The 112,681-nt window shown below is 63.7% G+C and carries 110 protein-coding genes (1 of these 110 cut by a window edge); 33 read left to right on the top strand and 77 right to left on the bottom strand.

The genetic code is table 11. The features are described 5' to 3' along the window. From NOV72_RS01300 to NOV72_RS01290, 3 genes are all read right to left on the bottom strand, one after another. Positions 1-480, bottom strand: the 5' portion of a protein-coding gene (locus NOV72_RS01300) for a DHA2 family efflux MFS transporter permease subunit (protein ID WP_106852769.1). 1,095 nt of this gene lie to the left of the window's left edge; only the first 480 of its 1,575 coding nucleotides appear in the window; its start codon is at positions 478-480; its stop codon lies off the left edge, out of view. 11 nt (positions 481-491) lie between these two features. Beyond that, the gene (locus tag NOV72_RS01295) at positions 492-1,583 is read right to left on the bottom strand and encodes an HlyD family secretion protein (RefSeq protein ID WP_106852768.1); all 1,092 of its coding nucleotides are present in this window, start codon (positions 1,581-1,583) and stop codon (positions 492-494) included. A 158-nt stretch (positions 1,584-1,741) separates the two neighbouring features. Next, the gene (locus NOV72_RS01290) at positions 1,742-2,680 is read right to left on the bottom strand and encodes a LysR family transcriptional regulator (RefSeq protein WP_106852767.1); all 939 of its coding nucleotides are present in this window, start codon (positions 2,678-2,680) and stop codon (positions 1,742-1,744) included. Between the two features lie 176 nt (positions 2,681-2,856). Here NOV72_RS01290 and NOV72_RS01285 point away from each other — a divergent pair, with 176 nt between their 5' ends. Beyond that, positions 2,857-3,393, top strand: a complete 537-nt coding sequence (locus NOV72_RS01285; RefSeq protein ID WP_106852766.1) for a carboxymuconolactone decarboxylase family protein — start codon at positions 2,857-2,859, stop codon at positions 3,391-3,393. Between the two features lie 2 nt (positions 3,394-3,395). Here the strand turns inward: NOV72_RS01285 and NOV72_RS01280 are convergent, their stop codons facing one another. The 3 genes from NOV72_RS01280 to NOV72_RS01270 form a co-directional block, all read right to left on the bottom strand. Continuing rightward, positions 3,396-4,163, bottom strand: coding sequence for a slipin family protein (locus tag NOV72_RS01280; RefSeq protein WP_106852765.1), 768 nt, complete (start codon positions 4,161-4,163; stop codon positions 3,396-3,398). Between the two features lie 25 nt (positions 4,164-4,188). After that, positions 4,189-5,583: an NfeD family protein gene (locus NOV72_RS01275; protein ID WP_106852764.1), complete on the bottom strand. Its 1,395-nt coding sequence runs from the start codon at positions 5,581-5,583 to the stop codon at positions 4,189-4,191. A 74-nt stretch (positions 5,584-5,657) separates the two neighbouring features. After that, on the bottom strand, positions 5,658-6,137 hold the full coding sequence (locus NOV72_RS01270; RefSeq protein WP_106852763.1) for a hypothetical protein: 480 nt from the start codon (positions 6,135-6,137) through the stop codon (positions 5,658-5,660). 125 nt (positions 6,138-6,262) lie between these two features. On the opposite strand from NOV72_RS01270, the gene NOV72_RS01265 reads away from it, so the two are divergent. The 3 genes from NOV72_RS01265 to NOV72_RS01255 all read left to right on the top strand — a co-directional run bounded on the left by NOV72_RS01265 (position 6,263) and on the right by NOV72_RS01255 (position 8,433). Then, the gene (locus NOV72_RS01265) at positions 6,263-6,682 is read left to right on the top strand and encodes a secondary thiamine-phosphate synthase enzyme YjbQ (protein WP_106852762.1); all 420 of its coding nucleotides are present in this window, start codon (positions 6,263-6,265) and stop codon (positions 6,680-6,682) included. An 82-nt stretch (positions 6,683-6,764) separates the two neighbouring features. Continuing rightward, entirely contained in the window at positions 6,765-8,006 is a 1,242-nt protein-coding gene (locus tag NOV72_RS01260; RefSeq protein WP_245932876.1) for an aspartate carbamoyltransferase, read from the top strand. Between the two features lie 94 nt (positions 8,007-8,100). Continuing rightward, complete coding sequence (locus tag NOV72_RS01255) at positions 8,101-8,433, top strand: hypothetical protein (protein WP_106852760.1); 333 nt, start codon at positions 8,101-8,103, stop codon at positions 8,431-8,433. A 170-nt stretch (positions 8,434-8,603) separates the two neighbouring features. On the opposite strand, the gene NOV72_RS01245 is transcribed toward NOV72_RS01255, so the two are convergent. The 7 genes from NOV72_RS01245 to NOV72_RS01210 form a co-directional block, all read right to left on the bottom strand. Beyond that, on the bottom strand, positions 8,604-8,879 hold the full coding sequence (locus NOV72_RS01245) for a BrnT family toxin (protein WP_106852758.1): 276 nt from the start codon (positions 8,877-8,879) through the stop codon (positions 8,604-8,606). A gap of 110 nt (positions 8,880-8,989) precedes the next feature. After that, positions 8,990-9,754 (bottom strand): CDP-diacylglycerol diphosphatase, encoded by a 765-nt coding sequence (locus NOV72_RS01240; RefSeq protein WP_245932847.1) that lies wholly within the window; start codon positions 9,752-9,754, stop codon positions 8,990-8,992. 126 nt (positions 9,755-9,880) lie between these two features. Then, positions 9,881-11,344, bottom strand: coding sequence for a dihydropyrimidinase (gene hydA / locus NOV72_RS01235; RefSeq protein WP_106852756.1), 1,464 nt, complete (start codon positions 11,342-11,344; stop codon positions 9,881-9,883). 674 nt (positions 11,345-12,018) lie between these two features. Further along, positions 12,019-13,506: an NCS1 family nucleobase:cation symporter-1 gene (locus NOV72_RS01225; protein ID WP_106852754.1), complete on the bottom strand. Its 1,488-nt coding sequence runs from the start codon at positions 13,504-13,506 to the stop codon at positions 12,019-12,021. A gap of 67 nt (positions 13,507-13,573) precedes the next feature. After that, complete coding sequence (gene preA / locus NOV72_RS01220) at positions 13,574-14,860, bottom strand: NAD-dependent dihydropyrimidine dehydrogenase subunit PreA (protein ID WP_106852753.1); 1,287 nt, start codon at positions 14,858-14,860, stop codon at positions 13,574-13,576. 23 nt (positions 14,861-14,883) lie between these two features. Further along, positions 14,884-16,218, bottom strand: a complete 1,335-nt coding sequence (locus NOV72_RS01215) for an NAD(P)-dependent oxidoreductase (protein ID WP_106852752.1) — start codon at positions 16,216-16,218, stop codon at positions 14,884-14,886. A 91-nt stretch (positions 16,219-16,309) separates the two neighbouring features. Then, positions 16,310-17,596, bottom strand: a complete 1,287-nt coding sequence (locus tag NOV72_RS01210) for a Zn-dependent hydrolase (protein WP_106852751.1) — start codon at positions 17,594-17,596, stop codon at positions 16,310-16,312. Positions 17,597-17,972: 376 nt separating this feature from the next. Between NOV72_RS01210 and NOV72_RS01205 the strand changes: the two genes are divergently transcribed. After that, positions 17,973-18,668, top strand: a complete 696-nt coding sequence (locus NOV72_RS01205; RefSeq protein ID WP_106852750.1) for a TetR/AcrR family transcriptional regulator — start codon at positions 17,973-17,975, stop codon at positions 18,666-18,668. Between the two features lie 153 nt (positions 18,669-18,821). Here the strand turns inward: NOV72_RS01205 and NOV72_RS01200 are convergent, their stop codons facing one another. The 17 genes from NOV72_RS01200 to NOV72_RS01120 form a co-directional block, all read right to left on the bottom strand. Then, entirely contained in the window at positions 18,822-19,130 is a 309-nt protein-coding gene (locus NOV72_RS01200; RefSeq protein WP_106853217.1) for a DUF4148 domain-containing protein, read from the bottom strand. 314 nt (positions 19,131-19,444) lie between these two features. Then, positions 19,445-20,248 carry an N-formylglutamate deformylase gene (hutG, locus tag NOV72_RS01195; RefSeq protein WP_106852749.1) on the bottom strand — a complete coding sequence of 268 codons (804 nt, stop codon included), beginning with the start codon at positions 20,246-20,248 and terminating at the stop codon, positions 19,445-19,447. An 8-nt stretch (positions 20,249-20,256) separates the two neighbouring features. Continuing rightward, positions 20,257-21,636, bottom strand: coding sequence for a formimidoylglutamate deiminase (locus tag NOV72_RS01190; RefSeq protein WP_106852748.1), 1,380 nt, complete (start codon positions 21,634-21,636; stop codon positions 20,257-20,259). After that, positions 21,633-22,211, bottom strand: a complete 579-nt coding sequence (locus tag NOV72_RS01185; protein ID WP_106852747.1) for a HutD/Ves family protein — start codon at positions 22,209-22,211, stop codon at positions 21,633-21,635. Before NOV72_RS01185 ends, NOV72_RS01190 begins: the two co-directional genes overlap by 4 nt. A 5-nt stretch (positions 22,212-22,216) precedes the next feature. Beyond that, a complete protein-coding gene (gene hutC / locus NOV72_RS01180; RefSeq protein WP_106852746.1) occupies positions 22,217-22,912 on the bottom strand; it encodes a histidine utilization transcriptional repressor HutC in 696 nt (231 codons plus the stop codon). Further along, entirely contained in the window at positions 22,909-24,438 is a 1,530-nt protein-coding gene (hutH, locus tag NOV72_RS01175) for a histidine ammonia-lyase (RefSeq protein ID WP_106852745.1), read from the bottom strand. Before hutH ends, hutC begins: the two co-directional genes overlap by 4 nt. A gap of 122 nt (positions 24,439-24,560) precedes the next feature. Beyond that, a complete protein-coding gene (locus NOV72_RS01170; RefSeq protein WP_106852744.1) occupies positions 24,561-25,040 on the bottom strand; it encodes a GNAT family N-acetyltransferase in 480 nt (159 codons plus the stop codon). A 162-nt stretch (positions 25,041-25,202) separates the two neighbouring features. After that, a complete protein-coding gene (gene crcB, locus NOV72_RS01165; RefSeq protein WP_106852743.1) occupies positions 25,203-25,580 on the bottom strand; it encodes a fluoride efflux transporter CrcB in 378 nt (125 codons plus the stop codon). A 33-nt stretch (positions 25,581-25,613) separates the two neighbouring features. After that, positions 25,614-25,832 carry a hypothetical protein gene (locus NOV72_RS01160; RefSeq protein WP_106853216.1) on the bottom strand — a complete coding sequence of 73 codons (219 nt, stop codon included), beginning with the start codon at positions 25,830-25,832 and terminating at the stop codon, positions 25,614-25,616. Positions 25,833-25,920: 88 nt separating this feature from the next. Continuing rightward, complete coding sequence (locus NOV72_RS01155) at positions 25,921-26,745, bottom strand: M55 family metallopeptidase (protein ID WP_106852742.1); 825 nt, start codon at positions 26,743-26,745, stop codon at positions 25,921-25,923. Next, a complete protein-coding gene (locus NOV72_RS01150) occupies positions 26,742-27,752 on the bottom strand; it encodes a DmpA family aminopeptidase (protein WP_106852741.1) in 1,011 nt (336 codons plus the stop codon). The genes NOV72_RS01155 and NOV72_RS01150 overlap by 4 nt, the downstream gene beginning before the upstream one ends. Next, entirely contained in the window at positions 27,749-28,639 is an 891-nt protein-coding gene (gene gsiD, locus NOV72_RS01145) for a glutathione ABC transporter permease GsiD (RefSeq protein ID WP_106852740.1), read from the bottom strand. Before gsiD ends, NOV72_RS01150 begins: the two co-directional genes overlap by 4 nt. Before the next feature lie 7 nt (positions 28,640-28,646). Then, positions 28,647-29,567 (bottom strand): glutathione ABC transporter permease GsiC, encoded by a 921-nt coding sequence (gene gsiC, locus NOV72_RS01140; RefSeq protein WP_106852739.1) that lies wholly within the window; start codon positions 29,565-29,567, stop codon positions 28,647-28,649. Positions 29,568-29,614: 47 nt separating this feature from the next. Continuing rightward, positions 29,615-31,162 carry a glutathione ABC transporter substrate-binding protein GsiB gene (gene gsiB / locus NOV72_RS01135; protein WP_106852738.1) on the bottom strand — a complete coding sequence of 516 codons (1,548 nt, stop codon included), beginning with the start codon at positions 31,160-31,162 and terminating at the stop codon, positions 29,615-29,617. 25 nt (positions 31,163-31,187) lie between these two features. Continuing rightward, positions 31,188-33,080, bottom strand: a complete 1,893-nt coding sequence (locus NOV72_RS01130) for a dipeptide ABC transporter ATP-binding protein (RefSeq protein WP_106852737.1) — start codon at positions 33,078-33,080, stop codon at positions 31,188-31,190. Then, complete coding sequence (locus NOV72_RS01125) at positions 33,077-34,042, bottom strand: isoaspartyl peptidase/L-asparaginase family protein (RefSeq protein ID WP_106852736.1); 966 nt, start codon at positions 34,040-34,042, stop codon at positions 33,077-33,079. Before NOV72_RS01125 ends, NOV72_RS01130 begins: the two co-directional genes overlap by 4 nt. Next, positions 34,039-35,013: a MurR/RpiR family transcriptional regulator gene (locus NOV72_RS01120; protein ID WP_106853215.1), complete on the bottom strand. Its 975-nt coding sequence runs from the start codon at positions 35,011-35,013 to the stop codon at positions 34,039-34,041. The genes NOV72_RS01125 and NOV72_RS01120 overlap by 4 nt, the downstream gene beginning before the upstream one ends. A gap of 219 nt (positions 35,014-35,232) precedes the next feature. Here NOV72_RS01120 and NOV72_RS01115 point away from each other — a divergent pair, with 219 nt between their 5' ends. Then, positions 35,233-36,498 (top strand): mechanosensitive ion channel family protein, encoded by a 1,266-nt coding sequence (locus tag NOV72_RS01115; RefSeq protein WP_106853214.1) that lies wholly within the window; start codon positions 35,233-35,235, stop codon positions 36,496-36,498. Between the two features lie 186 nt (positions 36,499-36,684). Continuing rightward, positions 36,685-37,677 carry a LysR family transcriptional regulator gene (locus NOV72_RS01110; RefSeq protein ID WP_106852735.1) on the top strand — a complete coding sequence of 331 codons (993 nt, stop codon included), beginning with the start codon at positions 36,685-36,687 and terminating at the stop codon, positions 37,675-37,677. 13 nt (positions 37,678-37,690) lie between these two features. On the opposite strand, the gene NOV72_RS01105 is transcribed toward NOV72_RS01110, so the two are convergent. Next, positions 37,691-37,987: a YciI-like protein gene (locus NOV72_RS01105; RefSeq protein ID WP_106852734.1), complete on the bottom strand. Its 297-nt coding sequence runs from the start codon at positions 37,985-37,987 to the stop codon at positions 37,691-37,693. Positions 37,988-38,136: 149 nt separating this feature from the next. Here NOV72_RS01105 and NOV72_RS01100 point away from each other — a divergent pair, with 149 nt between their 5' ends. Together NOV72_RS01100 and NOV72_RS01095 are read left to right on the top strand one after the other, a co-directional pair. Next, entirely contained in the window at positions 38,137-38,373 is a 237-nt protein-coding gene (locus tag NOV72_RS01100; protein WP_146149933.1) for a hypothetical protein, read from the top strand. A gap of 139 nt (positions 38,374-38,512) precedes the next feature. Further along, positions 38,513-40,342 (top strand): OmpA family protein, encoded by a 1,830-nt coding sequence (locus NOV72_RS01095; RefSeq protein WP_106852732.1) that lies wholly within the window; start codon positions 38,513-38,515, stop codon positions 40,340-40,342. 99 nt (positions 40,343-40,441) lie between these two features. On the opposite strand, the gene NOV72_RS01090 is transcribed toward NOV72_RS01095, so the two are convergent. Beyond that, positions 40,442-40,930, bottom strand: coding sequence for a hypothetical protein (locus tag NOV72_RS01090; RefSeq protein WP_106852731.1), 489 nt, complete (start codon positions 40,928-40,930; stop codon positions 40,442-40,444). A gap of 204 nt (positions 40,931-41,134) precedes the next feature. On the opposite strand from NOV72_RS01090, the gene NOV72_RS01085 reads away from it, so the two are divergent. After that, positions 41,135-41,386, top strand: a complete 252-nt coding sequence (locus NOV72_RS01085) for a GlsB/YeaQ/YmgE family stress response membrane protein (protein WP_106852730.1) — start codon at positions 41,135-41,137, stop codon at positions 41,384-41,386. Positions 41,387-41,451: 65 nt separating this feature from the next. On the opposite strand, the gene hutI is transcribed toward NOV72_RS01085, so the two are convergent. From hutI to NOV72_RS01070, 3 genes are all read right to left on the bottom strand, one after another. Further along, entirely contained in the window at positions 41,452-42,672 is a 1,221-nt protein-coding gene (gene hutI, locus NOV72_RS01080; RefSeq protein WP_106852729.1) for an imidazolonepropionase, read from the bottom strand. Continuing rightward, a complete protein-coding gene (gene hutU / locus NOV72_RS01075) occupies positions 42,669-44,342 on the bottom strand; it encodes a urocanate hydratase (RefSeq protein WP_106852728.1) in 1,674 nt (557 codons plus the stop codon). The genes hutI and hutU overlap by 4 nt, the downstream gene beginning before the upstream one ends. 156 nt (positions 44,343-44,498) lie before the next feature. After that, complete coding sequence (locus tag NOV72_RS01070) at positions 44,499-44,963, bottom strand: Lrp/AsnC family transcriptional regulator (RefSeq protein ID WP_106852727.1); 465 nt, start codon at positions 44,961-44,963, stop codon at positions 44,499-44,501. A gap of 129 nt (positions 44,964-45,092) precedes the next feature. Here NOV72_RS01070 and NOV72_RS01065 point away from each other — a divergent pair, with 129 nt between their 5' ends. Next, positions 45,093-45,719 (top strand): LysE family translocator, encoded by a 627-nt coding sequence (locus tag NOV72_RS01065; protein WP_106852726.1) that lies wholly within the window; start codon positions 45,093-45,095, stop codon positions 45,717-45,719. Between the two features lies 1 nt (position 45,720). Here NOV72_RS01065 and NOV72_RS01060 read toward each other — a convergent pair whose 3' ends face one another. Beyond that, positions 45,721-46,944 carry an ROK family transcriptional regulator gene (locus NOV72_RS01060; RefSeq protein ID WP_106853213.1) on the bottom strand — a complete coding sequence of 408 codons (1,224 nt, stop codon included), beginning with the start codon at positions 46,942-46,944 and terminating at the stop codon, positions 45,721-45,723. Positions 46,945-47,154: 210 nt separating this feature from the next. Between NOV72_RS01060 and NOV72_RS01055 the strand changes: the two genes are divergently transcribed. Continuing rightward, on the top strand, positions 47,155-47,364 hold the full coding sequence (locus tag NOV72_RS01055) for a hypothetical protein (RefSeq protein ID WP_106852725.1): 210 nt from the start codon (positions 47,155-47,157) through the stop codon (positions 47,362-47,364). Between the two features lie 12 nt (positions 47,365-47,376). On the opposite strand, the gene NOV72_RS01050 is transcribed toward NOV72_RS01055, so the two are convergent. The 3 genes from NOV72_RS01050 to NOV72_RS01040 all read right to left on the bottom strand — a co-directional run bounded on the left by NOV72_RS01050 (position 47,377) and on the right by NOV72_RS01040 (position 52,250). After that, complete coding sequence (locus NOV72_RS01050) at positions 47,377-50,346, bottom strand: EAL domain-containing protein (RefSeq protein ID WP_106852724.1); 2,970 nt, start codon at positions 50,344-50,346, stop codon at positions 47,377-47,379. Between the two features lie 155 nt (positions 50,347-50,501). Further along, positions 50,502-51,278 (bottom strand): hypothetical protein, encoded by a 777-nt coding sequence (locus tag NOV72_RS01045; protein WP_106852723.1) that lies wholly within the window; start codon positions 51,276-51,278, stop codon positions 50,502-50,504. 549 nt (positions 51,279-51,827) lie between these two features. Continuing rightward, on the bottom strand, positions 51,828-52,250 hold the full coding sequence (locus tag NOV72_RS01040) for a hypothetical protein (RefSeq protein WP_014251177.1): 423 nt from the start codon (positions 52,248-52,250) through the stop codon (positions 51,828-51,830). 243 nt (positions 52,251-52,493) lie between these two features. Here NOV72_RS01040 and NOV72_RS01035 point away from each other — a divergent pair, with 243 nt between their 5' ends. Beyond that, complete coding sequence (locus NOV72_RS01035; RefSeq protein ID WP_245932845.1) at positions 52,494-53,729, top strand: EAL domain-containing protein; 1,236 nt, start codon at positions 52,494-52,496, stop codon at positions 53,727-53,729. A gap of 3 nt (positions 53,730-53,732) precedes the next feature. On the opposite strand, the gene pip is transcribed toward NOV72_RS01035, so the two are convergent. Beyond that, positions 53,733-54,719, bottom strand: coding sequence for a prolyl aminopeptidase (gene pip / locus NOV72_RS01030; protein ID WP_106852722.1), 987 nt, complete (start codon positions 54,717-54,719; stop codon positions 53,733-53,735). A gap of 159 nt (positions 54,720-54,878) precedes the next feature. Between pip and NOV72_RS01025 the strand changes: the two genes are divergently transcribed. Continuing rightward, complete coding sequence (locus tag NOV72_RS01025; protein WP_106852721.1) at positions 54,879-55,592, top strand: lysophospholipid acyltransferase family protein; 714 nt, start codon at positions 54,879-54,881, stop codon at positions 55,590-55,592. Positions 55,593-55,679: 87 nt separating this feature from the next. Continuing rightward, positions 55,680-56,612: a tyrosine-protein phosphatase gene (locus NOV72_RS01020; RefSeq protein WP_106852720.1), complete on the top strand. Its 933-nt coding sequence runs from the start codon at positions 55,680-55,682 to the stop codon at positions 56,610-56,612. 31 nt (positions 56,613-56,643) lie between these two features. Here the strand turns inward: NOV72_RS01020 and NOV72_RS01015 are convergent, their stop codons facing one another. Together NOV72_RS01015 and pcaQ are read right to left on the bottom strand one after the other, a co-directional pair. Next, positions 56,644-57,012 carry a response regulator gene (locus NOV72_RS01015; protein WP_238217385.1) on the bottom strand — a complete coding sequence of 123 codons (369 nt, stop codon included), beginning with the start codon at positions 57,010-57,012 and terminating at the stop codon, positions 56,644-56,646. A 202-nt stretch (positions 57,013-57,214) separates the two neighbouring features. Beyond that, complete coding sequence (gene pcaQ, locus NOV72_RS01010; protein WP_106852718.1) at positions 57,215-58,153, bottom strand: pca operon transcription factor PcaQ; 939 nt, start codon at positions 58,151-58,153, stop codon at positions 57,215-57,217. Positions 58,154-58,268: 115 nt separating this feature from the next. On the opposite strand from pcaQ, the gene pcaH reads away from it, so the two are divergent. The 3 genes from pcaH (at position 58,269) to NOV72_RS00995 (ending at position 59,979) form a co-directional block, all read left to right on the top strand. Beyond that, the gene (pcaH, locus tag NOV72_RS01005) at positions 58,269-58,970 is read left to right on the top strand and encodes a protocatechuate 3,4-dioxygenase subunit beta (protein WP_106852717.1); all 702 of its coding nucleotides are present in this window, start codon (positions 58,269-58,271) and stop codon (positions 58,968-58,970) included. 6 nt (positions 58,971-58,976) lie between these two features. Further along, entirely contained in the window at positions 58,977-59,585 is a 609-nt protein-coding gene (pcaG, locus tag NOV72_RS01000) for a protocatechuate 3,4-dioxygenase subunit alpha (RefSeq protein WP_106852716.1), read from the top strand. An 88-nt stretch (positions 59,586-59,673) separates the two neighbouring features. Next, positions 59,674-59,979 (top strand): DUF2288 domain-containing protein, encoded by a 306-nt coding sequence (locus NOV72_RS00995; RefSeq protein WP_106852715.1) that lies wholly within the window; start codon positions 59,674-59,676, stop codon positions 59,977-59,979. Between the two features lie 15 nt (positions 59,980-59,994). Here the strand turns inward: NOV72_RS00995 and NOV72_RS00990 are convergent, their stop codons facing one another. After that, positions 59,995-61,083, bottom strand: a complete 1,089-nt coding sequence (locus tag NOV72_RS00990; protein WP_106852714.1) for an AI-2E family transporter — start codon at positions 61,081-61,083, stop codon at positions 59,995-59,997. A gap of 178 nt (positions 61,084-61,261) precedes the next feature. On the opposite strand from NOV72_RS00990, the gene NOV72_RS00985 reads away from it, so the two are divergent. Next, positions 61,262-61,789 carry an OmpA family protein gene (locus tag NOV72_RS00985; RefSeq protein ID WP_106852713.1) on the top strand — a complete coding sequence of 176 codons (528 nt, stop codon included), beginning with the start codon at positions 61,262-61,264 and terminating at the stop codon, positions 61,787-61,789. On the opposite strand, the gene NOV72_RS00980 is transcribed toward NOV72_RS00985, so the two are convergent. Genes NOV72_RS00980 through NOV72_RS00970 form a run of 3 tightly spaced genes read right to left on the bottom strand, consistent with a single transcriptional unit; the run spans position 61,779 to position 66,592 of the window. Further along, positions 61,779-63,782 (bottom strand): acetyl/propionyl/methylcrotonyl-CoA carboxylase subunit alpha, encoded by a 2,004-nt coding sequence (locus tag NOV72_RS00980; RefSeq protein WP_106852712.1) that lies wholly within the window; start codon positions 63,780-63,782, stop codon positions 61,779-61,781. The two genes, NOV72_RS00985 and NOV72_RS00980, sit on opposite strands and share 11 nt — an antisense overlap. Positions 63,783-63,792: 10 nt before the next feature. Next, the gene (locus NOV72_RS00975) at positions 63,793-65,400 is read right to left on the bottom strand and encodes a carboxyl transferase domain-containing protein (RefSeq protein ID WP_106852711.1); all 1,608 of its coding nucleotides are present in this window, start codon (positions 65,398-65,400) and stop codon (positions 63,793-63,795) included. A 10-nt stretch (positions 65,401-65,410) separates the two neighbouring features. After that, positions 65,411-66,592 (bottom strand): isovaleryl-CoA dehydrogenase, encoded by a 1,182-nt coding sequence (locus NOV72_RS00970; RefSeq protein WP_106852710.1) that lies wholly within the window; start codon positions 66,590-66,592, stop codon positions 65,411-65,413. Positions 66,593-66,754: 162 nt separating this feature from the next. Between NOV72_RS00970 and NOV72_RS00965 the strand changes: the two genes are divergently transcribed. After that, a complete protein-coding gene (locus NOV72_RS00965; RefSeq protein WP_106852709.1) occupies positions 66,755-67,489 on the top strand; it encodes a TetR/AcrR family transcriptional regulator in 735 nt (244 codons plus the stop codon). Here NOV72_RS00965 and NOV72_RS00960 read toward each other — a convergent pair. After that, complete coding sequence (locus NOV72_RS00960) at positions 67,476-68,372, bottom strand: aminomethyltransferase (protein WP_106852708.1); 897 nt, start codon at positions 68,370-68,372, stop codon at positions 67,476-67,478. The two genes, NOV72_RS00965 and NOV72_RS00960, sit on opposite strands and share 14 nt — an antisense overlap. Positions 68,373-68,458: 86 nt before the next feature. After that, positions 68,459-69,148, bottom strand: coding sequence for a TetR/AcrR family transcriptional regulator (locus tag NOV72_RS00955; protein ID WP_106852707.1), 690 nt, complete (start codon positions 69,146-69,148; stop codon positions 68,459-68,461). A gap of 119 nt (positions 69,149-69,267) precedes the next feature. Between NOV72_RS00955 and NOV72_RS00950 the strand changes: the two genes are divergently transcribed. The 3 genes from NOV72_RS00950 (at position 69,268) to NOV72_RS00940 (ending at position 73,118) form a co-directional block, all read left to right on the top strand. Further along, complete coding sequence (locus NOV72_RS00950; protein ID WP_181290785.1) at positions 69,268-70,794, top strand: MDR family MFS transporter; 1,527 nt, start codon at positions 69,268-69,270, stop codon at positions 70,792-70,794. 193 nt (positions 70,795-70,987) lie between these two features. Continuing rightward, a complete protein-coding gene (locus tag NOV72_RS00945) occupies positions 70,988-71,782 on the top strand; it encodes an ABC transporter substrate-binding protein (protein WP_106852706.1) in 795 nt (264 codons plus the stop codon). Positions 71,783-72,002: 220 nt separating this feature from the next. Then, the gene (locus NOV72_RS00940) at positions 72,003-73,118 is read left to right on the top strand and encodes a succinylglutamate desuccinylase/aspartoacylase family protein (RefSeq protein WP_106853210.1); all 1,116 of its coding nucleotides are present in this window, start codon (positions 72,003-72,005) and stop codon (positions 73,116-73,118) included. Positions 73,119-73,146: 28 nt separating this feature from the next. Here the strand turns inward: NOV72_RS00940 and NOV72_RS00935 are convergent, their stop codons facing one another. Next, complete coding sequence (locus tag NOV72_RS00935; RefSeq protein WP_106852705.1) at positions 73,147-73,515, bottom strand: nuclear transport factor 2 family protein; 369 nt, start codon at positions 73,513-73,515, stop codon at positions 73,147-73,149. A 239-nt stretch (positions 73,516-73,754) separates the two neighbouring features. Between NOV72_RS00935 and NOV72_RS00930 the strand changes: the two genes are divergently transcribed. Beyond that, on the top strand, positions 73,755-74,951 hold the full coding sequence (locus NOV72_RS00930; protein WP_106852704.1) for a porin: 1,197 nt from the start codon (positions 73,755-73,757) through the stop codon (positions 74,949-74,951). Positions 74,952-75,020: 69 nt separating this feature from the next. Here NOV72_RS00930 and NOV72_RS00925 read toward each other — a convergent pair whose 3' ends face one another. The 9 genes from NOV72_RS00925 to NOV72_RS00885 form a co-directional block, all read right to left on the bottom strand. Next, the gene (locus NOV72_RS00925) at positions 75,021-76,670 is read right to left on the bottom strand and encodes a bifunctional aspartate transaminase/aspartate 4-decarboxylase (protein ID WP_106852703.1); all 1,650 of its coding nucleotides are present in this window, start codon (positions 76,668-76,670) and stop codon (positions 75,021-75,023) included. Positions 76,671-76,719: 49 nt separating this feature from the next. Beyond that, a complete protein-coding gene (gene aspT / locus NOV72_RS00920) occupies positions 76,720-78,414 on the bottom strand; it encodes an aspartate-alanine antiporter (protein WP_106852702.1) in 1,695 nt (564 codons plus the stop codon). A gap of 230 nt (positions 78,415-78,644) precedes the next feature. Then, a complete protein-coding gene (locus tag NOV72_RS00915) occupies positions 78,645-79,706 on the bottom strand; it encodes an alkene reductase (protein WP_106852701.1) in 1,062 nt (353 codons plus the stop codon). A gap of 54 nt (positions 79,707-79,760) precedes the next feature. Further along, positions 79,761-80,066, bottom strand: coding sequence for an ArsR/SmtB family transcription factor (locus NOV72_RS00910; RefSeq protein ID WP_181290784.1), 306 nt, complete (start codon positions 80,064-80,066; stop codon positions 79,761-79,763). 156 nt (positions 80,067-80,222) lie between these two features. Continuing rightward, entirely contained in the window at positions 80,223-80,456 is a 234-nt protein-coding gene (locus NOV72_RS00905) for a hypothetical protein (protein ID WP_106852700.1), read from the bottom strand. Positions 80,457-80,469: 13 nt separating this feature from the next. Continuing rightward, complete coding sequence (locus NOV72_RS00900; RefSeq protein ID WP_106852699.1) at positions 80,470-80,835, bottom strand: response regulator; 366 nt, start codon at positions 80,833-80,835, stop codon at positions 80,470-80,472. A 63-nt stretch (positions 80,836-80,898) separates the two neighbouring features. Next, positions 80,899-81,435 carry a hypothetical protein gene (locus NOV72_RS00895; RefSeq protein ID WP_106852698.1) on the bottom strand — a complete coding sequence of 179 codons (537 nt, stop codon included), beginning with the start codon at positions 81,433-81,435 and terminating at the stop codon, positions 80,899-80,901. Next, positions 81,432-82,160, bottom strand: a complete 729-nt coding sequence (locus NOV72_RS00890) for a methyl-accepting chemotaxis protein (protein ID WP_106852697.1) — start codon at positions 82,158-82,160, stop codon at positions 81,432-81,434. Before NOV72_RS00890 ends, NOV72_RS00895 begins: the two co-directional genes overlap by 4 nt. 14 nt (positions 82,161-82,174) lie before the next feature. After that, complete coding sequence (locus NOV72_RS00885; protein WP_106852696.1) at positions 82,175-84,556, bottom strand: ATP-binding protein; 2,382 nt, start codon at positions 84,554-84,556, stop codon at positions 82,175-82,177. A gap of 339 nt (positions 84,557-84,895) precedes the next feature. Between NOV72_RS00885 and NOV72_RS00880 the strand changes: the two genes are divergently transcribed. Continuing rightward, a complete protein-coding gene (locus tag NOV72_RS00880) occupies positions 84,896-85,294 on the top strand; it encodes a hypothetical protein (protein ID WP_146149932.1) in 399 nt (132 codons plus the stop codon). A 62-nt stretch (positions 85,295-85,356) separates the two neighbouring features. Here the strand turns inward: NOV72_RS00880 and NOV72_RS00875 are convergent, their stop codons facing one another. Then, complete coding sequence (locus tag NOV72_RS00875) at positions 85,357-86,052, bottom strand: CBS domain-containing protein (protein ID WP_106852694.1); 696 nt, start codon at positions 86,050-86,052, stop codon at positions 85,357-85,359. 343 nt (positions 86,053-86,395) lie between these two features. Between NOV72_RS00875 and NOV72_RS00870 the strand changes: the two genes are divergently transcribed. Next, a complete protein-coding gene (locus NOV72_RS00870; RefSeq protein WP_106852693.1) occupies positions 86,396-86,800 on the top strand; it encodes a DUF6232 family protein in 405 nt (134 codons plus the stop codon). Between the two features lie 110 nt (positions 86,801-86,910). Further along, positions 86,911-87,228, top strand: a complete 318-nt coding sequence (locus NOV72_RS00865; protein ID WP_106852692.1) for a hypothetical protein — start codon at positions 86,911-86,913, stop codon at positions 87,226-87,228. Between the two features lie 8 nt (positions 87,229-87,236). On the opposite strand, the gene NOV72_RS00860 is transcribed toward NOV72_RS00865, so the two are convergent. The 10 genes from NOV72_RS00860 to NOV72_RS00815 all read right to left on the bottom strand — a co-directional run bounded on the left by NOV72_RS00860 (position 87,237) and on the right by NOV72_RS00815 (position 99,604). Beyond that, positions 87,237-89,690: a glycogen/starch/alpha-glucan phosphorylase gene (locus tag NOV72_RS00860; protein ID WP_106853208.1), complete on the bottom strand. Its 2,454-nt coding sequence runs from the start codon at positions 89,688-89,690 to the stop codon at positions 87,237-87,239. A gap of 225 nt (positions 89,691-89,915) precedes the next feature. Further along, positions 89,916-90,764: a 2-aminoethylphosphonate ABC transport system, membrane component PhnV gene (gene phnV, locus NOV72_RS00855; RefSeq protein ID WP_106852691.1), complete on the bottom strand. Its 849-nt coding sequence runs from the start codon at positions 90,762-90,764 to the stop codon at positions 89,916-89,918. Position 90,765: 1 nt separating this feature from the next. After that, positions 90,766-91,695 carry a 2-aminoethylphosphonate ABC transporter permease subunit gene (gene phnU / locus NOV72_RS00850; protein ID WP_106852690.1) on the bottom strand — a complete coding sequence of 310 codons (930 nt, stop codon included), beginning with the start codon at positions 91,693-91,695 and terminating at the stop codon, positions 90,766-90,768. Further along, positions 91,673-92,713, bottom strand: a complete 1,041-nt coding sequence (phnT, locus tag NOV72_RS00845) for a 2-aminoethylphosphonate ABC transport system ATP-binding subunit PhnT (protein ID WP_106852689.1) — start codon at positions 92,711-92,713, stop codon at positions 91,673-91,675. The genes phnU and phnT overlap by 23 nt, the downstream gene beginning before the upstream one ends. Before the next feature lie 22 nt (positions 92,714-92,735). Then, positions 92,736-93,809 (bottom strand): 2-aminoethylphosphonate ABC transporter substrate-binding protein, encoded by a 1,074-nt coding sequence (gene phnS, locus NOV72_RS00840; RefSeq protein WP_106852688.1) that lies wholly within the window; start codon positions 93,807-93,809, stop codon positions 92,736-92,738. 174 nt (positions 93,810-93,983) lie between these two features. Further along, positions 93,984-95,111 (bottom strand): ABC transporter ATP-binding protein, encoded by a 1,128-nt coding sequence (locus NOV72_RS00835; protein ID WP_106852687.1) that lies wholly within the window; start codon positions 95,109-95,111, stop codon positions 93,984-93,986. Further along, a complete protein-coding gene (locus tag NOV72_RS00830; RefSeq protein ID WP_106852686.1) occupies positions 95,108-96,145 on the bottom strand; it encodes a carbohydrate ABC transporter permease in 1,038 nt (345 codons plus the stop codon). The genes NOV72_RS00835 and NOV72_RS00830 overlap by 4 nt, the downstream gene beginning before the upstream one ends. Continuing rightward, the gene (locus NOV72_RS00825) at positions 96,145-97,293 is read right to left on the bottom strand and encodes a carbohydrate ABC transporter permease (protein ID WP_106852685.1); all 1,149 of its coding nucleotides are present in this window, start codon (positions 97,291-97,293) and stop codon (positions 96,145-96,147) included. Before NOV72_RS00825 ends, NOV72_RS00830 begins: the two co-directional genes overlap by 1 nt. A gap of 49 nt (positions 97,294-97,342) precedes the next feature. Beyond that, a complete protein-coding gene (locus NOV72_RS00820; RefSeq protein WP_106852684.1) occupies positions 97,343-98,821 on the bottom strand; it encodes an extracellular solute-binding protein in 1,479 nt (492 codons plus the stop codon). Positions 98,822-98,875: 54 nt separating this feature from the next. Then, a complete protein-coding gene (locus tag NOV72_RS00815; RefSeq protein WP_245932844.1) occupies positions 98,876-99,604 on the bottom strand; it encodes a GntR family transcriptional regulator in 729 nt (242 codons plus the stop codon). Positions 99,605-99,732: 128 nt separating this feature from the next. On the opposite strand from NOV72_RS00815, the gene NOV72_RS00810 reads away from it, so the two are divergent. From NOV72_RS00810 to NOV72_RS00800, 3 genes are read left to right on the top strand one after another with little or no spacing between them, the layout of a single operon-like run. Further along, positions 99,733-101,031 (top strand): L-fuconate dehydratase, encoded by a 1,299-nt coding sequence (locus NOV72_RS00810; RefSeq protein ID WP_106852682.1) that lies wholly within the window; start codon positions 99,733-99,735, stop codon positions 101,029-101,031. Next, complete coding sequence (locus NOV72_RS00805) at positions 101,019-101,894, top strand: ATP adenylyltransferase family protein (RefSeq protein WP_106852681.1); 876 nt, start codon at positions 101,019-101,021, stop codon at positions 101,892-101,894. Before NOV72_RS00810 ends, NOV72_RS00805 begins: the two co-directional genes overlap by 13 nt. A gap of 54 nt (positions 101,895-101,948) precedes the next feature. Beyond that, on the top strand, positions 101,949-102,986 hold the full coding sequence (locus tag NOV72_RS00800; protein WP_106852680.1) for a S1C family serine protease: 1,038 nt from the start codon (positions 101,949-101,951) through the stop codon (positions 102,984-102,986). Between the two features lie 55 nt (positions 102,987-103,041). On the opposite strand, the gene NOV72_RS00795 is transcribed toward NOV72_RS00800, so the two are convergent. Beyond that, positions 103,042-103,332 (bottom strand): hypothetical protein, encoded by a 291-nt coding sequence (locus NOV72_RS00795; RefSeq protein ID WP_106852679.1) that lies wholly within the window; start codon positions 103,330-103,332, stop codon positions 103,042-103,044. A 286-nt stretch (positions 103,333-103,618) separates the two neighbouring features. Between NOV72_RS00795 and NOV72_RS32130 the strand changes: the two genes are divergently transcribed. Then, positions 103,619-103,792 (top strand): hypothetical protein, encoded by a 174-nt coding sequence (locus tag NOV72_RS32130; protein ID WP_181290783.1) that lies wholly within the window; start codon positions 103,619-103,621, stop codon positions 103,790-103,792. A 50-nt stretch (positions 103,793-103,842) separates the two neighbouring features. Here NOV72_RS32130 and NOV72_RS00790 read toward each other — a convergent pair whose 3' ends face one another. Beyond that, positions 103,843-104,217 (bottom strand): hypothetical protein, encoded by a 375-nt coding sequence (locus NOV72_RS00790; protein WP_106852678.1) that lies wholly within the window; start codon positions 104,215-104,217, stop codon positions 103,843-103,845. 254 nt (positions 104,218-104,471) lie between these two features. Here NOV72_RS00790 and NOV72_RS00785 point away from each other — a divergent pair, with 254 nt between their 5' ends. Beyond that, positions 104,472-104,903, top strand: coding sequence for a hypothetical protein (locus NOV72_RS00785; protein ID WP_106852677.1), 432 nt, complete (start codon positions 104,472-104,474; stop codon positions 104,901-104,903). A gap of 11 nt (positions 104,904-104,914) precedes the next feature. Here the strand turns inward: NOV72_RS00785 and NOV72_RS31800 are convergent, their stop codons facing one another. The 5 genes from NOV72_RS31800 to NOV72_RS00765 all read right to left on the bottom strand — a co-directional run bounded on the left by NOV72_RS31800 (position 104,915) and on the right by NOV72_RS00765 (position 110,515). Continuing rightward, entirely contained in the window at positions 104,915-105,121 is a 207-nt protein-coding gene (locus tag NOV72_RS31800) for a hypothetical protein (RefSeq protein ID WP_146149931.1), read from the bottom strand. Between the two features lie 120 nt (positions 105,122-105,241). Beyond that, positions 105,242-106,306, bottom strand: coding sequence for a fimbrial protein (locus tag NOV72_RS00780; RefSeq protein WP_181290782.1), 1,065 nt, complete (start codon positions 106,304-106,306; stop codon positions 105,242-105,244). Between the two features lie 11 nt (positions 106,307-106,317). Further along, positions 106,318-108,909 carry a fimbria/pilus outer membrane usher protein gene (locus NOV72_RS00775; protein WP_106852676.1) on the bottom strand — a complete coding sequence of 864 codons (2,592 nt, stop codon included), beginning with the start codon at positions 108,907-108,909 and terminating at the stop codon, positions 106,318-106,320. Positions 108,910-109,128: 219 nt separating this feature from the next. Beyond that, the gene (locus NOV72_RS00770; RefSeq protein ID WP_106852675.1) at positions 109,129-109,869 is read right to left on the bottom strand and encodes a fimbria/pilus periplasmic chaperone; all 741 of its coding nucleotides are present in this window, start codon (positions 109,867-109,869) and stop codon (positions 109,129-109,131) included. A 76-nt stretch (positions 109,870-109,945) separates the two neighbouring features. Then, a complete protein-coding gene (locus NOV72_RS00765) occupies positions 109,946-110,515 on the bottom strand; it encodes a fimbrial protein (RefSeq protein ID WP_106852674.1) in 570 nt (189 codons plus the stop codon). A 485-nt stretch (positions 110,516-111,000) separates the two neighbouring features. Between NOV72_RS00765 and NOV72_RS00760 the strand changes: the two genes are divergently transcribed. Next, positions 111,001-111,939: a DMT family transporter gene (locus tag NOV72_RS00760; RefSeq protein ID WP_106853206.1), complete on the top strand. Its 939-nt coding sequence runs from the start codon at positions 111,001-111,003 to the stop codon at positions 111,937-111,939. 54 nt (positions 111,940-111,993) lie between these two features. On the opposite strand, the gene NOV72_RS00755 is transcribed toward NOV72_RS00760, so the two are convergent. Then, positions 111,994-112,200 (bottom strand): helix-turn-helix domain-containing protein, encoded by a 207-nt coding sequence (locus NOV72_RS00755; RefSeq protein WP_106852673.1) that lies wholly within the window; start codon positions 112,198-112,200, stop codon positions 111,994-111,996. Between the last annotated feature and the right edge of the window lie 481 nt (positions 112,201-112,681).

Raw genomic sequence — 112,681 nt, 5'->3', positions numbered from 1 at the left:
GGGACCGACAGCGGGCGCGAGCGACGCCAGCGCGCCGATAGTTGTCGATGCAATCAATCGCTGCTTGCCGGGGAAGATCACGAAGGCGGTCGTGAACACGGTCGGGATCATCGCGGCGCCGAGCGCGCCTTGCAGGCCGCGAAAGAGGATCATCGAGTTGATGTCCCATGCCATGCCGCACAGCATGCTCGTGAGCGTGAAGCCGACCGCCGATGCCGCGAAAAGCCAGCGCGTGGAGAACACTTTCGAAAGCCAGCCGGACATCGGAATGACGAGAATTTCCGCGATCAGATAGGACGTCTGCACCCAGGACAGCTCGTCCTGGCTCGCGGACAATCCGCCGCCGATGTCCTTCAGCGACGACGCCACGATCTGGATATCGAGCGTCGCCATGAAGAAGCCGAGGCACATCAGCGCGAACGCGAACACGCGCTGTTTGAGCGGCTGGCTCGCGGGATCGGAGGGCACGGTGTAGGTCATCGCCGCGCTCCTCAGCCGTTCGACTGCTTGCGCAGATGGACCTTCACCGTCGCCGAAAGGCCCGGACGCAGCACGGATTCCATGCCCTTCGGCACGTCGAGCCGGATACGCACCGGCACGCGCTGCACGATCTTCGTGAAGTTGCCGGTCGCATTCTCGGCCGGCAACACGCTGAAGGTCGCGCCCGTCGCAGGCGCGAGGCTTTCGACGTGGCCGGTGAACGGCACGCTCGATGCGTCGAGATCGACGTCCGCTTCGTCGCCCGCGCGCATCTTCTTCAACTGATCTTCCTTGAAGTTCGCATCGACCCAAAGGCCCGTCGACGGCACGATCGTCAAGAGCGACGTGCCGACGTTCGCGAGCACGCCGACGCGCGCCGTGCGATTGCCGACGTAGCCATCGACGGGCGAGCGGATCGTCGTGTATTCGACGTTCAGCTCCGCGACGCGGCGTGCCGCCTCGGCCGTCGCGACGCGCGCCTGCGCATCCGCGATCTGCGCTTCGATCACGCTCAACTGGCGCTTCGCCGCCACCAGCGACGCGCCGCTGCGGTCCACCGCCGCCTGCGCCTTCGTGTAGTCCGCGTCCGCGCGCTCGACGATCTGGTTCGACACGGCATCGTCCTTCACGAGTTCGCGATAGCGCACCCGATCCTGCCCGCTGCGCGTGAGTTCCGCCGACGAAGCGCGCACTTCCGCCTGCTGCTGATTGATGATGGCCGCCTGCAACGCATCCTTCGCCTGCAACTCGACCACCGCCGCGCGTGCGCCGGACAGTTCGGCGTCGGCTTGCGAAAGACGTGCGTCGTAGTCGCGCGCATCGAGGCGGATCAGCACCTGACCCGCCTTCACGCGCTGGTTGTCCTGCACGAGCACATCGGTGACGAAGCCGTTGACCTTCGGCGCGAGCACCGTGACGTCGCCGCCGACGTAGGCATCGTCGGTCGATTGAACGAAGCGCAGCACGAGCGCCCACCAGGCCGCCGCCGCGATCAGCGCAAGCCCGACCAGCCCGAGCGCAAGCATCATCCAGGGAATCTTGCGCGCCGGCCGCGCGAGAGCCGGCGCCGCAACCGATGGAATGTTCGTCGTAGGTGTCGTCATTTGTGATTATAGTGCATATGCACAGATAGAATTGAAGGAATGGGCGAATGCGCTGCCCGTCATAGCCCCGAAGACTAGATGTGCATATGCACCCAGTCAACCGTCACGGCGCGCACGAATGAATAACGCTGTCGGAAAGAATCGCGCGGAGGCTTGCCCTATAAGGCTCGGAGGCCGATTTTCGGCTCCCCGGAGAGCATGTCCTCGTCGGCGCAGAAGCGCACCGCATGCTCGACGAACGCGCGCACCTTGGCCGGCAAGAGCGCGCGCGTGCTGTAGGCGATCCGGATCTCGATGGCGGAATCGACACGCTCATACGCGTCGAGCAGCGTGACGAGCCGCCCCGCCGCCACTTCCCGCGCGACGAGCGCCGTCGGCAATACGCCGATGCCGAATCCCTGCAGCACCATCTCGCGATTGAACACCGCGCTGTTCGACGTGATGTCGTGATCGAGCGGCACGCGCAATTCCTCGCCGCCGATGCGAAACGTGAGCGCGGGCTTGCGGATCGATGGCGACATCGGCACGAACACATGATCGGCGAGTTCGGACGGATGGCGCGGCGCGGGACGCTGCGCGAGATACGCGGGACTCGCGACGAGCACGAGCGGAATGGTTTCGAGCAGGCGCGTGACGGCGGTATCCGTGGAAAGCATGAAGGGCAGCACGATGGCGAGATCGTAGCCTTCGCCGACGAGATCGATGGGCCGCTCGGTCAGCGTCACGTCGAGGCGCACGTGCGGATGCGCGCGCCGGAACTCCGCGACGAGCGGCGCGTAGCGGCTCATCATCACGGTCGTGTGCGCGACGAGCCGCAGGAGGCCGGTCGCTTCGCTCGCGCGATTCGATGCGCGCTCTTCCATCGCCTGCAATTCGTCGAGCAGGCGCGAGCAGTCGGAGAAGAAGCGTTCGGCGGTCTCGGTCAGCGAAATCTGCCGCGTCGTGCGATTGAAGAGCCGGCTGCCGAGCCGCTCTTCGAGGCCCGCGATCGCGCGCGACACGACGGGCGGCGACAAGCCGAGTATGTCGGCCGCACGCGCGAAGCTCTTCGCTTCGACCACCGTGCAAAACACCTTCAGGCTCGTCAGATAGTCCATGTGCGTGAGCGTGACGCGTGCAAAGAGACTCGATCATGGCATGAAGCCGCCGCATTCGCACGATGAGACGATCGCGCGGTTTTACGAGCCGCGCGAGCATTCACGCGAAAGACGCGTGCGCCTAAAGTTCAACCCATGCCATCGCGATGGCCAACCACTGAACGAAGGAGCACACCATGTCACGTCTTTCCCAGATCAACGTCAACGAAGCAACGGGCGCCGCCGCCGATCTTTTCGCCGCCATCAAGAAGGCCGCCGGCCGCGTGCCGAACGCCTACGCGACCATCGGCACGCACAGCCCCGCCGTGCTCGCCGCCGCGCTCGAAGGCGATGCAATCCTCGCGAAGAGCAGCCTCGACAAGGCCGACGTCGAAGCGATCAAGCTCGCCATCAGCGAACTCGTCGGTTGTGACTACTGTGCCGCGGCGCATACCGTCATCGGCAAGATGGCCGGGCTCTCGAAGCTGGAAACGCAGCAGATCCGCGCGGGCGAAGCGACCGGCAACGCGAAGCGCGACGCGCTCGTGCGCTTCGTGCGGCACGTCGCGAGTTCCACCGGCACGATCGACGCGGCGCGTCTGAACGAAGTGCGCGAGGCGGGCTACTCGGAAGCGCAAGTCATCGACACGCTGTTCGCGATGAGCGTCATCAACTTCACGAACCTCGTGAACCGCGTGAACGACACGACGCTCGACTTCCCGGCGCTCGTCTGAGCTTACGCCGGGCCCTTGGTGAACCGGTCGATCACGGCGCCCACGATATCGACCGGCACCGGAAAGACGATCGTCGAGTTCTTGTCGCCGGCGATCGTCGTCAAGGTTTGCAGGTAGCGCAGTTGCATCGCCTGCGGGGCCTGCGCGAGCATCTGCGCCGCCTGCAAGAGCTTCTCGGACGCCTGCAACTCCCCTTCCGCATGAATGATCTTGGCGCGCCGCTCGCGCTCCGCTTCGGCCTGGCGGGCGATCGCGCGGATCATCGTCTCGTTGATGTCGACGTCCTTGATTTCCACGTTCGATACCTTGATGCCCCACGCGTCCGTCTGCGAATCGAGCACGCGCTGAATGTCGGTATTGAGGCGCTCGCGCTCGGACAGCAGTTCGTCGAGCTCGTGCTTGCCGAGGATCGCGCGCAGCGTGGTCTGCGCGAGCTGGCTCGTCGCGTCGAGAAAGCGCGCGACCTGGATCACCGCCTTCTCCGGATCGACGACGCGAAAGTACACGACCGCGTTCACCTTCACCGACACGTTGTCGCGCGTGATGACGTCCTGCGGCGGCACGTCGAACACGACGGTGCGCAAGTCCATCCGCACGACCTGCTGCACGACCGGAATGATCAGCACGAGCCCCGGACCCTTCACTTTCCAGAAGCGCCCGAGCATGAACACGACGCCGCGCTCGTACTCGCGAAAGATGCGCACCGCCGACGCGACGATGAAGATGACGAACGCAATCAGAATGCCGCTGAAACCGAAAGTAAGCCCCATTTTTCAAGCCTCGTTGTCGATGTGTTCAGGAATGACCGGCCTCGCGTTCGCCTTCGAACGGCTCGACCGTCAGCGTCAGGCCGTGCCGCGAGATCACGCGCACGCGCGCGCCTTCATGCGGCAACGCCTGCGACGCGGCCGGCTGCACGCGCCACCGTTCGCCCTGCACGCGCGCCCAGCCGCTCTCCGATTCGCGCGCCAGCATCACGCCGATGCTGCCGGGCATCGTTTCGCCGCCGCTCACGACGGGCCGTTTGCGCGCCCGCAGCGCAACGCCCGAGACCGTGAAAACGAACAACGCCGTGAAGAGCGCGAGCCCGACGACGAGGCCGGCGGGAATGCCGAAGCCCGGCACGTCGGTATCGATCAGCATGAGCGCGCCGATCGCAAACGCGATGATGCCGCCGATGCCCAGCGAGCCGAACGTCGGCAGAAACATTTCCGCGACCAGAAAGCCCATGCCGAGCACGATCAGTCCCAGTCCGACGAAACTGATGGGCAATAGTTGCAGAGCGAACAATCCGACGAGCAGGCAGATCGCGCCCGCGACACCCGGCAGCACCATGCCGGGATTGGCGAACTCGAAGAAGAGCCCGTACATGCCGATCATCATCAGAATCAGCGCGACGCTCGGGTCCGTGATCGTCGCGAGAAAACGGCTGCGCCAGTCCGGCTGCAATACGACGAGCGGCGCGTGCTTCGTCGCGAGCACGTGATCGCCGCTCGCGGTTTTGACATGACGGCCGTCGAGCTTTGCGAGCAGATCGGGCACGTCGCTGGCGGTCAGGTCGATGACGTTCTGCTCCAGCGCTTCCGTCGCCGACAGCGCCACCGCCTCGCGCACCGCGCGCTCCGCCCATTGCGCGTTGCGTCCGCGCAGTTGCGCGAGGCCGCGAATGTAGGCGGCGGCGTCCTGCATCTGCTTGCGGGTTTCGGTCGATTGTGAATCCGTTCCCGATGCAGCCTTGCCCGCGCTCGACGGCTCGCGCTGCGGTCCGCCCAAGCCGAGCTGCACCGGCGACGCCGCGCCGAGGTTCGTGCCCGGCGCCATCGCGGCGATGTGGCTCGCGTAGGTGATGTAGGTGCCCGCGCTCGCCGCGCGCGCCCCGCTCGGCGCGATGAACGCGGCCACCGGCACCGGCGACGCGAGTATCGCCTGGATGATCGAGCGCATCGAGAGATCGAGTCCGCCCGGCGTATCGAGCTCCAGCACGGCGAGTTGCGCGTGCTCGTCCGCTGCCCGCGCCAGCGAGCGCACGACGAAATCCGCGCTCGCCGGGCCGATCGCGCCTTTGAGCGGAATCACGGCGACGGACGCGGTCGCGGCGGCGGGGGCGTTCATCGGCGTGAGTGCAAACCCGATCAGCAACAGCGTGCAGCGTGCGCAATTCCACAGCCAGTCGGCGAGGTTCGTTCTCATCGGCGAAAACCGGACGCGCGCGGGCGCGACGGTTCCTCGTTTGGTCTCTCTTTTAGCTTAGGTCAATTGCGAAATCACGGCCGCCGCGTCGTGCGGTCGATGACTTTTTCGACATCGGCCGTCTCGCCGAGTGCCGAAACGAAACGCGCCGTGTCGAAATCGCGCGACACGCAGCCGTCGAGATAGATGAAGCGGCGTTGCAGCGTGAGCCACAGGCTCGTCTTCTCGCGCCATTGCAGCGCAGCGTTCAGCGAATTCAGGCGGCGCGTCACGCTTTCGGCGATTTCCTTGTCGTAGAGATAACTGTTCGACAGGCGGCAGCGGCCCGCGATCCAGCAGCTATTGCCGCGTTCGATGCGGTAATGCGCTTCGTCGAGCCATTCCTGCGCGGTTTCGGACGGGCCGCGCGGCGCGGCGCAATCGGCGATGGCGCTCGATACGTGCAGGAACGGGTCGTTGCCGCGATTTTCGCGGTCGTTGTCGGCATGTGCGGCGGCCAGGATCGCGACGAGCACGGCGGGCACCGCCTTCCTGATTGAAAGCCGTCGGGTCATCGTGAGCGCCCTTGCATCGAACCATCGTGCAGACAGCATAGTTCATCGCATCGACACGAACCGGCGCGCGGGAAGCCGGTAAACTCGGGATGTGGCGCACCGCCCATTCTCGCACCGAGACCGACATGAAACAGGCACTCCACCATCTGACGGTCGCGACAGGCTCGCGCGGCCTGCACGAAGTCACCCGCGACATCGATCGCTGGATCGATCTTCAGGACATTCGCACGGGCCTGCTCACGCTGTTTTGCCGGCATACGTCGGCATCGCTGCTGATCCAGGAAAACGCCGATCCCGACGTGCGCGCCGACCTGGAGCGCTATTTCGAAACGGTGGCGCCCGAAGCGCCCGGCCGCTACGTGCACGACACCGAAGGCCCCGACGACATGCCCGCGCACCTGCGCACCGCGCTCACCACCGTGCAGCTTTCGATTCCCGTCGAGGCGGGCCGCATGGTGCTCGGCACGTGGCAAGGAATTTACGTGTTCGAGCACCGGACGGCGCAGGATCAGCGCGAACTCGTCTTGCATCTGATCGGCGAGTGACCTAATATACGCATTGCGTATATTTTAGGGAGCGGTGACGGTGACGCAGGAACTTCAGCAGCAGACCATTCTTCGCGACGCGATGCGGCGTCTGAACATGACCCGCGACGCCTTCGCAGCACGCATCGGCGTGACGCGGCGGGCGCTCGATACCTGGCTGCTGCCGGACGAATCGCCGGAATCGCGCGCGATGCCGGAAATCGCGTCGCGTTATGTCGGCGAGATTCTGGGCGGTCTACCGGAAGCGGGCACATATACGCAAAGCGCATATTCCGCGATCGAATTCGAAGGCCGGCCACAACTGCTCTCGATCGACCAGTTTTCGCGCGAATCCGCCGAGGCGCTGTTTCGCACGGCCGACATGATGCAGCCCATCGCGCGGCGCAAGAAGATCACGCGCGTGCTCGAAGGTGCGGTGCTCGCCAATCTGTTCTTCGAGGCCAGCACGCGCACCCGCGTGAGCTTCGGCGCGGCATTCGCGCGTCTCGGCGGCTCGGTGTGCGACACGACCGGATTCACGTTCTCGTCGATGGCGAAGGGCGAGTCGATCTACGACACGAGCCGCGTCATCAGCGGCTACGCGGATGCGATCGTCGTGCGGCATCCCGAGCAAGGCTCGGTCGCGGAGTTCGCGCGCGCGACGAACATTCCCGTCATCAACGCGGGCGACGGTCCGGGCGAGCATCCGAGCCAGGCGCTGCTCGACCTCTATACGATCCAGCGCGAGTTTTCGCGTCTCGGAAAGATCGTCGATGGCGCGCATATCGCGATGGTCGGCGACCTGAAATACGGCCGCACCGTGCATTCGCTCGCCAAGCTGCTCTCGCTTTACAAGGGCCTCAAGTTCACGCTCGTGTCGCCGCGCTCGCTGGAGATGCCGGCGCATATCGTCGAGCGGATCGCGCGTGGCGACCATGTGATCGAACAAACGAGCGATCTGCGCGCGGGACTCGCGGGCGCGGACGTCGTGTATGCGACGCGCATTCAGAAAGAGCGTTTCGCCGACGAGCCGATCGAAGGCTATACGCCGGATTTCCAGATCAACCAAGCGCTCGTCGACGATGTATGCGGGCGCGATACGCTCATCATGCATCCGCTGCCGCGCGACAGCCGCCCCGGCGCGAACGATCTCGCCACCGATCTCAACCACGACTCGCGCCTCGCGATCTTCCGGCAGACCGACAACGGCATCGCGGTGCGCATGGCGATTTTCGCGGTGCTGCTGGGCGTCGAGCATCAGGTGCGCCATTCGATGCGCGACGCGGCGTGGAAATCGCCTGCTTCCGTCGGCCCGGACGATGCCGTATTCCACGGCTTCGATTGATACGTTTTTTACGCGGTGCGCCTATCTCTTAGCGTGACGTTGACGAAAGCCGGCCTATGCTTCTACACAAGGAAAACGTGATGGAGCAACGGTCATGGATATGTCGCTTGCGTGGGTTGCCAGCCGCAAAACATTACACGATGAAGGATTCGGCGCATGCCAGCGTGTACGCATTCTGGCGCTGGCGCATTTCGCGGACAGCGAGGCGTCGCGAGAGCGCATACGCGCGCTGTTTCATTCGCCGCTCGGAATCTATGTGAGTCAGGCGCAACGCGAAGGCTGCGAGTTGCGGCTCGAATTCGATACGGCCAGCGAGGATCTCGCCTTCACGCTGCGCACGCTGAAACGCGTGCTGCCGGAAGCGCGTGTCGAGGGAATCGCGCCGCGCGTGTTTGCGCATCGCGCATGCGTGCGGGGCGCGAGTTGACACATCATTCTTTCGGCGGCTCGATTAGATGCGGATGATGTTCACGCATAAATACGGCGTAAGGTTTCATCTGCTTGAATTCTTCGTCGGATAGCTCCCATGTATCCGGATCCAATGCTATCCCTCGATTGATCTCCGCCTCCTCTTCGGGCGTGGGAAGAATGAATCCATTAACCGTCCTTTGCATACCGATCTACCTCTCTTTCATTTGCGCGGCGCAGACTGATGATGCGCCGCGTTTCGTCTCTCCACGTGAATACCACGCAAAACGTACGGCCGCGAATGGGCATATAACCCACCTCACGAACCTCTCCATAATCGCGACGATTGTCAACTTTCAACACGACATCATCCCACGCGATCTCCCTCGCAAGACCGAGCGACACGCCATGTTGAATTCGATTGATCGCGTCCTTCAACGGGTCAAACGTAACGTCGAAGAGCATTCATTGTGGTTCCCAAAAGTAGAAGTGACAAGGCGCGAAATTTCTGATTTGCGGACCGTCGTTTAATCCGAACTCCGAAGGATTCGCGTCACTTCATTCTTCCGAAAACCTCAAGGCTTTTCTATAGACCGATTGGCCACCGCGCACGTGTGATCCTGAAGCTCTTCCGACGATGCCCAGTTACCCGGCTGAACGTGATCGTTGAGCAGAAAGAACACGGGCGCTCCATCGCTGGCCACGGCGCCCGCGAGCAGCAGCGTCTGTTCGCCCATCGTCTGGCCGCGACGCGCGGCATAGGGCGCGAGAAGTTCGAAGGGATCGGTATGGGTCAACTCTGCGTCGTCGATGCGCATTGCGCTGTAGGTGTGACCGCGCAGCTTGACGGGGAGCGGCTGCCACTCCGTACCGATGCCCGGTCCCACTTCACGCAGCGTCTGCGCGACATCGGACGCGAGGCAATCGATATGAATGTGCAACTGATTCTGCGTGCGCCCGCTCGCGGAATTGATTGCGAGCGAAACTTCATCGCGCGGCAAGGTCCGGCGCAATGCGCGATCCACATAGCCGCGCGCATTCCACGCGTCGCGGAAATAGTTCGGCGCATCGGGTTCGAGCAGCGCGGGACTTTCGATGCCGCTCACACGCGCGGTCGGAATCAGCAAATACTGCGCGACGCCGACGATATCCTTCAGCACCGCATAGCCGCCCGCAACGTTCACATCCGCGCATTTCTGCTGGACGTGCGCGCCCTCGGCGGCGGGCTCGCAATAATCGTGGACAATCTCCCACAGCGCGTTCGGATTGGCCAAGCACGCAAGCGGCAGACAAAGAAAGCCGAGCGCGGCGAAGCTGTGGAATTTGATCTTGGTTTTCATCGGCATGATCCGGCGGCGCAAAAAATAGCCAGCCTGCCGGATTATGCTTGCACGCGTGTGAAAGCGCCTGAAAATGCGACAAAGCCCCGCGTCGCAGGGGCGCGGGGCTTTGCATTCGAGCTTGCGTCAGGCCGTTTCGGCGCGATTCACCGGATGCGGTTCCTTCAGCTTGTTCGCGACGCGCGCCGCCTCGAAGTACGACGCGTTTGGCGGACGCTTCAGGTACTGCCCCACGCCGCGTTCGGCGCGCAGATCGCCGTTCGCCCAGGCGAGCGCGCCGCGCGTGAGCGTGTGCGTCGCGACGCCTTGCACCGTCATGCCTTCGAACACGTTGAAGTCCACCTTCTGATGATGCGTCTTCACGGAGATCGTTCGCGTCGCTTGCGGATCCCAGACGACGATATCGGCATCCGCGCCCACCTGCACCGCGCCTTTTCGCGGATAGAGGTTGAAGATCTGCGCGGCATTCGTCGAAGTCACGCGCACGAACTCGTTCGGCGTGAGACGTCCCATGTTCACGCCGTGGTGCCACAGCACCGCCATGCGATCCTCCACGCCGCCGCAGCCGTTGGGAATCCGCGTGAAGTCCTCGCGGCCCATCGCCTTCTGCGAGGCGCAGAACACGCAATGATCGGTCGCCGTCGTGTGCAGCTGTCCCGATTGCAGCCCGCGCCACAGCGCCTCGCGATGCTCGATCGTGCGAAACGGCGGGCTCATCACGTGCGCGGCGGCGCGTGTCCAGTCTGGATCGCGATACACCGATTCGTCGATCACGAGATGTCCCGGCAGCACTTCGCCGAACACGCGCAGCCCGTCGTTGCGCGCTTTGGCGATGACATCGACCGCATCTTTCGCGGAAACGTGCACGATATAGAGCGGCACGCCGAGCACCTGCGCGATGCGGATCGCACGATTCGCCGCCTCGCCTTCCACTTCCGGCGGACGCGACAACGGATGCGCCTCCGGTCCCTTGAAGCCCTTCGCCAATAGTTGCTTCTGCAACTGAAAGACGAGCTCGCCGTTTTCCGCGTGGACGGTCGGCAGCGCGCCGAGTTCGAGCGAGCGCGTGAAGCTGTTCACGAGCACTTCGTCGTCGGCCATGATCGCGTTCTTGTACGCCATGAAGTGCTTGAAGCTCGAGACGCCGTGTTCGTGCACGAGCAGCCCCATGTCGCGATGCACGGACTCGTCCCACCACGTCACCGCGACGTGAAAGCCGTAATCCGCCGACGCCTTCTCGGCCCAGCCGCGCCATTCCTTGAACGCGTCCATGAGCGGCTGTTTCGGGCTTGGAATCACGAAATCGATGATGCTCGTCGTGCCGCCCGAGAGTCCTGCGGCGGTGCCGGTGTAGAAGTCGTCGCTCGCGGTCGTGCCCATGAAAGGCAACTCCATGTGCGTGTGCGGATCGATGCCGCCGGGCATGACGTATTGGCCGCCGGCATCGACGATTTCCGTGTTCGCGGGGACGTCGAGGTCCGCGCCGATGGCGAGGATCGTCCCTCCGGCTTGCGGATCTGCGCACAGGACATCCGCGCGATAGGTGCGGTCTGCATCGATGATGGTGCCGCCGCGGATCAAGGTTGGCATTGTGGTGGGCTCCTTTACTGTGTTTCGTTCGCTTACGCTTTCGTGAAATCCTGATTTCGTGTCGGTTTATTTGCGCTGCCCCTGTGCGGGGCGGCAGTTACTTTCTTTGCTGCTGCAAAGAAAGTAACCAAAGAAACAGCTTTCCCCATCCTAAGTACTTCACACCGGCCGCGGCATAGGCGATTGGCTGAATGGAACGGCTATAGCAAGTGCCCTCACAAAACTCACGCGGCTTGGATCGCGCACGATCCGACACATCGCACCACACAACACACTGGCTCAGCATCGAACAGCTCCGGCCCGCTACGCGGCCGATGGGTCAATCGGGTTTGCGTGCGCTTCTTTGCTGATCCTTCCATCTTTTCGCTGGTTTCCCTTGCATACCCGACGGCAGCGCGAAGCGCAGTGCCGAAGCTATTTCGTGCTGAGCCAGTCACCTTTGGCGACTGGCTCGTCAGACCGTGCGCGGTCCAAGCCCTGTTCTGCTTGTGAGGGCACTCGCTACTGCCGTTCCATTCAGCGAATCGCCTGTGCCGCGGCCGGCATGAAGCACTTTGGATGGAAAAGCTGCTTTCTTTGGTTACTTTCTTTGCAGCAGCAAAGAAAGTGACTGCCGCCCCGCACAGGGGCAACGCTAATAAACCGACACGAATACGGGATCCGGCAATAAAAATTCAAGCACTCAAAACCCCAGCCCTCGGGCTACCCCGCAACTTCATCCAGGAGCCATAGACGATTGCCGCAAGCACGAGCCCCACGAACCACGCATACGTATAGATCGTATTGAAGAAACCGGGCACTCCAGGAAACGACGCAGGAAACGCCGTATGCAGAAACCCCGGCAAATTCGGCAACACACCGGCGAGCAACGCAACGACCGCCGCCATATTCCATCCGCCACTGTACGAATACTCGCCGTCCTCATCGAAGAGTTCACGCTGATCGAGCCGCGTACCGCGAATGAAAAAATAGTCCACCATGAGAATGCCCGCAACCGGCCCGAGCAGCGCCGAATAACCGACGAGCCAAGTGAAGATATAACCCTGCGTGGTCGCGAGAATCTTCCACGGCATCATGACGATGGCGATCGTCGCCGTAATCATGCCGCCCGCGCGATACGAAATGCCCTTCGGCCACAGACTCGAAAAATCATACGCAGGTCCGACGAGATTGGCCGCGAGATTGCAGCACATCGTATCGAGCGTGAGGATGACGAGCGCGATACCCACGCCGATGCCCGTCATGCGGCTCGTGAGATCGATCGGGTCCCAGATCGCCTTGCCGTAGATCACGACCGTCGCCGACGTAACCACGACCGAAATCACCGAGAGGAGCGCCATCGGCACCGGCAAGCCGATCGTCTGTCCGATCATCTGATCGCGTTGCGTGCGCGCGAACCGCGTGAAGTCGGGAATGTTGAGCGCGAGCGTCGCCCAGAAGCCGACCATCGCGGTAAGACCCGGCCAGAACGTCGCCCAGAAGAGGCCTTCTTTCTTGCCGCCCGCGACGAACTGCGACGGCGCCGACAACATCGAACCCAGGCCGCCCGCCTTGCTCGTCGCCCACCAGACGAGCGCGATGCACATCACGACCTTGATCGGCGCGGACCAGCTTTCGAGCCAGCGAATCGAATCCGTGCCATGCCAGATGAAGTAGAGCTGCAACGCCCAGAACACCAGAAAACACGCGAGTTGCCCGACCGAGATATCGATAAGCGGTAGCGCCGCGCCGTGCAATGCGTTGCCCGTGAGGATATTCAAAAGCGTATAGATCGCGCTGCCGCCCAGCCACGTTTGAATACCGTACCATCCGCACGCGACGATCGCGCGCAGCAATGCGGGCAGCTTCGCGCCCTGCGTGCCGAACGACGAACGCACGAGCACCGCGTACGGAATGCCGTGCTTCGCGCCCGCATGTCCGATCAGCAACATCGGCACGAGCACGATCAGGTTGCCGAGCAGAACCGTCACCACGGCCTGCCACGGCGACATGCCCTGATCGGTGAGACCCGCGGCCAGCATGTACGAAGCGATATTCATCACCATCCCGACCCATAGCGCCGCGAAGTGATACCACTTCCAGGTACGCTGCGCGGGGCCGGTCGGCGCGAGGTCGTCGTTATACAGGCTGCTCGTCTCGACGTTTTGCGCTGTCTGATTCATCGGATGCACTCCGGTTGAGTGTGCGGTTGATCATGGTGTTTCAACGACGACGAGCGCTACGTCATGTTCATGCCGCTTTCGCGGGTTCTTCCGCATCGACGCGTGCGGGATTGTTCGGATGCGTGGTCCAGTTCGCGTATTCGCCCGCATCGACGCGTTCCATCGTGATGCATTGCTCGACCGGGCACACGTGCATGCACAGATTGCAGCCGACGCATTCCGAATCGACCACTTCGAAATGCCGCTGGCCGTCCTTCTCCTTCAGGATCGCCTGATGCGACGTATCCTCGCACGCGATATGACACAGCCCGCACTGGATGCACTTGTCCTGATCGATGCGTGCCTTGATGTCGTACTTGAGATTGAGATACTTCCAGTCGGTGACATTCGACACGGCGCGGCCGCGAATGTCGTCGAGCGTCGCGTAGCCTTTTTCGTCCATCCAGTTCGAGAGGCCATCGGCGAGATCGGACACGATGCGAAAGCCGTAGTGCATGGCCGCCGTGCACACTTGGACGCTGCCCGCGCCGAGCACCATGAACTCCGCCGCGTCGCGCCATGACGAGATGCCGCCGATGCCCGAGATCGGCAGGTTCGGCGTCTCGGGATCGCGCGCGATTTCCGCGACCATGTTGAGCGCGATCGGCTTCACGGCGGGACCGCAATAGCCGCCGTGCGTGCCTTTGCCATCGACGGTCGGCATCGGCGCCATCTGGTCGAGATCGACGGCGACGATCGAGTTGATCGTGTTGATGAGCGACACGCCGTCCGCACCGCCCTTGAACGCGGCGCGCGAACCCATGCGAATGTCGCTGATGTTCGGCGTGAGCTTCACGAGACACGGCAGCTTCGTGCCTTCCTTCACCCAGCGCGTGACCATCTCGACATACTCGGGCACCTGCCCCACCGCCGCGCCCATGCCGCGCTCGCTCATGCCATGCGGGCAGCCGAAGTTCAGTTCGACCGCATCCGCGCCCGTGTCTTCAACTTGCGTGAGTATCCACTTCCAGTCCTTCTCGTTGCACGGGACCATCAGCGAGACGATCAGCGCGCGGTCCGGCCAGTCGCGCTTCACTTGTTCGATCTCGCGCAGGTTCACGTCGAGCGGTCTGTCCGTGATCAGTTCGATATTGTTTAGTCCTGCGATACGTTGTCCGTTCCATTGCACCGCGCCATAACGCGAGCTCACGTTCACGACGTGCGGATCGAGCCCGAGCGTCTTCCACACGACGCCGCCCCAGCCGGCTTCGAAAGCGCGGTTGACGTTGTAGGCCTTGTCGGTCGGCGGCGCGGACGCGAGCCAGAAAGGATTCGGCGATGTGATGCCGGCGAAATTGCAAGTCAGATCGGCCATGTTTATGCGGCTCCTTATGTGGGTCAGGCGGCTTTGATCGCAGTCAGCTCGAACGACGCGTCGATGGACGCCGCCGCGAGCTTGCCGTCCTGCACGGCCTGCACGGTGAGATCGAGTCCTTCGTGAGTCGCGCAATCGCCGCCGGCCCACACTTTCGAAAGCGTCGTCTGACGGTTCTCGTCGGTGACGATGCGCCCGCCGTCGAGCGTCAGCAACGCGCGGTCGATGCCGATGGGCACGAGCGTCTGGCCGATAGCCTTCAGCACCATGTCCGCCTCGATGACGAACCGCTCCGTATCGCGCTCGAATTCGACGCCGGTCACGTGCCCGTCATCGCCGATCAGACGCACCGGCTTCGCATGCGTGACGATGGTCACGCCGTTGGTCTGCGCGAATTCGCGCTCGGCCCACGTCGCGCTCATGTTCTCGACGCCGCGCCGGTACACCATCGTCACGTTCGCTGCGCCGAGCTTGGCCGCCTGCACGCACGCATCGACGGCCGTGTTGCCGCCGCCGATCACGACGACGCGCCGCCCGACCGGCACGTTCGCGAGGTCGTCGGCCTGGCGCACTTGCTCGATGAAATCGACCGCGTTCATCACGCCATTCAACGCTTCGCCTTCGAGCGCCAGTTCGCGCACGCCCGCCAGGCCGAAGCCGATGAACACCGCGTCGTATTGCTTGCGCAATTCGTCCAGCGTGAAGTCGCGGCCGAGCGACTGACCCGGCTTGATCTCGATGCCGCCGATCGAATACAGCCATTCGATTTCCCGCTGCGCGTAATCTTCGACCGTCTTGTATGCGGCGATGCCGTATTCGTTCAGGCCGCCGGGCTTCTCGCGCGCATCGAAGATCACCGCACGATGTCCCGCGAGCGCGAGCCGATAGGCACACGCAAGTCCCGCCGGTCCCGCGCCGACGATCGCAATACGTCTGCCGGTTTCAGGAGCACGTTTGAAAAGCGGCTCGCCTTTCGCCATCGCCCAATCCGTCGCATGACGCTGCAACGCGCCGATCTTCACCGGCTCGTCGCCGGGATGGTTGCGTACGCAACTACCTTCGCAAAGAATCTCGGTCGGGCATACGCGCGCGCACATGCCGCCGAGCGGATTGGCCGAGAGGATATCGACGGCCGCGCCCTTCAGGTTGCCGTTGCCGATCTTGCGGATGAAGCCTGGAATGTCGATGCTCGTCGGGCAGGCCTGCACGCACGGCGCGTCGTAGCAATAGTGGCAGCGGCTCGCGGCAGCGGCCGCCGCGGTGGCGTCGAGCAATGGCGCGACGTCCGAGAATTCGCATGCGAGCTGTTCCTGCGTGAGGCGATGGCTCGCGATATCGCCGGTCGATTTTATGGTCATGCGCGTTCCTTGTGGGGACGTACGAGTGCCCGTCATCCGCGCGCGATGGCGCGGACGACGCCTAACGTGAGATGAAAGAGCGCTGCCTGCCTTATGAAGCCGAAGCCGGTTCCGACGCGCGTTCGAGCATCGCGTGCAGCAGCACGTTCGCGCCCGCCTCGATCCACTCCAGTGTCGCGTCTTCGATTTCGTTGTGGCTGATGCCGTCGACGCACGGCACGAACACCATCGACGTCGGCGCGACCTGCGAGAGATAGCACGCATCGTGGCCCGCGCCCGACACCATGTCGCGATGCGAATAGCCGAAGCGCTGCGCCGCCGCGCGCACCGATGCGACGCACGCGGCATCGAACTTGACGGGCTCGTAGTAGAAGATCTGTTCGAGCTCGGTCTGCAGTCCGATCTCGCCCGCGATACGCGCGACGCCCTCGCGCAACGCGGCGTCCATGCGCGCGAGCACGGCGTCGTCGGGATGACGGAAATCGACCGTGAAGAACACGCGGCCCGGAATCACGTTGCGCGAGTTCGGATGCACCTGCATCATGCCGACCGTCGCGCAGGCGAGCGGCGCATGGTCGAGGCCGATGCGGTTCACGAGATCCACCACGCGCGATGCGCCGAGCAGCGCGTCCTTGCGGCGCGGCATCGGCGTCGGGCCCGCGTGCGCCTCCTGGCCCGTCAGCGTGATCTCGTACCAGCGCTGGCCTTGCGCATCGGTGACGACGCCGATCGTCTTGTCCTCGGCTTCGAGAATCGGCCCTTGCTCGATGTGCAATTCGAACGCCGCATGTAGCTTGCGGCCGCCGCACGGCAGATCGCCCGCATAGCCGATGCGCTTCAGTTCCTCGCCGATCGTCTTGCCGTCGACGTCCTTGCGCGAAAGACCGTAATCGAGCGGGAACACGCCCGCGAACACGCCCGATGCGACCATCGCGGGCGCGAAGCGCGAACCTTCCTCGTTGGTCCAGATCACGACTTCGATCGGATGCTCGGTCTCGATGCCGCGATCGTTGAGCGAGCGGATCACTTCGAGCCCGCCGAGCACGCCGTAGATGCCGTCGAAGCGTCCGCCCGTGGGCTGCGAATCCGCGTGCGAGCCGGTCATGACGGGCAGCGCGTCGGGGTTGCGCCCGGCGCGGCGCATGAACACGTTGCCCATCTGATCGATGCTCACCGTGCAGCCCGATTCTTTCGCCCAACTAACGATGAGATCACGCCCTTCGCGGTCGAGATCGGTCAGCGCGAGGCGGCACACGCCGCCTTTGGGTGTCGCGCCGATTTTGGCCATCGTCATCAGGCTGTCCCAAAGACGTTGAGCATTCACCTGGATGGACGTATCGAGACCAGCCTCTCTGATTGCATCCGTTACGACGTTCATTCGCCTCGCTCCTTACGATCGACTTCGTATGTGAGTGACTTCGTTTCGTGCATGCCGGGCGCTGGCGGTGCGACGCTGCACGCGCCTGGTGCAAGCTTTCTGTTATGCGATGAATGATGCGAACGACACGCTTCTTCGGTGCTGCGAGCGCTTTTCAAATCCTGTCCAGTTGGACAGGTTGTAGCCGATTAAAATAAGCAAATCAACGTCTTTCGTGTGCGGACAAACACGGAGCGAAACAAAGCGATAAGCGTGCCATTGCAATGCAGCACCCACAAACATTAGGCGCGGCGGCATTTTCGACGCGATGCAGCGCCGCGTGCATGAACGGCGCGAATGAGGCACGATGCGGCACACACGGCAGAAAAATTCGACGATGAGACACGACGACGCGCCTGACGGCATCACCGAACGCGAACATTCCGCGCCACCTTTGCGGCGACGCAAGGCGCAGATTCGCGAGAGCAACGAAGCGCAGCTTCTCGCATGCGCCGAAGCAGTGTTCGCTGAGAAAGGACTGGAAGGCGCAAGCACGGCGATGATCGCCGAACGCGCCGGATTGCCGAAAGCCAACCTGCACTACTACTTCCCGACGAAGCTCGCGCTCTATCGACGCGTGCTGGAAGATCTGTTCGAGGACTGGCATCGCGCGGCGGATACCTTCGAATGCAGCGACGATCCAGTGGAAGCGATCGGCGGCTATGTACGCGCGAAGATGGAATTGTCGAGACGCAGGCCGCTCGGCTCGAAGGTGTGGGCGAGCGAGATCATCCACGGCGCGCATCACATGCAGGACATTCTCAACGAACGCGTGAAGCCGTGGCTCGACACGCGTGTCATCGTTATCGAAAGCTGGATCGCGCGCGGTCTGCTCGCGCCGGTGGAACCGGACACGTTCATGTTCATGATTTGGGCGATCACGCAGCACTACGCCGACTTCGACGCGCAGATCCGCGCGTTGAAAGGCAAGCGCGCGCTCACGCGCAAGGCCTTCGATGAACAGACGGAAGAAGTCGTGCGCCTCGTGATTCGCGCGTGCGGCGCGGTGTCGCCGCGCGTCGAAGCTCAATAAAAAACGCCGGCCGCTCGATAGCGGCCGGCGTTCGACTTGCTGCTTCACTGCTACTGCTTTTCTCGCAAGATATTGCTACTGCCAACGCTTGCTGCACCATCTACCGCTACTGCTCACTGCTACTGCCTGGTCGAGCGTTCGAGCGAACGTCGATTAGTTGCCGAAGTAGACCGAGTTGCGGCCCGACATCGGTGCGCTGACGCGAGCGCCGGAGTCCGACGTGCCGGCGGTCGAAGGACCGTAAGCCGATCCGCCGTTCTCGGCATGCACGCGCGCTTCTGCAGCCTGGATGTTTTGCGGATAGTTCACGCGATCCGTCGACGGGTTGTAGCCGGCCTTTTCCAGTTGAACCAGTTCCGCGCGCACTTGAGCGCGGGTCACCGTGCCGTTGCTTTGCGCGAACGCGAAAGTCGGAGCGGCCAAAGCGGTGGCGATGACGAGTGCGGGAACGAATGCCTTGATCATGATGAACCTCCAGTAGTCTTGTTTTGAAATCGAAACCAAATCGGAAGCTTTTTAAGTGGTTTCTGATTTCGTTTCGCTTGAAGACAAGTGTAGGAGGCAGGCATCCTAGGGGAAACCCCGATTTTCACGAAACATAATTGTCTGGACTGCAATAATGCGTTTCGCAGGATGAAGCGCGCGCGTCCGGTCGCGACACCAACCAAGTCATTGTTTTTGCTGCATTAAACACTCAAGCGCGTCGTGAGTGTAATCGATTGCAGTCTATTCGTTATTACGCCAGCGCCAGCCAATCGCCATGCGGGCGTCAGCTTCTACGCGGTCGTCACGTACTTGAGCGCGCTCGTCAGAAGGTCGCGCAGCAACGGCTGAATCGCATTCGCCTTGGTTTCGTCGTAAGCGAACGGCGAGGATTCTTCCATGTAACTACTCTGCGTCAGCTCCAGTTGAACCGCGTGAACGCCCGTCTCAGGCTGGCCGTAACGCCGCGTGATGTAGCCGCCTTTGAAGCGGCCGTTTGCCACCGTCGAAAAGCGGCCGTCGCGCTCGACGATCTCCGCAAGATGCTCCGCCAGCCCCGGCGCCGCCGACGCGCCATCGGCCGTGCCGAAGTTGAAATCGGTCAGGCGGCCGTCGAAGAAACGCGGCACCACCGAGCGGATCGAATGCGCTTCCCACAGCAGCACGCGGCCGTGCGCCTCGCGCAGCGCGTCGAGTTCGCCGGCGAGCGCATCGTGATAAGGCTGCCAGTACATCGCGCGGCGCGCATCGATCTGCTCGCGCGACGGCTCGTGGCCCGGCTTGTAGAGCGGCGCCTTCTCGAAGGTATCGACCGGACACAGGCCAGTCGTGTCGCGGCCGGGATAGAGATTCGCGTCGTCCGGCGGACGGTTCAGATCGACGACATAGCGCGCATATTCCGGCGTCAGTATCGATGCGCCCAGCTCGCGCGCGAACGCGTAAAGCCGTTCGAGATGCCAGTCGCAATCCTCGGTGAGCTTCGCGATGGGCGTCATCTCGTCGGCGAGCGCGCAGGGAATGCTCGTGCCCCGGTGCGGAATCGAAATCAGCAGCGGCGCGCGGCCGCGTTCCAGCGTGAAAATCGAAGACTCGTTCATGGATGACCTCAGTCGAGCAAGCCGCGCAACGCGGCGCGATAGCGCGCAAGCGATTCGTCTTCCTGCGCGTGACGGCGCGCGTCGATCACCTTGCGGCCGGACACGAAAACATCGCGGATCGGCGTATCGCCATGTTCGCAGAAGACGACGCTCGACAGCCACGTCTCGGGCGCATGTTCGCCGATGCCCGGATGCGCGTCGTCGAACACGAGCCAGTCGGCGCGCATGCCCTCCGCGAGCGCGCCGACCGGCCGGCCGGTCGCGTGCGCGCCGCCGTCGAGCGCGGCATCGAAAAGACGATCGGCGGGACGGCTCTGCGTCGGCGACGCGAGCACGTTGCGCTGCTGGCGCCACAGGCGCTGGCCGTATTCGAGCAGACGCAGCTCGGAACGCCAGTCCACGCCGACATGACTATCCGAACCGACGCCGATACGCCCGCCCGCATCGAGATAATCGCGCGCCGGAAAGACGCCGTCGCCGAGATTCGCTTCGGTCGTGAGACACAGGCCAGCGACCGCGCCGCTCAGCGCAAGCCGCGCGCACTCGTCGGCGTCGACATGCGTGGCGTGCACGAGGCACCAGCGCTCGTCGACATTGAAATGGTCGAGCAGCCATTGCACCGGGCGATGCCCCGTCGCCGCGATGCACGCCTCCACTTCGGCGGTCTGCTCCGCCACGTGGAGATGCACCGGCGCGTGGCCGAAATGCGCGTCGAGCCCTTCGAGCACCGCCGCGAGCGATTCGCCCGACACCGCGCGCAACGAATGCGGCGCGACGCCGTAACGCCGCGCGCCATTCTCGGGCCGCGCGCGGGCGAGTTCTTCGATAAGCGCGAGCAGCGTGTCGGGCGTGTTGAGAAAGCGCCGTTGATCGTCGCGCGGCGCGATCTTGTTGAAACCGCCGTGTTCGTACAGCACCGGCAGCATCGTGATGCCGATGCCCGCGCGCCCGGCCGCATCGACGACGTGCTCGGCGAGTTCCGCGCGATTCGCATACGGCGCGCCGCCGGGCGCGTGATGCACGTAATGGAACTCGCACACCGACGTGTAGCCCGCTTTCAACATCTCGATATAGAGCCAGTGCGCAATGTCCGCGAGCGATTCCGGGCCGATCCGCGCGGCAAAGCGATACATCAGGTCGCGCCAGCTCCAGAACGTATCGGCGACGCTCGCGCGATATTCGGTCAGGCCCGCCATCGCGCGCTGGAATGCGTGCGAGTGCAGGTTCGGCATGCCGGGCACGACCGGCCCCTTCGCGCGCTCGACGCCCGCGGGCGCCGCGCTGTCGGGCTCGACGCGCACCAGCGTGCCGTCGTCGTTCCATTCGAGCAGCACGTTGCGCCGCCAGCCGCCGGCGAGGCGCGCGTGATCCGCGAAGAATGCGTTCATGTTCCCGTCTCCGTTTTTATGTCGATGTGCAGCCACGACGTCTCGTCCGACGCGTCGCATTGCAACCCGGCTGCATGATCGAGACGCAGCGTGTCGCCCGTTTCGAGCGTATGGCGCGTGTCGTCGGCGGCTTTGATATGGACCCTTCCGCGCACGCAGAAGATGAACGTCAGATCGTGACCGGCGCCGAGCGAATGCGAACCGCGCCGGACATCCACGGCTGCGCGGGCGCGATCGCGGCGCACCATCACGTTGAAATCGCGCGTCGGGCCGTTTATCAGCGTCGCGTGAATCGGCGTTTCGCCGGCGAAGCGCGCGATCGCGAGCGGCGCATCGAGCGTATGCACGCGGCCGTCCGCTTGCGTGAGACGCATGCCCGCGCCGTCGAGCAGCACGAGCACGCGATCGACGCCCGCGAAGGCCGAGAACGCGCCATCGGAAGCCACGTCCGCCAGCGAAAGACGCCACGCGAACGCATCGAGCGATGCGCCCGCCGGTCCCGCCGCGATTTCGCGCGTCACGCCGCCGCCATTTTTCCAGGACGTGGCCGCGAGCGAATCGGCACGAATGATCATGGCGTTCAGAAGTGCCCCGTGAATTGATAACGATCGCCCGGATGCCAGAGATTCGCCACCGATGCCACCGCGTCACGCGACCACGTGCGGCGATGCAGCAGCAGACACGGCTCGTGCTCCGCCATCGCGAGCGCGAGCCGGATCTCGGCCGGCGGCACCGACGCCTCGATTCGATACTCGACGCGCTGCAACGGCGCGGCGGTCATCAGGTACTGGTTCGGCGTGATCGCCGTGAAGTCCTGGCGCGCGTATTCCGGCGCGAGCGCGGGGTTCACGTAACGCTCTTCCATCTGCACCGGCTCGTCGTTCTCGAAGTGCAGCACGCGCGAATGAAACACCGGACTGCCGAGCGTGAGATGCATCTCGCCGGCGAGCGATTCGTCGACGATCGACGCGCCCAGATGCAGCACCTGCGCGCTATACGTATGACCGCGCGCGACGATTTCATCGGAGATGCTGCGAATCTCGACGAGCGTCGACGCATATTTCGGCTGCGCGACGAAGGTGCCCGCGCCCTGCACGCGCGTCAGCACCTGTTCGGAGGTCAGTTCGCGCAGCGCGCGGTTCACGGTCATGCGCGCGACCTTGAACTCGCGTGCGAGTTCGTTTTCGGAGGGCACCTGATCGCCCTCCTTCCATTCGCCGATATGAATGCGCTGGAGAATGTAGTCCTTGATCTCCTGATACGCAGGCGTGCTCATACAGGCTGTTCCGACGCGAACGCGAACGGGCTGTGCCGCGCGATCGCGCCTTCCTGCACGAGCGTCGCGATCGCGGCGATGTCCGGCGCGAAGTAGTGATCGAGGTCGTAATGCGCCACGTGCGCACGCAGCGTCTTCATGACTTCGAGCAACGGCGCGCTCGTCTGATGCGGCGCACGCAGATCGACGCCCTGCGCCGCCGCGAGCAGTTCGATCGCGAGAATGTTCGCCGTGTTGCTCGCGATATCGCCGAGCTTGCGCGCGGCGAACGTCGCCATCGAGACGTGGTCTTCCTGATTCGCGGACGTCGGCAGCGAGTCCACCGATGCCGGATGCGCGAGCGTCTTGTTTTCCGACGCGAGCGCCGCAGCCGTCACGTGCGCGATCATGAAGCCCGAGTTGACGCCGCCATCGCGGACGAGGAAAGGCGGCAGGCCCGAGAGCGTCGCGTCGATCAGCAACGCGATGCGCCGCTCCGCCAGCGCGCCGATTTCGGCGGCGGCGAGCGCGAGGTTATCGGCGGCGAACGCCACCGGCTCCGCGTGGAAATTGCCGCCCGACAGCACTTCGCCGGTGTCCGGGAAGATCAGCGGATTGTCCGACACGGCGTTCGATTCGATCAGCAGGACGTCGGCGGCGTGGCGCATCTGGTCGAGGCACGCGCCCATCACCTGCGGCTGGCAGCGCAGGCTGTACGGGTCCTGCACCTTCTCGCAATCCGCGTGCGACAGGTTGATGCCCGAGCCCTTTAGCAGCGTGCGGTACGCCGAGGCCGCTTCCATCTGCCCGCGATGGCCGCGCAACTCGTGGATGCGCGCATCGAACGGGACGACCGAGCCCGCCGCGGCATCGACCGACAGCGCGCCCGCGACCAGTCCGGTGCGAAACAGATCTTCGATCGCGAAGAGGTTGTACAGCGCGAGCGCCGCGGACGCTTGCGTGCCGTTCAGCAACGCGAGGCCTTCCTTCGCCTGCAGCGTGAGCGGCTTGAGGCCTGCGACCGCGAGACCGTCGAGCGCACTCGCGCGTTCGCCGCGAATCGTCACTTCGCCGATGCCGAGCAGCGCCGTCGACATATGCGCGAGCGGCGCGAGATCGCCCGATGCGCCGACCGAGCCCTTGACCGGGATGACCGGCAGCACGTCGGCGTTGAAGAGCGTGATGAGCGCGTCGATAACTTCGCGGCGGATGCCCGAATGACCGCGGCCGAGGCTAGACAGCTTGAGCGCCATCAAGAGGCGCACGACCGGCCGCGACATCGGCTCGCCGACGCCCACCGCGTGAGACAGCACGAGATTCTTTTGCAGCAATTCCAGTTGATCGGCCGGAATGTGCGTATTGGCGAGCCGCCCGAAGCCCGTATTGATGCCGTAAGCCGGGTCGCCCTTCGCGGCGATCGCGGCGACGGCGCGCGCGCTCGCGTCGATGGCGTCGAAGCTGGCGGGATCGAGTTGCAGCGGGTCCGAACCACGCGCGATGCGGCGCAGTTGCGGGAGCGTCAGTTTTCCGGGCGTAAGCGTGATCATGGTTCGTCCTGTCTATACAAGTTAGACTCAAGTCTAAACGGGCTCGAAGGACGAAACAAGGGGATATCCGGGATATCACTAGGATCATCCCGGAAGATTCATGCGTCTTGTCTATACAGATTTCACAGATCTAGCACTTTTTCCATCACGAACTGAACGAAGCGCTGTTCACGCACGATGACCGCCCGCGCCAGGAGCATGGTGAAGCCGCAATACTCGAAGAACGGCCGTGCCGTGACGCTCGAGTAAGTGTGCAGCGTGGTCAGGCCGGCTTCGTCGGCTTCGGCCTCGATGCGCGCGAGCAGCGACGTCGCCACGCTTTTGCGCTGATGCAGCGGATCGACGAACATCATGTCGATGAGGCCGTTCTTCTCGAGATCGGCGAAACCAGCGAGTTCGCCGTCGACGAGACCGACCCAGGTCGGGCGGCTCGCGCGGCCGAGTTCCCACTCGTCGCGGTCGGCTTGCGCCCACGCCTCGATCTGCGCTGCGGTGTAATCGGCCGACGCCGTTTCGCGAACGGCGCGTTGGAACAGATCGATCACACCGTCGAGATCGCTCGCACGATACGGTCTGACTTCGATGAGCGGCAGGCCTTGCATTTCATCACCTTCGTTGCTGTCAAGAGAAAAAATCGCTGCCTAAGCAGCGCGTGTCTTGCGTTGAAAACGCGGAAAAAAGTTGTACGAATGAACTGGAACCAGCGGGTGCAAACGTCCGAATCGCAGGAAATCGAATGGCGCAATGGCGTGGTCGGGAGTCCTTCAGGAAGCCACGGCGACCGTCGCGATGCCGAGCGCGGTCATCAGCAGCGACGCGCTCACGTGGATCGCGATTTCAGCGAGCGCCCAGCCGAGCCGCCCTTGCTGCAAATGCGCGACCACTTCGGCCGAAAACGTGGAAAACGTGGAGAGCCCGCCCATCAGCCCGGTGATGATGAACAGGCGCCATTCCACCGAGATGTCCGGAGCGCGCGCGAAAAAAGCGACCGCCACGCCGATGATGTAGCCCGCGATGACGTTCGCCGCGAACGTGCCGAGCGGCAGATTAGGAAAAATCGCATTCAGGCGCAGGCCGAGAGCCCATCTGAGCAGCGATCCCAGCCCGCCGCCGAGCCCCACGGCGATGATCGACAGATACATGAGTTGTGTGAAATCGATTCGAAATTAACTGCGCTATGTCTCGCGGGCGAGCCGGTCGATCAGCGCGCCACGGCTCGTCTCGACGATCCAGCCGGCCCGGTGCCGCACATGCGCCGCCCACGTGCCGTCGCGCCGCGCTTCCCAGCATCCGGCATCGCGGCCGTCGATGAAAAGCGAGCCGCGCACCACGAGTTGAGGATCGGCGGGATCGAGCACCTCGTCGTCATTGTGTTCGAGCTTCACCGTGTGCATGAGCGTCGTCTGCAAAAAGACGTCAAAACTGAACCAGTTTTCTGAAGGGCTCCATTCTAACGATACTCGCAGCCCTTGGATCAACCCCTCACCGTATCATGAAGGACATTGCCGACAGGCAATTGAGTATGCGCACGACATGTTCGGCGGAAGACGCGTCGAAGGCGAGCGTCACGGCGTCGATGCGTTCGAGCGTCGGCCATTGGCAGAACAGATCGGCGAAAGCGGTCGACTGAGCGCGCAGTTCGCAGCGATGTTCGGTGACCGGCGCACGTTTCGCATGAGCCGACGACGCCGCCGCTTCGATCGTCTCGCGCGCGGCGAGCCGGATTGCGTCGCATGCGGCGGCGGGCGTTTCGGTGATGCCGCTCGAATAGCCGTGCGCGGTTTTCACGCAGAGAAAGCGCGCGTCGGGGAATGCGAGCAGCGTTTCGGCGCCGAACACGTCGTCGCCCGTGAGTAGCGCGACGCGCGCGCCATGTTCCTGCGCGAGCCTGCCGTAGAGCCCGGCCTCGCCGACTTCCTCGTCATCGAGCGTGACGCGCGCGAACGCGGCGCTGTTGATCGTATGCGCCAGAATGCCGCGACTCTGCGCACGCGCGTGATAGCCGATCATGAAGACCACATCCGGCGATGCTTCCAGCCCCGCCATCATGCCGAACGTGCGCGGCTTGCCGAGCACGAGCCGCGCACGCGAATCGATCAGATCGGGCATCAGATTGCGAAAGCCGCCGTGCGAATCGTTGATCCACACTTGCGACGCGCCGCCATCGAACGCGCCCTGCGCAGCCGCGTTTGCTTCGTGCGTCATCCAGCGGCGCGCCTGCTCGTATTCGACGTTGCCCGGGCGCGTCTGCTCCGGGTGAAACACGCCCGCAACGCCTTCGATATCCACCGAAATCAGCACTTTCATGGTCTTGTTCTCAATGCGTCCTTGAGCGATATGCGCCGATGGCCCTCGCGTCCGGCGACCGTCTCCGCGCTGAAGAGCGCATCGAGGATCGCGTGTTCGATGCCGTCGGCGGCAGCCTGAAAGAGCGGATCGAGCCGCGCATCGCTGACGAGCGGCGGCATCGCGATGTAGTCCGAATCGTGCGGCACGGTGTAGGCGGTCGTGAAAGCCAGCGCGATATCGCCGCTGCCGTGACCGTACACCGAGCCTGTGCGCGCGAGACCGGCGGCGGAGCGCATCGCGAGACGGCGCAACTGACGCGCGTCGAGCGGCGCATCGGTTGCGATCAGCATGATGATCGAGCCTTGCTCGGGCCGGGCGTTCGCCCCGGTTTGCAGTGTTCGTCCGACCGCTTCGCCCGCGACGATCAGTTGCGGCAATCTGCCGAAGTTGGCCAGCACGAGCGCGCCGGTCGTGTATACGTGCTCGTTGATCCGCACGACGCGCGACGCCGAGCCGATTCCTCCTTTCAGTTCGAAGCACGACATGCCGCGCCCCGCGCCCACCGCGCCGCATTCGAAATCGGCGCTGCATGCATCGAGCGCGCTCATGTAGTGCGCTTCGTGAATCGCGAGCGCCTGCATGTCGTTGAGATAGCCATCGTTACATTCGAACACGAGCGGATTCACGCTCGGATCGTCGCGTCCGATGCGCGGATTCGAAGCGATCGCCGCGCGAATCTGCGCATTCGCGATCGTGCCGACGCCGAACGTGTTGGTCAGCGCAACCGGCGTTTCGATCACGCCGAGCTCTTCCACCTGCACGAGCCCGACGCTCTTGCCGAAGCCGTTGATCACGCACGCGGCGGCCGGCACCTTGTCGCGATACACGTCGCCATCGTGCGGACGAATCACCGTGACGCCCGTTTGCACCGCGCCCTGGGCGAGCGTGCAATGACCGACCGTCACGCCCGCGACGTCGGCGATCGTGCCGCGCGGCCCGGCTTCGAGCGAACCGATAGGCATCATGGCCGGTCGAGCTTCGGATCGAGCGCGTCGCGCAGACCGTCGCCAAGCAGATTGAAGGCGAGCACCGTGAAAAAGATCGCGAGGCTCGGGAAGATCGCGACGTGCGGCGCGATCGCCATGTCGGCGCGCGCTTCGTTGAGCATCGCGCCCCACTCGGGCGTCGGCGGCTGCGCGCCGAGTCCGAGGAACGAGAGACTCGCCGCCGTGATGATCGACGTGCCGATACGCATCGTGAAATACACGACCACCGATGAAATCGTGCCGGGCAGGATATGCCGCGCGAGGATCGTCCAGTCCGATGCGCCGATGCTCTTCGCCGCTTCGATGTACGTGAGATGTTTCAGCGCCAGCGTATTGCCGCGCACGAGCCGCGCGAATGCCGGAATGCTGAAGATCGCGACCGCGCACACCACGTTCACCATGCCGTTGCCGAGAATCGCGACGACGCCGATCGCGAGCAGAATGCCGGGAAACGCGAACAGCACGTCCGCGATGCGCATCACGATGCGGTCCCACCATCCTTCGTAATAGCCCGCGAGCAAACCGAAGAACGTGCCGATCACCGCGCCGAGCACGACGGAGAGCAGACCCGCCGTCAACGAAATGCGGCTGCCGACGAGAATCCGGCTGAGAATGTCGCGCCCGAGCGAATCGACGCCGAACCAGTGCGCCGCCGAAGGGCCCGCGTTGAGCGCGTCGTAATCGAAATAATTTTCCGGATCGTAAGGCGCGATATACGGCGCGACGATCGCGATCACGATCAGCAGCAGCACGAAGCCGGCCGCGACCATCGCGACATGCTGCCGCTTGAACTTGCGCCAGAACTCCGTCCACGGCGTGCGGATTTCTTGCGGCGCATGCACCGCGGTTTCGGCTGTCACGCTCATCACGTCCTCACTTGAAACGAATGGTCGGATTGATGATCGCATACAGCACGTCCACGATCAGATTGATCACGATGAACTCCAGCGAGAACAGCAGCACTTCCGCCTGGATCACGGGGTAGTCGCGCATCTCGACCGCATCGACGAGCAGGCGCCCGAGGCCGGGCCAGTTGAACACCTTCTCCACGACGATCGAGCCGCCGAGCAGAAAGCCGAATTGCAGGCCCATCATCGTGACGACGGGGATCATCGCGTTGCGCAGGCAGTGCTTCACGATGACCATCGGTTCGTGCACGCCCTTCGCGCGGGCGGTGCGCACGAAGTCCTCGCCGAGCACTTCGACGAACGACGCGCGCGTGAAGCGGGCCATCACGGCGGCCACGGCGGCGCCGAGCGTGATCGATGGCAGCACGTAGCCTTTCCATGTGCCGTCGTCGACGATCGGCAGCCAGCCCAGCTTCACCGAGAATATTTCCATCAGCAGCATGCCGAGCGCGAAGGCCGGAAACGAAATGCCCGACACCGCGAGCGTCATGCCCAGTCGATCCGGCCAGCGATTGCGCCACACCGCCGACACGATGCCGATCGCCATGCCGAAGATCACCGCCCAGACCATGCTCGCGAGCGTGAGCCACAGCGTCGGCATGAAGCGCTCGGCGATTTCCGTCGACACGGGCCGCTTGCTGCGCGTCGACATGCCGAAGTCGAAATGCACGACCTTGCCGAAGAAGCCCACGAGTTGTTGCGGCAGCGGCTTGTCGAGGCCGAGATCCGCGCGCACGAGCGCGACCGTCGCTTCGTCGGCCTCCGCGCCTGCCGCGAGCCGCGCGGGATCGCCCGGCAGCATGTGCACGAAAAAGAACACCAGCACCGCGACGATAAAGAGCGTCGGCAACAGGCCCAACAGGCGTTTGGCGATGAAATTGAGCATCGGATTCGGTCAGATGCGGCCGGGCTAACGCGCCCGGCCGAAGGCGATCACTTGATCGCGATCTCGTCGAAGCTGAACGAGCCGTCGGGCATCACGTACGCGCCGGAAAGACGCTTGTTGCGCGCATACACGACCTTCTCCGTGACGAGGAAGATCCACGGCGCGTCGGCCCAGATGCGTTTTTGCGCGTCGGCGTAAAGCTTTGCCTTTTCGCCGCGATCCGTGGTCGCGAGCGCCTTCGAGAGATCGTCATCGACCTGATCGTTCTTGTAGTACGCGGTGTTGAAAAGCTTCGGCGGGAACGACGTGCCGCCGAGCAGCGGCGAGAGCGCCCAGTCCGCTTCGCCCGTCGACGACGACCAGCCGATATAGAGCATGCGCACGGGCGCTGTCTTCGGATCGGGCGCGCTCTCGATGCGCTGCACGCGCTGCCCCGCTTCGAGCGCCTCGACCGATGCCTTCACGCCGACCTGCGCGAGTTGCTGCTGCACGAACTGGATGATCTTCTGCGCGGTCGTGTGGTTATAGCCCGACCACAGCACGGTTTCGAAGCCGTTCGGATAGCCGGCTTCCTTCAGCAGTTCGCGCGCCTTGGCGGGATCGTATTTCCACGGCCCGAGCTTCGTCGCAAAGTCGACGCCCGGCGGCACGACGCCTTCGGCCGGCACGGCATAACCCGCGAACGCGACCTTGACGAGCGCTTCCTTGTTGATCGCGTAGTTCATCGCCTCGCGCACCTTCGGATTGTCGAAGGGCTTTTGCAGCACGTTCATGCTGACGTAGCGTTGAATGATCGACGGCGCCGCGATCAGATCGACCTTCGGGTTCGCCTTGAGCGTCGCGGCCTGCTCGAACGGAATCGAGAACGCGAAGTCCGCTTCGCCCGTCTGCATGAGCGCGGCGCGCGTGTTGTTATCGACCACGGGCTTCCAGTCGATCATGTCGATCTTCGGCAGGCCCTTCCTCCAGTAGCCCGCGAACTTCTTCACTTTCAGATCGTCGGTCTGCTTCCATTCGACGAACTCGAACGGGCCCGTGCCGACCGGATGAAACGCGATGTCCTTGCCGTATTTCTTGAGCGCGGCCGGCGAAATCATCACCGCCGACGGATGCGCGAGCACGTTGATGAACGCCGAGAACGGAATCTTCAGCGTGATCTTCACCGTGTACGGATCGACCACTTCAGTCGTTTCGATCTTGTTGAAGAGGTTGTAGCGCTTCAGCTTGTTGTCCGGATTCGTCACGCGGTCGAACACGGCCTTCACCGCGTCCGCGTTGAAATCGGTGCCGTCCTGGAACTTCACGTCCTTACGCAGATGAATCGTGTAGACCTTCGCGTCGGGGCTCGACTCGTAGCTCGTCGCGAGCACGTTGCGGATCTTCATGTCCTTGTCGAAGCCGAAGAGGCCTTCGTAGAACGACTTCGCCACCGCTTGCGAGAGCGTGTCGTTGGCGTCGTACGGATCCATCGTCGTGAAGGTCGAGGCGACCGCCATCACGGCGGTGCTTTGCGCGTGCGCGGCGACAGGCGCGAGTGCGGTCAGCGTGGCGAACGCGCCTGCTGCGAGCATCGCGCGCAATTGAAAGGACGGCATCGTTGGACTCCTTGTTGAAGTGCTTCTAGTAAGCGCCGCCAACGTGATGCTCGGCGACAAAATGATCCGGTCCGACTGCAACCAGTTTTGCGACGATCGGCTCATCGCCGAGCTTGCGGATCGGGCTCGGAATCTCGTCGGCGGCGAGCATGCGTTTCGCGTGCCGGCGCGACGGGTCCGCGACCGGCACCGCGCTCATCAGCTTTCGCGTGTACGGATGACGCGGCGCTTCGAACACGGCGGCGCGCGGCCCGATCTCGACGATCTGCCCGAGATACATCACCGCCACGCGATGACTCACGCGCTCGACGACCGCCATGTCGTGCGAGATGAAGAGATACGCGACGCCCAGTTCGCGCTGCAAATCCAGCATCAGATTGACGATCTGCGCGCGCACGGAGACATCGAGCGCGGAGACGGATTCGTCGGCGATCACGACTTTCGGGTTCAGCGCGAGCGCGCGCGCAATCGCAATGCGCTGCCTTTGACCGCCCGAGAATTCGTGCGGATAACGTTGCGCCGCTTCGGGCGGCAAGCCGACCTTTTCGAGCAGCCAGTCCACGCGCGCCTGGGCTTCCTTGCCACTCGCGACGCCATGCACGAGCAACGGTTCCATGACGGAAAAGCCGACCGTCAGACGCGGGTTGAGCGACGCGAACGGGTCCTGAAAAATGAACTGGATATTGCGCCGCAGCGTCTGCAGCGCGTGGCCTTCGAGCTTGCTGATATCGCGTCCGTCGAATTCGATCGAACCGCTCTGGCTTTCGACGAGCCGCAGCAACGAACGTCCAGTCGTCGATTTTCCGCAGCCCGATTCGCCGACGAGCGCGAGCGTTTCGCCCGGACGCAGATCGAAGCTCACGCGTTCGACCGCATGCACCGCCGCCGTCGTGCGGCCGAACAAGCCGCTTTTCACCGAAAAGCGCGTGACCAGATCGCGCACGCGCAAAATGGGCGCGACGGTTTCATCGACGGCGGGCTGCCTTTCTCTCTCGACCGCTTCCGACGGCCGCAACGCGCTCGCATCGTCGGGCGCGACGTCCACCGGCGCCACTTCGAGAATCGGGAATTTCGCGGGACGATCGGTGCCGCGCATCGCGCCGAGCGTCGGCACGGCGGCGAGCAGCGCCTTCGTGTAGACATGCTTCGGCGCATGAAACAGCGTGTCCGACTGCGCCTCTTCCACCTTCTCGCCGCGATACATCACGAGCACGCGGTCGGCGACTTCCGCGACCACGCCCATGTCGTGCGTGATGAAGATCACGCCCATGTTCATCTCGTCCTGCAAACCGCGCACGAGTTGCAGGATCTGCGCCTGGATCGTGACGTCGAGCGCGGTGGTCGGCTCGTCGGCGATCAGGAGCGCGGGCTTGCACGAGAGCGCCATCGCGATCATCACGCGCTGGCGCATGCCGCCCGACAACTGATGCGGATAGCGCGCGAACACGCGTTTCGATTCGGGAATGCGCACGAGATCGAGCAGACGCAGCGCTTCGGCGCGCGCCTCCGAGCGGCTCTTGCCCTGATGCAGCGCGATGGCTTCCGCGATCTGGTCGCCGACCGTGAACACCGGATTGAGCGATGTCATCGGCTCCTGGAAGATCATCGCGATGTCCGCGCCGCGCACGCCGCGCATCGTCGCGGACGATGCCTTCGCGAGATCGAGGACTTGCCCGTTGCGTCGACGAAACGCGATGCCGCCCGATACGATGCGCCCGCCGCCATGCTCGACGAGACGCATCAGCGCGAGCGACGTGACCGACTTCCCCGAGCCCGATTCGCCGACGATCGCGAGCGTCTCGCCGCGATCCACGGTGAACGAGATGTTGCGCACGGCCTCGATCGTGCGCGCGCGCGAGCGAAACGAGACCGACAGATCGCGCACCTCGATGACGCGGGTATCGGGCAAGGTCATCATCGATAGATCGCCGTGACGGGCGCAACGCCCACGCGCGCATAGCCGCGATACATGCCTTCCGTGTTGAACGGCAGCACGACGTTGCCCTTCGCGTCCACGGCGACGAGGCCGCCGCGCCCTTCAATGCGCGGCAGCTTCGTCATCACGACATCGTGCGCCGCGTCTTCCAGCGACAAGCCGCGATACTCCATTTGCGCCGATACGTCATACGCCGCGAGCATGCGGATGAACATCTCGCCCGTGCCGGTGGTCGAGACGGCGCAGGTCGCGTCGTTCGCATAGCAGCCCGCGCCGATCAGCGGTGCATCGCCGACGCGGCCCGCCTGCTTGTTGGTGATGCCGCCCGTCGATGTCGCCGCCGCGAGATGACCGTTCGCGTCGAGCGCAACCGCGCCGACGGTGCCGAATTTCTTGTCCGGATCGATGGGATCGTTGTCGAATGCGAACTTCGTCATCGCATCGTGATCGAGCATCGTGCCCGATGTGCCGCGCGCCTTGAGCCATTGCTGGTGCCGCGCTTCCGTGTAGAAGTACGAAGGATCGACGAGTTCGAGCCCTTGCGCCGCCGCGAACGCTTCCGCTCCCGCCGCCGTGAACATCACGTGGTCGCTCACGTCGAGCACGCGGCGCGCGGCGAGCACGGGATGCTTCACGCGCGTCACGCAACTGACCGCGCCGGCTTCGAGCGTCGCGCCGTCCATCACGGAGGCGTCGAGTTCGTGCGTGCCGGCCGCCGTGAACACCGCGCCGTGGCCCGCGTTGAAGAGCGGACAGTCTTCGAGAAGACGGACCGCTTCGGTGACGGCGTCGAGCGCGCTGCCGCCATCGGCGAGAATGCGCTCGCCCGCGCTCAGGATTTCCGTGAGCGCCGTGTGATAGCGCCCCTCGGTTTCGGCGTTCATCGCGTGGCGCAGGAGCGTGCCCGCGCCGCCGTGAATGGCTATGACTGGTGTGGCGTTCATGTCTCGCGCGGTTCCGTGTGAGTGTGCCGTTTTGCGGCCGTGCGACGCGTTGCGTGGATTGTCTGCGCGCCTTTGGCGATCGACGGCGCGACGAGCCACGGCAACACGAATTCGGTCAGTCCCGATGCCGCCTCGACCGAGCGTTTCGCCCGATGCGCAACGGCATCGCAAAGTGCTTCGATGACGGCGAGCACCGCCGTGTCGCAATTCGCGGCGAGCCTGCGCTCGGCGTGAATCGCGAGCAGCAGGTCGGCGACTTGCGCGAGCGGCGACGCGGCGCTGTCCGTGAGTGCGATGACGCGCAAGCCGTGATCGCGCGCGAGCCGCGCCAGCGTGATCGTGTCGTCGACATAACGCGGGAACGCGATCGCGATCAGCACGTCGCCGCGCGACGCCGTGAAGAGCCTGCGCGCCGCGTGCGACGGCCCGCCCGTCAGCGCGAGCGACTGAACGTTCGCGCAATACGGCGTGAGTCCGTGTTCCATGAGTCCCGCGAGAAACGCGCTCGCGCCATAGCCGATCACGAAGATGCGCGGCGCGGCGAGGATCGTGTCGACGATCGCCCCGGCCTTCGCGCCATCGACGGATGTTTGAGCAAGACGCAGATTCGCCGCCGCCTGCGCGAGCGATGCATCGAATACTTCGGCGCCGCTCGCCGGCGATTCGAGCGCCGTGCGCAAGCGCTCGACCGGCGCGATGGTCGCCTCGAAGCCACGCACGAGCGCCTCGCGAAACGCCGGATAGCCCGAGAAGCCGAGCGCCCGCGCGAAACGATTCGCCGTCGCCACCGACGCGCCCACCGCGCCCGCCAGTTCGTCGATGCGCATCGTCGCGGAGCGGAACAGGTTCGCCAGCACGAACGCCCCCATGCGCCGATGGATCGGCGTGAGCGTCGGCATGGCCGCGGCGATGCGCGCGGCGATCAGATCGTCGGCGCTCGCCGGCGCGTGAACCGATAGTGAACGGGACATGAAATGCGCTGCGCTCTCACGACGATAAAACGCGATGAAAGTATATTTACTCGAAATTCCGGCCAGAAAAAATTCATTTTCATCGAACTCGGGTTTTCGATAAGACGCGCGAGCGCGCCGCGTCCGATGCATCGAACCTGCACGATCATGCACAATACGGGGCGCGCCGCGTCGCGAAGGCGCACGCCGCGTACGCGATTTCAGTTTCGAACGAACGGTATGAATTTCGACTTCCTTCCCGATCCGCTGCCTCACTTTCTCGCCACGCATCCGTGGGCGCAAATGGTCGCGGGTCTCGTCGCGCTCGCGCTGATCGCACTCTTCGTGCAATGGGTCGTTGCGCGCATCGTGCTGTATGTCGCGCATCGGCTGCTCGTGCTCGCCGGTCATCAGAAGTGGGACCGCGCGTTCGTCAGGCGGCGCGCCTATCACCGACTCTGGTATGCGGTGCCGTTCGCGACCGTCGCGCTCGGCATCGACGACGTGCCGCGCATCGGCCACTGGGCCACGGTCATCGGACGCGTCGCGCACGGCGGCGCGTGGATCTGCATTTTCCTCGCCGCGGGCAGCGCGCTGTCGGCGTGGCAGGACGTCTATGCGGAAAGCAAGGAAGCGCAGACGCGCTCCATCAAGGGCTACATTCAGATCGGCAAGCTCGCGCTCGCGCTCGTGTGCGGCGTGCTCGTGCTGTCGATTCTCATCGACCGCTCGCCGCTCTGGATGCTGTCCGGCCTCGGCGCGCTGTCCGCGGTACTGCTGCTCGTGTTCAAGGACACGCTGCTGTCGCTCGTCGCAAGCACGCAACTGACATCGAACGACATGCTGCGTATCGGCGACTGGATCGAAATGCCGCAAGCCGCCGCCGACGGCTTCGTGAAGGACATCGCGCTGCACACGGTCAAGGTGCAGAACTGGGACAACACCGTGACCACCGTGCCGACCTACAAGCTTTTCTCGGAGAGCTATCGCAACTATCGGCACATGTTCGAGTCGGGCGGGCGGCGCATCAAGCGAACCTTGCGTATCGACGCGCAATGCGTGCGCTTTCTCTCCGACGAAGAGACCGAGCGCCTGAAACGCTTTCGCCTGCTGCACGATTATCTGGAACAGAAGCAGACCGAAGTCGATCAGGCGAACCGCAATCTCGGCGAACTCGCGAACGAGCCCGCGAACCGGCGGCGGCTCACGAATATCGGCACGTTTCGCGCGTATGGGCTCGCTTATTTGCAGCGCCATCCGGAAATCCGTCAGGATATGGCGATCATGGTGCGCATGATGGAACCGGAATCGCAGGGTATTCCGGTCGAGGTCTACTGTTTCACCGCGACGACCGCATGGACGCAATACGAGCGCATTCAGGGCGATGTATTCGACCACCTGCTGTCCATCCTTCCGGAAATGGGCCTGCGCCTTTATCAGGCGCCGTCGGGCGCGGACATGACCGGTCTCTCGGGTCGTCTGCGCGGCGAAATGCCGGCGCTGTGATTCACTGAGTTCACGCCTTCAAAAAGAATCAGGCAAGAATCCTCCATTTTTGTGTATTCACGTTGACGCTTCCCGCCTCTACGATCTAACCATCGCCGATGCGCCTTTTTTCCGCAGCTTCATAGCCGCGGCGGAAACGCTTTTTCCGCGCGTCGCCATTCAATCGTCATAAAAGGAAAACTCAACGTGATCGATCGCGTCCATGCCATGCGTGTCTTCACGCGTGTCGTCGATACGAACAGCTTCACGCGTGCGGCCGAGTCGCTTGGCATGCCGCGCGCGAGTGTTTCGACGACCGTGCAACAACTCGAAGCGCTCGTCGGCGTGCAATTGCTCGCACGCACGACGCGGCGCCTGAATCTCACCGTCGACGGCGCCGCTTATTACGAGCGTTGCGCGCAAATCCTCGCCGATATCGACGAACTCGAATCCGGCTTCGGCGCAGGCGAAGAGCGCTTGCGCGGACGGCTGCGCGTCGAGATGCCGGATACCGTCGCGACGTCGATCGTCGTGCCCGCGCTGCCGGAGTTTCATGCGCGTTTTCCGCAGATCGAGCTGTCGATCGGCATCGGCAATCGCAATGTGGACCTCGTCGGCGAAGGTGTCGATTGCAGCGTGCAGTTGGGCGAGTTGCCCGATTCGGGTCTCATCGCGCGAAGGCTCGGCGTGCTCGAACAGGCGACGTGCGCGAGTCCCGCCTATCTCGACAAACACGGCACGCCGGAAACGCTCGACGAACTCGCGCAGCACGTCGCGGTGAACTGCATCTCGGAAAAGAGCGGCCGCCCCGCCGACTTCGATTTCGATGTCGACGGCGAGCCCGTCACCATGAAAATGCGCGGATTCGTGCAAGTCGCCGACGAGCACGCGTACCTCGCATGCGGCATCGAAGGGCTGGGCCTGATCCAGCCGCTGCGGATCGCGGCTCAGCCTTATTTGCGCTCGGGACAATTGCGCGAAGTGCTGCCGCAGTGGAAATCGCCGCCGCTCAAGGTGTCGGTGGCGTTCCTGAAAAGCCGTCAGGCGAGCCCGCGCGTGTCGGTGTTCGTCGACTGGCTCGCGGCGCTCTTCGAGCGTACGCAGCAGATCGACGACACGCTGACGAGCCTCTATCGTTCGGCGCAGCGTCGGGGCCCTACGCGCCGGGATCGTCCGGAGGAAGAAACCGCCGACGCCTGATGTCCGCGTTGCTCTAGCGCACGGGCGTGGCGGCGTTCGTGCCCACGACCGTGTTCCATTTGCGCACTTCCCAGCGTTCGACGAGCCCGTTCGTCACGTACGGATCGCTTTTCGCGAAGTTTTCGGCGGCGGCGGGCGAATTGCTGTGAAACAACAGCATCGCGCGATCCGCGGGCGCATCGAGCGCGCCCGCGAGCACGATGTCTCCCCGCTCGACCGCCGCCCACGCAAGCGCGAGATGCGCGTCGCGAAATTGCGCGCGGCGCTCCAGATAGTCTGAACAGAGTTCGTAAATCAGCAAATAGTGCATCGCCGTCTCCTTTCAGTGGATCAGTGGCGGGTTCATCGGACTAGTTTGTCCTATTTTCGAGACAGAAACCAAGAGTTCAATCGGAAGCGTCTGATCGCCTAACGATAGCGTATCGAAGATCATATGCGCACACTCAAATGGATTCCGCCATGAACCGCAACCAACCTCCCTGCAACGCGTGCCCGAAACACGACTGCCGCACCTGCGCCTGGACGTCGCCGCTCGACGCGTCTTATCGCACGCTCATCCACTCCAATTCCATCCTGTCGTTCGTCGCCCTTTCGGTGAAGGATACGGGAACCGCACCCGCCGAGCCGTCGTGGCTTGGCATCGTCGGCAAGCGCATTCTCAAGTTTTTCTCGGATCCGAGCCTGCGCGCGCGTTGAAAAGCGCAACGCAAATCGCATTGAAGCACCGAATTTCGTAAAGAATTTTGCGCGCTCCTTTTTAGGATAACTGTGCATATAGAATGCGCCGCACACTTGCGCTTGCGTTAAGCGTTCATGTAGAAAGGAATTTCAGTCGATGAGCATCAATCTGGTCCAGGCGGTCAATGCCGCGATCTCGGAACCTATTGCGGAGCAGTTGTCGCGGCAATTCGGCATCCCCGATCAGATCGTCCGGCAAGTTGCCACCCGCATCGCGCCCGGCCTGGTCGCATCGCTGATGGACCGCGCGACGCTCGTGCCCGGCTCGCAGTCGGTGTACTCCGTCATCATGCAGCACGAGAGCAACGCCCACATCGCGGATCAACTCTCCAAGCTGATCGCTACCACCGGCGGCCTCAAACAGCTCGAAACCAATGGTCATTCGCTGGCCGCGCTCGCAACGGGCCAACGCGTCGATGCACTGACCGACGCCGTTGCCTCCGAAACCGGCGTTCCCACGCAGGCCACGTCGGCTCTCGCGGGAATCGTCGCCGCGGTGCTGTTCGGCATCATGAAGCGCCACTTCCTGCTCGCGCAGTGGGGACTGCCGCACGTGCCCAAGCTACTGCGCGATCAGGTCGGCGAAATCAACGCGACAATGTCGAACGTGGTCGCGGCGGCCATCGGCGTCGGCAACACCGAAGGCTTCACCAGTGGCATCACACCGCGGCTCGATACGGTTGCATCGAGTCTCGAACCCCGCATCGACGGCGATGTCGCCGTGGCCGCGGCGCCAGTCGCGCCCGCCACGTCGCCTGCCGGCAAGAGCGCTCCCTCCGTGCAGAGCGCGGCGGTTGCGAAGGCCACGCCGCCCGCGCCGCCCCCGATGCGCGCACCGGTGCGCCCGTTCGCGCCGCAACGGTCGTCGAACAAGTGGATCTGGGTGCTTTTCGCCGTGCTGGCCGCCATTCTCGCGCTGGTCTACTACCGCGGGTTCACGCAGAGCGGCAGTGTCGATCTGAACGCAGCAGCGGCCACGCAGCACATCACGAACATGGCGACGCCGGCATCGTCTGCAGCGCTCTCGACCGCGCCTGCAATCGACAGCGCACCCTTGGCGACGTCCGCCAACATGCCGATCACAGCCGCGTCGGCACCGGAATCGGCCTCGGCGCCGAAAGACGCGCCCGCATCCTGGAAAGACGCGCAGTTGCTGTTCAGCGTCAACCCGGCGGGCGTCCCGGCGATCGAGGCCACGGTTGGCACTGAAGCGGAGAAGAAGCATCTGATCGACACGTTGACCGCCCGCTTCGGCAAGGCTTACACGGCGGACGTTTCCGTCGTTCCCGAAACACGCCCGGCAACCTGGCTTTCGCGTCTGAACGACTTCTTCCCGCTCATGGCCGTGCCCGGCGCGGAAGCGAAGGTGAGCGGCTCGAAAGTGGAGTTGAGCGGCGCGGCAGCGGACGGCAAGCTCGGCTGGGCCGATCGTCTGAAGAGCGCGCTCGGCGGCATGTTCCAGGTCGCGGCGTTCGATGTCGACGGCGCCGTCGCCACCGCGACGCAATCGTTTCGCAGCGCGATGAAGAGCCTGCTCGCCACCGACACGCCGTGCTCCGGCGACAAGCTGACGCGCGTGCTCGACCTTCAGGTCGTCAACTTTGCGCGCTCGAGTGCGCAGGTGCCGGAAAGCGCGTATTCGACGCTTGGCGAGACGGCGCAATTGCTCAAGCGCTGCGCCGCCCAGGGTTCGATGGTGAATCTCGACGTCGCGGGCTATTCGGATGCGCAGGGTGCGGCACCGGCGAAGCTCGAAGTATCGAAGGAACGCGCTGCGGCTGTCCGTGGCTATCTGGTGCGAAACGGCGTCCCGCCGCAATCGCTCACCGCCACGGGTTATGGCGACTCCAATCCGATTGCCGACAACGATACCGCCAGCGGACGTTTCGCCAATCGCCGGATCGAGTTCATCGTCAGCAAACACTGAGCGCCGATCCGACTCACGCGATTCATTTCAGAACGCCGTCTCACGAAAGTGAGACGGCGTTTTTGTTTATGCATGCGCCAGTCACGCATTGCCGTCGATTCAGTTCGGCTTCGCGAAATCGTTCTCGGCCCAGCGCTCGGCGCTCGCCTTGCTGAGCTTGAATGCCGGTGACACGCGCACGTGTGCAAGTTGCGCGCCGTACGCATCGAAGGCCTTGAGATGGGCGTAGGGATCGTCCTCATCGGGAACGATCTCCAGCGTGACCGTGATGTCCTCGCCCTGCACAGCGACGGTGACGTTCTTGTTCAACATCGCGTGACGCTGCTGTTCGTGCCGCCGCAAAACTTCCGATGCCGTCTTGACCAACGTGCGAAACGCGGCCGCATCGAGCGGTTTCGGGTTTTTCTTGTCGCGGCCCATCGTCCACGGGCCGACGAGCGCGGGCTCCGCCTCGCCCGCCTGAATCATTTCGACGGCCCAGCCGTCGTCGTCCTCGTTCTTGATTACGCGCGCGGTCCAGCCGTCGTCGCGCCAGAGGCGATCTTCATGGATCGCGTCGTCGGTGGAGGGAAATTCGGAATCGGTCATATCGTTGCAAGTCAGGCAATGAGGCAATGCAACGAATTCTACCTTGGACGATGTGCGGGGCATCGTTCGTGCTCCAGGGTTGGCCAGACGGCCAGTGTCATACCCAAACGCATTGCGCCGTGCTACTTTGAACGTACCGGGACCGTCCGGAATCCATCGGCAACGCAATCAAGAAGCCGTAAAACTCTGTCAAGGAGCAACCGCATGTTTGCATTCATCGGTACTTTGATCGTCGGACTCGTCGTCGGGCTCATCGCGCGCGCACTTAAACCGGGCGACGACAGCATGGGCTGGATCATGACCATCGTCCTCGGTATCGCCGGCTCGCTCATCGCGGGGTACGTCGGCCGGGCGCTCGGCTGGTATCAGCCGGGACAGCCAGCGGGATGGATCGCCTCGGTGATCGGCGCGATCGTCCTGCTCCTCGTCTGGGGAATGATCCGCAAGCGCACGTAACGCTGCGCCTCACCGTTTCCTTTTTTTGACGCTGCGCCTCGTCCGAACCCGGACGAGGCGTTTTGTTATCGGGCAATGCGTTCGAAATCGATCTCCGCGCCGCCGCGCACGACGCGATTCGGCAGCGCGCCGCCGAGCCAGTAGGAAAGCTCGGCAGGCCTTTCGATTCGCCACGCGACAAAATCCGCACACTTGCCCGCTTCGAGCGATCCGTGCGTCGCTTTCAATCCGAGCGCGCGCGCCGCGTGAATCGTCACGCCGGCGAGCGCTTCTTCCGGCGTCAGGCGAAACAGCGTGCATCCCATGTTGAGCATCATGCGCAACGAAAGCGCCGGCGACGTACCGGGATTCAGGTCGCTCGCGAGCGCGATCGGCACACGCTGCCGCCGCAACGCATCGATGGGCGGCAACTGCGTCTCGCGCAACATGTAGAACGCGCCCGGCAGGAGCACGGCGACGGTGCCGGACTGCGCCATCGCGATGGCATCGGCTTCGGTCATGAACTCGAGATGATCCGCCGACAACGCCTGATAGCGCGCCGCCAGCGACGATCCGTGCAATGACGACAACTGCTCGGCGTGCAACTTCACGGACACGCCGAGATCGCGCGCGCATCGAAACACACGCTCGACCTGCTGCGTAGAAAACGCGATGTGCTCGCAGAAAGCATCGACGGCGTCGACGAGGCCTTCTTCCACGAGCGCCGGCAGCATTTCGTCGCAGATGTAGGCGATGTAGTCATCCGCGCGATTCGCGTATTCGGGCGGCAACGCATGCGCGGCGAGGCAGGTCGCGCGCACGGTGAGCGGCAGCGCGTGGCCGAGACGTCGTGCGACGGCGAGCATCTTGCGTTCGTTGGCGAGATCGAGCCCGTAACCGGATTTCACTTCGAGCGCGGTCACGCCCTCGCGCATCAGCCCGAACGCGCGCCTCTTCGCGGCTTCGAACAGCGCGTCCTCGCTGGCTTCGCGCGTCGCGCGCACCGTGCTCGTGATGCCGCCGCCGCGCGCCGCGATCTCCGCATAGCTCACGCCTTCGAGCCGCTCTTCGAACTCGCCGCTCCGATCGCCGCCGAAGACGAGATGCGTGTGGCAATCGATCAGGCCCGGCGTCACCCAAGCGCCTTCCAGATCGACACGCTCGCCCTCGCCGATCTCCGGCGCCGCCGCGCGCGGCCCGATCCATTCGATGCGCGCGCCGTCAGTCAATATCGCCGCGTCTTCGATGATCGAATACTTGCCACCGGTCAGCGTTGCGGCGTGGCAGTGGTCCCAAAGCGTTTTCATCGCGTGATCATCGGCAGATCGAGGCCCTGCTCGCGCGCGCATTCGATCGCGATGTCATAACCCGCGTCGGCGTGGCGCATGACGCCCGTCGCCGGATCGTTGTTCAGGACGCGCGCGATGCGTGCGTCGGCTTCGTGGCTGCCGTCGCACACGATCACGACGCCCGCGTGCTGCGAGAAGCCCATGCCGACGCCGCCGCCGTGGTGGATCGATACCCACGTCGCGCCGCTCGCCGTGTTCAGGAGCGCGTTCAGGAGCGGCCAGTCGGACACGGCGTCCGAGCCGTCCTGCATCGCTTCGGTCTCGCGGTTCGGACTCGCGACCGAGCCGGAATCGAGATGATCGCGGCCGATCACGACCGGCGCCGACAATTCGCCGTTGCGCACCATCTCGTTGAACGCGAGGCCGAGCTTCGCGCGTTGGCCGAGCCCGACCCAGCAAATGCGCGCCGGCAAGCCCTGGAAGCTGATGCGCTCGCGCGCCATGTCGAGCCAGCGATGCAGATGCGCGTCATCGGCGATCAGTTCCTTCACTTTCGCGTCGGTCTTGTAGATGTCCTCCGGATTGCCCGAAAGCGCGGCCCAGCGGAACGGCCCGACGCCACGGCAAAAGAGCGGGCGGATATACGCCGGCACGAAGCCCGGAAAATCGAACGCGTTGGCGACGCCCTCTTCCTTCGCCATCTGGCGGATATTGTTGCCGTAGTCGAACGTCGGCACGCCCTGTTCGCGGAACGCGAGCATCGCGCGGACGTGCTCGGCCATCGATTGCTTCGCGGCTTTCACCGTGCCCGCCGGATCGCTTTGCGCGCGGTCGCGATATTGCGCCCAGGTCCAGCCTTTCGGCAGATAGCCATTGAGCGGATCGTGCGCGCTCGTCTGGTCGGTGACCATGTCCGGACGCACGCCGCGCCGCACGAGTTCGGGCAGCACGTCGGCCGCGTTCGCGCACAACGCGATGGAAATCGCGCGGCCTTCGGACGTGTAACGCTGGATGCGCGCGAGGGCGTCGTCGAGATCGGTCGCCTGTTCGTCGACGTAACGCGTTTTCAGACGGAAATCGATACGGCTCTGCTGACATTCGATGTTCAGCGAACACGCGCCCGCGAGCGTCGCAGCGAGCGGCTGCGCGCCGCCCATGCCGCCGAGACCGGCGGTGAGCACCCAGCGGCCTTTGAGTTCGCCGCCGTAATGCTGGCGTCCGGCTTCGACGAACGTCTCATATGTGCCCTGCACGATGCCCTGGCTGCCGATATAGATCCAGCTTCCGGCGGTCATCTGCCCGTACATCGCGAGGCCCTTCGCGTCGAGCTCGTTGAAGTGTTCCCAGTTCGCCCAGTGCGGCACGAGGTTCGAATTCGCGATCAGCACGCGCGGCGCGTTTTCGTGCGTCTTGAACACGCCGACCGGCTTGCCCGACTGGACGAGCAGCGTCTCATCCGCTTCGAGCCGCTTCAGCGTTTCGACGATCTTGTCGTAGCACGCCCAGTCGCGCGCCGCCCGGCCGATGCCGCCGTACACGACCAGTTCCTTCGGATTCTCGGCCACCTCGGGGTCGAGATTGTTCATCAGCATGCGCAGCGGCGCTTCGGTCAGCCAGCTTTTGGCGTTGAGTTGCGTGCCGCGCGGCGCGCGGATCTCGGTGTCGCGAAAACGGGAAGATGAAGTCACGAATGCTCCTGCGCATCAAGAAGAGAGAATGTCGACGGATGCGAGCGATGGCCCGCATCGATGGGTCTCATGTTCTTGTATATACAACTTCGATTGTATTAGGGGAATCCCGGAGCCCGTCTCGCCGTGCTCGCGTCATTCTTGTATAGACAATCTTCAGGGCACGGGCAATCCGCTGTCGCGTTTGATCTCGCGCAACGAGAGCATCGATTCGACGGCCGTCACGCCCGGCAAGGTTCGCAGGACGTCGCGCATGAAGATGCCGTATTCGTCGAGATCGCGCGCGATGATCTGCAGCAAATAATCCGCCGTGCCTGAAACGTTGTGACACGACACGATGCGCGAAATGCCCTGAATTTCGCGCTCGAAGCGATCCGACAGCGCGCGGTCGTGCACGCTGAAGCGCACCTGCGCGAACGCGACGACGCCCAGTTCCAGCGCCTTGCGCGAGAGCACCGCGCGATAGCCGTCGATATATCCGTCGCTTTCGAGGCGCTTGAGCCGCCGCGCGCACGGCGTCTCGCTCAGGCCGACGCGCTCGGCGAGTTTCGCGACGGGCATGCGGCCGTCCTGCTGAAGCGCGACGAGTATCGCGCGATCGATGCGGTCGATTTCCGTCATGGAGCATTCCTCTCTGGTTTAGATTGATTCCAGGGGAAAGCTGCAACCATGAAAGAACAGTCGATGCAAAATGCCAGAAAACGCTCCATCGGAAGTGGCACGATGTAGCCATCGAAACAGGAGCACATCATGGTCTCGGCACACTTGCTTTGGGTTTTCATCGGCGCGCTTGCGGTCGTTTATGCGCTGCCGGGCCCGGACATGGCACTCGTCGTTCAGACGAGCGGCACGCGCGGTTTCCGTCACGGTCTCGCCGTGGCCGGCGGACTCGCCACGGCGCGAGCGACGCACGTGACGCTGTCGGCGCTCGGCGTCGCCGCGCTCTTGCGCAGCGCGCCGTGGCTCTACGACGGCGTGCGCATCGCGGGCGGTCTGTATCTCGCTTATGTGGCGATTCAGATTTTCCGTTCGCCCGCATTCGGGCTCGACGCGGCGCCCGGTCAGGCCGCCGCATTCACGCTGCGTTCGGCTTACGCGAAAGGCATTCTCAGCAGCATTCTCAATCCGAAGGCGCTGCTGTTCTGCTCCGTGCTGCTGCCGCAATTCGTGCGTCCGGAGTCCGGTCCGGTCTGGTCGCAAGTGCTGGAACTGGGCGTCGTGCTGATCGCGGTCGGCGTCATGTTCGACCTCACGCTGGCGGCGGGCGCAATGCGGATTTCCGGCTGGCTTCGTCGTCATCCGAAAGCGCAGACCGTGCAGCGCTGGACGTTCTCCGCCGCGCTGCTCGCATTCGCCGCGCGGCTCTCGCTCGACTGATTCAGCCGTCGAGCGGTTTCAGGAAAAGCTCGTGCTTCGGCGCGAAATGCGCGTAGAGCGGCAGGATCGCGCCGCCCATCGCGCGGGCGTCGGGGCCGATCTGCCCTTCGACGAGACGCGGGCGCGTCATGCCTTGCCAGTCGAACGCGGCGAGCGCGTCATCGGTGCGGCCGATCACTTCGCGCAGCAAGGTCCGGTCGATTTCGCCGTCGATCACCACGGCTTCGAGATCCAGCAGCGCAGCCGACGCCGCGATGCCCGTCGCGATCGCGGGACACGCCTTGCGCATCCACGCGTCCGAAAGCTCGTGCAACGCCGGCGACAGCGCGCGCTCGTCGTGCGCGGCGGCGGCCGGCGCGCCCGCCGCGACGAACGCCTTCTCCAGCACATACACCGACGCCGTGTCGAGCAGTTGCCCCGGGCGCCGTCCCTTGCCGCGGCTCATCAGCGGCAATGAGCCGATGGCGCCCGCGTTGCCGCCCGGGCCCGCGTGCAATCGTCCGTCGATCACGAGCCCGCCGCCGATGAACGTCCCGATGAACACGTACAGGAAGTTGCGCAGCCCGCGTCCCTGGCCCATCACGAGTTCGGCGGCGCACGCGGCCGTCGTGTCCTTGGCGAACTCGACGGGCAGCGCCGTCATTGCTTCGATCCGTTCGCGGATGTCGATGTCGTCCCACGCCGCGAGCGCGTCGCGCGGCGTGTCGAAGAAGTCGCGCCAGCCGCCGATCCACAGCGGCGCCGCCACGCCGACGCCCGCGATCTGCCGCGCGCCGTCCCCGAGCGCGCCGACTACGCGCGCGAGCCGCTCCTCCAGCGCGGGAAAAAGCGTATGCGGATCGGGATACGGATATTCGAGCGTCTCGCGCGAGCGCACGTTGCCGGCGAAGTCCATCGACAGCACGTCGAGACTGCGCCGGCCCACTTTCACGCCGATGGAAAACGCGCCGTCCGCACGCAGCGAAATCGGCACCGACGGCTGACCGATACGCCCGCGCACGCGCGAGCGCGGCTCCTTCGCGAGCAGGCCGTCCTCGATCAGATGATCGACGATCAGCGAGGCCGTCTGCATCGACAAGCGCGTCATGCGCGCGACGTCGGCCTTGGGCAACGCGCCGTGGAGCCGGATCGCCTGCAGGACGATGCGCTCGTTGAACTGGCGCATGCCGAGCTGATTCGAGCCGACGGAATGCGCCGAGGCTTTGCGCGCGGGCCGCTCAGACATCGGCCCGGGCCTTTCGGGGCGGGCGCGCGCGCCGGACATCGTTCATGTGTTCGTCCCCGTTCGATTAAATCCAGTGTTTTTATTTAGTAAAGCCGTCCGGGACGATTTTATCAAGCGCCCGCTCGCGCGCCGGCCGCACGATCGGGCCAATATTTTTCGCGATTTTTAGTCGGTTATGTTCGACGAGAACCGTCATCACCGACAAACGACATGAGCACACTCGAAGCCTTGCACGCGATCGTCAACGACGAGAACGCGCCGCAGATCATCCGCGATCACATTGTCGATTCGCTGCAGTTCGCGCTGCGCAATCACCCCGGCTATTTCACGCGCAAGGAGGTTCAATGGCTCGCGCAATGGAACGACACGCGCATTCCGATTGCGGCGGCAAAAGTATTGAACGAGATGAAGACGGTTTGAGCGGCGCCGGGCTCAGTGCGTGCCCGAGGCGCGCGCGTGCCAGTCGTAGTCGAACACGGTCGCCTGCGGCGGCTCCGACAGGCCTTCGACGAAACTGATGACTTCCGGGTCCTTCACGAAGCTCGCGGCCGAGCTCGCCGCGAGAATCGCCGAGCTTTCCTGCGGCCGCGCGACGAGGAAGCCCTGCACGTAGTCCACGCCGATCTCCTGCAGCGCGCGCAAGGTGTCGACGTCCTCGACCCACTCGGCGACGCTGCGCATGCCGAGATTGCGCGCCAGTGCGACGATCGCCTCGACGATCGCGATATCCGCCGGATGCGCGCACATCGAGCGCACGAACTCGCCGTCGATCTTGAGCGCGTCGGCGGATAACGCCTTCAGATATTTGAACGACGTGTAGCCCGCGCCGAAGTCGTCGAGCGCGATCTTGCCGCCCATGTCGTGCACGCGCGCGATGAAGCGCTGCGTGTTCTCCAGATCGTGCAGCGCGACGCTCTCCGTGATCTCGAGACACAGGTAATGCACGATCGACTGATGCGCCGCGAAGAGCGCGAAGATGTCCTCCATGAACTGCTCGTCGTTCAGCGAGCCGCCCGACAGGTTCACGCAGATGAACTGCGTGTTGCCGAGCTGATGCTGATGCGCCTCGATCCAGTCGAGCAGCGTCGAAATGACCCAGCGATCGATCGCGGCGATATTGCCCGATTCTTCCGCCGCGACGATCACCTTGCCGGCGGGCAGCGTCGCGCCGTCGGGGGCGCGCATGCGCAGCAGCACTTCGAAGTTTAGCGATTCGGTCGGCGCGGAAAGCGACATGATCGGCTGCATCACGAGGAAAAGTCCCGGCGGCAGGCGATTGCGCCCGAGCGTCTCGACGAGCTTCAGTTCCTCCGCGCGCTCCTCGAAAGCCGCGGCGCCCTTGCGGTACGTGACGAGATGCGTATGCGCGACCTTCTTCGCTTCGCGGCACGCGCGATCCGCATGTGACAGCGCGTCCTGCACGCGCACGCCCTGCGAGCATTCGACGAGACCGATCGACGCCTTCACCTGGAACGCGCGATTGCCGACCTGATACGGCGCGTCGGAGAGAATCGAAATGAGCTCGCGGCATTGCGCGATGGCGTCTTCGATCGACGTGTCGTGCATCACGCAGACGAACTCGTCGCCGCCGATACGCCCGACCGGATAGCTGCGCGCGAAGTGCGCCCGCGTGCGCGCCGCGACCTGGCGCAGCACTTCGTCGCCGCTGCGATGGCCGAAGAGATCGTTGACGAGCTTGAAGCGGTCGAGATCGACATAAGCCAGCGCCCACGGCAGCGTCTCTTCGCTCTGCACGGAGATCGCCTTCTCGACGCCGCGGCGATTCAGCGAGCCCGTCAGCGAATCGTGCTCCGCGAGAAAACGCAGCCGCTCGACGGCCTTCGAGCGTTCGGTCGTGTCCTGCAGCGAGCCTTCGATCCATCCGTTCGAGCGGATCGCCTTCAGCAGGTAGCGCCGTTCGCCGGTGCCGCGCTCGGACGAGCCGCCCATTTCGAGTTCGCCGTCGCTGCCCTTCGACGCCAGCGCCTGCAACGCGCCCCACGCGCCCGCCTCGAAATAGTCGTTCCAGTGGCGCACCTTGTAGTCGGTCTTTTGCAGATCGAGCATCGCGCGCAACGCGGGATTAGCGCGCACGAAGTGACCGTCGGCATCGAGCGTGAACAGGCCGATCGGCGTGACTTCGTAGGTATTGCGCAATTCCATCTGCGCCTGGCGGCGGAAATCGCGTTCGGCGCGCATCTGCTCGGCGATCGCGAAAGCCGCCATCATGCTCGACGACAGCGCCGCCATCACCGTATTCACGCCGCCGACCAGCACCTTCAGCCCGAAGGCCGCGCCGAGCACTTCGGAGAACGTGGAGAACAGCACCACGGCGAGCGAGGCGACATACCAGAGCACGGTGCGCGAGCGCGCCATCCACACGAGCCGCGCGAGGAAGAACAGCAGCACGCAGATGCCGAAACCCGCGATGACCCAGAGCGCCGGAATGAACAGCGCGTACGGCAACGCGAACGCGGCCGCGAGCAGCACCAAACCGACATACTGAATCACACGCAGCAGCCAGCGATAGCCGACCACGCGCAACTCGCGCCGGAAAAGCTGCTGGAAGAGCGCGGCCGTCAGCAGGTAATAGGCGGCGAAAGTGAACTGGCGCAGCGGCTGCATGAAGTCCGACGGCAGCAGACGGCCGAGCCATTGCATGTCCCAGCCCATCGCGTTCGCGCAGAGGCGCAGATTGCCGACGAGCCACACCGCGAAAATCACATAAGTCCACTCGTGATTGATGAGCGCCGTGACGAAGACGAACACCGCGAGTGTCAGCAGACCGCCGGCGATCAGCCCCGAACTCTCCTGAAAGTCGAGCGCCGAATTGCGCAGCCCCTGCCATTCCCACGCGTACGCATTGATCTGCGCCGGACCGGAAAAGGTGCCGCGGCACAGAATATTCTCGGCTTGTTTGATGCGGCCGACCTGAACGGAGAAGCCCGCTTTCACCACGCGCATCTCGCCGCTCACGCCTTCGCGATCCGCCTGGCCGAGCGGAGCGAGCGTGCTCGCGTTCCAGCAGGCAAGCGTTTGCGCATGACGGGATGGCAATTCGACGACCGTCGATGAATCCGCGCTCATGCTCGGCGTCGTGAAACTGAACCAGATGGGCTTTTCGGAAAGACGCGTGCTGTAACGGGAAACCGGTGCCGCGCCCTGCAATGCTTCGAGCGCCTCGGCGGGGGTCATGATGCCGCCTTTATCGGCGATGACGCGCAGTGCGAGCGGAACCGCGCCGCGCGTTTCATATTGGCGCGGCAGGAAATAAAGCGTCGCGATCGTACCGAGCAAAATCAGAATGGGCACGGCGTAGACGGCGACCGCGTACAACGCGTCGTCGATCCACGAGCCCGTGCGTCTGAATCTCGATAAGGAAGCTGGAATAACCGACGCCATACCTGGAAAAACCCCCGTTTGCGCCCAGCGCGAAATGCGCCGACGCAGACAGCGGCGGAGCCCGAAAACCCCGCGCGCCGTCGCTTTTTTGGCCTACCGGACCGCTATGTGGTCCGGTTATTCGCTTTTACCTTCCTGGATACGATCGTGCCTTTTCACCTGCCGTAAGCCATCAACGGGGCTTCCGGGCATCGTACCGGTTCCCAGTCAAAAGATAAATCTACAGAATGCAAATCGATATCCGGATGATGCGTGTGCACCATGTAATTGAAGAGCGGGTGATGGGCTTCCTCCCAGCGCTGACGCGCCGCAGCAACGTCTTTCGCCAGCACGCGATGCGGCAGGCCGCCCACATGCGACATCGGCAGGAATTCGTTGACGCCGAAAACATCCTTGAAGAGCATCGCCTCATACTCCCGATCCAGCGGCGTACGCGCCGTAATCACCATGTAATCGATCTCGTGCAGTTCGCAGAACAGCCACAGCGCCTTGCACAACGCCACCTTGACCACCCGCCCCACCATTCCGCCCGCGACGCCGAGACGCGTCGCTTCCGCGAGGCGGCTCGTCGCCAGATGCTCGGGCAGACGCACCGACTGCTCGACGGCGAGCGGACCATACGCATTGGTCTGAATGCGCATGGTGCCGAGCGGCGCGCCGTCCAGCTTCGATTCCGCCAGAAGCACCGCCGTGCCGCGATCCCAGTCGGAGGGCTCGATCGTCATTTTGTCCGCGAATTCGGGCAGATGCCGTCCGTAGGCCGAACGTCTGATGCTCACGGCTTTTTGCAATCCGGCATCGTCCCGGACGATACGGATAGTAAACGGCATGCGCTCCGTTTTCTGAAGTGCGGGTACGACGGTGAGAGTTGGACGAACCGCCGATTCGGTTTGGTTAGCGGCGGCATTGTTGGCAAGGTTAAGGCGTTCCATTTGTAAACCCCATTTTTTCTTGGCGATTGGAAAGTGCCGCGTGTCGAGGACGTTATTTAGTGGTTCCTTACACGGGCAAAACGAGCCTCTCACGAAGTCAAATAACGGGGTGCGCGCTTGCCACTGTTTCTCAGCAACTTTCAGGCTAAACCTGTGGAAGAAAGCTTCTAAACGGCGCAAAGCCGATCGCCGGTAGCCGCGGAAAACCACATACCGATATGCCGCGAGGGAATATGCGAGCCCGAACAGGGTGAAAGAACGAGGGCGAGCAGCCACCAATCGACGCGAGAGACAATCAGGAGAATAGCGTTCGCAGAAGCCCGCGGATCATCGCGTAAACGCTGGAAAATACGTTAGAAAAGGTAACTGGTAACGTTTGCTTACACTTTTTCTTCGCAGAAAGTGCGAAACGTAGAGCGGGCGGGAATGGGGATATAAATCTGTTTGAAAAACCGAAACCGGAAAGCGGGCGTTCTATTGAAAAAACGCCCGCGCTATCACGACATAATCATGTCGACTGTGTGAAATCCGCTAAAGCGGATTAAAAAATCAGTCGTCTTCGTCGAGCCAGGGAATATCCACGTCGGTAATGAAAGCGACCATCGCAAGCGGACGGCCCTCCTGTCGTCCGATATTGCCGTCGGCGCGTTGCCATTCGCAGCGGAAAATCGTCGCGGGGGTGTCGGCGAGCAGCGTGATCGTGCGGATCTCGTCGGGATCGTTCTCCTCGACCGGGCCATCGAGCGACACGAGAAGTTGCTGGGGCCACACGCCGTCGGCGGGGTCGTAGATCTTGTCGCCATCGTGGATGACGACGTGAGCCTCGACGCCGATCGTCGCCGATGCTTCCACGATCATCTTGCCGAGCGCGCGCAGCACCGCGGTGGCGCGGCCCGAGTTGGCCTGGCGGATCGCGAGATCGCCGCGCGTCAGCGCCTGCTCGAGTTTGGGATTGGTTTTCTGTTGCGCCATATCTCTCTCTAGGGTTTCGTTGCAACTTTCGACGAGCGCGACCGGCTCAAGTTGCACGCGGATCGTAGCACTGCACCAACAAAGATAGGTCGCGCGGGGCTTTGCGGCAAACCGGAGGCGCTCAAGCGCTCTAGACGTATCGACGACTTCGCTGCTCAAGTTTGCGCACGGCTGGCCGATATTGCGCTCATCCCCATCGAAACGCGTGACTGCCGTGCCGTTCATCGCCCTGACCGCTCCCTCGTGCGTTCGTCCGCCGTGCTGACCCGACAGCCGGAGGTCGTCGACGGCATCGCGCTGCGCACGCATCTGCAACCGATCTACAGCCTGCCGCATCAACGCGAGGTGGGCTACGAAGCGCTGTTGCGCGGCGATGCGGGCGGCGGCGCGCTCGTCGGGCCGTTCGATCTTTTCGGGCGAGCGATCGTCGCGGGCAAGCTGACCGAGCTGGACCGCATGAGCCACCTCGCGCATCTGCGCAACGCGGCGCCCTTGCTGCCTGCCGCGCAATGGCTCTTCATCAACATCAATCCGGCGACCTTCACCGATCCGGGCTATGCCGCGCGGCTCGCCCTCGCCACGCGCGAAGCCGGTCTCGCGCCCGAGCGGCTCGTGATCGAAGTGCTGGAATCGGGCGGCACGGACGTCGAGAAACTCTCGCGCGCGACGCACGCGTTTCGCGCGCAGGGCTTTCTCGTCGCGGTCGATGATTTCGGCGCGGGGCATTCCAACATCGACCGGCTGATCACGTTGCGGCCGGACATCGTCAAATTGGATCGCAGTCTCGTGCGAACGAAGAGCGCCCACATGCGCGACGCGCTGATGCCGAAACTCGTCGATCTGCTGCACGAGTCGGGCATGTTCGTGGTCGCGGAAGGCATCGAGACGTCCGAGGATCTGATGCTCGCCGCGCGCTCCAACGTCGATTTCGTGCAGGGTTATCTGTTCGGCATGCCGTCGGCGCAGCTCGCCGGGCGCGGCGCGGCGACGCCGCTCTTCGAAGACGTGTTCGACGCCCTCGCGCAGATGCGCCGCACCGAGCGGCTCGCGGGCGACTTGCTTCTGCTGCCCTATCGCGCCGGGCTCACGCACGCCGCGCGGCGCTTCGCGTCGGGCTCGACGACCGAATCCGCCTGCGCCGATCTGCTTGCGCTGCCGTGCACGCTCAGTTGCTTTTTCCTCGATCGGGCCGGCCGCGAGTTCATGCCCGGCCTCGCGGGCGCGGCCGCGAAAGCGCCGAGCGAACGCTTCGCGCCGATCGCGGATCCGTCGACCGGGCGCTGGGACAATCGCCCGTATTTCGTCGATGCACACGCGAAGCCGCAACAGGTCGTCACGAGCGCGCCTTATCTCTCGGTAACGGGCACGTCGCTGTGCGTGACGCTCACGATCGCAACGCAGCGCGCCGCGAAGCCGGTCGTGATCGGCGCGGACCTCGACTGGCGCAAGCTGACCGAAGCAGCAACCGCGATTTTCTGAGCATCAGGCCGCGCTTTTCACTTGCGAGATCGCGACGGCAAGCGCCGCCGCCCCCGCGCGCAATGCCGCGAGATTGCCCGGCTCGAAGGTCCAGTGCCCCGCGGCGCTCACGACAGCCAGTTGCGCGCCGGGCCAGCGTGCGGCCAGGTCCAGCGCCTGATCGGCCGGACACACCATGTCGAAGCGACCGTGCACGATCCGGCAAGGCAGATGCGCGATGCGCGCGACGAGCGGCAGCAGCGGCACCGGCGGCAGTTCGTTCGCCATGTAGTGACGCTCGAGCAGCGCCATCGAGATGGCGGCGGCGTTGGCTTCCGCGCTCGGGCGCTTCTCTTCTTCGCCGGATTCCTTTTCCGGCTTGTTGACGACGGACAGCGTCGTCTCGTAGTGCGTCCACGCGCGTGCGAGCCGCGTGCCGGCTTCGTCGAAGCGCGCGAGCGGCGCTTCGGTCATCCGCAAGATGTCTTGCGCGCTCGCCGGACGCTCGCCGCACGCCGCCTCGATCGCATCGAGAAACGCGCGATGCGCCTCGGGAAACACGCGCCGCACGTCCCACAGGAACCAGTCGATGTCCTCGCGCCGCGCGAGAAAGATGCCGCGCAGCAGGAAACCCGTGCAACGCTCCGGATGCGCGACGCCGTAAGCGAGACCGAGCGTCGTGCCCCACGAGCCGCCGAAGATCGCCCATTGCTCGATCTGCAATTCGACGCGCAGCTTCTCCATGTCGCCGACGAGCGCGTCGATGCCGTTCGCCTCCAGCTTGCCGAACGGCGTGGATTTGCCGCAGCCGCGCTGATCGAAGAACACGACGCGCCATGCGTCCGCTTCGAGCACGTCGGCCCATTTCACGTTCATCGCGCCGCCGGGGCCGCCGTGGACGACGAGCATCGCGGGCGCGTCGCGCGGGCCCTGCGCGCGCCAGTAGATCGCGTGACCGTCGCCCACTTCCAGCATGCCTTCGTCGTATTGCACCGGCGATTGAGTGTCCATTGCGTTTCGTCCTTGCCGAATCGGGTTCGTCGGGGTCCATTGTTGCATCGCTTCGATGACATCGCATGACGCGCAATGCCCGTCCGGCGCGTTTCGCCCGATACGCTATGCTTGCGGATTCCGCCGTTCGTCATCCACCTGTCATCTTCACGAATCCCGATGCGACGCACCCTCGTCAAGTGGCTCTTTGCAACCTATCTGCTCGGCAGCGGCATTGTCTGGTCGATCCTGATCCTGCCGCTGTTTCCGTTCGTCGGCCGCAACGGGCGATACGGGCTCGCGAAGCTCTGGTGCCGCGCGGTCGTCGGGATGATGCGTGTCATCACCGGCGTCACGTGCTCGGTCGAAGGACTGGAGCATCTGCCCGACGGGCCGTGCATCATCCTGTCGCGGCACGAATCCACGTGGGAAACGCTGACGTTCATGGCGCTCTTTCCGCGGCGCATCAGTTTCGTGTTCAAGCACGAGCTCATGAACATTCCGTTCTTCGGCTGGGTGCTGCGCGGCCTCGACATGGTGAGTCTCGATCGCGGCTCGATCCGTCAGGCGCACGCCGCCGTGACCCGCGAGTGCGCGGCGCGGCTGAAAAAAGGCGATTCGGTGGTGATCTTTCCGGAAGGCACGCGCGTCGCGCACGATGCGCCGCTCAAACTTGCTTCAGGCGGCGTGCGCCTCGCCTGCGCGACGAAGGTGCCGGTCGTGCCCGTCGTCCATGACGCGGGCAAGGTCTGGCCCGCGAAGGGCTGGCCGGATCGCGGCGGACATATCCGCGTCATCGTCACGCCTTGCCTGCCGCTCGATTGCGACATTCCGCAGGAGTTGAACCGCCTCGCGCAACAACAGATGGATGTCGCGTTGGCTGAATTGCGCTAAATCTTTCGCTATTTTTTGCCGGGTTCTGCAATAAAACCTTCACATGGCGTCCGTAGCATTCCCGTTCCTTACAGAACGAGGTAAAAAATGCTGCATCAGTCAGAGTCGTCGCGAGTCGTGTTGTCCAGCCGCCGTCAATTTCTCAGGCAAGCCGCCGGCGCGCTGTTGATGCCCGTTGCTGGCAGTGCGCTGCTCGCCGGTTGCGGCGGCGGCGGAAGCGACAGCCCGGCGGGAATCGACTCGTCCACCAATGCCCGCATTGCGGCCGCGCCGCGTCTCGCGTCGGTGGACAATTTCCGCGACATCGCCGGCGCCGACGCCGCATCCGTCTACAAGACCTCGTCGGGCCAGATGCTGCGCCGTGGCGTGTTCTTCCGCGCCAATGCGCTGAGCCCGTCCGCCGCGGATCTGGCGACGCTCGCCACGCTCGATATCCACGCGATCTACGACCTGCGCACGCCTTCGGAGATCACGAAGCAGCCGGACGCCACGCTGAACGGCGCGACGTGGATCAACTTCAATCTCGTCGGCACCGATTCCCCCGGCATGCCGACGATCAACACCGCAGCCGACGCCATCGCGATGATGGAAAACGGCGAACGCCAGATGGTGCTGGACGCGGGCTATCGCCAGCGCCTCGCGCAGCTTTTCACGGCGATGGCGAACGGTCAGAACGCGCAGCTCTACCACTGCTCGGCGGGCAAGGACCGCACGGGCTGGGTGACGGCCGTGCTGCTGAGTCTGGTCGACGTGCCGCAGAGCGTGATCATGCAGGATTACCTGCTCACGAACACGTACACCGCCGCCGATATCGCCGCGCAGTACGCCGGGATGGCCAAGGCCTACGGTCAGGCTTACGCCGATGCGTACTATCCGGTTCTCGGCGTGCAGGCGAGCTTCCTTCAGGCGGGTCTCGACCAGGCGGCGCAGTCTTATGGCTCGATGGCGGCCTATATCACGAACGGACTGGCCTTGAGCGCGGCCGTGCAGTCGCAACTGCGCGCGAAGCTGCTGAGCTGAAGGGCCGTTGACGGGCGGAGGCGCTGCGCGCTCAATACAGCGGCCGCTTCTTCGCGGCGCACAGGCGATTGACCGCGGAGATCAGCGTCTCCATATCGACGGGCTTGCGCAGATATCCGTCGTAGCTCACGAAAGCCGGCGGATTCGGATGCCCGGAAATCATCAGAAAAGGAATGTGCGCGAGCGCCGTATCGTTCTTCATCGTCTGGCAGAGGAGCGCGCCGCCCAGGCCCGGCATCATCCAGTCCGACACGACGATGTCCACCCGCTGTTCCCCGAGAATCGATAACGCGCCGTTGCCGTCGAACGCGCACAAGACGGTGCAGTCCTCGCCTTGCATGCAGAGGGTCCAGGCTTCGATGGTGGCGGGGTCGTCATCGACGAGCAGTACGGTCTTCATCTTGCGAACATGTTCGAGTGCGGCGCGTGCGTGCGGCGGGACGTCCACGACAGAGGCGGCGGACAACCTCGGATGTGACCGCCGCCAAGGCCGTTTGTTGCAGTCACTTCGTAGCCGCCGCTTTTGTCATAGTATTTCTTTCGCGCGAAATCTGCGCGGTAAATGCTCCTTCAGCAACTTGCGAGCCGCCCGGCGCCGCCGGTCATTTGCGCCCGGCGCGTGAACGGCCGGCTTCGCGCAGCGCATCGACGAGCGTTTCCTCCACCGGCGTGCGCGCGGCGTCGTTGCGGCGGATCAGGCCGATGGGTTCGTCGGTGCCGGCGAAGGGCATCGGCAGCGCGGTCAGCAATCCGAGCGCGATATCCTGCTCGACCGCGCCGGCGGGCACGAACCACACGGCGTCGTTGTTCATCGCGAGCGAGCGCCCAAGCGACACCGACAAGGTTTCGACGAGCGCCGTCAACGCATGCGCGCCGAACGCCGTCAGCACGCTTTCAGCCGATTGACGAATCAACGTGCCGAACGGCGGCACGACGATCACGAAGCGCGCGAGCAAAGCAGGCGTGAGCGGCGTTTCGAGCGTCAGCGGATGCTCACGGCGCACGACCACCGCGAGCGGCTCGCGATAGATCTGCTCGAACGAAAGCCCGTGCATCGCCTCCGGCTCCGACAGCCGCCCGACGACGAGATCGACGTCGCCCGCCTTCAGCTTTTCCAGCAGCAGCGCGTTCGAATCCGTCCACACGGACAGCGACACCGCCGGCCACTGCTGCCGGAACGCCATCAGCGCGGGCGACAGGAGCACGGGCGCGACCGTCGGCAAAATGCCGATCGCAATGGTTCCGGGCACGTCGCCGCGTTCGCGCAGGAGCATGTCGACGCCCTCGCGCAAGGACGCGACACACGCGCTCGCATGCGGCGCGAAAAGCCGTCCTTCGCGCGTGGGCACCGCGCCGCGACGCCCGCGCTCGAAGAGCCGCACGCCTAGAATGGATTCGAGTTCGCCGATCGTCTTGGAAACGGCGGGCTGCGTGATCGACAGGCTGTCGGCGGCGCGCTGCACGCTGCCGAGCTGCGTGACGGCGAGAAAACACTGCAAATGCCGGAACTTGACGCGGGTGTTGGTGAAGTCGGTATCCATGAAGATCCGTTATGCAAGATGACACAAAACGTCATTTTCCATAACTTGAGTCGTTCTATAAAGTACCCATCAGAAACATCCTATTCAACATCCACAAATACAGGAGACAGTCGACATGACCTCCCCCATCCTCACACCGCGCGACTGGGAATCGCATCCCGCGTATCTGTCGCCGGGCTACAAGTCGTCGATTCTGCGCAGCCCGGGCCTGCCGCTCATTCCGCTGAAGGAAAACCTGCGCAATCGCCGCGTGCCGGTCTACGGTGCTGACGATCTGGGCGTGCTCGACAACGACCTCACCCGCAACGCCGCCAAAAACGGCGAACCGCTCGGCGAGCGCATCATCGTGACGGGCCGCGTGCTCGACGAAGGCGGCCGTCCGGTGCGCAACACGCTCGTGGAAGTGTGGCAGGCGAACGCCGCGGGCCGCTATGTCCACAAGGCCGACCAGCACGACGCGCCGCTCGACCCGAACTTTCTCGGCGCGGGCCGCTGCCTCACCGACGACGAAGGCCGCTATCGCTTCATGACGATCAAGCCGGGCGCGTATCCGTGGGGCAATCACCCTAACGCGTGGCGTCCGCAGCACATCCACTTCTCGCTCTTCGGCGAATACTTCGGCTCGCGCCTCGTCACGCAGATGTACTTCCCCGGCGATCCGCTGCTCGACCTCGATCCGATCTATCAGGGCATTCCCGAGCACGCGCGCAAGCGTCTCGTCTCGTCCTTCTCGATCGACACGACGCAGGAAAACTACGCGCTCGGCTACGAATTCAATATCGTGCTGCGCGGCCCGGATCAAACGCCGACGGAGTAATCGAACATGACCACGCTGAAACAGACCCCTTCGCAGACCGTCGGACCGTACTTCGCTTACGGCCTGGTTCCCGAGCAATACAACTTCGATCTGAAGAGCCTCTTCACCGCGTCGGCGGCGGATCGTGAAGTGCCCGGCGAGCATATCGCCGTCGTCGGCAACGTGTTCGACGCCGAAGGCAAGCCCGTCAACGACGCTCTGATCGAAGTCGCCCAGGCCGATGCGAACGGCCGCTATGTGCAGAGCGTGCAGGAAGCGCGCGAGTCGGGCTTTCGCGGCTTTGCCCGCGTGGGCACGGGCACGGATCCGAAGCTGCGCTTCATCGTCGATACGGTGAAGCCGGGCGCCACCGCCGACGATTCCGCGCCGCACCTCGACGTCATCGTGCTGATGCGCGGCATGCTGCTGCACAGCTATACGCGCATCTACTTCGAGGACGAAACCGAAGCCAACGCGAAGGACACCGTGCTGCAAAGCGTGCCGGCCGAGCGCCGTCATACGCTGATCGCGAAGCGCGAGGCGGGCGCGGCGGCCAAGCCGGGTTCGTCGGGCACGATCTACCGCTTCGACATCCATCTGCGCGGCCCGAACGAGACGGTATTTTTCGACCTGTAAAGTTTCTCGCGGCAGTTGCTTCAAACGAAAGGCGTCCGGCACTGCGCTATAGTGTCGGACGCCTTTGGTCTTTTCTCCGCTTTCTCCCATGTCCGACGCTCCCACGCCCAGCCCGCTCTACGTCAAGCTCCTCGGTGAAACCGCCCAGATCGGCTGGTCCGAACTGGAGCGCTTCTTCGCGCAGGGCAAGCTCATCTGGGTGAAGGGCGATCTCGATCTCGTGAGCGTCGCGGAAAGCCTCGCCACCGATGACACGCAACAGGTCACGCAATGGCTCTCCGCCGGGCTGATCGAACGCATGCAGGGGGAGACGGCCGCCGATCTCGCCGCGCGCGATCCGGAATTGTGGGCGGTCGTCCTCTCGCCGTGGGTCTGCGTGCAGGAACGCGGGTGATTCTCGGCTGAATCGCTAGCTGCGCTCGATGACGTAATCGGTCCACAGCACGACGAGAATCGTCATCAGCGCCGGGCCGATGAAAAGCCCGATCAACCCGAACGTCTCCGCGCCGCCGAGAATGCCGAACAGCACGAGCAGGAACGGCAGCCGCGCCGATCCGCCGATCAGCACCGGCCTCACGAAGTGCTCGGCCACGAACACGACGATCATCCCGAACACGGCGACGCATGCCGCCGCGATCATCGAGCCTTGTGCAAGCAGCCATAGCGCCGAACCGAGAAACACGATCGGCGCGCAGAACGGCAGCATCGCCGCGATGGCGGTCAGCATGCCGAGCAACGTGGCGTGCGGCACGCCCGTCACGGCATAGGCGATCCCGAGCAGCGCGCCCTCTCCCAGCCCGACGACGACGAGTCCGACCACCGTGCTGCGCACCGATTCGGCCATGCGCCGCACGAGCGCGGCGCCATCCGGACCGAACGCGCGGCGCGAACCCGCGAGCAGTTGTTCGCCTAACTTCGAGCCGGCCAGAAACACGAAGAAGAGCGTCATCAGCATGAAGCCGAAGACGACGATTCCGTGCAGCACGCGCCCGCCGAGGTGCCGCGTCATCGCGACGACGGTCGCGCTGTGCAGGTTCTTCACCGCAGGCGATGCTTCGAGCGGCGTCGCCAGATTCTCCTGCCACCAGCGCCCGACCTGCTGCGAACCCATCGGCAGATGCTCGATGAACGCGGGCATCGGAATGCCGGTGCGCAACACCTCGTGGAACCAGCGCAGCATGTCGCGCGCTTCGTTCGCCGTCTGCGCCGCGACGATCAAGAACGGCACGACGAACAGCAGGCCGATCGCCGCCGTCAGCAGGACCGCGAGCACGTTGTGATGGTGTTTGAAGACCGGTCGCCGTTCGAGCCAGCCGAATGCGGGCCATAGTGCGATCGAGATCACGCCCGCCCAGACGACCGCCGGAATGAATGCGCGCGCGGTATAGATCGCGACCAGCACGAGCACCGAATAGAGCACCGCCGACGCCGTGCGCTGCATCTTGCGGATGCGCTCGGAGGCGTCCGGTGTCGGGCCGTTGCGCGGTTGGATCGGCATGAATGAGTGGTCCTTCGTCGTGATGTGCGATTGTCGGCGAAAGATGAATCGCTCGCCAGCATCGTGAACACGCACGAATCATTCCACTCGATGCGCACAGTCATGCAACTTAATTTACAAAAGACGCGTTTCGCGCTCCCTATAATCGAGATTCGGCATCGACGCAGGAAACTTGCAAATGAAGGAAATCGCCTCGCGCGCAACGGCTGGCGCATGCTTGTCGCTCATGCTGTTCGCCGGATGTTCCGCGGGCCTCAACCGGTCGAAGGAAGATCAGTTGAACGCGCAAACCGGCATCACCATGTTGCCGGTCAAAGGCGGCGTGGAGATACGGCTGCCGGAAGCGCCGCTTTTCGATACCGACGAATCCGCCATTCGCGCGGGCTATTCGCCGATGCTCGACCGCGCCGCTACGGTGCTGAAGCGCAGCATGCGGCCGATTCTGATCGAAGGCCACACGGACAATCAGGGCACGCTGGCCTATAACCGCACGCTTTCGGAGGCGCGCGCTCAGGCGGTGGGGCGGGCGCTGATCGCGCGCGGCGTGCCCGCCGAGCGTATCGCGACGAAAGGCATGGCGTGGCTGCGGCCCATCGCCAGCAACGACACGGCGCAAGGGCGCGCGCTGAATCGCCGTGTGGAGATTCTGGTGCGCGCCGAGAGCGAAGAGACGCTGCTCGGCACGCCCGCGAAGGTCAAGCGCTAGCCGCCTGCTCGGCCTCCAGAACGAGCAACTGCGATCCATCGGCGACCTGATCGCCGACTTCGAACAGAATCTCGCCGACCTTGCCCGACGAAGGCGCGACGATCGTGTGCTCCATCTTCATCGCTTCCATCACCATCAGCGGTGCCCCCTTCTCCACCGTCGTGCCCGTCTCCACCAGCACCGCGATCACCTTGCCGGGCATCGGCGCGGTCAGCCGGCCTTCGTGCTCGGCGTCGCCCGCATGGGCCATCAGGTTCTGCCACTCGAACTGGAACGCCGCGCCTTCGTGGAAGACGTGAAAGACATCGCCGTCGGTGAAGACGTGGCCTTTGATCAAGGCATCGTCGAGCTGGACCGCGAATGACGTTTCGCCGCTGTGCGTCCAGTCGAAGCGCGCGCTTTCATCGTTGAGCGTGAGACGCTTCTCGCCGTTCTTCGTGTAGACGACTTTCAGTGCGTCGTCCGTATCGAGCGCGCGCCAGTTCAAGTCCTGGCTGTAGCCGCCCGCCATGCGCCAGTGCGACAACGCATCCCACGGCGACCGGCCGTGCGCCTCGCCGCCCTCGCGCGTGAGCAGCGCCGCGCACGCGAGCGCCAACCCCTTGTTGCGCGAAACGTGACTGGGCGCAAAGAGCGCATCGTGATGACGCTCGATGAGACCCGTGTCGAGATCGCCCGACGAGAACGGCTCGCTCTTCACGATGCGCTGCAAGAACTCGACGTTCGTCGACAACCCGACGATCTCGCATTCCGCCAGCGCGCGCGCCATGCGCGCCAGCGCGTCGCGACGGTCGCGTCCATGCACGATCAGCTTCGCGATCATCGGATCGTAGAACGGCGTGATCGCGTCGCCCTGACGCACGCCGCTGTCCACGCGCACGTCGCCGTCGATCGAGAACTCCACTGCGTGCGGCATGCGCACGTGCTTGAGCGTGCCCGTCGACGGCAGGAAGCCGCGCGACGGATTCTCCGCGTAGATGCGCGCCTCGATCGCGTGGCCGTGCACTTTCAGTTGATCTTGCCGCAAAGGCAGCGGTTCGCCCGCCGCCACGCGCAGTTGCCATTCGACGAGATCGAGGCCGGTCACCATCTCCGTCACCGGATGCTCGACCTGAAGACGCGTGTTCATCTCCATGAAGTAGAACTGGCCGTCCTGCGTCATGATGAACTCGACCGTGCCCGCGCCGACGTAATTCACCGCGCGCGCCGCCGCGACCGCCGCTTCGCCCATCGCGCGGCGGGTTTCGTCGTGGAGACCCGGCGCGGGCGCTTCTTCCAGCACCTTCTGATGACGACGCTGCACGGAACAGTCGCGATCGAACAGATAGACCGCGTTGCCGTGCTTGTCGGCGAACACCTGCACTTCGACGTGACGCGGACGCAGCAGATACTTTTCGATCAGCACGCGGTCGTTGCCGAAGCTCGACGCCGCCTCGCGCTTGCACGACGCGAGCGCCGCCGCGAAATCCCCGCTCTTCTCGACGACGCGCATGCCCTTGCCGCCGCCGCCCGCGCTCGCTTTCAGCAGCACCGGATAGCCGATGCGATCCGCTTCGCGCTGAAGCAGCGAAGGGTCTTGATCGTCGCCGTGATAACCCGGCACGAGCGGCACGGACGCGGATTGCATCAGCGCTTTCGCGGCCGCCTTGGAACCCATCGCGCGAATCGCGTCCACGGGCGGTCCGATGAAAACGATCCCCGTCTGCTCGCACGCATTGGCGAATGCTTCGTTCTCCGACAGAAATCCGTAGCCCGGATGAATGGCCTGCGCGCCGGTCTTCTTCGCCGCATCGACGATGCGCTCGATGCGCAGATAACTTTCCGCTGCCGCCGATCCGCCGACGTGCACCGCTTCATCGCAGACATCGACATGCTTGGCTTTCGCATCGGCATCCGAATAGACGGCGACGCTGCCGACGTTCAGGCGCTTCGCCGTCGCCGCGACACGGCACGCGATCTCGCCGCGATTCGCAATCAGTATTTTGTTGAACATGGCTTTCCCGTTACATCCGGAACACGCCGAAGCGCGTTTCTTCGATAGGTGCGTTCATCGTCGCGGCGAGGCCGAGGCCCAGCACGTCGCGTGTCTGCGCGGGATCGATCACGCCGTCGTCCCACAGACGCGCGCTCGCGTAGTACGGATGCCCTTGCGCTTCGTACTGATCGCGGATCGGCGCCTTGAACGCTTCCTCTTCTTCCGCGCTCCACGCACCGCCTTTCTTCTCGATGCCGTCGCGCCGCACGGTCGCGAGCACGGACGCGGCCTGCTCGCCGCCCATCACCGAGATGCGCGCGTTCGGCCACATCCACAGGAAACGCGGCGAATACGCGCGGCCGCACATGCCGTAATTGCCCGCGCCGAACGAGCCGCCGATGATCACCGTGAACTTCGGCACCTTCGCCGTGGCCACCGCCGTCACCATCTTCGCGCCATTGCGCGCGATGCCTTCGTTCTCGTACTTCCGGCCGACCATGAAGCCCGTGATGTTCTGCAGGAACACGAGCGGAATCTTGCGTTGCGCGCACAGTTCGATGAAATGCGCCCCCTTCAATGCCGATTCGCTGAAGAGAATGCCGTTGTTCGCGACGATGCCGACCGGATGCCCCCAGATATGCGCGAAGCCGCAGACGAGCGTCGTGCCGTAGCGCGCCTTGAATTCGTCGAACGCGGAATCGTCGACGATGCGCGCGATCACTTCGCGCACGTCGAAGGGCTTGCGCGTATCGACGGGAATCACGCCGTAGACGCTTTGCAGGTCGTGGCGCGGCGGCAGCGGTTCTTTCAAGGCGAGCGTCGGCGTCTTCACGCGATTCAGATTGCCGACGATGCTGCGCGCGATGCCGAGCGCATGCGCATCGTTCTGCGCGAGATGATCGGCGACGCCGGAAAGACGCGTATGCACGTCGCCGCCGCCGAGGTCTTCGGCGCTGACTTCTTCGCCCGTCGCGGCTTTCACCAGGGGCGGGCCGCCCAGAAAAATCGTGCCCTGATTCTTGACGATGATCGACTCGTCGCTCATCGCGGGCACATACGCGCCGCCGGCCGTGCACGAGCCCATCACCACGGCGATCTGCGCGATGCCCTGCGCCGACATGTTCGCCTGGTTGTAGAAGATGCGGCCGAAGTGATCGCGGTCGGGGAACACGTCGTCCTGATTCGGCAGGTTCGCGCCGCCGGAATCGACGAGATACACGCACGGCAGACGGTTCTGCTCCGCGATTTCCTGCGCGCGCAAATGCTTCTTCACCGTGACGGGATAATACGTGCCGCCCTTCACGGTCGCGTCGTTGCACACGACGACGCACTCCTGCCCCGCAATGCGGCCGATGCCCGTGATGATGCCCGCGCCGGGCGCGTCGTCGTTATACATGCCGTACGCGGCGAGTTGCGACAGTTCGAGAAACGGCGTGCCCGGATCGAGCAGTTGCGCGATGCGGTCGCGCGGCAGCAGCTTGTTGCGCGACACGTGCCGGTCGCGCGCCGCCTGTCCGCCGCCTTCCGCGATCTTCGCGACTTTCTCCTTGAGGTCCGCGACGAGCGCTTCGAGCGCGGCCGCGTTCGTGCGGAATTCCTCGCCGCGCGGATTCAGTTTCGATTCGATGATCGTCATGACGCGCGCCTCAAGCCGTCTCGGCGAACAGTTCGCGGCCGATCAGCATGCGGCGGATTTCGCTCGTGCCCGCGCCGATTTCATAGAGCTTCGCATCGCGCCACAGCCGGCCGACCGGATATTCGTTGATGTAGCCGTTGCCGCCGAGCACCTGAATCGCTTCGCCGGCCATCCACGTGGCCTTCTCCGCGGTGTAGAGAATGACGCCCGCGCAGTCCTTGCGCACCTGGCGCACGTGACCCGAGCCGAGCGTGTCGAGCTGGCGGCCGACCGCGTACAGATACGCGCGGCAGGCTTGCAGCGTCGAGTACATGTCGGCGACCTTGCCCTGAATGAGCTGGAATTCGCCGATCGCCTGGCCGAACTGCTTGCGGTCGTGGATATACGGCACGACCGCGTCCATGCACGCGAGCATGATGCCGGTCGGGCCTCCCGCGAGCACCGCGCGTTCGTAGTCGAGCCCGCTCATCAGCACCTTCGTGCCGCCGTTCAACTGGCCGAGGATGTTTTCCTTCGGCACTTCGACGTTCTCGAACACCAGTTCGCCGGTATGCGAGCCGCGCATGCCGAGCTTGTCGAGCTTCTGCGCGACGGAAAAGCCCTTCATGCCCTTCTCGACGATGAACGCCGTGATGCCGCGCGGACCGGCTTCGATGTCCGTCTTCGCGTAGACGACGAGCGTGTCGCAGTCCGGGCCGTTGGTGATCCACATCTTCGTGCCGTTGAGCACGTAATGGTCGCCTTTTTCCTGGGCGCGCAGCTTCATGCTGACGACGTCCGACCCCGCGTTCGGCTCGCTCATCGCGAGTGCGCCGATATGCTCGCCGGAGACCAGCTTCGGCAGATACTTCCGCTTTTGCCCTTCCGTGCCGTTGCGATGAATCTGGTTGACGCACAGATTCGAATGCGCGCCATACGACAGCCCGACCGACGCCGACGCCCGCGAAATCTCTTCCATTGCGACCATGTGCGCGGTGTAGCCCATGTTCGCGCCGCCGTATTCCTCGGAGACGGTCATGCCGAGCACGCCGAGATCGCCGAACTTCTTCCAGAGATCCATAGGAAACTGGTCGCTATGGTCGATTTCGCCCGCGCGCGGCGCGATTTCCTTCGCCGCGAAATTGGCGAGCGAGTCGCGCAGCATGTCGATTTCTTCGCCCAACGCGAAATTCAGTCCGGGTACGTTGCTCATGAGTCGTCTCCTCCAGATGCGATGTTTTCGGCGCGCCCTGAAATTTGAGTTTCACTCACACAGGGCTGCAAACCACGGGATGGGGCAATTTCACGCTCAAATCGGCTAGCAGTCAATAGGTTTTTGAGCTATGCTCACATTTATTTCCGACGCATTTCCGTCATGTCCACGCAATCCAGCACCAGCCGCCGCACGCCGGCGGGCGTCAAATCGCAGCAGCGCGTGAAGGACATTCTCCAGGCGGGCCGCGACGTCTTCGCCGAGAAAGGCTACGACGCCGCCACGAGCGCCGAGATCGCGCAGCGCGCGGGCATCTCGGAAGCCACCGTGTTCAGCTATTTCAGCGGCAAGCGCGAGTTGTGCGCGCGCGTGATCGCCGATTGGTACGACGAGATCATCGACGCCTTCGAAAGCGGCCTGCCGCGCGACGGCTCGGTGCGCCAGCAGTTCGCGTTCATCGTCCGGACGCACATGCGGCTCATGCTGATGAACGGCACGGGGCTGTGCGCGCTCGTGCTGTCGGAAGGCCGCAGCAAGCAGCACGATCTCTCGGACACGCTGACGGAATTGCAGCGCCGTTACACCGCGCCGCTGATGGACGTGCTTGCACGCGGCCAGACGCTCGGCCACGTGCGCGGCGACATGCCGCTGCGCCTGTTGCGCTCGCTCGTATTCGGCCCGATGGAGCACGTGCTGTGGGACGCGACGCTCGCGAAGCGCCGTCTGAGTCAGACTCAGATCGAGACGACGGCGAACGAACTGGTGGAAGTATTGTGGACGGCGCTGCAGCCGCCGAATGCCCAACTGGCGGCGCTCGCGCAGTTCCGGCAAGACGTGGAGGAGGCATCGCGGCGCTTCGAAGCGAGCGCCGCGCGCGCGAAACCTACTTCTTTATGAAGCGCAGCGCGAAGCGCGCGAGCTTCGGCACGGTGACCGGGCGCAGCAGCCGCGCGTCGTAACCGCCCATGCGGCGGTCGTTTTCGGTGAGACAGAGTTGGATCAGCGAGCGCGCCGATACATCGCTCGCCACCGAATCGCCGACATTCGCCGGAAAGTTCACGTCCTGCGCGGCGCCGCTGTTGTCGAAACCGCGCGCGAGCGAGATGCGGTCGCGAACCAGCGAAAACCAGACGCTTGCGGTCTTCGCCAGAAACCACGGCTTGCGATACCACGGCAGGCTGCGCCGATACCACGCGACCCAGTTCGCGAAGAACAGAATGTGGCGCGCTTCCTCCTGAATGACCGGCTCGAAGGTCTCGACGAGCGCCTCAGGGAAGTATCCCGATTGCCGCGCCGCCTCGAACAGCCCGAACGCGAAGAAACTGTCGATGCACTCGCTGTAGCCGGTCAGCATCCAAGCGCGCAGCGGATCGGCGGGCGCGGGATACGCCGGCTCCGGCGCGAGCGCGATGCCGTACGCCTCGACCAGCTTCGACAGCACGAGCTTGTGGCGCGCCTCTTCGCCGCCGTTCATGCGCAAGGCTTCCCGCAGTTGCGCGTCCGCGACGGTGGCCGCGTAGGTTGCGACGCGAATCGACGCGCGCCCTTCGGTCTGCACGGCGATATCCCAGATCGGCAGCGAAGTCACGCGCTTCAACGCAGCGGGATCGAGCTTCGGCCAGTCGATGACGGCGGGCTTGTACGGATTGTGCGTCGTCAGCAGCATCTCGCAGAACATTCGCTTGTGCAGATCCGAACCGATCGGAATCTTCCCCGACGACCGGTACGTCCAGTTGCGCATCGCATGATCTGCTTCGACTGTGTTGAGCGTATCGGACATATTCGAATATTGGCCGCCGATTGGGTACGTCCTGCGGATTCTGGCATACGGGACGCTGACTCGCAGCATCGCGCGCCGTTTTTCGCTCAAGCGGGCTGAATTCCCCTCATCAACAATGCGACGACGTGCCGCGCGAGCTGCTCCGCGCTGACGCTCCGGCTCCCTTCCCCGCGCCAGCGCACCGTCGCGAGCGGAAACACCGTCAGCCCGAACAGCGACGCGAACACGAGCGACGGCTCCAGCGACGGATTCAGCTTCCCTTCCCGCTGCCATCCGGCGATGCGCTCGATCGCGTGATCCTTGTGTGCGTCGCCGAAGCGCTCGGCCATGCGCTGACGCAGCAGTCCGCCCTCGCTGATCATCTCGCGCACCCACAGCGCCGCGAACCACGGATATTTGTCGACGGTCGCAACCAGCGTTTCCACGAAGGCGCGCAAGGTATCGACGGGCTCCGAATCGGGATCGTTGAACACGCGCGCGAGTTCGACTCGCAGCGGCACGAAACGCTCGTCGATCAGCATGTCGAGCAACTGATCGCGCGTCTTGAAGTAGTAGTGGACCATCGCGGGCGTCACGCCCGCCTCGCGCGCGATCGCGCCCAGCGTGGTTTCACCGATGCCCTGCCGCGCGAACAATTCCAGCGCGATATCCAGCAACTGCTCGCGGGCCTGCTCGCCGTGCGCGCCGCTCGGGCGGCCGGGGCGGCGTCCGGGTTTCTTCCGTGATTCGGGGCGGGCGGACGCGCCCGCGCCGGTTTCTAGCACATCGTCTGACATATAAGAATTTGACGAGAGTTCATCCGTCGACTATATTAACTTCCATGTTAATTAATTACAATCCGTCTGTTCCGCCGGGCCGCCCGCCCGGACGCGGATTCGTAAAACCGACCCTCAATATGACATCTTTGCACCAAACCGCCGCTGCGGGCGCGCAAGCGTCCGACGAAACCGGCATCGCAGCGAAACCGCCCATCGGGCTGCTGTTCACGGCGCTCCTGCTCGTGATGCTGCTCGGCGCGCTCGACCAGACCATCGTCTCGACGGCGCTGCCGACCATCGTCGGCGATCTCGGCGGGCTCGAAAACCTCTCGTGGGTCGTCACGTCCTACCTGCTTTCGTCGACGATCGTGGTGCCGCTCTACGGCAAGTTCGGCGACCAGTTCGGCCGCAAGGCCGTGCTCCAGGCGTCGATCCTGATCTTTCTCGCCGGCTCGATCCTCTGCGGCGGCGCGCAGAACATGACGCAACTGATCGCGTTGCGCGCGCTGCAAGGGCTCGGCGGCGGCGGACTCATGGTCATCACGATGGCCGCCATCGCCGACGTCATCCCGCCCGCCGAACGCGGCCGTTATCAGGGCCTGTTCGGCGGCGTGTACGGCCTGGCGACGGTCGTCGGCCCGCTGCTCGGCGGCTTTCTCGTCGAGCATCTTTCGTGGCGCTGGATCTTCTACATCAACCTGCCGCTCGGCCTGATCGCGCTCGCCGTGATCCAGCTCGTGTTCAAGCCGCACAGCGCGCACGTGAATCATCGCGTCGACTTCATGGGCGCGGGCTTTCTCGCCGCGTCGCTCACCTGCATCATCCTGTTCACGAGCGAAGGCGGGACGCTGCTGCCTTGGACCTCGCCGCAGCTCTGGGGCACGCTGCTGCTCGGGCTCGTGTGCATCGGCGGCTTCATTTACGAAGAGCGCATCGCCGCCGAGCCGATCATGCCGCTCTCCCTCTTCAAGGAGCGCACTTTCGTGCTGGCGGGGCTGATCGGCTTCATCGTCGGATGCGCGCTGTTCGGCGCCGTCACGTTCCTGCCGCTTTATTTGCAGGTCGTGAAGGGCTCGACGCCGTCGCAGGCCGGCCTGCAGATCACGCCGATGATGGGCGGCGTGCTGCTGTCGTCGATCGTGAGCGGGCGCATCATCAGCAAGATCGGCAAGTATCGCTTCTTCCCGATCATGGGCACGGCGCTCGTTTCGGCCGCGATGCTGCTGCTCTCCACGCTCGACCTCGACACGCCGCTCGCGCTCATGAACGTCTACATGGCGCTGCTCGGCCTCGGGCTCGGCATGGTGATGCAGGTGCTCGTGCTCGCGGTGCAGAACGTCGTCGAATTCCGTCTGATGGGCGTGGCGACCTCCAGCGCGACGCTGTTCCGCTCGATCGGCGGCTCGGTCGGCGTCGCGGCGTTCGGCGCGATCTTTTCAAACAGCCTTCATGCGCGCCTCGAAACGCTGATGCCGCCCGGCACCGAACTGCCGCAATCGCTCGGACCGCAGGCGGTCGCGCATCTGTCGCCCGCGCTGCACGACGAATATCTGCACGCATTCGCGGGCTCGATGCATACGGTCTATCTGGTCGCCGCGTGCGTGGCGCTCGTCGCGTTCGCGCTCTCGTGGTTCCTGAAAGACCATCCGCTCAGAAAGCGCTGAAACGAGGAAAGTCTCTAAAGCCGCGGCTATCGGGGCTTTTACTAGCTCCCGAACTATTTTGGCTTGGTAACCTTCTGCCGATTCTGAGCGGACACGATCCGCGGAATGCCCATGTTCCGGCGCCCATCGACGCGCCGGACGCCCGGATACGAGACCTTTCGGGCTGAACTGACCACCCTTTGGAGTTAAAACAGTGAAGAAACTGCTCGCGGCACTGACGATGTCCCTCCTCGCCGCCACGTCGCTCACCGCCGTCACGCCGGCGCTGGCGAAGGACTATTCGACGATCCGTTTCGGCGTCGACGCAAGCTATCCTCCGTTCGAATCGAAGGGTTCCGACGGCAAGCTGGTCGGTTTCGACATCGATCTCGGCAATGAAATCTGCTCGCGTCTGAAAGCGAAGTGCGTGTGGGTCGAGAACGATTTCGACGGCATGATTCCCGCCCTCAAGGCGAAGAAGTTCGACGGCGTGCTCTCGTCGATGTCGATGACGCCGCAACGCGCCGAGCAGATCGCCTTCTCGAGCAAGCTCTTCAACACGCCGACGCGCCTCGTCGCGAAGAAAGGCAGCAACATCCTGCCGACGGCCGACAGCCTGAAGGGCAAGAACGTGGGCGTCGAACAAGGCACGATCCAGGAAACCTACGCCAAGACCTACTGGGCGCCGAAGGGCGTGACGGTCACGCCGTACCAGAACCAGGATCAGGTCTATGCCGACCTGACCTCGGGCCGCCTCGACGCCGCGCTGCAGGACGCCGTGCAGGCGGAAATCGGCTTCCTGAAGACGCCGCGCGGCGCGGGCTTCGACTTCGCCGGCAACAACATCGACGATCCGAAGACGCTCGGCAACGGCGCGGGCATCGGTCTGCGCAAGGAAGACACCGACCTGAAGACGAAGATCGACAAGGCGATCGCCGACATCATCAAGGACGGCACCTACAAGAAGCTCGAAAAGAAGTACTTCGACTTCGACGTGTACGGCGGCTAAGCCTCACGGCTCACGCCCGTCCGACTGACGAACGGGCTCCGCGCTTCAGGGCGCGGAGCCCGTTTTCCTTTTGGGAATCCGGCGCGCGCGGGCATTCGACCGCCGCCGCGCCGATTTCGGCTAAGATCGAACGTCCGGTAGGACGCCTGCGGACGGAGACACCGCGGCGCCCGGCAATTCCCAGAGGCAAGACCCGCGCATTCGCGTGCGCGCGACCAACATGCAAACCAGAACTCATCCCCTGATCTCGCCTACGCTCGGCACTTCCCGCAACATCACGAGTTTTCATTACGGCCCCGGTGGCGGCCAGAAAATCTACATTCAGTCCTCGCTGCATGCGGACGAGTTGCCCGGCATGCTGGTCGCGTGGCGGCTGCGCCGTCGGCTCGCCGAATTCGAGGCGGCGGGCAAGCTGCGCGGCGAAGTGGTGATCGTGCCGGTGCCGAATCCGATCGGCCTTTCGCAACATCTGCACGGCACGCTGATGGGCCGCTTCGAGACCAACAGCGGCCACAACTTCAACCGGAATTTTTACGATCTGGCCGCGCTGATCGCGCCGCGCATCGAAGCGCGCCTAGGCAAGGACGCCGCCGCCAACACGCTCGCGGTGCGCGCCGCGATGAAGGAAGCCCTCGACGAGCAGACGCCGCACACCGAGCTCGAATCGCAACGCCTCGCGCTGCAAAAGCTCTCCTTCGACGCCGATGTCGTGCTCGACCTGCACTGCGATCTCGACGCCGCGCTACATCTCTACACGAACCCGGAAATCTGGAACGAAGTGGAGCCGCTCGCGCGCTATCTCGACGCGAAGGCGTCGCTGCTCGCGCTGAACTCGGTCGGCAATCCGTTCGATGAAATCCACAGCTTCTGCTGGTCGGATCTGCGCCAGCGCTACGGCGAGCGTTTCCCGATCGAAAACGGCGGCATCTCGGTGACGGTCGAGCTGCGCAGCCAGCACGACGTGTCCTATGAACTCGCGGAAAAAGACGCGCAGGCGATCGTCAACTTCCTGATCCACCGCGGCGTGATCGATACGCCCGTGCCGGAGCAGCCGCCGCTCAAGCATCCCGCGACGCCGCTCGCGGGCGCCGAGCCGATCGTGGCGCCCGCGTCGGGCGTGCTCGTGTTCCGCGCGGAAGTCGGCGCGTTCGTCGAAGCGGGCGAGCCGATCGCGGATATCGTCGATCCGCTCACCGACACCGTCACCACGCTCAAATGCACGACTTCGGGCGTGATGTACGCGCGGCATATCACCCGCTTCGCGACGGCCGGACTCGAAGTGGCGCGCATCGCGGGCGCGAAGGCTTATCGCACGGGCTCGCTGCTGTCGGCGTAAGTCTTACGCGCTGTTCGTGCTATTCGCGTCAGAACGGCGCGAGGCAGCATTGCGCGGCCACGATCTTCCATGCGCCGCCCATGTCTCCCCACGTTCGCGTGTAGCGCAAGCTGCCCGCGAACGGGGCGCCCGCGAACGTCCCGGATAGCGCCACGCGCGTCACCGTGACGGCGAAGCCGCCATAGACGCGCACGCTCTGCTCTTCCACATCCAGCTTCTCGATGCGCTGCATGCCGTAACGATGCCCGTTCAAATCGTCGGCCTTGGTCCACACCTTGCCGGTCGCATCGACGAAGCTCAGGTCGTCGGCCAATAGCGCATCGAGCGCGTCCACGTCCGACGACAACATCGCCGTCTTCAGGCGCTCCTCCAGTTCGCGGATTCCTTGCTCGTCCATGATCTCGCTCGCGGTGACAAAACCGTGAGCATGGCATCGGAGCCGCCGCATGCACAAGCGGCGCAATTTCGCCAGCCGTGTTGCACGCACGACACACTGAAAGCTGGTTGCAAGCGCTGTCACATTTCTTTCTTTAGCGACCGCTACATTTGCGCCCGTCGCCACCACGCGCCGTCAGAGCGCGACGCAGCGCAGACACCGTCAACAACCACACCGCGAACCAACTCTCGGAGCTTGTTTTGAAGAAGAATCTTTTGGCGACCGCCGCCCTCGCCGCATTCGCCTCCCTCGCCGCCACTTCCGCCCACGCGCAAAGCAGCGTCACGCTGTACGGCATCATCGACGCCGGTATCAGCTATGTGAACAACAGCTCCACCAGCCCGACGCGCGCCGGCGATTCCCTCGTGAAGTACGACGACGGCGTTGCACAAGGCAGCCGTTGGGGCCTGCGTGGCGCCGAAGATCTCGGCGGCGGCCTGAAGGCGATCTTCACGTTGGAAAACGGCTTCAACAGCGGCACGGGCACGCTCGGTCAGGGCGGCGCGGAATTCGGCCGTCAGGCATACGTCGGTCTCGCGCAGAACAACGTCGGCTCGCTGACGTTCGGCCGTCAGTACACCTTCAACACCGACTACCTCGGCTCGAACTACTCGATCGGCGGCCAGACCGTCGCGGGTAACTACGCGTATCACATGAACGACTTCGACCAGTTGACGTCGAGCCGTATCAACAACGCGGTCAAGTTCTCGAGCGCGAACTTCTACGGCTTCACGTTCGGCGCGATGTACGGCTTCTCGAACACGGCTGGCGCGTTCGCGGGCACGCCCAACACGACGGTCGGCACCACGACCACCGCCGGTTCGTCGCGCGCCTACAGCTTCGGCCTGAACTACAAGGCGGGCCCGCTCGGCATCGGCGCGGCGTACACGGACATCCGCTATCCGACGGCCGCGACGCCGGCGTTCAGCTCGACGGTCGCCAACATCAACACGACCGGCACGACCAACAACGCCAAGGATCTGCGCAGCTTCGGCGTCGGCGCGAACTACGCGTTCGGCGCGGCGACGGTCTTCGGCCTGTGGACGAACACGCGCTTCGAGCCGATCGTCGGTTCGAGCTCGCGCATGAACGCGTTCGACATCGGCGGCAAGTACGCCTTCACGTCCGCGATGACGGCAGGTCTCGGCTACACCTACATGGACCTGTACGACAACTTCAAGGGCCACTGGCACCAGATCGACGCGAGCTTCGACTACGCGTTGAGCAAGCGCACGGACGTGTACGCGCTCGCCGTGTATCAGAAGGCATCGGGCTCGAACAACGGCGTGGAGAACCAGGCATCGATCGGTTCGTCGTCGTCGAGCTACTTCGGCACGTCGGGTCTGGGCGAGAACAACCAGCTCGCGTTCCGCGTCGGCATCCGCCACAAGTTCTAAGCTTCGGCTGCTGAACGAAATAAATCGGGCCGCGTCGAGCGGCCCGATTTTTTTTTTGCGTTGCGCGCTTTACTTCGACTTGTCCGCCTTCTTGCCCGTGGCCTTTTGGTAGCGCTCGATGTATTCGTCCATCAGCTCGCGGATCGCGCGGCCGATCTGCGTGTAGTCGCTTTCGTTCAGATTCGCGAGCGACACGCGCCCCGACGGATGCTGCGTGCCGAAACCGCGCCCCGGCAACAGCACGACACGCGCATCCTTCGCGAGCCGGAAGAGAAGCTCCGAAGGCTCGGTGTTCTTGATGATCCAGTCGACCAGCTCGCGGCTGTGCCTGCGCTCGCCGAGATATTCGATGTCGAGGATCGTGTAGTAGTCGACCGCGTTTTCGTCCTCTTCTTCGAGTGCGATGCCGATCTCGCGATAGAGCGCCTGCTTGCGGTTGCGGATCAGCCGCTTCAGCGCGTTCTTGTACGCGTCGGGCGTGTCCATCAGCGAGAAGAGCGAAAACAGCACCATCTGCACCTGTTGCGGCGTCGAGAGGCCCGCAGTGTGATTCAGCGCGACAGTGCGGCTGTCGGCCACGAGGCGGTCGATGAACTTGAGCTTTTCCGGCTCCGTCGTGATCGATTCGTAGCGCTCGTGAAGCTGCGCCCTTTGATCCTTCGGCAGCGCGGCGAGTTGCTGATCGAAGATGTTGTCGCGATGCGTCGCGATCGTGCCGAGCCGCCAGCCGGTGGCGCCGAAGTACTTCGAATACGAATAGACGAGAATCGTGTTCTTCGGGCACAGCGCGAAGAGCGAGACGAAGTCGTCGGCGAACGTGCCGTAAACGTCGTCGGTCAGCAGGATCAGATCGGGCCGCTCCTTCACGATCTCCGCGATGTATTCGAGGCTCTCGTCATCCATCTTCACCGAGGGCGGATTGCTCGGATTCACGAGGAAGAACGCCTTGACCTTCGGATCGCGCAGCTTGTCGAGTTCGGCTTTCGAGTATTGCCAGCCTTTGGCCACGTCCGCGTCCAGATTGACGACCTTCAGCTTGTAATCGTTCAGGTGCGGAATCTCGATGTACGGCGTGAAGATCGGCGTGCCGAGCGCGATGGTGTCGCCCGGCTTGATGAGAAAATTCTCCCGCATCGTGTTGAAGATGTAGGTCATCGCGGCCGTGCCGCCTTCGACCGCGAAGATGTCGAAATCGCCGACGAACGGATGCTTGCCGATCATCTCGCGCCGCAAATATTGCGCGACGATCTGCTCGGACAGCTTCAGCATGCGGTCGGGCACGGGATAGTTCGACGCCAGAATGCCTTCGCACATTTCATAGAGGAAGTCGCCCGCGTTCAGGCCGAGCTGATCGCGCACGTAGGACACCGCGCCCGCGAGAAACGCGATTCCGGGCACGCCCTTGTTCTCGCGCGCGAAGATCTCGAAGCGCTCTTCCAGCCCTTCGCGCTTCGGAAAACCGCCGACGCCTTCCGGCATGTACGCGAACGAGCGCTCCGACTCGCGCATCGCGAAGAGGCCGAGCTGCCAGAAGCCGTGGCGCGGAATCGTCGCGAGGAAGTTCGGATTGCCGCGCCCCGCGTTGAGCATCGAGAGATTCGCCGGACGTTCCACCACGCCGCCGCCCGCCGCCTTGATGAGCTCGTCCTTCAGCTCGAACGGGCTGAGCGCCGCCATGCCGGCGCGGTCGTTGGAACCTGATTTGTCGGACTTTGCCATCCAGCACCTCCTGAATTGATGATCGAAACGACGCGACAGGAAAATAGGCTCACGTGAGCAGCATCACGATCACCATCCCCCAGATCGTGAGCAGCGTATTGCCGACCGCGTAGGTGACCGTGTAGCCTAAGCCGGGCACCTGACTCTTGGCGGCATCGCAGATCATGCCGAGCGCGGCGGTCGTGGTGCGCGCGCCGGCGCAGATGCCGAGCAGCAGCGCGGGATGGAACTTGAACACGTATTTCGCGACGTACATGCCGATGATGAGCGGCACCGTCGTCGCGAAAATGCCCCATAGAAAGAGACTTACGCCGAGCTTCTGCAGCCCCGCGACGAAGCCCGGCCCCGCCGAAATGCCGACCACCGCGATGAACACGTTCAGGCCGACGGAGTTCATGAACCAGATGGTCGGCGCGGGAATGCGGCCAAACGTCGGATGAATCGCGCGCAGCCAGCCGAACACGATGCCCGCGATCAGCGCGCCGCCCGCCGTCGAGAGCGTGAGCGGAATCGCGCCGACATGCAGCACGAGCGCGCCGATCAGCGCGCCGAGCGTGATCGCGAGGCCGACGAAGGCCATGTCGGCGGCATCGGTGGGACGGTCCAGCACGCCGAGCACTTTCGCGGCCGCCGACGTGTCCTGCGTGCGGCCGACGAGCGTGAGCGTGTCGCCGCGATGCAGCTTCGTGCTGGGCAGAATCGGAATCTGCGTTTCGGTCGCGCCGCGCTTGATCTTGCGCAGAAACACGCCGCGCCCGGCAGGTAACTGAGCGAGTTCCTGCAGTGTCTTGCCGTCGACTTCCTTGCTGGTCACGTAGACATCGACGCCTTCGATCGGCACCGCGAGCAGTTCGGCGTCGTCCACTTCGGTCGCGACGCCGCCGCCGAGCAATTCGACGAGCAGCTCGCGCCGGCCCGAAATCGCGACGACATCGCCGGGCTGCAGGACGTCGTCGACCTTGGCTTCCTGAATGGTGCCGCCGCGCCGGATCCGCTCGATGAAAAGCCGCGCGCCGGCCGGTTCGAGCGCCTCCGCCTGCGCGACCGTCATGCCCGCCGCGCGCCCGTGCTCCGCCACGCGATAGGCGCGCAATTCGAACTGGTGCCACGCCTGGCCTGCTCCGCCGAGTTCGCTCGTGCCGCCGAGCGTCGCCTCGTACTCCTTGCAGGCCGCGACGAGATCGATGTTGAGCAGCTTCGGACCGAGCATCGCGAGAATCAGCGCGGAGCCGATCGTCCCGAAGATATAGGTCACGGCGTAGGCGGTCGGCATCGCGTCGAGCAGCGCCTTGGCCTGTTCGGCCGGCAGCCCGACGCGGTTGATGGCGTCGGTGGCGAGGCCCATCGATGCCGAAATCGTCTGCGAGCCCGCGAACAGGCCAGCCGCCGAGCCGACGTCGTAACCCGCCACTTTCGCCGCGACGTAAGGCGCGGCGAGACACAGCACGCACTGGACGACCGAAAAGAGCGCCTGCGGCAGCCCGTCCTTCGCGATGCCGCGCACGAACTGCGGGCCGACGCCGTAACCCACGGCGAAGAGGAACATCAGGAAGAAGACCGATTTGACGTTCGACGAAATAACGATGCCGAATTGCCCGATGGCGATGGCCGCGAGCAAGGTCGCCGTCACCGCGCCGAGGCTGAAGCCGCGAAAGCTCTTCCCCCCGACCCAATAACCCACGCCAAGTGACAGGAAAATGGCAATTTCCGGGTAACTGCGCAGTGTTGCTGTAAGCCAGGACATAGGCACTCCCTTTCGGCGTGAACCTTGCGATCGCGTGAAAATTCAGGCGTCGCGTATGGTGGCTCTTCTTTCAATACACCATTTTTCGCTAGCGGGGTTGATTTTGGATCGACGGTTCGTTTTGCGCCGCAAGAAACGTCTTTTATTTCGGATTCTTAACTAAATAACCGGCAAAAAAAACAGCGGCCGAAGCCGCTGTTTTCGCATCTGGACGCTGGCCGCGCCGCGTCTCATTCCGCCGTTTCGAGCAACGGATAGTCCGTGTAGCCTTGCGCGCCGGGCGCATAGAACGTCGACGTATCCCAGTCGTTGAGACCCGCGTCGAGCTCGAAGCGGCGCACGAGGTCCGGATTCGCGATGAACGGCTTGCCCCAGGCGACCGCGTCGGCATCGCCACGCGCGACGATCGCTTCGGCGCTCGCTTTCGAGAAGCCTTCGTTCGCGATATACACGCCGCCGAACGCCTTCTTCAGTTGCGGCCCGAGGCTGTCCGCCGCTTCATGCTCGCGCGCCGCGATGAACGCGATCTTGCGGCGGCCGAGTTCACGCGCGACATAACCGAACGTCGCGGCGCGATCGCTGTCGCCCATGGTGTGCGAATCCGCGCGCGGCGCGAGATGCACGCCGACACGATCCGCGCCCCACACATCGATACTTTGATCGACGACTTCGAGCAACAGGCGCGCGCGATTCTCGATCGAACCGCCGTAAGCGTCGGTGCGCTTGTTGGTGCTGTCCTGCAGGAACTGATCCAGCAGATAACCGTTCGCGCCGTGCACTTCGACGCCGTCGAAGCCCGCGCGCTTCGCGTTCTCCGCGCCCTTGCGGAACGCCGCGACGACACCCGCGATTTCATCGAGTTCGAGCGCGCGCGGCGTCACGAACGGACGCTGCGGACGCACGAGGCTGACGTGCCCGCCCGCCGCGATCGCGCTGGGCGCCACCGGCAGTTCGCCGTTCAGGAACACGGGGTCCGAAACCCGGCCGACGTGCCACAGTTGCAGAAAGATCTTGCCGCCCGCCTCGTGCACGGCCTTCGTCACGAGCTTCCAGCCTTCGACCTGTTCGTCGGACCAGATGCCGGGTGTATCCGCATAGCCGACGCCTTGCGGCGTCACCGAGGTCGCCTCGCTAAGAATCAGACCGGCCGATGCGCGGTCCGCGTAGTACTGCGCCATCAGTGCGTTGGGCACGCGCACGACGCCTGCGCGCTGACGCGTGAGCGGCGCCATGATGATGCGGTTCTTGAGCGTGAGTGCGCCAACTTTGAGCGGATCGAAGAGTGTCGACATGGATTGGTGTCCTAATGAAGTTGAAAGCAGACTTTCACCGTATGGCAAGCAAGCTCAGAGATTCCCGATGGAATCGCGAAACGCCTGAATGACCGCTTCGTCGCGCTTGAAAAACACCCACTGTCCAACGCGCTTCGTGGTGACGAGTCCGGCTTTGTGCAACGTCGCGAGATGCGCGGAAACAGTGGACTGCGACATGCCGCAGCGCCCATCGATCTGGCCCGCGCAGACGCCATGCGACAACGGCAGTTCCTGTTCAGGAAAATGCCGCTCCGGCTCCTTCAGCCATTCGAGAATCTCGCGGCGAAGGGGGTTGGCGAGGGCCTTGTGAATTGCGTCGATGTCCATTTCGTTGCTCATGCGTCTGACGAATGGACAGCACAGGCTGTCCGAATCGTCTTGAGGCGAAGTATATATCGCAATTTTCCGATATGCAAGTCGCTCGACTTCTGGCTGGACGGAAGGACTCCACGCACTTCGCAGTTGAGATAACTCGAACTCGAACAGAGCTTTCCATTACACGAAGCAATGGCTCGAGTCGATCCACTGCACCGCCCAGTCACGCGCGTGCGCCACGGCGACGGCATCGACGTTGCAGCGCGAACCGGCGGGAAAATAGCGGTTGGCGATGAGCTCGCCATCGCTCGCCCGCGAGACGACGACGCAAGGCAGAAAGCCGCCGTCGTCCGTCGGCGCGGGCGCGCAGTCCAGGACGTAGCCGCGATGCTGAAAGTGCTCGTCTCCTCGCATGATCCGCCCCTTCTCAGGAAGCCAGCTTCCTGAACGTCGCGATCACCGCATCGCCCTTGAACGGCTTCACGATCCATCCCTTCACGCCCGCGGCCTTGCCACGGTCCTTCATCGCCGGGCTGCTCTCGGTCGTCAGCATGATGACGTTGACGGTCTGATTGGACAGTTCGCTGCGAATCTTCTCGACCATCGTCAGGCCGTCCATGTTCGGCATGTTGACGTCGCTGACGATCAGCCGGATGCCCGAATCGGCGCGCAGCTTCGCGAGACCGTCCTTGCCGTCCACGGCCGTCGTCACGTCCAGTCCGCTGTTCTTCAGGAAGCCCGCCACCTCGTCGCGTACCGTGCTCGAATCGTCTACTACCAAAACCTTCGCCATGATTTCTTGTCCTTGCGCCTGCGGCGCGTCATTGCAAATTGCCTTGCCGGTTCTGTCCGTCTGTCAGAACAGTTCGAGTTCGCCCTCGCCTTGCTCCGCCATGTCGCCCGCCGTGAAATCCACCGCCGCCTTCGCGCAGACGCACAGCGTCACGCCGAGGCGCGCCGCTTCGCCCGCGCGCAGTTCGTAGGCCCAGACGTGATCGGGCTTGAGTTCGCCGATGAAGTCGATGCAGCGGCTGCTCAGCGCATAAGGCGTCGACATGCCGAGATCGGGAAAATGCACGACCAGTTGCTGGTTCATCGAACCGCAGCACAGGTTGACGAGCTCCATCAGCACGTCGGAAAGCGGCTGGTCGCGATCCGTGCCCAGGTAGCAGGCGCGCGTCGCTTCGTCGTCGGCGTAGTGCAGGACGAAGAGCAGGCGGAACGTGAGCGACGATATCGTCAGCACCAGCGCATGCGGCTGCAGCATCTCGCGATGCCGGGCCATGTCGATCTGCGTGACTTCCACTGCCGCGTATCCTCGCGGACACAGGCGCGAACCCGCCGCCTGCTCGAAGATCTGCTCGATGCTGCGCGTGGCGTCTTCGGTAATCACGCGGCCACCTGCTCGATCGTCGACTGGAACCGGCCCGCCAGCATCTCCACGCTGCCCAGCGATGCGGTGATCATCTTGCCGCCCGCCTGAATGTCCTGAAACGTCGCGGCGGTCGTGAGATCGTTGCGCAGCAGACTGTCGCGATAGCTCTTCGACAGTTCCTGCGAACGCGACGCCAGCGCGCGCACTTCACTCGCGACGATGGAGAATCCGCGTCCCGCCGCACCCGCGCGCGCCGCTTCGATCGACGCGTTCAGCGACACGATCAGCACGTGCTGCACGATTGCCGAAAGCTCCTGGTTCTTCGCATGCATGTCGCGGTTCTGCGCCATCAGCGAGATCATCTGCTCGTGCCAGCGTTCGAACGTGAGCGAGAGGGTCTTGAGCCGCGCGGCTTCATCCGCGATGTGGCTCGCCTGCCTGAGCCATTCGTCCACCTGTGCGCGGGATGCGTCGAGCTTGTTGCGCAAGTCCTCGTGTTCGGTCCGCGCATGTTCGAGCTCGCTTTGCAGCGACGCCGTCAGTTCGGACATCGCGTCGATGCGCTGCTCGCTCGCTTTCAGCGCGTCGCAATGTGAAGCCTCGATCGCCTCGAGCCGCGCCTGAAACGCTTCGTCTTGCCTGAGCCGCGCGCGCGCATGCCCAGATTTCATCTGCCGCGCCCAGATCGTCATTGCCGCGACGATCAACACAGCCGCGCAGGCCGCCATCCACTTGTACTCCATTGCAATCACCTTCTTTATCCGATCACTGCGGCAGAGCCGCTTTCTGCTTCTTCCTGAGACGACGAAACGCCCAGACTGTCCACCGCCTTGCCGGCAGGCAGAAAGACGATCGTTTCGAACTTGCGATACGCAGCGCCGCGCTGTCCGTCGATGAAGCGCAACTCGATGCGGCCGCCCTCGCGTGCGACGAACTCGCGCACGGCATCCATGCCGACACCCCGGCCCGATACCTCGGTCACGCTTTGCGCCGTGGAGAACCCCGGCCGGAAAATCAGCTCCGCGACGGCTTCGTCGTCGAGCCTGACGTTCGTGTCAAGCCAGCCACGCTCGATGGCGGTCTTGCGAATTCTGTCGAGCGCGAGACCGCGACCGTCGTCGGCGAGTGCGATGCGCAGCGCGTCGCCTTCCATGTTCACGTCGATACGGATCGAGCCCGCGTCCGGCTTGCCGAGCGCGACGCGCTCGCTGGCCGTCTCGATGCCGTGGTCGATGCTGTTGCGCAAGAGATGCGTGAAAACATTCGCGAGCGGGCCGGAGAACCCGCTGCTAACGCGATAGCCGTTATCTTCGATGCTGACGCGCGGCGCTTCCTTGCCGAGTTCCTTCGCGAGCGATGGCAACGAATCCACCGGCGCTTCGAGCGCGCTTGCAATGCTCTCCGTATCGAGAATCGACAGCATGCGATGCAGCGAGTCGCGCACCGAGCCGAGCGCCTGCGCGTCGTTCGCATCGGCGGCTGCGAGCAGTTCGATGTTCTTCTGGATGAACTCGCGATCGATCCGCAGATAGCTGGCCGAATCGTCGCGCGAACTCGATGTCTTGCGGCCCAGGCTCACGTCGTTGACCGTCGCATAGCTTTGCAGCGCCGCGCGCACGCGTTCGAGGTCCGCGATCATCTCGTCGCGGTTCCAGAGCGTGTCGCCGTCCGGCTGGCGCAGCGCGTCGTACCGCTGCTCGGTATCGTGAACGACGCCCGTCAGATGCTGAAGGCTGTACGTGCGCGCATTGCCCTTCACGGTATGCATGTTGCGGAACAGTTGCGCGATCGCTTCCTTGCTCGGAATGTCGTGCTCGCGAATGATGCGCTCGTTCTCGCCCACGAAGCTCGCCGCGCTCTGCATGAAGCGCTCGAACTTCTCCTGGCTGATCGCGAGCACTTCGCCGATCATGTCGAGTCTGCGGCGCTGCTCGCCCGCTTCCGCCGCGAGCGCCTTCAGTTCCGTCACATCGCGCACGCAGAGCATGAGCCGCACGATCACGCCTTCTTCGTTCGTGATGGCCGACCAGCTCAGATCGAGCACTTTCTTCCTGCCGTCGCCCATGTCCTTCACGACTTCATCGACGAGCAAGTGCCGGTTGAAATCGAAGTTCATGATGTCTTCGCCGAGGCACGCGTCGATGGCCGCATCCAGTTGCGCCAGTTCGTCGCTGCCGATGTCCGTGTTGCCGAACACCACGTCCAGCACCGGACGCCCCGCGAGCGCATTCGTTTCGAAGATCGCTTCGAGAAACGCCGAATATTCCGGGTGAATCGCCGCGCCCGGCACCACCGTGAGAATGCCCTGCGGCATGTTCTGCAGTATCGCCTGGATATCGGCGGTGCGCTGCTTCAACTGAAGCGAGCTTTCCTGGATCTTCTCGATCATGCCGTTGAACGCGACGATCGAGCAGCCGATCTCGTCCATGCGCCCGACCGGCACGCGGCGCGTGAAGTCCTGGCTCGATGCGATCTCGCTCATCATCGTCTGCATGCGGCTCAGCGGAAGCGAGATTTGCCGGTACAGCAGCACGCTGATGCCGATGAGAACGGCCACCGCGACACCCGTCGCCGCCGCGATGGTCGCGCTGGTCGTCGCGAGCGCGTCGTTCAGCGAGTCGATGGCCGCGTCCTTCTGACGGTTCTTCTCGATGCGCAAGGTCTCGACGATGCCCTGAAGCTCGTCCTTGTATTGCGCGACGTTCGCGAACAGAAACGCCTGCGCAAACGCGCTCTTGCCCGCCGCCTGCATGTCCGCAGTCTGCTTGATCGCGTCGAAGTAGTTCGCGAGACTTTCGCGCGCCTGCACGACGAGCCCCTTCTGTGCGGCGCCGTCCGCCTCCTTGTCCTGAAGATCGAGCGCGGCCTTGAGCGTGTCCTCGCGCTTCGCGAGCAGCTCGCGGGCCTGCGCGGCGATCTGCGGGTCCGGCGCGTAGACCAGCGTCATCGTCGCGATCTGGACGTCCTTCACCTGCGCGACGAGATCGGCTGAAGCGAGCGCGCTCGGCACCACGCCCTGCGTGACCTGATGTACTTCGATGGAACTGTCGCGAGTCTGCTTGACGGCGTAGCCGCCGATCACAGCGAGCGCCGTCAGCATCAGGACGACGAGCAAGACAATGCGATGACGTATGGTCATGTGTGAATCCCCGATTTCGTTGCAATACGTGCCGCGATGAGCGACCGGCCCGTGGATGTGTCTTTGTAGGTTCGGGCGCCGGGGATTATTGGTTTCGGGCGTTACAGACGCGTGTCAGGGGGGCGCGTCATCGAGCGATAAACGGCGTTGTTGAGGGTTTCTTCGAATCCGCGCATTTATTGGCGTTAATGCCTCAAGAAACTTCGTGCGGTGCCGTTAACCACTGACAGTGTGGCCAATGCTTCGCATTGAGCAGCACACGCGTTATTTCCTGTCCGACTCGTCCGGTTCCTTCGAACCTTGCTATTGAGGTCTGCTTTCATGATAGGAAAGCGCCGCATGCAGCGGACTTTCCTCACGATCATGAACGCGACCCATGCGCGTGTGTCAATTCGCGCGTTTCAATCGGTCACCGAATCTTCTCGTACGTCGCACCGCGTTTTGTGGTGCAATGCACAACGTGGCGTCGGACACGAGGTCGCGATGAGAAAGAATGCGGTGCAGGCAGTGCTCCGATTGAATGACCGCGAGTTGATCGCTGAATTTCAGTCGGTGACGGGTCGTTTGGTGGTCTACCAAGGGTCGACAATCCTTGAAGACGTGCATCCTCCCGACTCGTGGATGGCATTGGCGCTGATCAATTGCGGCAGCGGATGGGGAACGCGTCCGGGGTCGGATGATCTTCTGGCCTTTCTGGAGCGATACGTTGCGGTCAATCCACAGCTTCGCGCCCCGTGATGGTCATGCGCATTCTCCGATGAACGCGAGCGCTTGCGCATCGGCAACGGCGCACTGACCCTTCAATCCTCCGACGGCGTTCCAGGCGAAAGGCCGAAGTGCGCGACGACGTCCCGGACGCCCGGCACATTCTCCGCCGCGACGCGAAGCGCGTTGCTTTCGTCCGCACTGACGACGGGCCCCCAGAGATGCACGATCCCGTCTTCGACAATGACATAGCGCTGCGCGAGCGCCCAGGGGCGGCCGTTCATGGCGGCAAGCACGCCTTCGCGGATCGCCTCGTCGCTGAACTCCGACTCGACGGGCGTATCGGGCGCCATGGTGACGAGCGCGCGAATCAGGGTCGTGCGGCTCACGACGCCCACGACCTTTCCGTCGCGCAACACGGGCACACGCTTGATGCGCCGACGTTCGAACAACTCGGCGATATCGGCCACCGGACAGTCCTCCGTCACCGTCGTGATGTCGGTGGACATCACGTCTCTGACCTTTCGCCCGTGCTCCTTCACATACTGACTCGCCAGCCCGGTAGTAGATTCGACCAGTTCGCGCCACCACGTGCAACTCGTGACGCCGGTTCCGATCTCCGTGCGATGCATCAGATCGCCTTCCGTAATCATGCCCAGCAGCTTTCCCGATTCGTCGATCACGGGCAACCCGCTGAGCCCGGCGAACACCATCGTTCCTGCGGCCAGGCGTACGGACATGTCCGGCGTGGCGGAAATGATCGAAGTCGTCATGATGTCGGCAGCTCGCACGTTCTTCTCCTCAAAGGAAAGACAGCAGGGTCCTGCACGCGGCATCTTCGCCGCAACGGTGTCGTGTGCTCGATTTCCTTCCCATCATCGCGCGAGCGGTCGGCATTTGACAAGAAGGCTTTCCATTCGCCGCCTGCAACGTGACAGGACCGCTTCGGCGCTCCCGGCGTGTTTGATGGTTTAAGATGCGCAACTCTGGCGGCGCAAGCGCCGCGAGAATCCGACAATTTGGAACACTTGGTCATGCGGACCGGGAACGCGCGGGTCGGCCTCGGGAGAGTGGAACAATTTCCACACTATGAGTCCACCGGTTTCATCGACCTTATAAGCTACTAAGACTCTTATGGATACACCTTTCAACGAACGCGGCGTCACGCTCTCGCGCGCCGGCCTGTCGGCGTCGGGACAAATGATTCCGCTGCGCGACTTGCGCGCCGCCCGCGTCGTGATGATTCCACGCCAGAAGCCGCTGCCCGTCAGCATCGCTGTGATCGGACTCGTCGTGCTCGCCGCGGGCATTTTCACCGGCTCGGGCCCGGCGCTCGTGCTCGGCGTGATGATCGCCGTGGTGGGCTATCTCACGTGGATCACGCAGGACGTGATCTATCAGTTGATGGTCGCGACGCCCGACGGCGAGCGCGAAGTGCTCATCACGAAGGATCAGGAATTCGCCGACAAAGTGGCGGCGCTCGTCGGCGAAGCGGTCGCGAAACACGCGGCGAGCGTTGCAGCGAAGCCGCAAGCGTGATCTTGATACGCTCTTTATGCGGCGACGCGTCACTTTAGCCCGGCATTTAGGCCCGCGAAGCTAGAGTACAAGCGTTGCCACTACGAGCCGTCGCCGGACGGCTTCCATCGATGGACTTCCGCACGTCCGATTCATCCGTCCTTCTTCAAGCGCTCGGCGGCGGCTCGCCGCGCCGCCGCGAAACGCGTCACTGCGTCGCCTTCGATCTGACCGTTCCGGGCCTCGACTCGTCGCCCGCGCGTGAAGTGCTCGCGCATGCGTTCGGCGCGGGCGCGCAGGCGTATATCGTCGAGACGAGCCGCCTGCACGATTGCACGAAACTCTATGTCGAGACCGACAGCGAAGACATCAACGACGTGATCGGCATACTCACCGCGCATTTCCCCAACGCGACGCTCGGCCGCGTGACCCGCGTCACGCGGCACTGAGCGCGTTATCAGGTCACCTGCAGCGGCTCGACGCGCCAGATGTCGCGCGCATACTCCGCGATCGTGCGATCCGACGAGAAGATGCCCATGCCCGCGACATTCTCGATCGCGCTCTTCGTCCACGCGTCCTTGTCGCGGAACTTGAGGTCGACTTCGGTTTGCGTCTTGTCGAAGCTGTCGAAGTCGGCGAGCACCATGTAGTGATCGCCCCAGTCCACGAGCGTGTGGAAGATGTCGTAGAAGCGATGCGGCTCTTCCGGCGAGAAATGCCCGAGGCGAATCTGATCAAGCGCGAGTTTCAGTTCCGCGTTCTCCTCGTAAATCTGCCGCGGCCGGTAACCCGCCGCGCGCAGCGACTCGATCTCGTCCGTCGTGTTGCCGAAGATGAAGATGTTCTCGCGCCCGACCGCATCGCAGATTTCGATGTTCGCGCCATCGAGCGTGCCGATGGTCAGCGCGCCGTTCAGCGCGAGCTTCATGTTACCGGTACCGGATGCTTCGGTGCCGGCCATCGAAATTTGCTCCGACAAATCCGCCGCCGGAATAATGAGCTCGGCCACGCTTACGCCATAGTTCGGAATGAAGCCGACCTTCAGCCGGTCGCCGATGAGCGGGTCCGCGTTGATGCGCTTCGACACATCGTTGATGAGCTTGATGATGTTCTTCGCCATCTTGTACGCCGAAGCCGCCTTGCCCGCGAACATCACGACGCGCGGCGTCCAGTCCTGCTCCGGATTCTCGCGGATGCGGTTGTAGCGCACGATCACGTACAGGATGTTGAGCAGTTGCCGCTTGTATTCGTGAATGCGCTTCACCTGCAAGTCGAACAGCGCTTCCGGATTGATGATCGCGTTGGCGTCGCGTTTGGCGCGTTCCACCAGCCGGAGCTTGCTGGCGAACTTCGCGTCGTGGAAGGCCTTGCAGAACTCGGGATCGTCGCGCCATTCGCGCAGACGGCCGAGCTCGAAGAGATCGGTGCGCCAGCGCGGTCCGAGCCGCTTGTCGATCAGCGCGGACAGCGACGGACTCGCCTGCGCAAGCCAGCGGCGCGGCGTGACGCCGTTCGTGACGTTGGTGAAGCGCTCGGGATACATGCGCGCGAAGTCGGAGAAGATGTTCTGCACCATCAGTTGCGAATGCAGCTTCGATACGCCGTTCACCTTGTGACTCGCGACGATCGCGAGATGCGCCATGCGCACGCGCCGCTGACCGTATTCGTCGACGAGCGAAATGCGGCGAATCAGATCGACATCGCGCCCGAACTTTTCGGTGACCTGCTTCAGGAACTGCGCGTTGATCTCGAAGATGATCTCCAGATGGCGCGGCAACAGACGCGCGAGCATCTCGACGTCCCACGTTTCGAGCGCTTCGGGCATCAACGTGTGATTCGTGTACGAAAACATCTGCTGGATGAGCTTCCACGCCTTGTCCCACGGCAGATGATGCCGGTCCACGAGCAGACGCATCAGCTCGGGAATCGCGAGCACCGGATGCGTGTCGTTCAGATGCACCGCGACCTTTTCCGCGAGCCGTCCGAAATGCGTGTGCGTGCGTTGATAGCGGCGAATCAGATCCTGCATCGTCGCGGAGACGAAGAAGTATTCCTGACGCAGACGCAGTTCGCGGCCGGCCTGCGTCGAGTCGTCGGGATACAAGAGCCGCGACACGTGCTCGGACGTGTTCTTCGCCTCCACCGCGCGTCGATAATCGCCCTGATTGAACGCGGACAGATCGAACTCGTCGGTCGCGCGCGCGGACCACAGGCGCAGCGTGTTCGTCGCCGTCGTCGCGAAGCCGGGGATGACCGTGTCGTAGGCCATCGCGTTGACATGCTCGGTGTCGATCCAGTCCGTGCGATCTTCGTGCTGCACCGTGCGGCCGCCGAAATGCACGGTGTACACCACTTCGGGGCGCGGAAACTCCCACGGATTGCCGGCGCGCAGCCAGTAATCGGGCATCTCGACCTGATTGCCGTCGACGATCGTCTGCCGGAACATGCCGTATTCGTAGCGGATGCCATAGCCGAAGCCCGGCACGCCGACAGTCGCCATCGAATCGAGGAAGCAGGCCGCGAGGCGCCCCAGGCCGCCGTTGCCGAGCGCCGCGTCCGGCTCCAGGTCTTCGAGCGTCGCGAGATCGACGCCGAGGCCGGCGAGCGCGTCGCGCACCTCGTCATAGATGCCGAGCGCGAGCAGCGCGTTGCTGAAAGTTCTGCCGATCAGAAACTCCATCGACAGGTAGTAGACGCGTTTCACGTCCTGTTCATACTGAAGCCGCGTGGTGCGCATCCAGCGTGCGACGAGACGATCGCGCACCGCCAGTTCAGCGGCATGTAGCCAGTCGCGCGGCTGCGCAGTGACCGCATCTTTGCCGACGCCGTACATCAGGCGGTTCGAGATGGAGCGCCTGAGCGCATCGACGGTGCTGTTGAGCTGGTCGAATTCCAGGTCGACGGATGTCATCGGAACCTCCGGTTTTTGCAACATATGCAACGACCGCGAAAGCATGACGGGAGTTCACACCGGGGTGCCCCAAATTGGCGCGATGATCCCGGTCAAGCGGGTGCGGACGTGCCTGAATGTGCAGGTTACGCCAGTTTTATTTTTTTTGGTATGACGTGGCTGAAACGGAGACGAGGCCCGCGAATTGCTTCCCACAGCTTCGCGGGCCTGACATGACGACGAGATTTATTTCGGATTCCCGATGTTTCGCGCAGGTTCAGCGGCGCGGCGCGGCGCGCGAGCGGCGATCAGCAGAAGCGCCGCGAGCGATACGGCCAGCAGGATCAGCGAGAGCGCCGACGCCGGCAGATAGTAGCCGCGATTGACCTGCCCCACGACGACGATCGGCACGGTCGCGAATCCGGGCGGATAAACCGTCAGCGTCGCGCCCAGTTCGCCGAGCGAGAGCGCAAAGCCGAGCGCGAGGCTCGCGCGGATCGCGGGCACGAGTTGCGGCAATACCACGCGCGCGAGCACCATTCGCGGCGGTGCGCCGAGACTCGCGGCGGCTTCGCGCAAGATCGTGAGTTCGGGACGCAGCGCGGCGGCCGCGCAGCGATAGCAGAACGGCAGCACGAGCGCGAGTTGCACGAGCACGACGATCGCGGCCGATCCGGACAGATCGAGCGGACGCTTGTGATACGCGATCAACACCGCGAGGCCGAGCACGACGCTCGGCACGCCGCTGCCCATCATCGCGACGGCATCGACGAGCGCGCCGAGACCGCGCCGGTCGCGTCCTTCCAGCGCGAGCGCGAGCCAAAGCCCGAGCGCCGTGCCGATGAACGCGACGCCCAGGCCGACTTCGAGACTCGTCGTGACCGCATCGAGATCGCTCGATGACAGCCGCTCGAACCAGCGCGTGCTGAAGCCATCCGGCAGGATCGTTCCGGACCAGTGCGATGCGACGCTCGACAGCGCGACGACGACCACCGGCAGCACGAACAACCAGAAGCACAGCAGCGCGACGAAGCCCGTGAACGCGATGCTCAGAAACGCGCGAGGCGTGAATCGTGAAGAAACCGAAAGCTGCATGTCAGCGGCCTCCCGCACGACGATTGACGCGCCTGTATAGCGCATAAAGCGACAGCGACATCAGCAGCATCACGACCGAGCCTGCCGCCGCGGTGGGAAGATCGAGATCGACGGTCGCCGCGCTGTAGATCGCGATCGGCAAGGTGATCAGATGCGCGCTGCCGAGCACGAGCAGAATGCCGAACTCGTTCAGCGTGAGCAGGAAGCAGAGAATCGTGCCCGCCGCGATGCCCGGCCACGCGAGCGGCAACACGACCTTCGTCGCGACCATCCAGCCATCCGCGCCGAGACTCTTCGCCGCTTCGACGAGGCGCATGTCGAGCGTCGCATACGATGCGAGCGTCGGGCGCACGACGAACGGCGCATAGAACACGACTTCCGCGAGGATCACGCCGCCGATTCCGAAGAGGAAATCGAGCGGCGTCGAGTCGAGCGAAAAGAGCCGCTGCAAGCCGATGCTGACCGACCCTTGCGAGCCGTACAGAAAGATCAGCGTGAACGCGACCAGAAACGACGGAAACGCGACGAACAGCTCCAGAAAGCGCGTGAGCAGACGCGCGCCCGCGAACGGCCTGAAGAACAACATCGACGCAATCGCGACGCCGAGCAGCGAAGCGATGCTCGCGCTCGCGAAGAGAATGCCGAGCGTCGTGCCGATCATGCCGCGCGTTTCCGAATTGCCGAAAAACGCGGTGTAAGCGTGCAGCGTGAAGCCGTGCGCGCCGGTCACGCTGAGCATCACCAGCCGCGCGAGCGGGTAGACCACGAGCGGCCCGAGCACGAACACGAGGATGAAGAGCAGATGCCATTGCCCCTTGCGCTCGCGGCGCTTCGCTTCTGCGGCATGCTCGGCGAATTGCGCGGAGAGATCCGCGTCGCTGATGCTGCCTTCGTCGCGCGTGACGCTGTCAGGAACGAACAAGGACGACATCGTCAGCCTCGAAGCGAAGGGACACGCGCGTGCCTTTTTCCGGCATGCGCGAATGGCCGCGTTGCGTCGTCACGAGCACGGGCTCGCCGGGCGACGCATCGAGCGCGACGGTGATCGAAAGCGCCGCGCCATACCATTCGACGGACGCGATGGTGCCGTGCAACGGACCTTCGCCGAGCGGCACGATCGTGAAGCGCTCGGGACGAATGCACGCGAGACGCTCGCGCTCTTCGTGCCGCGCATCGCCGACGGGATACACCACGCGCGGCGGCAGCAGATTCGCCGCGCCGAGATAGCGCGCGACGAACGCATCGTTGGGTGCGTCGTACAGTTCGCGCGGCGCGCCGAGTTGCGCGATGCGGCCATCGCGCATCAGGAGCGTGCGATCGGATAGCACGAGCGCATCGTCCTGATCGTGCGTCACGCAGACGATCGTCAGATTCGGCAGGCGCTCATGCAGCGCCTTCAGTTCGCTGCGCACCGAGGCGCGCAGGTTCGCATCGAGCGCGGAGAGCGGTTCGTCGAGCAGCAGCACATCCGGTTCGATGACGAGCGCGCGCGCCAGCGCGACACGCTGCTGCATGCCGCCGGAAAGCTGCGCGGGCATGACGTGACCGGCATCGGCAAGCTGCACGAGCTTGAGCGCATCGGCGACGCGCCGCGCGACCTCGCCCGCCTTCAGCTTGCGCGCACGCAGCCCGAACGCGACGTTGTCGAACACGGACAGATGCGGAAAGAGCGCATAGCTCTGAAATAGCAGCCCGAGATTGCGCTGATGCGGCGGCACGTGCGTGAGATCGCGGCCCGCGATCGTCAGATTGCCCGCGAGCGCATCGGCTTTCACGAAGCCCGCGATGAAGCGCAGCAACGTGGTCTTGCCGCAGCCGCTTCGGCCGAGCACGGTGAGGAATTCGCCGCGACCGATGCGCAGCGAGAGATCGTCGAGGACGGTGCGCGTGCCGAAGCGCACCGTCAGGCGATCGACGTGCACGCCCGGCGTCGCATCGACGCCGGACATTTCTTTGGGGAGAGCGCTCACTTTACGACTTCGGCTTGACGACTTCCGTCTGCTTGCCCGAGTTGCCGATCACTTCGTTCTTCCAGCGCTCGGTCCAGCCCGCCTTCTTCTGCATGACTTCGTTCCAGTCGACCGGAATCAGCTTCACGCCCGAGATCGCCTGCTTGACGGCCTCGCCGTTCTTGCCGGCGAGCGGCACGTCGGTGCGGCCCGGAATGCCGTAGATGTCGGGCACTTTCGCCTGCACTTCCGACGACATCAGATAGTCGATCAGCTTCTTGCCCGCCGCCTGATTCGGACCGCTCTTGATGAGGCCGATCGCATACGGCAACTGGAACGTGGTCGGCGCTTCGCCTGCCTTGTGCGACAGGAACAGCGGCTTGATCGAGAGACCGCCGTTCGCGGCGTCGTCGAGGTCCATTTGCAGATCGCCGTTGGCGAAGGCGATCTCGTTACGCGAGAGCAGCACGTCGAGATAGCCCGTGCCCTTCGTGTGGAACTTGGCGCTTTGTTCGAGCGACTTGAGGTAATCGAACGCCTTGTCCTCGCCCATCAGCGCCGAGGTCAGGATGATGACGGCCATGCCGTCGCCGGCCGTCGCCGGATTCGAATACGCGATCTTGCCCGAGTAGTTCGGATGCAGCAGATCGGCGAAGGTCTTCGGCGCGGTCTTCGTGACTTCCGGATTGATCGCGAACGAGAAGTAGTTGTTGACGAACGTGGCCCATGCGCCGTCCTGCGCTTTGGCGATCGCGGGCACGTTCTTGTAGTTCACGCTCTGATACGGCTGAAGCAGGCCGCCCTGCTGCGCCTGCTGAATGAACGGCGGCAACGTGACGAGCACGTCGGCCTTGGGCGAATCCTTCTCGACGGTCGCGCGGTTCACCACTTCGCCGCTGCCCGCCGTGACGATGTTGACCTTCACGCCTTCCTTCTTTTCGAATGCGGGAAGCACGTCCTTGTAGAGATTCTCCAGGCCATCGGCGGTGTACAGGACGACGGCGTCGGCGGCGTAGACGGGCATCGCGGCAAGCAGGGTGAAAGCGGCGGCGAACGCCGGCAGCACGGTGCGCGCGAAGCGGAAATCGCGGGTCATGGTGGTCTCTCGTGTCGGGAATGTTTGGAAGGCCGGTCGCGACCTTCGACCCGAAATATTGCAGAGATCTGTGACATGGACGTGAACGCGCCACGGTTCGCCAAATATCTGCACATTTCGCCAAGAGCGCTTTCGCGTTTGTTTCTGGTTTAGTCCGCGCAACCGGATCGTTCGTCAAACACTCGAATGAATGCGCGCGCCGCTCTCGTCGAAGAAATAGATGCGTTCGCGATTCACGCGCACGCCGGCGGCCCCGCCGATCTCGCCCGCAAATGTATTCGGCACCTTCACGACCACTTGCTGCTCGCCGACGTTCATCGTGACGAGCGAATGATCGCCGATCAGTTCGACCGAATAGATGCGCCCCTGCAATTCACCTTCGCCGCGCGCCACGACCGAGCATTCTTCGGGACGCACGCCGAACGTCGCCTTGCCTTCGTGACGCACCGCCGTGGCGAGCGTCATGCCGGGCGCGTCGAAACGTCCTTGTGCAAGCGAGCCGCGCAGAAAATTCATCGGCGGCGAACCGATGAAACCCGCGACGAACAGATTCGCCGGGTCCGAATAGATGCGCGCGGGCGTATCGAGTTGCTGGAGCGCGCCTTTGTCGAGGACGGCGACGCGATGCGCGAGCGTCATCGCTTCGATCTGATCGTGCGTCACATAAATGGTCGTGATGCCGAGTTCGTGCTGCATATGCTTGAGTTCCGCGCGCATGTGCCCGCGCAGCTTGGCGTCGAGATTCGATAACGGCTCGTCCATCAGAAACGCCGCGGGCCGGCGCACGATCGCGCGCGCGAGCGCCACGCGCTGACGCTGTCCGCCGGACAACTGTCGCGGAAAGCGCGACAGCAACGGCTCAAGCTGCACGCTCGCGGCCACTTCGCGCACGGCCGCTTCGATCTCGGTTTTCGGGCGCTTTCTCACGATGAGCGGATACGCGATGTTCTCGAACACCGTCTTGTGCGGATAGAGCGCATACGACTGAAACACCATGGCCACGTCGCGATCTCGCGGCAGTTGATGCGTGACATCGGTATCGCCGACGAACACCGCGCCTTCCGTCGCCGATTCGAGGCCCGCCACGATGCGCAACGCCGTCGTCTTGCCGCAGCCCGATTCGCCGAGCAGCACGAGGAATTCGCCCGCCTGCACGTCGAGCGACAGATCGCGCAGCACGCGCGTATCGCCGAATGTCTTGCCGACGTTCCTCAACGAGACGCTCTTCGATTGCCGCGCTGCCGCGATCTTCGTCAGGCGGGCGTCGTCGACCTTCACCGCCGCGCTATCCATGACCGTCATCCTTTCACGGCTCCCACGAGAATGCCCCGCACGATGAAGCGCTGCAGCGTGAGCGTCAGCAACATCACCGGCAGGATCATGATGAGTATCAGCACCGACATGTTCCACCATTGCGGACCGCGCGTCGCGTTCTGCGCGGCGACGAGCAGCGGCATCGTCTGCGCGTTCGCGGTCGTCAGAAAGAGCGCGAAAAGGTACTCGTTCCACGAGAGAATCAGCACGAGCAGACCCGTTGCGACGAGTCCCGGCGCGACGAGCGGCAGCACGATGCCGAAGAGTATCGAGAAGCGCGTCGCGCCGTCGATCTGTGCGCTCTCTTCGATTTCGCGCGGCACGCCGTCGAAGAAATCGAACATAAGCCACACGACGATCGGCAGATTCGCCGTCGCGTACGTGATGATGAGCGCGAGATGCGTGTCGAGCAGGCCGACGTCCTTGAAGATGAGATAAACCGGGATCACCGTGACGACGGGCGGCAAAATGCGCTGCGAGACGACCCAGAAGAGAATGTCGTCGTTGTTCAAATGTCGTCGCGCCCGCCGCACGATCGGGCGCAGCAGCAGGAAGAACAGCGCGAAAGCGACGGCAAGCGCGATGCGCAAATCGACATGCCCCCATGCGACGGCCGCGATCAGCAACGCGATCAACAACACGCCGAGGCCCACTGCCGCGACCGGCGGCCGATACTCGATGCGCGCGAGCGCATACGCCGCCATCGAGCCGAGAAAGACCGAAGCCGCCGTGCCGCATGTCGCGACGATCAGCGAGTTCATGTAAGGACGATACGTGTCGGGCCCGAGATCGACGAAGATGTAATGCCACGCGTCGAGATGCGGCTCGAAGTCGACGAAGGGAATGTAGAGCGGTCCCGTCGATACATCCACGGGCAGCTTGAACGACGTTATCGCCATCCAGTAAAGCGGAAACAGCACGACGAGCGACCATAGCCCGAGCAGGACATATACGATCGCCTTGCCGCCGACCGGCAGCTCGTCCAGACGCGCGGGCACGAACCAGCGTTTGATCGCGCTCATCACGGCTCTCCCCGCGCGCGCCGCACGACGAACTGAAAGAACGACACGCATGCGATCGTCGAGACGAAGAACAGCATGTACGCCACCGCCGACGCGCCGCCGAGATTCAGCGCGCGCCATTCGATGAACGCGTGCAGCGTCATCGATTCGGTCGCGATGCCGGGACCGCCATTCGTCAACACGTTCGGCAAGTCGACGATCTTGAACGCTTCGATCAGGCGAATCAACACCGCGCTCGCGGCGACCGGCGCGATGGACGGCCACGTGACGTCGCGAAAGACGCGCCATGCCGATGCGCCATCGAGTTGCGCCGCTTCGATCTGCTCGCGCGACGTGCCTTCGAGCGCGGCGAGCATCACGAGGAACATGAAGGGCACCCATTGCCACGTATCGCCGATCACGACGACGAGCCGCGCGAGCCACGGGTCCGCCGCCCATGCGATCTGGCCGAGTCCGAGCCACGACCACACGGGCGCGAGCGGCCCGACGGACGTATCGGCCATCATGCGGAACATGTATGCGATGCCGACGGGCGTCACCATCAGCGGCAGGAAGAACAGCAGACGAAAGAAGCGTCCGCCTTTTAGCGGCAGCGTGCAAAGATAGGCGAGCCCGAGGCCGACGACGAATTGCAGCGCGACGCCCAGCACGACATAGAAGATCGTCACCATCAGGCTGCCGAGCGCGCCGCCGCCGCCGAGCGTGTTCGCCGCGAGCCACACGAGCGCGAGAAACGCGGCGGCGGCGATCGAACGGCCGAGCGTGCCCATGATCGAGAGCCGGCCGCCGCTGACATAGCGATAGAACCAGTAGATCACCGCGAGAACGGCAATCACGATAGTTGCAATGCTAACTATTCCCGGCGCGCGGAATACGCCGGTGAAGTGATATTGCTGACTGCCGGAAAAGAGCCGCACGTAATTGCGCAGGCCCGTGAAGGTCAGTTGGTAACCGCCCTCGCCCAGCTCGAAGCGCGTGAGCGAAAGATACGCCGACGTCACGAGCGGAAAGATCGAGAACGCGAGAATGAGCAGCACGGTCGGCAACACGAATACGAAGGGCGCCTGCCGGTCGAGCCAGTTGGCGACGCGCGCACGCGAGCCTCGCTCGTTCGCGGCCACGGACGATGCGTGCGACGGCGTATTCATCCTGCCTCCATGGCGGCGCGAACCACGCTCGCGCCGCGCGTCGTAAAGATCACTTCGCGCCGATCGACGCCTTGTATGCGCGCAACTGGCTGTCCTTGCCGAGATCGTCGGTGATTTCGCTCCAGCCGCTGTCGATGGCTTTCATCGTCGCGTCCGCATCGATCTCGCCCGCGACGAAGCGTGCGACCGCCGTATCGAGCACGACCTGCTCATAGCGCTGATTTTGCGGAATGCGCAGATCGATGATCATGTTCGGGCTTTGCAGGCTCTGCTGAATCGCGCCGAGATACGACTTCGCCGCCGCGTCGCTCATGCCCGCCTTCTTCCAGGCCGACATGTCCGTGAACTGCGAGCGCCGATACGGATTGAAGCCCGATGCGCCGATCGTCACGTCGGTATTCGACTGCGCCGGCTGGCTCATGAACGAGAGAAACGCATAAGCGGCGTCCTTCACCTTCGGCTTCGCCTTCGCGTTGATGCCGCCCGACCAGCCGCCGAACGCCGCGAACGGTGCGTGATTCACGCCGTCGATCGCATAGGGACAACGGCTCTTGTCGCATGGCACGAGCTTGCCCGTGTCGCGATCGACCACCTTGCGCGAGCCGGGCAGAATCACCGCGCCGACCTTGTCGATCACCTTCGACTGCTTCGGATCGATGGCGAGGACGCCGACATCGCCCCAGTCGAGCGTCAATGCGCAATGGCCGGAGATGAACGCGCTGCGCGTGTCGCCGACATCGAGATTGATTTCGTTGGGCGGCCCGTAACTGGTCGATTCCTTGTAGACGCGCAGCGCTTCCTTGAAGCCGTCGTTGTTCACGAGCGACTTGAAGTTGCGCGGATCGAAGAATGCGCCTTGTGCCGTGCCTTTCGATTGCAGATATCCGCCCGCGATGGAGATGATCGCCCAATACGCTTGCGCATTGCGCTTCTTCGAGATGCACGAACCCGCGACCGGCTTGCCGTCGCCGCCGAAGACCTTGCCGTTCGCGGCCTTCGCGATATCGAGGTAATCGTCCCAGGTTTTCGGCGGCTGCTTGCCGAGTTGCTGAAGAATATCCGTGCGGTAGTAGACCATCTGGAAGTCGCCGTCGAGCGCGACGAGATAGGTCTTGCCGTTGTACTTCTGCGAGAAGTCGACGAAGAACGGCATCACGTCGTCTTCCTTCAATGCCGCGTCCTTTGCGACGCGCTGCGTCAGGTCTTCAAGGAAGTTGCCTTTCGTGTAATCGACCATCCATTGCGGCGCGAACACCGCTGCATCGACGGAGTTCGTGCCCGACGCCCAGTCCGTCAAGAGCTTCTGATAGAGATCGGAGAACGGCACGGTCAGCACGTTCACCTTCGCGCCGGTCAGCTTTTCGAACTCGGGCGCGCGGCGTTGCAGCGGCTCGGCGATCTGCGGACCGACGAACGTCATCACGTTGACGGTCACGCCCTTGAAGTCCTCGGCCGACATCGCCGTCGATGCGCCCAGGCATGCGGCCGCGAGCGCCGCCACGGCGCCCGCTTGCTTGAACAGGTTCATTGTGTGTCTCCTCCATTGCGGTTGACCACGTGTGTCGCTCGTCTTTCTTGTCTCCTACTCCCTGAACAGGTCCGGTCTTTCAGCGGAAAAGCGCCGCAATTCCGCGACGACTTCATCCAGGTGCTCGTGCATCGCGCGCGCGGCGGCATCGCCATCGCGTGCGCGAATCGCATCGGCGATACGCGTGTGCTCCGCGAGCGTATGCGCGTGACGCTCGGGACTCGCCATCAGGCGACGCGCGCGATCGAGCGCATTGCGCGATGCCGCGACGATCTCCTTCACGCGCGGCAAATTGATTGCATCGAGAAGCAATTCATGAAATGCGAGATCGAGCAGATGAAATTCGCGGCGCAGGCCTTGCTGCACTGCGTCGCTTTCGCGGCCGAGATTGGCGTCGAGTGCATCGAGCGTGGCGGCATCGCATGCGCCAGCCAGCGTGCGCACGGTTTCCACTTCGAGCGCGCTGCGAATGAACAGATGCTGACGTATGTCGTGCATGACGATAGGCATGACGCGTGTGCCCCGCTGCGGCAAGACTTCGACGAGCCCCGCGGCCGCGAGCTTGGCCAATGCGGACGAAACAGGAAAGCGCGACACGCCCATGCGCTCGCATACCGCGAGCTTGTCGATCATCATGCCGGGCTCCATCGACAGATTGACGATGGCCGCGCGCAACGCCTCTTCGACGGCGTCGGTGAGGCTGCCGCGCTCTGAACCGTGCAAGCGCGGCAACGCGCGGTAAGGGTCGGCGGCAAGACTGTTTTCATTCGTCGATGAGCTCACGCCGCCCTTGATTTCGCACTAACATGCTAGCAGGCTAGGAGGTGAAATTCGCGTTGTCAACGTCGATTGCGACCATGCATTGCAGCATATTCGGGTCTGTATACAAGCCGCCTTCCGAGGAGATGAACATGACCGGCATCACGAAGCTCTCCGTGCGCGATATCCGCTTTCCCACTTCACGTTCGCTCGACGGCTCGGACGCGATGAACGCCGCGCCCGACTATTCCGCCGCCTACGTGATACTCGAAACCGATGCGCCCGGACTCGCGGGTCATGGCCTCACGTTCACCATCGGGCGCGGCACCGAAGTCGTCGTCGCGGCGGTCGAGGCGCTGGCGCCGCTCGTCGTCGGCAGGAGTGTCGAAGAGATCGCCGCGAACATGGGCGGCTTCTGGCGCGCGTTCACGTCGGATAGTCAGTTGCGCTGGATCGGCCCCGAGAAAGGCGTGATTCATCTCGCGACGGCGGCCGTCGTCAATGCCGTGTGGGATCTCTGGGCGAAGAGCGAGAAGAAGCCCGTGTGGAAGCTGCTCGTCGACATGGGTCCGGAAAAACTCGTGAGTTGCCTCGACTTCCGCTATGTGACCGATGCCATCACGCCATCCGAAGCACTCGCGTTATTGAAGCGTCTGCAAGCAACACGCGGCGAACGCGAAAAGGAAATGCTCGCTCAGGGCTTTCCCGCATACACGACATCGGCGGGCTGGCTCGGCTACGACGACGACAAGATTCGCCGGCTCGCGCGCGAAGGCGTGGCGGCGGGCTGGACGCATTTCAAGCAGAAGGTCGGCGGCAATCTCGACGAAGATATCCGGCGCGCGCGCATTCTGCGCGAGGAAATCGGCCCGGACCGCAAGCTGATGATGGACGCGAACCAGGTCTGGGAAGTCGATGAAGCCATCGCGAACATGCGCCGTCTCGCCGAGTTCGATCCGTGGTGGATCGAAGAGCCCACGAGCCCCGACGACGTGCTCGGCCACGCCGCGATCCGCAAGCGCCTCGCACCGATGATCGGCGTCGCGACCGGCGAGCACTGCCAGAATCGCGTGATCTTCAAGCAGTTGCTGCAAGCGCAAGCGATCGACTTCTGTCAGATCGATAGCTGCCGTCTCGGCGGTCTCAACGAAGTGCTCGTCGTGCTGCTGATGGCCGCGAAGTTCGGCGTGCCGGTGTGTCCGCATGCGGGCGGCGTCGGCTTGTGCGAGTATGTGCAGCATATTTCGCTGTTCGATTACATCTGCGTGTCGGGTTCGCTCGATCGTCGCGTGCTCGAATACGTCGATCATTTGCATGAGCATTTTCTCGATCCCGTCGTCATCGAAAACGGGCGCTACATGCCGCCGCAAGCGCCCGGCTACAGCATCGAAATGCACGCGGCATCGCTCGATCGGTACGAGTTCGGCAAAGGAGAAGCATGGCGCGAATGAACGCCCCTTCATGGCAGGACGTCGTCACGCAAACGGAACGCGCGCTCGCATGCGGCGCGCTGCGTTCCTTCGACACGGTGCAAAGCGTGATCGAAGACGGCGGCGTGCCCTTTCTCGTGCGGCAAGCGGCGAACCTCGCGCGAAAGGAGGAAGCATCGAAGCTCGCGGCGAAGTCCGCAGCCGACGCCGCGAGCGCGTGGCGCGATCCGTTTTCGCCGTGCGAAGAAGCCCTGCGTGTAGGCGATATCGGCGAGCGGCACTTTCTGTTGCTCAACAAGTTCAACGTGCTCGCGCATCATCTGCTGATCGTGACGACGGATTTCGAGCCGCAGGAATCGCTCATCGGCGAAGACGACTTTGCCGCGCTGTCGGCGTGTCTCGATCGCTTCGACGGACTCGGCTTCTATAACGGCGGCGCCGTCGCCGGATCGAGCCAGCCGCACAAGCATCTGCAAATGGTGCCCCTTCCGCTCGACGGTCATCCATTACCCATCGAACCGTTCATCGAAGCCGCGCGTACCAGCGGCATTTTTCGCGCGCCGCAACTCGCGTTCGAACATGCGGCCGCATGGCTCGGCGACGCTGACAGCGCGAACGCACACGCAACCTATCTGCGCCTGATGAACGCGATCGGCGTGCAGCCGCTCGACGTCGCGGGCGTCATGCATCAGAGCGCGCCTTACAACCTGCTCGTGACGCGCCGCTGGATGCTCGCGGTGCCGCGCGGCGTTGCGCATGTCGAAGGCGTCGCGGTGAATGCGCTCGGCTTCGCCGGCTCGCTCTTCGTGCGCGACGACGCGCAGCGCGGCATCGTCGAAACGCTCGGGCCGATGAAACTACTTGCAAACGCAACTATCTCTTGAAATCGGAAGCAGCGGCCCGCATGTCGTCGTCCAGACATCGGGAGTTCAAGGAACATGGGAAGCCGGCCTCAATTCATCGACGATCTTGCGCGCGGCGCGCAGGACGCCGCGCCCTCCGCCCCGCTCGGCCAACGCGACGATAGCGCCCTGCTCGACGCCTATTCGCGCACGGTCATCGGCGCGCTCGAGCGCGTGCAGCAAGCCGTGGTGTTCATCTCCGTCGAGCGCCAGCTTGCCGACCCGCGCGGTGCGCGCCGACATGTCGGCGGCACGGGCTCGGGCTTCATCTTCACGCCGGACGGCTATCTGCTGACGAATAGCCATGTCGTGCATGGCGCGACGCATATCGTCGTCACGCTCGCCGATGGCGCGCGCTTCGATGCCGATCTCGTCGGCGACGATCCCGCGAGCGATCTCGCGGTGCTGCGCATCGGCTCGCCGGAGCCGCTGCCGCATGTCGAGCTGGGCGATTCGGGCAGCCTGCGCGTCGGGCAGATCGCGATCGCCGTGGGCAATCCGCTCGGACTCGCGCAGACCGTCACGACGGGCGTCGTGTCCGCGCTCGGGCGTTCGCTGCGTTCGACCTCGGGCCGCATGATTTACGACGTGATCCAGACGGACGCGGCGCTCAATCCCGGCAACTCGGGCGGTCCGCTCATCAATTCGGCGGGACAAGTGATCGGCGTGAACACCGCGATCATTTCCGGCGCGCAGGCCATTTCCTTCGCCACTGCAATCGACACGGCGAAGTGGGTCATCATGCAGATCTTCGCGTATGGGCGCGTGCGGCGTGCGTATATCGGCGTGGCGGGCACGACCACGCCGATCTCGCGGCGCGTGCAGCGCTTCTTCGAACTCGCGTCCGCGAGCGGCGTGCATGTGATGGAAATCGTGAAAGGCAGTCCGGCCGCGCTCGGCGGATTGCGCACGGGCGATCGTATCGTCGCGGTGGATGGCATCGCCGTCGATAGCGTGGATAGTTTGCAGCGCACGCTCGATGCATCGCGCATCGACAAGCCCGTGAAAATCGCTGTGCTGCGCGGCACGCAGAAAATCGATATCGACGTGACGCCGGTCGAGCAGACGAGTTGACGACGCGGCGGCGCATGCTTGCATGCACACGCGCCGCCGCGCACGTCGCTTCGCTTCATTTTCTGCTGCCGGTCTCCCGCGCCGGTTCACCCGCGTGCCCCGTATCTCGTTCGCGCGTGCCGGCGAATACTTCCGCCAGGCGCTCGCGCAGCGCAGCCGCATCGCGCCGCAGCGGCTCGTTCGTCGATGCGACCATCAACGCATCGATTCGCCGCTGCCAGTACTCCGGCCGCATGACGGCATGCCGCGTCGGTTCGCCGTGCCCTTTCGTCGCGACACGCTCCAGTTCCGCGATCATCCGCCCGATGTGCGCGAGTTCCTCGTGCGCATGTTGATCGACGCTCACAGGCTTCTCCTCCCTCGCCCCGCGTCTCGATTGCCGCGCGGGTTCCACGAATGCTAAACGGCACAGTCGAAAGGTTTATTCCAGCGATGAAAGGAAACGATGCCGAAGGCCATACGCAGGCCCGCGCTTTGCGCTATCTGTCATGTCTTGACGGCTATGTGCGCTAGCGCCCGGTCGCGCGTGCGCGGCTCCGGCTTAATGCGAAAGCAGCAGGCAGCGTTCGCGCGCACGGGCCGCCCCGTCGAACGATCCTGCCCTGCCGGGGAAGGTCCTAAAAAGGATTGCCATGACCACGCACAAGAAAAACCAGACGGCCTCGCGCCGCGAAGGGTTCCGTTGCAACGGCGCGCAACTCGACGCCATCTTGCGATTCGCGGAAGAGCGCAAGCTCGACGATCAGCCGCTGCATATCGTGGTCGCTGAATACTGGCGTTATCGGGCGCACGCGAAAGCGGCCTGATCGAACGCAGCGTTCGCTGGTAACGCATCGCCCGTGCGGGCCCGCGAGCGTTATTGTCCCGAAAGCACGCGCTGTTTAAGCACCCAGATCGCGGTGGGCACCGCGTAATAGCCGCTGACGTTGCCGGTGACGAGCCTGCCCGTCAGTTGGATGCGCGCATTTTCGGCCGGTGTCGCGTCGATGATCTGCACCGCCGACACATTCGACTGCGTTCGCGCGCCCCCGCCTGTTGCCGCGCTCAACACGCAAATCGGCCCCGGCAACGCAAGGACCCACGCGGGCTTCGCGGATGCATCGCCTTCATGCGCGGCCTGGCGCGTCGCCGTGCCCTCGAGCGTGACGACATCGCCGTCGTTATAGCAAGGCGCCGCCGCTGCGGACCCTGCGATCAGTACGAGTACCCAGGCACAGGCTTTCGCAGTCATTCGAGCCTCGCGAAGAGCGCGTCGGCGACGCGCGGATCCGGGAAAGAAGTTCAGCTACTTTATGTGATAGCCGTTGGGGTCGCAACCTGCGGAAAACAGGGTTTGCGCGCTCGCCTTTCAAAACCATCATGCGGGAACGCGTGTTGCTGAAGATCATCTGACGAATGGAAGAGCGCGGAGGATCGATCGATAACCGCGCACGATGACATCTGTTGCTTGGCCCGCGCACATGCGGGCCGACAGAGGGGGCGACGATGAATCAGGTCATAGTTGGGATGTTCGGATGCTATCGCGACGGACATGACGCGCTGCGCGCATTGCAACTCGCAGGACTGCGACGCGACGATGCGCATCTTTACCGGGCAGGCCGTGGAGAAATCGACATCGATGCGCTCATGCCGCCATCGCACGACGAAGACGATGCCGAATATGCCGCGCACGGCGAGCATCAGGGCGTGATCGGCGCGCGCAACCGTTTCGTGCCGCACGAGCCGCCGCAGAAATCGCCCGCGCCGCAAGCGATCGACGACGCCACGCCGCAGCGCACGCTGCTCGTCATTCGTATCTCCGACGACATCAAGCCGGGCGCCATCGGCAAAGTGCTGCACGAGCACGGCGCCATCGCGGTGAAAGACCCGAGCGGGCACTGGCGCTTCTCGCCATTCAGGAATCCGGCAGGCGTCTGAGCCCGCGCATGTCAATGCATGTCCGGATGCGGCTTGCGGACGACGATGAATGTCTCCGGATCGGCACGCTCGTCCTCTTCGGTTGCATCGTCGTCTGATGGCTCGTTGGCGAGATCGCGCGCTTGCTGGGCCGCCGCTGCATCGCGCAGCCTTCGACAATGCGCCGAATGACGGAATGTCGCGAGCATGCGTACGACTTCGCGGGTTCTCGCTCTCATTGTTGCCTCCCTCGAAGCAGTTGAGAAACTACTTTAAGTGTAGGCGGCAAATTGCCGTTGGCAAGCGCTTCCTCGGCAACGAACATCGCAACGATCACGCATGGTGCAACGCAACCGGGCTTATTGGTAAGACATCGTGAACGTTGCCAGCGCCTTGACGGTGCCGGCGGTGACACTGCCGGTGCGCACGTACCGTGCGGTCAGCGGCACTTGCAGCGTCCCGTCCGGCGAAGTGCCGATCGACCATTGGTTCGTGTTCCCCGGTGCGGCCGAGTCGGCGCCGAACGAAACGGGCGTGCCCGCGCTGTTGAGAATCTGAATGCCCACGCCCGCCGCGGTCGATCCGGGTGCGAGTTGCAAGGCCGTGCCGCGATTCGCGGGATTGACGCTATCGGTCAGTGTGATGAGCACGATCGATCCGGTCTGACAGGACAAGGTCAATGCGAATGCCTTCGGCGCGGTCGTCGCTCCGATCGAGCCGAGGTTGTTGCTGTCGGCGGTGGGCAGATCGACGGAGACGCTGGCCTGACTCACCGAGCACGTTGCGTGCGTGAGCGTACCCGCCGCTGCGCCGCTGTATGCCGGTTGCTGAGACCAGGGGCCGCCGGAGTCGATGGTCGTCAGTGAAAATGCGACGACCGGCGCGGAAGAAAGCGTCGAAGCGCCCGATGCGATCGGTCCTGTCACGACCAGCGACGCCGTGATGTAGATGCTGTACTGCGTGTACGGACCGTTGATCGCGCCGTTGAACGTGCATGTGAACGTGAGCGATCCGTTCTGGATGGTCTGGTTCGTGATGTTGCATTGCGCTCCCGGCGAATTGACCGTGTACCGGACGCCCAGACCGGAGATGTTCGTCTGATAGACATCGGAGAAACCTCCCGCGAGCGGATTCGTAATGCTGAGCTTGCCTGTCAGATCGGTGGACGTGTTCTGCGAACCGGTCGCGAGAAACCTGCACTGAACGATGAAATTCACGGGCGTCAGGGTGCTGACCGTCATCCCCGCGGCTGCGCCGACCGGCACGGCTATCGTCCCGGCGTTCAGCGCGTTGTTGTTGCTCGCGTCGTTGCACGTCGACGTCGCGTGCGCGGACAGAGACATGACCGACGCGACGAACGCAACGATCATCAGGAGTAGCCAGCGTCCGCTCGCACGGAAGGTATGCCGTCGCTCCGTTTTCATCTCGACATTGCTCACCAATGGCTGGCTCCGTCCGTTGCAACGATCGCACGCGAAGGCAGGCAATGCGACTCCACCGACGCATAACCCGCCGTCATCTTGTCGTTCTTCGCCGGCAACGCATACGCAATGCTGCATTGCTCGCTCGCACCGTCGCCCCACTTGACGAAGAGCGTGCCCTTCTCCTCGACGCCGCGCGCGAAAATCCGGCTGTCCTGCGCGACGACGCCCACGACGTGCCCCGCTTCATCGGACACTTCCGCGCCGAAGGGAAGCGCATCGCCGGCGAGGCGCGGCGCGCGGATCAGCGCAACGCGTCCCGTCACCGTCTTGTACTTGAGCATGACGATCGAACCGGAATGCGGCGCGACCTGTTCGGACGTCGATTGAAGCTCCGTATCGAGCGAACTGCCCTTCGGATCGATGTCCACGTGATTCATGCTGTACGGCGTGAGATAAGGCACGACCGCGTAACCGTGCGAATCGACCTTCACGCCGGTCGCGCTCGACACGCTCGCGCCTTCCGCGCCCTTCGCCTCGACGATGCCGAAGGTATCGCCGACCGTCTGCGAGAACGTCACGCCGCCCGGATGCGCGACGATCGAACCGCTCACGCCCGCCGACATCTGCGACGAGTTCGGCCCGCCGCTCGCCGACGCGCTGACCTGCGCATACGGCGCGCGCCACGCGCCGCTCACGCCGACATTCGAATTCACGCTCGTGCCCGACTGCTGCGCCATCGATCCATACGCGTTGTACGAATACTGATCGTTTTCTCCCGCCGAACCGCCGACGTTCACCTGCATGTTCGCCGCGCCGCCGCCCGTGCTCAGATTCGTCGTGAGTTGGGGCGCATGTTGCGAATGACCGAGCGGAATGGTCGTGCTCACCATGAACTGATTCGACATCGTGCCATCCGAGTTCTGCGTGCGGCTCGCAGATACACTATAGGTGCCGTATTTGAAGCTGTTCGAATAACCCGCCTGGAAGAACGTGTCGTGTCCCGGACGGTTCCAGTAGCTTTGCGAGGAGACCGTCAGGAACACCGAGCCGTGCTTGCCGAGCGGCTGATCGACGGTCAATTGCGCGCGGCCGCGATTGCGATCGGACGGATTGCCGCCGTTAAGGGCGGCGTCGCGCACATGCGCGGCGTCGGCGAGGGAAAGATAGCCGGCGTCGGAATAGCGGTACGCGCCGATCGTCACGTTCGTGCCCGTCGGATCGATGAACTTGGAATAGCCGATATGCAGGCTTCTGCCCTGCATCGTGTGTTCGCCCGGAACCTGCGTGCGCGCGGCGGTGATATCGGTCGCGATTGCGCCGAACTTCGTGTTGAGCGCCGCGCCGACATTCACGGCGGCATAGCCTTCCGATACGATCGCGCCGCCGTAAAGCGTGACGCGATTCGTCAGGCCGCGCTGCAGCGTGAATTGCGCGAAGCCGGGCTTCGTGTTCAGCGAATCGTCGCGCAGTTGCCCGGCCGTGACCGCGAAGCGCGTCGTGCCCGGACGCAGCGATTGCGCAACCGATGCATACGGCACCGTGAAGTGCTTCGCGCGTCCGTCGGCTTCCGTGACGGTGACGTCGAGATTGCCGCCGGAGCCCGTTGCGTAGAGATCGCGGATTTCGAACGGACCCGGCGTCACGTTCGTTTCGTAGATGACCTGTCCGTTCTGACGCACCGTCACGCGGGCGTTCGATTCCGCCGTGCCGCGCACGACGGGCGCGAAACCCCGCAGCGATTCGGGCAGCATGCGATCGTCCGTGGAAATCTGCGCGCCGCGAAACGACACGGCGTCGAACACGTCGCCGGTCGTCTGCGCGTCGCCGATCACGGCCTGCGCGCGCAGACCGGGCAGGTCGTGCTGGACGTAGGTGGCGATGTTGTCGAACTGCGTCGCCTGCCCGGTCGATGCCGTCAGCGACGACTGATGGCGAAAATTCCATCCGCCGATGTTCACGCCCGCGTTGAGCCCGAGATATTCCTGCGTCGACTGCTCGCCGCCGGAACGCGTCCGATAGACGTTCGCGTTGTAGCTCAGGAAGCCTGCATTCACGCCACGGTCCCACAACTCCGGCGACACGTATCCGCGCGCGGATGCGCGCATGTACCGCTGCGGGATCGACAGCACCAGTTTCTGCTCGCCGAAATCGAAGTCGACCGAAGCTTCCGGCACGAGCGCGCGCAAGTCGATGCAGGCATCGGCCGGCGTCGCTTCCTTTTGACCGTGCTCCGCCGTGAGTTTCGCGAAGTCCAGGCCCGCGCTTTCGAGCATCTTGTGCGTCAGGCACGGCGTCGCATTCTCGCCTTCGCGCACGGCGGCGAAACGCACTTCCTCGCGCGCCACGCGATTGTCGTTGACGATGATATCGACGGCGTAGACGCCCGGCGTCACGATGTTGCCGCGAGAGAAACGCTTTGTGTCGAAATCGCTCTTCGAATCCACGCGCAGGAACGTGGTGTCGAACTCGACGGCGCCGGGCGGTTCGCTGGCGGCGGCCCGCGCCGTGGCCGCGAACGCTGCCATGGAGAAGGCCATCAACACCAGCAGCGCCGTACGGCTCAGTTCGAGGGAAGAACGCGATTGATCACGAAGGGACTTCATATCTCGGCAGTCGGTTTGTGCGTGACATCGAGGGATCGATGTCGAACAAACCGATGCTATTTTTTATCGAGATAGAAGTACCTAGGACGAATTCTAATTTTGAGATGGCTGAACGGTGTGTTTCAGAAAGCCGTCATGCGTGCATCGAAGAAGCGGGCGAACTGTTGCGAGAAACGAAAAGGGCCAGGCGTGAGGACGTAATGGATCGCCTCGGCGCCGCTACTGTCCGGCGGTGGCGTCGCCTTCGATGGGGCCGCCGTAATCGCTGATCGCGATGAAATGGACCTTTCCGCTCGTGACGCCGCTCATCTGCGGCACGGGAATGATCTGCGTGGAACGTGGCGCGACCATTCCACCGGTCTCGTTCTTGAACGTGCGTCCATTGGACGATACGGAAATTTCGCTGAACGAAACGTGATACGCACTCGGATTCGATACGGAGAGCGCCAGGCCCGCGCCGCCGGCGGCGGGCACGACGCGCCATTCGAGCGTTTTAGGTGCTTCGTCCGGGCGGCCCGGCAGTTGGGGCGGACGCACGAAGACCTTGATGCGCGTGCGGTAGGCCATTTGCAGCGTGTTGGCGTCGGGCTTGGCGCCGGCCTTGGGCGGAACGTCGAGCACGTTGAGCCAGAATACCGACTCGCGATCCTGCGGCAAGGCGTCGCCGCCATACATCAGGCGCAAGGTCTGCGATTTGTTCGGGTCCATGCGGAAAATCGGCGGCGTGATGACGAACGGCGTCTTGATATCGCCGGGCTTCGCGTCCGCGTTGCCATCGTCCATCCATACCTGCACGAGCGCCGGCGCGCGGCTGTCGTTGTTCAGCTTCACGCTGACTTCCCGCTGATCGAGCGGATAGATCACGCGCGTGCCGCCTATCGTGACGCTGGCATGCGCGGCGCCCGCAAGCAATGTCGTGAGCATTCCCAATATTGCAATCAAGCGTTTCAACGTATTCATCGCTGACATCCGAATGTCCCGGCCTTGCGCCGGCGCAAAACCGGACCGTCCCTCGTCGGGACGGCCCGCGCGCTCGTTACTGATATTGCATCGTGTATTGCACCGAGGTGCTGACCAGGCCCGGGGTGGCCTTGCCCGTCGCGAAATACTGGGCGAAATAGTTCAACGTGGCGACGCCGCCCGAGATCGTGGCGCCGTTGCTGGCCACGTCGTTGTTCGCATTCGTGAGGATATTGATAGGCTGCATTTGGGCGTTTAGCAAGCGTACTTCCACGTTGCCCGCGGGCGATCCCATCGACTGGTTGACCAGATAGCCGCTGCTCTGATCGACCGTCGGGCCGTTTTCAAAGCGAGCGACGGCTTTCGTCGCCGCGCCGCTGCAACCGCTCAGCGAAAGCGTGATGTCGCCCAGGTTCGATGTGCCCGCCGTCGCGCCAGCGGCCGACAGCGCGCTCACGTTCACGACCGGAAGCGTCACCGAAATGTTGGCCGGCGTGCCGCTGGCGGCGCCGTTGATCGAGCACGTCGAGTCCGAGACCGCACCGGTGATCGCGATGGTGCCATCGGCGGCGTGGGCGTTCATCGACGTCAGAGCGACGACGCTCATGGAAACGAGGGCGGCTGCGAGGATGATGCGCTTTTTCATGTAATGCTCCTGAGAAATTCGTGATGGAAGAATTCGGACTGCACATCGGCGCGCATGGCTGAGTTTCGAATGCCATGCTGCATCGGCGAACGCTTTGCGCTTGATTCAGGGTGGTGCCCTGGAAGCTGGCTTTCGCCGCGATCTGCGTTGAACGGAATAGTAAAAAAGTGCGACTAAGAAAGCTCTAATCCAATTCTCAATTTGAGATAGCGCGTATTAGGACAACAGCGCTGAAGCGGACGACACCGCCGCACCTTGGAAATTTGTCCGACGATTGCCGATCGCGACGCGCGAGCCTCGCGTCGCGCCGAATCGCAATTTGTCCGAACCGTCTAGTACATTTCCAGCATCGTGACCTGTGCACAACACGGCCTTGCCAGCACTCGGTGATGCCGGGAGAATCGAAGCAACGGCCTGAAACCGTTCCTTCATCCATGCCGTCGGCAGAAACAATGCTGCGCGTGACGGCGCATCACGAGAACTCGATGGCAACCTTAGAGGGCAAGGCGCGCTACCGCATCGATACCGATAGCACCGGCGCCGGTATCGCCATCATGATCCTGACGACGGCGAGCTTCGCCGCGAGCGATTCCACCGTCAAGCTGATCGGCACCGCAGTCCCTCTTCTCGCGCTGCTCTGGGTGCGCTACGTCTTTCAGATGATCGTGATGGGCGTCTGGCAAGTCCGGCGGCGCGCGTTCGGTCTCTTCCGCTCGGGCAGCGTCAGGCTTCAGATCGTGCGCGCGGTGCTGCTACTCACCAATTCCGCATGCACGTTCGCGGGCTTGCGGCATTTGCCGCTGCCGGTCACGACTTCCCTCGCGATGCTCGCGCCGCTCATTTCCACGCTGCTCGCCGCGCTCGTGCTCAAAGACGAAGTGTCGCGCAGCAAATGGGCGATGGTCGTGCTCGGGTTCATCGGCATGTTGCTGGTCGTGCGGCCGGGCGGCAGCCAGTTCAGTTGGACCGTGATTTTTCCGATCGGCGCGGCGACGACGTTCGCGTGCTTTCAGGTGGTGTCGAGCCATCTTTCGCGCGTCGACGACGCCATCACGACTAACTTCCTGACGGCGCTCGTCGCCACTGTGCTGCTATGCGCGCTCGTGTGGATGGATCAGGCCGAAACCTTGCCCGCGCTCGCGCAGGTGCGCGTGGGAAGCTGGCTGCTCGTCGTCTTCATGGCGACGATGGCGACCCTCGGGCACGGGCTCATGCTTCAGGCGCTGAAGCGCGCCCCGCTCTCCGTGCTGACGCCGTTCGCCTACGGCCAGCTCGCGTTTGCTGCGCTCTTCAGTTGGCTGCTGTTCGGACAGGTGCCGGATCTCTGGATGGCGACCGGCATGTGCGTGATCGCGGCGAGCGGCATCGGCACCGTGCTGCTGCACGGGCGCAAGACGGCGCAGGCCGTATCGACGGAAGTCTGACGCTCGGGGAAACGCGAAAGACGGCGCGCGCGATGCGCGCCGAAGCGGAGGCGATCAGTTGGCGGAATGCGCCTGGCCCGTGCAGAGCCAGTGCGGATCGATGTCGAGCGCTCTCGCGATGCGGTTGAATGCCGCGAACGGCGGAACCGTGATGCCGCGCCGCCAGAATTGCACGTCGTGCTCGCTCACATCGAGCCAGCCGGCGGCTTTTGCGGAACTGACGTTGGCCTTCTGCAAGGCCCGGTCGAGTCGTGCGGCCATGGCGCGCCGCAAGGCGTTGTCTTCGTGACTGCGTTCAAGGTGGCCAAGGGTTTGGGAATGTCGCCCCATTTTCTTCAAGTCTCTCGATTTATCTCTTTATGCCGTTCAGCGCCGGCTCATTCGCGCGAGGGTGAATCCTACGGATTTACGATGACGTGGCAGTGACAGAAATACCGATAATCACCCTGCCCCGTGAAATGCCCGTCGCGTGTGTTGCAGTGCGAGATTCTTCCAATTGCGGCATCAATGCGTCAAGTGGGGAAACAACGCATTCGGCAATTTTTGGCTTAGGTGTTTACGAGAAGCCGCCTGTTCCCGTCGAGCCGTGCGTAATTTCATTTGCATGAATCGACCGTCCGATTGGTCAGGATTTTTACGCGTTTTGGAAGATTGCCGATAATCAAATGATCGTGCGGATTTCGTGAAGTGTGATCGAAGCGATTGCTTTTAATAAGCCTGCTCATTTAATGATCGCAAGTAA

This window comes from Caballeronia novacaledonica, from assembly GCF_900258035.1.
Classification (GTDB): domain Bacteria; phylum Pseudomonadota; class Gammaproteobacteria; order Burkholderiales; family Burkholderiaceae; genus Caballeronia; species Caballeronia novacaledonica.
Note: the sequence above shows the minus strand (reverse complement) of the source record. Positions and strands in the feature narration are given on the sequence as shown.

Excerpts from the sequence above, each read along its gene's own strand:
- NOV72_RS01095 (WP_106852732.1), top strand. The coding sequence starts at position 38,513 with ATGAGCATCAATCTGGTCCAGGCGGTCAATGCCGCGATCTCGGAACCT.
- pip (WP_106852722.1), bottom strand. The coding sequence starts at position 54,719 with ATGGACACTCAATCGCCGGTGCAATACGACGAAGGCATGCTGGAAGTG.
- NOV72_RS00995 (WP_106852715.1), top strand. The coding sequence starts at position 59,674 with ATGTCCGACGCTCCCACGCCCAGCCCGCTCTACGTCAAGCTCCTCGGT.
- NOV72_RS00865 (WP_106852692.1), top strand. The coding sequence starts at position 86,911 with ATGGACTTCCGCACGTCCGATTCATCCGTCCTTCTTCAAGCGCTCGGC.
- NOV72_RS01040 (WP_014251177.1), bottom strand. The coding sequence starts at position 52,250 with ATGGCGCAACAGAAAACCAATCCCAAACTCGAGCAGGCGCTGACGCGC.
- NOV72_RS00975 (WP_106852711.1), bottom strand. The coding sequence starts at position 65,400 with ATGACGATCATCGAATCGAAACTGAATCCGCGCGGCGAGGAATTCCGC.
- NOV72_RS01270 (WP_106852763.1), bottom strand. The coding sequence starts at position 6,137 with ATGACCCGACGGCTTTCAATCAGGAAGGCGGTGCCCGCCGTGCTCGTC.
- NOV72_RS00985 (WP_106852713.1), top strand. The coding sequence starts at position 61,262 with ATGAAGGAAATCGCCTCGCGCGCAACGGCTGGCGCATGCTTGTCGCTC.
- NOV72_RS00915 (WP_106852701.1), bottom strand. The coding sequence starts at position 79,706 with ATGTCGACACTCTTCGATCCGCTCAAAGTTGGCGCACTCACGCTCAAG.
- NOV72_RS01185 (WP_106852747.1), bottom strand. The coding sequence starts at position 22,211 with ATGATCATTCGTGCCGATTCGCTCGCGGCCACGTCCTGGAAAAATGGC.
- NOV72_RS00785 (WP_106852677.1), top strand. The coding sequence starts at position 104,472 with ATGAATCAGGTCATAGTTGGGATGTTCGGATGCTATCGCGACGGACAT.
- phnV (WP_106852691.1), bottom strand. The coding sequence starts at position 90,764 with ATGCAGCTTTCGGTTTCTTCACGATTCACGCCTCGCGCGTTTCTGAGC.
- NOV72_RS01215 (WP_106852752.1), bottom strand. The coding sequence starts at position 16,218 with ATGACCATAAAATCGACCGGCGATATCGCGAGCCATCGCCTCACGCAG.
- NOV72_RS00990 (WP_106852714.1), bottom strand. The coding sequence starts at position 61,083 with ATGCCGATCCAACCGCGCAACGGCCCGACACCGGACGCCTCCGAGCGC.
- NOV72_RS01155 (WP_106852742.1), bottom strand. The coding sequence starts at position 26,745 with ATGAAAGTGCTGATTTCGGTGGATATCGAAGGCGTTGCGGGCGTGTTT.
- NOV72_RS00965 (WP_106852709.1), top strand. The coding sequence starts at position 66,755 with ATGTCCACGCAATCCAGCACCAGCCGCCGCACGCCGGCGGGCGTCAAA.
- NOV72_RS01265 (WP_106852762.1), top strand. The coding sequence starts at position 6,263 with ATGAAACAGGCACTCCACCATCTGACGGTCGCGACAGGCTCGCGCGGC.
- preA (WP_106852753.1), bottom strand. The coding sequence starts at position 14,860 with ATGGCCGATCTGACTTGCAATTTCGCCGGCATCACATCGCCGAATCCT.
- NOV72_RS00900 (WP_106852699.1), bottom strand. The coding sequence starts at position 80,835 with ATGGCGAAGGTTTTGGTAGTAGACGATTCGAGCACGGTACGCGACGAG.
- NOV72_RS01070 (WP_106852727.1), bottom strand. The coding sequence starts at position 44,963 with ATGACGGAAATCGACCGCATCGATCGCGCGATACTCGTCGCGCTTCAG.
- aspT (WP_106852702.1), bottom strand. The coding sequence starts at position 78,414 with ATGTCCTGGCTTACAGCAACACTGCGCAGTTACCCGGAAATTGCCATT.
- NOV72_RS00940 (WP_106853210.1), top strand. The coding sequence starts at position 72,003 with ATGCAAACCAGAACTCATCCCCTGATCTCGCCTACGCTCGGCACTTCC.
- NOV72_RS01115 (WP_106853214.1), top strand. The coding sequence starts at position 35,233 with ATGAATTTCGACTTCCTTCCCGATCCGCTGCCTCACTTTCTCGCCACG.
- NOV72_RS00935 (WP_106852705.1), bottom strand. The coding sequence starts at position 73,515 with ATGGACGAGCAAGGAATCCGCGAACTGGAGGAGCGCCTGAAGACGGCG.
- NOV72_RS00910 (WP_181290784.1), bottom strand. The coding sequence starts at position 80,066 with ATGAGCAACGAAATGGACATCGACGCAATTCACAAGGCCCTCGCCAAC.
- NOV72_RS31800 (WP_146149931.1), bottom strand. The coding sequence starts at position 105,121 with ATGAGAGCGAGAACCCGCGAAGTCGTACGCATGCTCGCGACATTCCGT.
- NOV72_RS01160 (WP_106853216.1), bottom strand. The coding sequence starts at position 25,832 with ATGCACACGGTGAAGCTCGAACACAATGACGACGAGGTGCTCGATCCC.
- NOV72_RS00755 (WP_106852673.1), bottom strand. The coding sequence starts at position 112,200 with ATGGCCGCACGACTCGACCGGGCCTTGCAGAAGGCCAACGTCAGTTCC.
- NOV72_RS00810 (WP_106852682.1), top strand. The coding sequence starts at position 99,733 with ATGACCGGCATCACGAAGCTCTCCGTGCGCGATATCCGCTTTCCCACT.
- NOV72_RS01280 (WP_106852765.1), bottom strand. The coding sequence starts at position 4,163 with ATGGGGCTTACTTTCGGTTTCAGCGGCATTCTGATTGCGTTCGTCATC.
- NOV72_RS00825 (WP_106852685.1), bottom strand. The coding sequence starts at position 97,293 with ATGAATACGCCGTCGCACGCATCGTCCGTGGCCGCGAACGAGCGAGGC.
- NOV72_RS00805 (WP_106852681.1), top strand. The coding sequence starts at position 101,019 with ATGGCGCGAATGAACGCCCCTTCATGGCAGGACGTCGTCACGCAAACG.
- NOV72_RS00780 (WP_181290782.1), bottom strand. The coding sequence starts at position 106,306 with ATGAAAACGGAGCGACGGCATACCTTCCGTGCGAGCGGACGCTGGCTA.
- NOV72_RS00925 (WP_106852703.1), bottom strand. The coding sequence starts at position 76,670 with ATGGCAAAGTCCGACAAATCAGGTTCCAACGACCGCGCCGGCATGGCG.
- pcaQ (WP_106852718.1), bottom strand. The coding sequence starts at position 58,153 with ATGGATACCGACTTCACCAACACCCGCGTCAAGTTCCGGCATTTGCAG.
- hutC (WP_106852746.1), bottom strand. The coding sequence starts at position 22,912 with ATGAGCACGCCTGCGTATCAGGAGATCAAGGACTACATTCTCCAGCGC.
- NOV72_RS01255 (WP_106852760.1), top strand. The coding sequence starts at position 8,101 with ATGGATATGTCGCTTGCGTGGGTTGCCAGCCGCAAAACATTACACGAT.
- NOV72_RS01275 (WP_106852764.1), bottom strand. The coding sequence starts at position 5,583 with ATGAGAACGAACCTCGCCGACTGGCTGTGGAATTGCGCACGCTGCACG.
- phnT (WP_106852689.1), bottom strand. The coding sequence starts at position 92,713 with ATGTCCGGCGTCGATGCGACGCCGGGCGTGCACGTCGATCGCCTGACG.
- hutG (WP_106852749.1), bottom strand. The coding sequence starts at position 20,248 with ATGAACGAGTCTTCGATTTTCACGCTGGAACGCGGCCGCGCGCCGCTG.
- NOV72_RS01245 (WP_106852758.1), bottom strand. The coding sequence starts at position 8,879 with ATGCTCTTCGACGTTACGTTTGACCCGTTGAAGGACGCGATCAATCGA.
- NOV72_RS01020 (WP_106852720.1), top strand. The coding sequence starts at position 55,680 with ATGCTGCATCAGTCAGAGTCGTCGCGAGTCGTGTTGTCCAGCCGCCGT.
- NOV72_RS00905 (WP_106852700.1), bottom strand. The coding sequence starts at position 80,456 with ATGCGAGGAGACGAGCACTTTCAGCATCGCGGCTACGTCCTGGACTGC.
- NOV72_RS01100 (WP_146149933.1), top strand. The coding sequence starts at position 38,137 with ATGAACCGCAACCAACCTCCCTGCAACGCGTGCCCGAAACACGACTGC.
- NOV72_RS01190 (WP_106852748.1), bottom strand. The coding sequence starts at position 21,636 with ATGAACGCATTCTTCGCGGATCACGCGCGCCTCGCCGGCGGCTGGCGG.
- gsiC (WP_106852739.1), bottom strand. The coding sequence starts at position 29,567 with ATGCTCAATTTCATCGCCAAACGCCTGTTGGGCCTGTTGCCGACGCTC.
- NOV72_RS01015 (WP_238217385.1), bottom strand. The coding sequence starts at position 57,012 with ATGAAGACCGTACTGCTCGTCGATGACGACCCCGCCACCATCGAAGCC.
- NOV72_RS01055 (WP_106852725.1), top strand. The coding sequence starts at position 47,155 with ATGAGCACACTCGAAGCCTTGCACGCGATCGTCAACGACGAGAACGCG.
- NOV72_RS00820 (WP_106852684.1), bottom strand. The coding sequence starts at position 98,821 with ATGAACCTGTTCAAGCAAGCGGGCGCCGTGGCGGCGCTCGCGGCCGCA.
- phnS (WP_106852688.1), bottom strand. The coding sequence starts at position 93,809 with ATGACCCGCGATTTCCGCTTCGCGCGCACCGTGCTGCCGGCGTTCGCC.
- NOV72_RS01060 (WP_106853213.1), bottom strand. The coding sequence starts at position 46,944 with ATGTCTGAGCGGCCCGCGCGCAAAGCCTCGGCGCATTCCGTCGGCTCG.
- gsiD (WP_106852740.1), bottom strand. The coding sequence starts at position 28,639 with ATGAGCGTGACAGCCGAAACCGCGGTGCATGCGCCGCAAGAAATCCGC.
- NOV72_RS00885 (WP_106852696.1), bottom strand. The coding sequence starts at position 84,556 with ATGACCATACGTCATCGCATTGTCTTGCTCGTCGTCCTGATGCTGACG.
- NOV72_RS01045 (WP_106852723.1), bottom strand. The coding sequence starts at position 51,278 with ATGGAACGCCTTAACCTTGCCAACAATGCCGCCGCTAACCAAACCGAA.
- pcaH (WP_106852717.1), top strand. The coding sequence starts at position 58,269 with ATGACCTCCCCCATCCTCACACCGCGCGACTGGGAATCGCATCCCGCG.
- NOV72_RS01285 (WP_106852766.1), top strand. The coding sequence starts at position 2,857 with ATGTCACGTCTTTCCCAGATCAACGTCAACGAAGCAACGGGCGCCGCC.
- NOV72_RS01125 (WP_106852736.1), bottom strand. The coding sequence starts at position 34,042 with ATGAACGCCACACCAGTCATAGCCATTCACGGCGGCGCGGGCACGCTC.
- NOV72_RS32130 (WP_181290783.1), top strand. The coding sequence starts at position 103,619 with ATGACCACGCACAAGAAAAACCAGACGGCCTCGCGCCGCGAAGGGTTC.
- crcB (WP_106852743.1), bottom strand. The coding sequence starts at position 25,580 with ATGTATCTGTCGATCATCGCCGTGGGGCTCGGCGGCGGGCTGGGATCG.
- phnU (WP_106852690.1), bottom strand. The coding sequence starts at position 91,695 with ATGTCGTCCTTGTTCGTTCCTGACAGCGTCACGCGCGACGAAGGCAGC.
- NOV72_RS00800 (WP_106852680.1), top strand. The coding sequence starts at position 101,949 with ATGGGAAGCCGGCCTCAATTCATCGACGATCTTGCGCGCGGCGCGCAG.
- NOV72_RS00960 (WP_106852708.1), bottom strand. The coding sequence starts at position 68,372 with ATGTCCGATACGCTCAACACAGTCGAAGCAGATCATGCGATGCGCAAC.
- NOV72_RS01130 (WP_106852737.1), bottom strand. The coding sequence starts at position 33,080 with ATGATGACCTTGCCCGATACCCGCGTCATCGAGGTGCGCGATCTGTCG.
- NOV72_RS01090 (WP_106852731.1), bottom strand. The coding sequence starts at position 40,930 with ATGACCGATTCCGAATTTCCCTCCACCGACGACGCGATCCATGAAGAT.
- NOV72_RS00790 (WP_106852678.1), bottom strand. The coding sequence starts at position 104,217 with ATGACTGCGAAAGCCTGTGCCTGGGTACTCGTACTGATCGCAGGGTCC.
- NOV72_RS01260 (WP_245932876.1), top strand. The coding sequence starts at position 6,765 with ATGCGGCGTCTGAACATGACCCGCGACGCCTTCGCAGCACGCATCGGC.
- NOV72_RS00890 (WP_106852697.1), bottom strand. The coding sequence starts at position 82,160 with ATGGAGTACAAGTGGATGGCGGCCTGCGCGGCTGTGTTGATCGTCGCG.
- NOV72_RS00955 (WP_106852707.1), bottom strand. The coding sequence starts at position 69,148 with ATGTCAGACGATGTGCTAGAAACCGGCGCGGGCGCGTCCGCCCGCCCC.
- hutH (WP_106852745.1), bottom strand. The coding sequence starts at position 24,438 with ATGATCACGCTTACGCCCGGAAAACTGACGCTCCCGCAACTGCGCCGC.
- NOV72_RS00950 (WP_181290785.1), top strand. The coding sequence starts at position 69,268 with ATGACATCTTTGCACCAAACCGCCGCTGCGGGCGCGCAAGCGTCCGAC.
- NOV72_RS01225 (WP_106852754.1), bottom strand. The coding sequence starts at position 13,506 with ATGAATCAGACAGCGCAAAACGTCGAGACGAGCAGCCTGTATAACGAC.
- NOV72_RS00765 (WP_106852674.1), bottom strand. The coding sequence starts at position 110,515 with ATGAAAAAGCGCATCATCCTCGCAGCCGCCCTCGTTTCCATGAGCGTC.
- NOV72_RS00970 (WP_106852710.1), bottom strand. The coding sequence starts at position 66,592 with ATGAGCAACGTACCCGGACTGAATTTCGCGTTGGGCGAAGAAATCGAC.
- NOV72_RS01120 (WP_106853215.1), bottom strand. The coding sequence starts at position 35,013 with ATGTCCCGTTCACTATCGGTTCACGCGCCGGCGAGCGCCGACGATCTG.
- NOV72_RS00775 (WP_106852676.1), bottom strand. The coding sequence starts at position 108,909 with ATGAAGTCCCTTCGTGATCAATCGCGTTCTTCCCTCGAACTGAGCCGT.
- NOV72_RS01085 (WP_106852730.1), top strand. The coding sequence starts at position 41,135 with ATGTTTGCATTCATCGGTACTTTGATCGTCGGACTCGTCGTCGGGCTC.
- NOV72_RS01295 (WP_106852768.1), bottom strand. The coding sequence starts at position 1,583 with ATGACGACACCTACGACGAACATTCCATCGGTTGCGGCGCCGGCTCTC.
- hutI (WP_106852729.1), bottom strand. The coding sequence starts at position 42,672 with ATGAAAACGCTTTGGGACCACTGCCACGCCGCAACGCTGACCGGTGGC.
- pcaG (WP_106852716.1), top strand. The coding sequence starts at position 58,977 with ATGACCACGCTGAAACAGACCCCTTCGCAGACCGTCGGACCGTACTTC.
- NOV72_RS00860 (WP_106853208.1), bottom strand. The coding sequence starts at position 89,690 with ATGACATCCGTCGACCTGGAATTCGACCAGCTCAACAGCACCGTCGAT.
- NOV72_RS01205 (WP_106852750.1), top strand. The coding sequence starts at position 17,973 with ATGAGACACGACGACGCGCCTGACGGCATCACCGAACGCGAACATTCC.
- NOV72_RS00835 (WP_106852687.1), bottom strand. The coding sequence starts at position 95,111 with ATGACGGTCATGGATAGCGCGGCGGTGAAGGTCGACGACGCCCGCCTG.
- NOV72_RS01210 (WP_106852751.1), bottom strand. The coding sequence starts at position 17,596 with ATGAACGTCGTAACGGATGCAATCAGAGAGGCTGGTCTCGATACGTCC.
- NOV72_RS01065 (WP_106852726.1), top strand. The coding sequence starts at position 45,093 with ATGGTCTCGGCACACTTGCTTTGGGTTTTCATCGGCGCGCTTGCGGTC.
- NOV72_RS01150 (WP_106852741.1), bottom strand. The coding sequence starts at position 27,752 with ATGATGCCTATCGGTTCGCTCGAAGCCGGGCCGCGCGGCACGATCGCC.
- NOV72_RS01170 (WP_106852744.1), bottom strand. The coding sequence starts at position 25,040 with ATGCAAGGCCTGCCGCTCATCGAAGTCAGACCGTATCGTGCGAGCGAT.
- NOV72_RS00880 (WP_146149932.1), top strand. The coding sequence starts at position 84,896 with ATGCAGCGGACTTTCCTCACGATCATGAACGCGACCCATGCGCGTGTG.
- NOV72_RS01050 (WP_106852724.1), bottom strand. The coding sequence starts at position 50,346 with ATGGCGTCGGTTATTCCAGCTTCCTTATCGAGATTCAGACGCACGGGC.
- NOV72_RS00870 (WP_106852693.1), top strand. The coding sequence starts at position 86,396 with ATGGATACACCTTTCAACGAACGCGGCGTCACGCTCTCGCGCGCCGGC.
- NOV72_RS00830 (WP_106852686.1), bottom strand. The coding sequence starts at position 96,145 with ATGAGCGCGATCAAACGCTGGTTCGTGCCCGCGCGTCTGGACGAGCTG.
- hydA (WP_106852756.1), bottom strand. The coding sequence starts at position 11,344 with ATGCCAACCTTGATCCGCGGCGGCACCATCATCGATGCAGACCGCACC.
- NOV72_RS01290 (WP_106852767.1), bottom strand. The coding sequence starts at position 2,680 with ATGGACTATCTGACGAGCCTGAAGGTGTTTTGCACGGTGGTCGAAGCG.
- NOV72_RS00980 (WP_106852712.1), bottom strand. The coding sequence starts at position 63,782 with ATGTTCAACAAAATACTGATTGCGAATCGCGGCGAGATCGCGTGCCGT.
- NOV72_RS01240 (WP_245932847.1), bottom strand. The coding sequence starts at position 9,754 with ATGAAAACCAAGATCAAATTCCACAGCTTCGCCGCGCTCGGCTTTCTT.
- NOV72_RS00770 (WP_106852675.1), bottom strand. The coding sequence starts at position 109,869 with ATGAATACGTTGAAACGCTTGATTGCAATATTGGGAATGCTCACGACA.
- NOV72_RS01105 (WP_106852734.1), bottom strand. The coding sequence starts at position 37,987 with ATGCACTATTTGCTGATTTACGAACTCTGTTCAGACTATCTGGAGCGC.
- NOV72_RS01025 (WP_106852721.1), top strand. The coding sequence starts at position 54,879 with ATGCGACGCACCCTCGTCAAGTGGCTCTTTGCAACCTATCTGCTCGGC.
- gsiB (WP_106852738.1), bottom strand. The coding sequence starts at position 31,162 with ATGCCGTCCTTTCAATTGCGCGCGATGCTCGCAGCAGGCGCGTTCGCC.
- NOV72_RS00760 (WP_106853206.1), top strand. The coding sequence starts at position 111,001 with ATGGCAACCTTAGAGGGCAAGGCGCGCTACCGCATCGATACCGATAGC.